Source organism: Ectopseudomonas khazarica (assembly GCF_017915135.1).
Taxonomy (GTDB): Bacteria; Pseudomonadota; Gammaproteobacteria; order Pseudomonadales; family Pseudomonadaceae; genus Aquipseudomonas; species Aquipseudomonas khazarica.
The window spans coordinates 225,588-336,802 of sequence record NZ_CP068551.1 but is presented as its reverse complement, the minus strand read 5'-3'; the positions used below and the strand labels follow the sequence as shown (position 1 = coordinate 336,802).

114 protein-coding genes, 1 tRNA gene and 1 other RNA gene (2 of these 116 cut by a window edge) are annotated in these 111,215 nt (G+C 66.2%); 49 read left to right on the top strand and 67 right to left on the bottom strand.

Annotation, left to right across the window (positions count from 1 at the left end; genetic code table 11):
* The 12 genes from JLK41_RS01625 to JLK41_RS01570 form a co-directional block, all read right to left on the bottom strand.
* A protein-coding gene (locus JLK41_RS01625; RefSeq protein ID WP_150607600.1) for a DUF6691 family protein crosses the window boundary here: on the bottom strand, positions 1-212 show its 5' portion. Its footprint begins 208 nt before the window's first position; only the first 212 of its 420 coding nucleotides appear in the window; its start codon is at positions 210-212; the stop codon falls past the left edge of the window.
* 2 nt (positions 213-214) lie between these two features.
* Entirely contained in the window at positions 215-649 is a 435-nt protein-coding gene (locus JLK41_RS01620) for a YeeE/YedE family protein (RefSeq protein ID WP_037056734.1), read from the bottom strand.
* Complete coding sequence (locus JLK41_RS01615) at positions 646-960, bottom strand: ArsR/SmtB family transcription factor (RefSeq protein WP_037056733.1); 315 nt, start codon at positions 958-960, stop codon at positions 646-648. Before JLK41_RS01615 ends, JLK41_RS01620 begins: the two co-directional genes overlap by 4 nt.
* 140 nt (positions 961-1,100) lie before the next feature.
* Complete coding sequence (gcvH, locus tag JLK41_RS01610; protein ID WP_037056732.1) at positions 1,101-1,490, bottom strand: glycine cleavage system protein GcvH; 390 nt, start codon at positions 1,488-1,490, stop codon at positions 1,101-1,103.
* A gap of 94 nt (positions 1,491-1,584) precedes the next feature.
* Positions 1,585-2,667: a glycine cleavage system aminomethyltransferase GcvT gene (gcvT, locus tag JLK41_RS01605; RefSeq protein ID WP_210390205.1), complete on the bottom strand. Its 1,083-nt coding sequence runs from the start codon at positions 2,665-2,667 to the stop codon at positions 1,585-1,587.
* Between the two features lie 229 nt (positions 2,668-2,896).
* A complete protein-coding gene (locus JLK41_RS01600) occupies positions 2,897-4,513 on the bottom strand; it encodes an ABC transporter permease (protein WP_134677840.1) in 1,617 nt (538 codons plus the stop codon).
* 172 nt (positions 4,514-4,685) lie between these two features.
* Positions 4,686-5,687, bottom strand: a complete 1,002-nt coding sequence (locus tag JLK41_RS01595; RefSeq protein WP_037056727.1) for an extracellular solute-binding protein — start codon at positions 5,685-5,687, stop codon at positions 4,686-4,688.
* Between the two features lie 94 nt (positions 5,688-5,781).
* Entirely contained in the window at positions 5,782-6,093 is a 312-nt protein-coding gene (locus tag JLK41_RS01590; protein ID WP_037056725.1) for a YceK/YidQ family lipoprotein, read from the bottom strand.
* A 34-nt stretch (positions 6,094-6,127) separates the two neighbouring features.
* Positions 6,128-7,345, bottom strand: a complete 1,218-nt coding sequence (locus JLK41_RS01585) for a 2-octaprenyl-3-methyl-6-methoxy-1,4-benzoquinol hydroxylase (RefSeq protein ID WP_037056723.1) — start codon at positions 7,343-7,345, stop codon at positions 6,128-6,130.
* 93 nt (positions 7,346-7,438) lie between these two features.
* Complete coding sequence (ubiH, locus tag JLK41_RS01580; protein ID WP_210390204.1) at positions 7,439-8,623, bottom strand: 2-octaprenyl-6-methoxyphenyl hydroxylase; 1,185 nt, start codon at positions 8,621-8,623, stop codon at positions 7,439-7,441.
* Positions 8,624-8,627: 4 nt separating this feature from the next.
* Positions 8,628-9,962, bottom strand: a complete 1,335-nt coding sequence (gene pepP, locus JLK41_RS01575) for a Xaa-Pro aminopeptidase (RefSeq protein ID WP_037056719.1) — start codon at positions 9,960-9,962, stop codon at positions 8,628-8,630.
* An 18-nt stretch (positions 9,963-9,980) separates the two neighbouring features.
* Entirely contained in the window at positions 9,981-10,535 is a 555-nt protein-coding gene (locus JLK41_RS01570; RefSeq protein WP_210390203.1) for a YecA/YgfB family protein, read from the bottom strand.
* A gap of 194 nt (positions 10,536-10,729) precedes the next feature.
* On the opposite strand from JLK41_RS01570, the gene JLK41_RS01565 reads away from it, so the two are divergent.
* The 4 genes from JLK41_RS01565 to JLK41_RS01550 all read left to right on the top strand — a co-directional run bounded on the left by JLK41_RS01565 (position 10,730) and on the right by JLK41_RS01550 (position 12,132).
* The gene (locus tag JLK41_RS01565) at positions 10,730-10,939 is read left to right on the top strand and encodes a TIGR02449 family protein (RefSeq protein WP_003458652.1); all 210 of its coding nucleotides are present in this window, start codon (positions 10,730-10,732) and stop codon (positions 10,937-10,939) included.
* Entirely contained in the window at positions 10,936-11,241 is a 306-nt protein-coding gene (locus tag JLK41_RS01560) for a cell division protein ZapA (RefSeq protein ID WP_037056715.1), read from the top strand. Before JLK41_RS01565 ends, JLK41_RS01560 begins: the two co-directional genes overlap by 4 nt.
* A 66-nt stretch (positions 11,242-11,307) precedes the next feature.
* Positions 11,308-11,486: non-coding RNA, 6S RNA (gene ssrS, locus JLK41_RS01555), on the top strand.
* Between the two features lie 49 nt (positions 11,487-11,535).
* Positions 11,536-12,132 carry a 5-formyltetrahydrofolate cyclo-ligase gene (locus JLK41_RS01550; RefSeq protein WP_175254486.1) on the top strand — a complete coding sequence of 199 codons (597 nt, stop codon included), beginning with the start codon at positions 11,536-11,538 and terminating at the stop codon, positions 12,130-12,132.
* A gap of 51 nt (positions 12,133-12,183) precedes the next feature.
* Here the strand turns inward: JLK41_RS01550 and JLK41_RS25430 are convergent, their stop codons facing one another.
* A complete protein-coding gene (locus JLK41_RS25430) occupies positions 12,184-12,315 on the bottom strand; it encodes a hypothetical protein (protein WP_268988782.1) in 132 nt (43 codons plus the stop codon).
* Between the two features lie 196 nt (positions 12,316-12,511).
* On the opposite strand from JLK41_RS25430, the gene JLK41_RS01545 reads away from it, so the two are divergent.
* The 5 genes from JLK41_RS01545 (at position 12,512) to JLK41_RS01525 (ending at position 19,834) form a co-directional block, all read left to right on the top strand.
* The gene (locus tag JLK41_RS01545) at positions 12,512-12,961 is read left to right on the top strand and encodes an EVE domain-containing protein (protein ID WP_210390202.1); all 450 of its coding nucleotides are present in this window, start codon (positions 12,512-12,514) and stop codon (positions 12,959-12,961) included.
* 50 nt (positions 12,962-13,011) lie between these two features.
* Entirely contained in the window at positions 13,012-14,850 is a 1,839-nt protein-coding gene (locus tag JLK41_RS01540; RefSeq protein ID WP_210390201.1) for a sensor domain-containing diguanylate cyclase, read from the top strand.
* A gap of 90 nt (positions 14,851-14,940) precedes the next feature.
* Complete coding sequence (locus JLK41_RS01535) at positions 14,941-16,008, top strand: HlyD family secretion protein (protein WP_134677844.1); 1,068 nt, start codon at positions 14,941-14,943, stop codon at positions 16,006-16,008.
* A complete protein-coding gene (gene rbbA / locus JLK41_RS01530) occupies positions 16,005-18,710 on the top strand; it encodes a ribosome-associated ATPase/putative transporter RbbA (protein WP_210390200.1) in 2,706 nt (901 codons plus the stop codon). The genes JLK41_RS01535 and rbbA overlap by 4 nt, the downstream gene beginning before the upstream one ends.
* Positions 18,710-19,834, top strand: coding sequence for an ABC transporter permease (locus JLK41_RS01525; protein ID WP_037056708.1), 1,125 nt, complete (start codon positions 18,710-18,712; stop codon positions 19,832-19,834). The genes rbbA and JLK41_RS01525 overlap by 1 nt, the downstream gene beginning before the upstream one ends.
* A gap of 89 nt (positions 19,835-19,923) precedes the next feature.
* Here JLK41_RS01525 and JLK41_RS01520 read toward each other — a convergent pair whose 3' ends face one another.
* Entirely contained in the window at positions 19,924-20,328 is a 405-nt protein-coding gene (locus JLK41_RS01520; RefSeq protein WP_047588861.1) for a flagellar basal body-associated protein FliL, read from the bottom strand.
* Between the two features lie 155 nt (positions 20,329-20,483).
* Here JLK41_RS01520 and JLK41_RS01515 point away from each other — a divergent pair, with 155 nt between their 5' ends.
* Positions 20,484-21,464: an NADPH:quinone oxidoreductase family protein gene (locus tag JLK41_RS01515; protein WP_210390199.1), complete on the top strand. Its 981-nt coding sequence runs from the start codon at positions 20,484-20,486 to the stop codon at positions 21,462-21,464.
* 218 nt (positions 21,465-21,682) lie between these two features.
* Here the strand turns inward: JLK41_RS01515 and JLK41_RS01510 are convergent, their stop codons facing one another.
* The 5 genes from JLK41_RS01510 to JLK41_RS01490 all read right to left on the bottom strand — a co-directional run bounded on the left by JLK41_RS01510 (position 21,683) and on the right by JLK41_RS01490 (position 26,915).
* Positions 21,683-22,651 carry a CDP-6-deoxy-delta-3,4-glucoseen reductase gene (locus tag JLK41_RS01510; protein WP_210390198.1) on the bottom strand — a complete coding sequence of 323 codons (969 nt, stop codon included), beginning with the start codon at positions 22,649-22,651 and terminating at the stop codon, positions 21,683-21,685.
* Entirely contained in the window at positions 22,651-24,117 is a 1,467-nt protein-coding gene (gene ubiD, locus JLK41_RS01505; protein ID WP_175254495.1) for a 4-hydroxy-3-polyprenylbenzoate decarboxylase, read from the bottom strand. Before ubiD ends, JLK41_RS01510 begins: the two co-directional genes overlap by 1 nt.
* Positions 24,118-24,249: 132 nt before the next feature.
* Positions 24,250-25,509 carry a transcription termination factor Rho gene (rho, locus tag JLK41_RS01500; protein WP_037052884.1) on the bottom strand — a complete coding sequence of 420 codons (1,260 nt, stop codon included), beginning with the start codon at positions 25,507-25,509 and terminating at the stop codon, positions 24,250-24,252.
* A 265-nt stretch (positions 25,510-25,774) separates the two neighbouring features.
* Complete coding sequence (gene trxA / locus JLK41_RS01495; RefSeq protein WP_047588854.1) at positions 25,775-26,101, bottom strand: thioredoxin TrxA; 327 nt, start codon at positions 26,099-26,101, stop codon at positions 25,775-25,777.
* Positions 26,102-26,210: 109 nt separating this feature from the next.
* The gene (locus JLK41_RS01490; protein ID WP_210390197.1) at positions 26,211-26,915 is read right to left on the bottom strand and encodes a FadR/GntR family transcriptional regulator; all 705 of its coding nucleotides are present in this window, start codon (positions 26,913-26,915) and stop codon (positions 26,211-26,213) included.
* Between the two features lie 287 nt (positions 26,916-27,202).
* Here JLK41_RS01490 and JLK41_RS01485 point away from each other — a divergent pair, with 287 nt between their 5' ends.
* The 7 genes from JLK41_RS01485 to ppx all read left to right on the top strand — a co-directional run bounded on the left by JLK41_RS01485 (position 27,203) and on the right by ppx (position 32,803).
* A complete protein-coding gene (locus JLK41_RS01485) occupies positions 27,203-27,988 on the top strand; it encodes a transporter substrate-binding domain-containing protein (RefSeq protein WP_210390196.1) in 786 nt (261 codons plus the stop codon).
* 19 nt (positions 27,989-28,007) lie between these two features.
* Positions 28,008-28,673, top strand: coding sequence for an amino acid ABC transporter permease (locus JLK41_RS01480; RefSeq protein ID WP_210390195.1), 666 nt, complete (start codon positions 28,008-28,010; stop codon positions 28,671-28,673).
* Complete coding sequence (locus JLK41_RS01475) at positions 28,670-29,320, top strand: amino acid ABC transporter permease (RefSeq protein ID WP_172979201.1); 651 nt, start codon at positions 28,670-28,672, stop codon at positions 29,318-29,320. Before JLK41_RS01480 ends, JLK41_RS01475 begins: the two co-directional genes overlap by 4 nt.
* Positions 29,307-30,038 carry an amino acid ABC transporter ATP-binding protein gene (locus tag JLK41_RS01470; protein ID WP_210390194.1) on the top strand — a complete coding sequence of 244 codons (732 nt, stop codon included), beginning with the start codon at positions 29,307-29,309 and terminating at the stop codon, positions 30,036-30,038. Before JLK41_RS01475 ends, JLK41_RS01470 begins: the two co-directional genes overlap by 14 nt.
* The gene (locus JLK41_RS01465) at positions 30,035-30,538 is read left to right on the top strand and encodes an ureidoglycolate lyase (protein ID WP_210390193.1); all 504 of its coding nucleotides are present in this window, start codon (positions 30,035-30,037) and stop codon (positions 30,536-30,538) included. The genes JLK41_RS01470 and JLK41_RS01465 overlap by 4 nt, the downstream gene beginning before the upstream one ends.
* A 252-nt stretch (positions 30,539-30,790) precedes the next feature.
* Positions 30,791-31,189 carry a hypothetical protein gene (locus JLK41_RS01460; RefSeq protein WP_210390192.1) on the top strand — a complete coding sequence of 133 codons (399 nt, stop codon included), beginning with the start codon at positions 30,791-30,793 and terminating at the stop codon, positions 31,187-31,189.
* A gap of 111 nt (positions 31,190-31,300) precedes the next feature.
* A complete protein-coding gene (gene ppx / locus JLK41_RS01455; protein WP_037052866.1) occupies positions 31,301-32,803 on the top strand; it encodes an exopolyphosphatase in 1,503 nt (500 codons plus the stop codon).
* A 66-nt stretch (positions 32,804-32,869) separates the two neighbouring features.
* On the opposite strand, the gene JLK41_RS01450 is transcribed toward ppx, so the two are convergent.
* The 3 genes from JLK41_RS01450 to JLK41_RS01440 form a co-directional block, all read right to left on the bottom strand.
* A complete protein-coding gene (locus tag JLK41_RS01450) occupies positions 32,870-33,763 on the bottom strand; it encodes an alpha/beta hydrolase (protein ID WP_175254499.1) in 894 nt (297 codons plus the stop codon).
* Positions 33,753-34,052 (bottom strand): DUF2218 domain-containing protein, encoded by a 300-nt coding sequence (locus JLK41_RS01445; RefSeq protein WP_210390191.1) that lies wholly within the window; start codon positions 34,050-34,052, stop codon positions 33,753-33,755. The genes JLK41_RS01450 and JLK41_RS01445 overlap by 11 nt, the downstream gene beginning before the upstream one ends.
* Positions 34,053-34,631: 579 nt before the next feature.
* Positions 34,632-36,845 (bottom strand): TonB-dependent siderophore receptor, encoded by a 2,214-nt coding sequence (locus tag JLK41_RS01440; RefSeq protein WP_210390190.1) that lies wholly within the window; start codon positions 36,843-36,845, stop codon positions 34,632-34,634.
* Between the two features lie 158 nt (positions 36,846-37,003).
* Here JLK41_RS01440 and JLK41_RS01435 point away from each other — a divergent pair, with 158 nt between their 5' ends.
* Complete coding sequence (locus JLK41_RS01435; RefSeq protein WP_152487596.1) at positions 37,004-37,972, top strand: helix-turn-helix transcriptional regulator; 969 nt, start codon at positions 37,004-37,006, stop codon at positions 37,970-37,972.
* Between the two features lie 84 nt (positions 37,973-38,056).
* Here the strand turns inward: JLK41_RS01435 and ppk1 are convergent, their stop codons facing one another.
* Positions 38,057-40,243, bottom strand: coding sequence for a polyphosphate kinase 1 (ppk1, locus tag JLK41_RS01430; protein ID WP_037052855.1), 2,187 nt, complete (start codon positions 40,241-40,243; stop codon positions 38,057-38,059).
* A 19-nt stretch (positions 40,244-40,262) separates the two neighbouring features.
* Entirely contained in the window at positions 40,263-41,276 is a 1,014-nt protein-coding gene (hemB, locus tag JLK41_RS01425) for a porphobilinogen synthase (protein WP_037052854.1), read from the bottom strand.
* A 195-nt stretch (positions 41,277-41,471) separates the two neighbouring features.
* On the opposite strand from hemB, the gene JLK41_RS01420 reads away from it, so the two are divergent.
* Entirely contained in the window at positions 41,472-42,026 is a 555-nt protein-coding gene (locus JLK41_RS01420) for a DedA family protein (RefSeq protein WP_210390189.1), read from the top strand.
* Here JLK41_RS01420 and JLK41_RS01415 read toward each other — a convergent pair.
* Positions 41,994-43,238 carry a sterol desaturase family protein gene (locus JLK41_RS01415; RefSeq protein WP_210390188.1) on the bottom strand — a complete coding sequence of 415 codons (1,245 nt, stop codon included), beginning with the start codon at positions 43,236-43,238 and terminating at the stop codon, positions 41,994-41,996. The two genes, JLK41_RS01420 and JLK41_RS01415, sit on opposite strands and share 33 nt — an antisense overlap.
* A 174-nt stretch (positions 43,239-43,412) precedes the next feature.
* Here JLK41_RS01415 and elbB point away from each other — a divergent pair, with 174 nt between their 5' ends.
* Both elbB and JLK41_RS01405 read left to right on the top strand, forming a co-directional pair.
* Complete coding sequence (gene elbB / locus JLK41_RS01410; protein WP_037052845.1) at positions 43,413-44,072, top strand: isoprenoid biosynthesis glyoxalase ElbB; 660 nt, start codon at positions 43,413-43,415, stop codon at positions 44,070-44,072.
* A gap of 118 nt (positions 44,073-44,190) precedes the next feature.
* Complete coding sequence (locus tag JLK41_RS01405) at positions 44,191-44,658, top strand: thioesterase family protein (protein ID WP_037052841.1); 468 nt, start codon at positions 44,191-44,193, stop codon at positions 44,656-44,658.
* A gap of 43 nt (positions 44,659-44,701) precedes the next feature.
* Here the strand turns inward: JLK41_RS01405 and JLK41_RS01400 are convergent, their stop codons facing one another.
* From JLK41_RS01400 to JLK41_RS01375, 6 genes are all read right to left on the bottom strand, one after another.
* Positions 44,702-45,151: a YaiI/YqxD family protein gene (locus JLK41_RS01400; RefSeq protein WP_004373364.1), complete on the bottom strand. Its 450-nt coding sequence runs from the start codon at positions 45,149-45,151 to the stop codon at positions 44,702-44,704.
* Positions 45,152-45,203: 52 nt separating this feature from the next.
* Positions 45,204-45,539 (bottom strand): enhanced serine sensitivity protein SseB C-terminal domain-containing protein, encoded by a 336-nt coding sequence (locus JLK41_RS01395; protein WP_037052839.1) that lies wholly within the window; start codon positions 45,537-45,539, stop codon positions 45,204-45,206.
* A gap of 122 nt (positions 45,540-45,661) precedes the next feature.
* Complete coding sequence (locus tag JLK41_RS01390) at positions 45,662-47,551, bottom strand: cytochrome c/FTR1 family iron permease (protein WP_210390187.1); 1,890 nt, start codon at positions 47,549-47,551, stop codon at positions 45,662-45,664.
* Between the two features lie 128 nt (positions 47,552-47,679).
* A complete protein-coding gene (locus JLK41_RS01385) occupies positions 47,680-48,312 on the bottom strand; it encodes a LysE family transporter (RefSeq protein ID WP_037052835.1) in 633 nt (210 codons plus the stop codon).
* 75 nt (positions 48,313-48,387) lie between these two features.
* The gene (locus JLK41_RS01380) at positions 48,388-48,927 is read right to left on the bottom strand and encodes a mechanosensitive ion channel family protein (RefSeq protein ID WP_037052833.1); all 540 of its coding nucleotides are present in this window, start codon (positions 48,925-48,927) and stop codon (positions 48,388-48,390) included.
* The gene (locus JLK41_RS01375; protein WP_210390186.1) at positions 48,927-50,837 is read right to left on the bottom strand and encodes an ATP-binding cassette domain-containing protein; all 1,911 of its coding nucleotides are present in this window, start codon (positions 50,835-50,837) and stop codon (positions 48,927-48,929) included. Before JLK41_RS01375 ends, JLK41_RS01380 begins: the two co-directional genes overlap by 1 nt.
* A gap of 38 nt (positions 50,838-50,875) precedes the next feature.
* On the opposite strand from JLK41_RS01375, the gene JLK41_RS01370 reads away from it, so the two are divergent.
* Entirely contained in the window at positions 50,876-51,319 is a 444-nt protein-coding gene (locus JLK41_RS01370) for a TIGR02444 family protein (RefSeq protein ID WP_037052829.1), read from the top strand.
* On the opposite strand, the gene JLK41_RS01365 is transcribed toward JLK41_RS01370, so the two are convergent.
* Positions 51,316-52,299, bottom strand: a complete 984-nt coding sequence (locus JLK41_RS01365; protein ID WP_210390185.1) for an AlgP family protein — start codon at positions 52,297-52,299, stop codon at positions 51,316-51,318. The two genes, JLK41_RS01370 and JLK41_RS01365, sit on opposite strands and share 4 nt — an antisense overlap.
* Before the next feature lie 184 nt (positions 52,300-52,483).
* On the opposite strand from JLK41_RS01365, the gene JLK41_RS01360 reads away from it, so the two are divergent.
* A complete protein-coding gene (locus JLK41_RS01360; protein ID WP_210390184.1) occupies positions 52,484-53,131 on the top strand; it encodes an FKBP-type peptidyl-prolyl cis-trans isomerase in 648 nt (215 codons plus the stop codon).
* Between the two features lie 48 nt (positions 53,132-53,179).
* On the opposite strand, the gene JLK41_RS01355 is transcribed toward JLK41_RS01360, so the two are convergent.
* The 9 genes from JLK41_RS01355 to JLK41_RS01315 all read right to left on the bottom strand — a co-directional run bounded on the left by JLK41_RS01355 (position 53,180) and on the right by JLK41_RS01315 (position 60,616).
* Positions 53,180-53,653 carry an Rsd/AlgQ family anti-sigma factor gene (locus JLK41_RS01355; RefSeq protein WP_037052822.1) on the bottom strand — a complete coding sequence of 158 codons (474 nt, stop codon included), beginning with the start codon at positions 53,651-53,653 and terminating at the stop codon, positions 53,180-53,182.
* Between the two features lie 96 nt (positions 53,654-53,749).
* A complete protein-coding gene (locus tag JLK41_RS01350; RefSeq protein WP_134677865.1) occupies positions 53,750-53,956 on the bottom strand; it encodes a hypothetical protein in 207 nt (68 codons plus the stop codon).
* 2 nt (positions 53,957-53,958) lie between these two features.
* Positions 53,959-54,450 (bottom strand): disulfide bond formation protein B, encoded by a 492-nt coding sequence (locus JLK41_RS01345; RefSeq protein ID WP_037052820.1) that lies wholly within the window; start codon positions 54,448-54,450, stop codon positions 53,959-53,961.
* Positions 54,451-54,601: 151 nt separating this feature from the next.
* Entirely contained in the window at positions 54,602-55,849 is a 1,248-nt protein-coding gene (locus JLK41_RS01340; RefSeq protein WP_037052818.1) for a heme biosynthesis HemY N-terminal domain-containing protein, read from the bottom strand.
* Entirely contained in the window at positions 55,846-56,976 is a 1,131-nt protein-coding gene (locus tag JLK41_RS01335) for a uroporphyrinogen-III C-methyltransferase (protein WP_210390183.1), read from the bottom strand. The genes JLK41_RS01340 and JLK41_RS01335 overlap by 4 nt, the downstream gene beginning before the upstream one ends.
* 12 nt (positions 56,977-56,988) lie before the next feature.
* The gene (locus tag JLK41_RS01330) at positions 56,989-57,762 is read right to left on the bottom strand and encodes a uroporphyrinogen-III synthase (protein WP_210390182.1); all 774 of its coding nucleotides are present in this window, start codon (positions 57,760-57,762) and stop codon (positions 56,989-56,991) included.
* Positions 57,759-58,697, bottom strand: coding sequence for a hydroxymethylbilane synthase (hemC, locus tag JLK41_RS01325; RefSeq protein WP_210390181.1), 939 nt, complete (start codon positions 58,695-58,697; stop codon positions 57,759-57,761). Before hemC ends, JLK41_RS01330 begins: the two co-directional genes overlap by 4 nt.
* Before the next feature lie 93 nt (positions 58,698-58,790).
* A complete protein-coding gene (locus JLK41_RS01320; RefSeq protein WP_037052808.1) occupies positions 58,791-59,537 on the bottom strand; it encodes a LytR/AlgR family response regulator transcription factor in 747 nt (248 codons plus the stop codon).
* The gene (locus JLK41_RS01315; RefSeq protein ID WP_047584422.1) at positions 59,534-60,616 is read right to left on the bottom strand and encodes a sensor histidine kinase; all 1,083 of its coding nucleotides are present in this window, start codon (positions 60,614-60,616) and stop codon (positions 59,534-59,536) included. Before JLK41_RS01315 ends, JLK41_RS01320 begins: the two co-directional genes overlap by 4 nt.
* Positions 60,617-60,849: 233 nt before the next feature.
* Between JLK41_RS01315 and argH the strand changes: the two genes are divergently transcribed.
* From argH to JLK41_RS01270, 9 genes are all read left to right on the top strand, one after another.
* A complete protein-coding gene (argH, locus tag JLK41_RS01310) occupies positions 60,850-62,244 on the top strand; it encodes an argininosuccinate lyase (RefSeq protein WP_037052802.1) in 1,395 nt (464 codons plus the stop codon).
* A 28-nt stretch (positions 62,245-62,272) separates the two neighbouring features.
* Complete coding sequence (locus JLK41_RS01305) at positions 62,273-62,515, top strand: hypothetical protein (protein ID WP_210390180.1); 243 nt, start codon at positions 62,273-62,275, stop codon at positions 62,513-62,515.
* A gap of 61 nt (positions 62,516-62,576) precedes the next feature.
* The gene (locus JLK41_RS01300; protein WP_244976464.1) at positions 62,577-63,104 is read left to right on the top strand and encodes a shikimate kinase; all 528 of its coding nucleotides are present in this window, start codon (positions 62,577-62,579) and stop codon (positions 63,102-63,104) included.
* Positions 63,105-63,115: 11 nt separating this feature from the next.
* Positions 63,116-63,595: a GNAT family N-acetyltransferase gene (locus JLK41_RS01295; RefSeq protein WP_037052794.1), complete on the top strand. Its 480-nt coding sequence runs from the start codon at positions 63,116-63,118 to the stop codon at positions 63,593-63,595.
* 73 nt (positions 63,596-63,668) lie between these two features.
* Positions 63,669-64,421: an endo alpha-1,4 polygalactosaminidase gene (locus tag JLK41_RS01290; RefSeq protein WP_206596757.1), complete on the top strand. Its 753-nt coding sequence runs from the start codon at positions 63,669-63,671 to the stop codon at positions 64,419-64,421.
* A gap of 27 nt (positions 64,422-64,448) precedes the next feature.
* Positions 64,449-64,724 (top strand): hypothetical protein, encoded by a 276-nt coding sequence (locus tag JLK41_RS01285; RefSeq protein ID WP_037052791.1) that lies wholly within the window; start codon positions 64,449-64,451, stop codon positions 64,722-64,724.
* A 98-nt stretch (positions 64,725-64,822) separates the two neighbouring features.
* Positions 64,823-65,629, top strand: a complete 807-nt coding sequence (locus JLK41_RS01280) for a substrate-binding periplasmic protein (protein WP_244976463.1) — start codon at positions 64,823-64,825, stop codon at positions 65,627-65,629.
* Positions 65,626-65,880 (top strand): TIGR02647 family protein, encoded by a 255-nt coding sequence (locus JLK41_RS01275; RefSeq protein ID WP_037052786.1) that lies wholly within the window; start codon positions 65,626-65,628, stop codon positions 65,878-65,880. Before JLK41_RS01280 ends, JLK41_RS01275 begins: the two co-directional genes overlap by 4 nt.
* 175 nt (positions 65,881-66,055) lie before the next feature.
* Positions 66,056-68,914 (top strand): class I adenylate cyclase, encoded by a 2,859-nt coding sequence (locus JLK41_RS01270; RefSeq protein WP_134677869.1) that lies wholly within the window; start codon positions 66,056-66,058, stop codon positions 68,912-68,914.
* Here JLK41_RS01270 and JLK41_RS01265 read toward each other — a convergent pair.
* The 5 genes from JLK41_RS01265 to JLK41_RS01245 all read right to left on the bottom strand — a co-directional run bounded on the left by JLK41_RS01265 (position 68,911) and on the right by JLK41_RS01245 (position 71,921).
* Positions 68,911-69,711, bottom strand: coding sequence for a lipase family protein (locus tag JLK41_RS01265; protein WP_210390177.1), 801 nt, complete (start codon positions 69,709-69,711; stop codon positions 68,911-68,913). The two genes, JLK41_RS01270 and JLK41_RS01265, sit on opposite strands and share 4 nt — an antisense overlap.
* Positions 69,712-69,769: 58 nt before the next feature.
* On the bottom strand, positions 69,770-70,177 hold the full coding sequence (rnk, locus tag JLK41_RS01260) for a nucleoside diphosphate kinase regulator (protein ID WP_037052780.1): 408 nt from the start codon (positions 70,175-70,177) through the stop codon (positions 69,770-69,772).
* Positions 70,178-70,296: 119 nt separating this feature from the next.
* Complete coding sequence (locus JLK41_RS01255) at positions 70,297-70,494, bottom strand: DUF1289 domain-containing protein (protein ID WP_037052778.1); 198 nt, start codon at positions 70,492-70,494, stop codon at positions 70,297-70,299.
* The gene (cyaY, locus tag JLK41_RS01250; RefSeq protein ID WP_037052776.1) at positions 70,484-70,816 is read right to left on the bottom strand and encodes an iron donor protein CyaY; all 333 of its coding nucleotides are present in this window, start codon (positions 70,814-70,816) and stop codon (positions 70,484-70,486) included. The genes JLK41_RS01255 and cyaY overlap by 11 nt, the downstream gene beginning before the upstream one ends.
* A 67-nt stretch (positions 70,817-70,883) precedes the next feature.
* On the bottom strand, positions 70,884-71,921 hold the full coding sequence (locus JLK41_RS01245; RefSeq protein ID WP_037052774.1) for an AraC family transcriptional regulator: 1,038 nt from the start codon (positions 71,919-71,921) through the stop codon (positions 70,884-70,886).
* A 181-nt stretch (positions 71,922-72,102) separates the two neighbouring features.
* Between JLK41_RS01245 and lptM the strand changes: the two genes are divergently transcribed.
* From lptM to JLK41_RS01215, 6 genes are all read left to right on the top strand, one after another.
* On the top strand, positions 72,103-72,228 hold the full coding sequence (gene lptM, locus JLK41_RS01240; RefSeq protein ID WP_017361215.1) for an LPS translocon maturation chaperone LptM: 126 nt from the start codon (positions 72,103-72,105) through the stop codon (positions 72,226-72,228).
* A 12-nt stretch (positions 72,229-72,240) separates the two neighbouring features.
* Positions 72,241-73,488: a diaminopimelate decarboxylase gene (gene lysA, locus JLK41_RS01235; protein WP_134677871.1), complete on the top strand. Its 1,248-nt coding sequence runs from the start codon at positions 72,241-72,243 to the stop codon at positions 73,486-73,488.
* Positions 73,489-73,498: 10 nt separating this feature from the next.
* On the top strand, positions 73,499-74,329 hold the full coding sequence (dapF, locus tag JLK41_RS01230; RefSeq protein WP_037052768.1) for a diaminopimelate epimerase: 831 nt from the start codon (positions 73,499-73,501) through the stop codon (positions 74,327-74,329).
* Positions 74,326-75,024, top strand: coding sequence for a DUF484 family protein (locus tag JLK41_RS01225; RefSeq protein WP_037052764.1), 699 nt, complete (start codon positions 74,326-74,328; stop codon positions 75,022-75,024). The genes dapF and JLK41_RS01225 overlap by 4 nt, the downstream gene beginning before the upstream one ends.
* A gap of 73 nt (positions 75,025-75,097) precedes the next feature.
* Complete coding sequence (gene xerC, locus JLK41_RS01220; protein ID WP_210390176.1) at positions 75,098-76,000, top strand: tyrosine recombinase XerC; 903 nt, start codon at positions 75,098-75,100, stop codon at positions 75,998-76,000.
* On the top strand, positions 75,997-76,695 hold the full coding sequence (locus tag JLK41_RS01215; protein WP_037052760.1) for an HAD family hydrolase: 699 nt from the start codon (positions 75,997-75,999) through the stop codon (positions 76,693-76,695). The genes xerC and JLK41_RS01215 overlap by 4 nt, the downstream gene beginning before the upstream one ends.
* Before the next feature lie 52 nt (positions 76,696-76,747).
* Here the strand turns inward: JLK41_RS01215 and sutA are convergent, their stop codons facing one another.
* From sutA to glnK, 4 genes are all read right to left on the bottom strand, one after another.
* Complete coding sequence (gene sutA, locus JLK41_RS01210) at positions 76,748-77,071, bottom strand: transcriptional regulator SutA (RefSeq protein ID WP_134678330.1); 324 nt, start codon at positions 77,069-77,071, stop codon at positions 76,748-76,750.
* Positions 77,072-77,148: 77 nt separating this feature from the next.
* Positions 77,149-77,574 carry a secondary thiamine-phosphate synthase enzyme YjbQ gene (locus tag JLK41_RS01205; protein ID WP_150607534.1) on the bottom strand — a complete coding sequence of 142 codons (426 nt, stop codon included), beginning with the start codon at positions 77,572-77,574 and terminating at the stop codon, positions 77,149-77,151.
* Positions 77,575-77,672: 98 nt separating this feature from the next.
* A complete protein-coding gene (locus JLK41_RS01200) occupies positions 77,673-78,926 on the bottom strand; it encodes an ammonium transporter (RefSeq protein ID WP_037052751.1) in 1,254 nt (417 codons plus the stop codon).
* Between the two features lie 335 nt (positions 78,927-79,261).
* The gene (glnK, locus tag JLK41_RS01195) at positions 79,262-79,600 is read right to left on the bottom strand and encodes a P-II family nitrogen regulator (RefSeq protein ID WP_003096476.1); all 339 of its coding nucleotides are present in this window, start codon (positions 79,598-79,600) and stop codon (positions 79,262-79,264) included.
* 409 nt (positions 79,601-80,009) lie between these two features.
* Between glnK and JLK41_RS01190 the strand changes: the two genes are divergently transcribed.
* Together JLK41_RS01190 and JLK41_RS01185 are read left to right on the top strand one after the other, a co-directional pair.
* Positions 80,010-80,270 carry an accessory factor UbiK family protein gene (locus JLK41_RS01190; RefSeq protein ID WP_037052746.1) on the top strand — a complete coding sequence of 87 codons (261 nt, stop codon included), beginning with the start codon at positions 80,010-80,012 and terminating at the stop codon, positions 80,268-80,270.
* A 70-nt stretch (positions 80,271-80,340) separates the two neighbouring features.
* On the top strand, positions 80,341-81,834 hold the full coding sequence (locus JLK41_RS01185; RefSeq protein ID WP_210390175.1) for a YifB family Mg chelatase-like AAA ATPase: 1,494 nt from the start codon (positions 80,341-80,343) through the stop codon (positions 81,832-81,834).
* Positions 81,835-81,841: 7 nt separating this feature from the next.
* Here the strand turns inward: JLK41_RS01185 and JLK41_RS01180 are convergent, their stop codons facing one another.
* Entirely contained in the window at positions 81,842-83,818 is a 1,977-nt protein-coding gene (locus tag JLK41_RS01180) for a methyl-accepting chemotaxis protein (RefSeq protein WP_210390174.1), read from the bottom strand.
* Between the two features lie 165 nt (positions 83,819-83,983).
* Positions 83,984-84,904 carry a LysR substrate-binding domain-containing protein gene (locus JLK41_RS01175; RefSeq protein ID WP_210390173.1) on the bottom strand — a complete coding sequence of 307 codons (921 nt, stop codon included), beginning with the start codon at positions 84,902-84,904 and terminating at the stop codon, positions 83,984-83,986.
* A gap of 139 nt (positions 84,905-85,043) precedes the next feature.
* On the opposite strand from JLK41_RS01175, the gene JLK41_RS01170 reads away from it, so the two are divergent.
* Positions 85,044-86,441, top strand: a complete 1,398-nt coding sequence (locus JLK41_RS01170; RefSeq protein WP_150607530.1) for a NorM family multidrug efflux MATE transporter — start codon at positions 85,044-85,046, stop codon at positions 86,439-86,441.
* Here the strand turns inward: JLK41_RS01170 and JLK41_RS01165 are convergent.
* Positions 86,438-88,111 (bottom strand): putative bifunctional diguanylate cyclase/phosphodiesterase, encoded by a 1,674-nt coding sequence (locus tag JLK41_RS01165; protein ID WP_150607528.1) that lies wholly within the window; start codon positions 88,109-88,111, stop codon positions 86,438-86,440. The two genes, JLK41_RS01170 and JLK41_RS01165, sit on opposite strands and share 4 nt — an antisense overlap.
* Positions 88,112-88,382: 271 nt before the next feature.
* Here JLK41_RS01165 and rep point away from each other — a divergent pair, with 271 nt between their 5' ends.
* Positions 88,383-90,392 carry a DNA helicase Rep gene (rep, locus tag JLK41_RS01160; RefSeq protein ID WP_047586067.1) on the top strand — a complete coding sequence of 670 codons (2,010 nt, stop codon included), beginning with the start codon at positions 88,383-88,385 and terminating at the stop codon, positions 90,390-90,392.
* 143 nt (positions 90,393-90,535) lie between these two features.
* Positions 90,536-91,108: a xanthine phosphoribosyltransferase gene (locus JLK41_RS01155; protein WP_037052729.1), complete on the top strand. Its 573-nt coding sequence runs from the start codon at positions 90,536-90,538 to the stop codon at positions 91,106-91,108.
* Here the strand turns inward: JLK41_RS01155 and JLK41_RS01150 are convergent.
* From JLK41_RS01150 to dadA, 6 genes are all read right to left on the bottom strand, one after another.
* The gene (locus JLK41_RS01150; protein WP_210390172.1) at positions 91,105-93,258 is read right to left on the bottom strand and encodes an acetyl-CoA hydrolase/transferase C-terminal domain-containing protein; all 2,154 of its coding nucleotides are present in this window, start codon (positions 93,256-93,258) and stop codon (positions 91,105-91,107) included. The genes JLK41_RS01155 and JLK41_RS01150 overlap by 4 nt on opposite strands.
* Before the next feature lie 126 nt (positions 93,259-93,384).
* Positions 93,385-93,807 carry a c-type cytochrome gene (locus JLK41_RS01145; protein ID WP_037052724.1) on the bottom strand — a complete coding sequence of 141 codons (423 nt, stop codon included), beginning with the start codon at positions 93,805-93,807 and terminating at the stop codon, positions 93,385-93,387.
* A 113-nt stretch (positions 93,808-93,920) separates the two neighbouring features.
* Complete coding sequence (locus JLK41_RS01140) at positions 93,921-94,469, bottom strand: cupin domain-containing protein (RefSeq protein ID WP_037052720.1); 549 nt, start codon at positions 94,467-94,469, stop codon at positions 93,921-93,923.
* A gap of 159 nt (positions 94,470-94,628) precedes the next feature.
* Positions 94,629-95,702 (bottom strand): alanine racemase, encoded by a 1,074-nt coding sequence (gene alr / locus JLK41_RS01135; RefSeq protein WP_210390171.1) that lies wholly within the window; start codon positions 95,700-95,702, stop codon positions 94,629-94,631.
* Positions 95,703-95,887: 185 nt separating this feature from the next.
* Positions 95,888-96,235 carry a RidA family protein gene (locus JLK41_RS01130; protein ID WP_017361197.1) on the bottom strand — a complete coding sequence of 116 codons (348 nt, stop codon included), beginning with the start codon at positions 96,233-96,235 and terminating at the stop codon, positions 95,888-95,890.
* Positions 96,236-96,274: 39 nt separating this feature from the next.
* Positions 96,275-97,573: a D-amino acid dehydrogenase gene (gene dadA, locus JLK41_RS01125; protein WP_037052717.1), complete on the bottom strand. Its 1,299-nt coding sequence runs from the start codon at positions 97,571-97,573 to the stop codon at positions 96,275-96,277.
* A 157-nt stretch (positions 97,574-97,730) separates the two neighbouring features.
* Here dadA and dadR point away from each other — a divergent pair, with 157 nt between their 5' ends.
* The gene (gene dadR, locus JLK41_RS01120) at positions 97,731-98,219 is read left to right on the top strand and encodes a transcriptional regulator DadR (RefSeq protein WP_037052716.1); all 489 of its coding nucleotides are present in this window, start codon (positions 97,731-97,733) and stop codon (positions 98,217-98,219) included.
* Positions 98,220-98,276: 57 nt separating this feature from the next.
* Here dadR and JLK41_RS01115 read toward each other — a convergent pair whose 3' ends face one another.
* Positions 98,277-98,876 carry a LysE family translocator gene (locus tag JLK41_RS01115; protein WP_175254426.1) on the bottom strand — a complete coding sequence of 200 codons (600 nt, stop codon included), beginning with the start codon at positions 98,874-98,876 and terminating at the stop codon, positions 98,277-98,279.
* A gap of 109 nt (positions 98,877-98,985) precedes the next feature.
* Between JLK41_RS01115 and gcvA the strand changes: the two genes are divergently transcribed.
* Positions 98,986-99,903 carry a transcriptional regulator GcvA gene (gene gcvA / locus JLK41_RS01110; protein ID WP_210390170.1) on the top strand — a complete coding sequence of 306 codons (918 nt, stop codon included), beginning with the start codon at positions 98,986-98,988 and terminating at the stop codon, positions 99,901-99,903.
* A 217-nt stretch (positions 99,904-100,120) separates the two neighbouring features.
* Here gcvA and JLK41_RS01105 read toward each other — a convergent pair whose 3' ends face one another.
* A complete protein-coding gene (locus tag JLK41_RS01105; protein ID WP_037052710.1) occupies positions 100,121-100,474 on the bottom strand; it encodes a YkgJ family cysteine cluster protein in 354 nt (117 codons plus the stop codon).
* 148 nt (positions 100,475-100,622) lie between these two features.
* Between JLK41_RS01105 and JLK41_RS01100 the strand changes: the two genes are divergently transcribed.
* Positions 100,623-101,936 carry an NAD(P)/FAD-dependent oxidoreductase gene (locus JLK41_RS01100; RefSeq protein WP_175254428.1) on the top strand — a complete coding sequence of 438 codons (1,314 nt, stop codon included), beginning with the start codon at positions 100,623-100,625 and terminating at the stop codon, positions 101,934-101,936.
* 17 nt (positions 101,937-101,953) lie between these two features.
* On the opposite strand, the gene JLK41_RS01095 is transcribed toward JLK41_RS01100, so the two are convergent.
* Complete coding sequence (locus JLK41_RS01095; protein ID WP_037052706.1) at positions 101,954-102,178, bottom strand: DUF1127 domain-containing protein; 225 nt, start codon at positions 102,176-102,178, stop codon at positions 101,954-101,956.
* Between the two features lie 181 nt (positions 102,179-102,359).
* Here JLK41_RS01095 and JLK41_RS01090 point away from each other — a divergent pair, with 181 nt between their 5' ends.
* A complete protein-coding gene (locus tag JLK41_RS01090) occupies positions 102,360-103,784 on the top strand; it encodes an aminotransferase-like domain-containing protein (RefSeq protein ID WP_134677606.1) in 1,425 nt (474 codons plus the stop codon).
* Between the two features lie 63 nt (positions 103,785-103,847).
* Here the strand turns inward: JLK41_RS01090 and JLK41_RS01085 are convergent, their stop codons facing one another.
* A complete protein-coding gene (locus JLK41_RS01085; protein ID WP_037052701.1) occupies positions 103,848-104,999 on the bottom strand; it encodes an MFS transporter in 1,152 nt (383 codons plus the stop codon).
* A gap of 253 nt (positions 105,000-105,252) precedes the next feature.
* On the bottom strand, positions 105,253-106,746 hold the full coding sequence (locus JLK41_RS01080) for an aldehyde dehydrogenase (RefSeq protein WP_037052700.1): 1,494 nt from the start codon (positions 106,744-106,746) through the stop codon (positions 105,253-105,255).
* Between the two features lie 255 nt (positions 106,747-107,001).
* Between JLK41_RS01080 and JLK41_RS01075 the strand changes: the two genes are divergently transcribed.
* Positions 107,002-107,361 carry a cupin domain-containing protein gene (locus JLK41_RS01075; protein ID WP_210390169.1) on the top strand — a complete coding sequence of 120 codons (360 nt, stop codon included), beginning with the start codon at positions 107,002-107,004 and terminating at the stop codon, positions 107,359-107,361.
* A 149-nt stretch (positions 107,362-107,510) separates the two neighbouring features.
* Here the strand turns inward: JLK41_RS01075 and gabT are convergent, their stop codons facing one another.
* Both gabT and gabD read right to left on the bottom strand, forming a co-directional pair.
* Positions 107,511-108,791 (bottom strand): 4-aminobutyrate--2-oxoglutarate transaminase, encoded by a 1,281-nt coding sequence (gabT, locus tag JLK41_RS01070; RefSeq protein WP_037052697.1) that lies wholly within the window; start codon positions 108,789-108,791, stop codon positions 107,511-107,513.
* Positions 108,792-108,979: 188 nt separating this feature from the next.
* Positions 108,980-110,431 (bottom strand): NADP-dependent succinate-semialdehyde dehydrogenase, encoded by a 1,452-nt coding sequence (gabD, locus tag JLK41_RS01065; RefSeq protein ID WP_150607516.1) that lies wholly within the window; start codon positions 110,429-110,431, stop codon positions 108,980-108,982.
* Positions 110,432-110,770: 339 nt separating this feature from the next.
* On the opposite strand from gabD, the gene JLK41_RS01060 reads away from it, so the two are divergent.
* A tRNA-Arg gene (locus JLK41_RS01060) sits at positions 110,771-110,847 on the top strand.
* A 153-nt stretch (positions 110,848-111,000) separates the two neighbouring features.
* Here JLK41_RS01060 and JLK41_RS01055 read toward each other — a convergent pair.
* Positions 111,001-111,215, bottom strand: the 3' end of a protein-coding gene (locus JLK41_RS01055) for an aldehyde dehydrogenase (NADP(+)) (RefSeq protein ID WP_210390168.1). It continues 1,369 nt past the right edge of the window; only the last 215 of its 1,584 coding nucleotides appear in the window; its start codon lies beyond the right edge, outside the window — the gene reads right to left on this strand; the stop codon is at positions 111,001-111,003.

Sequence of the window (111,215 nt, the reverse complement as noted above, 5' to 3'; positions counted from 1 at the left end):
GCGCCGCCGAGCAACGCCCGCGTGCGCCGTCGCGCCAGGTTCAGCGGCAGCGCGGCGACGCCGATGGCGCCCGCCATCACCAGCGCCAGCGAGGGGTCCCAGTGACCGCCAAGATCGAGAAAGGCCAGCACCTTGGCCGGATCGGCCATGCCAGCCAGCAGCAGCCCGATGCCGAACAGCAGACCACAGACGAACGCAATGACACGACGCATGCTCAGCCCCCCAGCAGATGACGCAGAACGAACACGGTGGCGAACCCGCTGGCCATGAAGCACAGCGTCGCCACCAGCGAACGTGGTGACAGCCGGGATAGGCCGCAGACGCCATGGCCGCTGGTGCAGCCCGAGCCATAGCGCGTGCCGATGCCGACCAGCAGCCCGGCAACGATCAGGCCCAGGCTGCCCACCTCGAAGTGGACCGCCGGCAGCGCGCGGAACAGCCCCCAGAGCAAGGGCGCCAGCAGCAGGCCGACGACAAAGGCGGCCTTCTCGCCACGGCCTTCCGCATTGCGCTGCAGCAGGCTGCCGAGCAGACCGCTGATGCCGGCGACGCGACCGTTGGCCAGGGCGAAGATCGCCGCCGCCAGGCCGATCAACGCGCCACCGGCCAGGGCGCTCCATGGCGTGAAACTGACCCAGTCGATGCTCATGACGGCCCCTCGCAGAACAGGCGGTACAGTGTTTCGATCACCGCCAGCGCCGCCGGGCTGCTGATGCGGTAGAAGATCTGCTTGCCGTCGCGCCGGGTCTCCACCAGCCCCTCGCGACGCAGCACGGCGAGCTGCTGCGACAGGGTCGGCTGCTGGATGCCGAGCAGCGCCTCCAGCTCGCTGACATGGCGCTCGCCCTGCGACAGCTGGCACAGCAGCAGCAGGCGGTCGGGGTTGGCCAGCGCCTTGAGCAGCTGCCCGGCGGCATCGGCATTGGCCCGCAGCTGCTGGATATCGATGGGTTCGTTCACGGCCTATACTCAAGCAAAATACAATATGTATTTTTATATATTGTATTTTGCAAAAGTGTAAGCCCGGACGACCAACGGTCAGCGCTTGCTGCAGGCAACAAAAAACCCGCCGAAGCGGGTTTTCTGTCTAGGAACGCGAATCAGGCGTCGGCGTCGGCGGCAGCCTGATAGGCCGACGCATCGAGCAGCTTGTCCAGTTCGCTGACATCGCTCGGCTTGAGCTTGAAGAACCAGCTGCCGTACGGGTCGCTGTTGACGCTTTCCGGGCTGTCGGCCAGGGCATCGTTGATGGCGATCACTTCGCCGCCAACCGGGGCGTAGATGTCGGAGGCGGCCTTGACCGACTCCACCACACCCGCTTCCTGGCCGGCGTTCAGTTGCTTGCCCACTTCCGGCAGCTCGATGAACACCACGTCGCCGAGGGCTTCCTGGGCGTGGTCGGAAATGCCCACGGTCACGCTGCCGTCAGCCTCCAGGCGCGCCCACTCGTGGCTGGCGGCATAACGCAGATCGGCGGGGATATTGCTCATGTTCGATTCCTCGTAGACGGTGACGGCAAGTGGGCCGTCAGGACAATTTAGCAGGCCGTGGCGAGAGGGACAGCCAACGCCGCGACCTGATGATTCAGATAAGGGTTTTGCCGTTGCGCACGAAGCCGGGGCGGACCACTCGCACCGGGTACCACTTGCCACGGATTTCCACCTCGGCACGATCCCCCGTGGCCGCCGGCACCCGCGCCAGGGCGATGGACTTGTTCAGCGTAGGCGAGAAGCTGCCGCTGGTGATCTCGCCCTCGCCCAGCCCTTCGACGCGTACCACCTGGTGGGCACGCAGCACGCCACGCTCTTCCAGCACCAGGCCGACCAGCTTGCTCTGGCAACCGGCAGCACACTCCGCTTCGAGTGCCGCGCGACCAATGAAGTCACGCTCGGCAGGCTCCCAGGCAACGCTCCAGGCCATGTTTGCGGCACGCGGTGAGACGTCTTCGTCCATGTCCTGGCCGTAGAGGTTCATGCCCGCCTCGAGACGCAGGGTGTCGCGGGCACCGAGGCCGATGGGCGAGATACCGGCACCGACCAGCTCGTTGAGGAAGGACACCACCTCGGTCACCGGCAGGACGATCTCCAGCCCATCCTCGCCGGTATAACCGGTGCGGGCGATGAACCAGTCGCCCTCAGGAAGGCCCTGGAAGGGCTTGAGCTCATGGATCAGTGCGGCCCGCGCCTGGGTCACCAGCTCGGCAACGCGCGCACGCGCCTTGGGGCCCTGGATCGCGAGCATGGCCAGGTCGCGTCGCTCGCGCAGCTCGACGGCGAAATCAGCTGCCTGGGCCTGCATCCAGGCCAGATCCTTGTCGCGGGTTCCGGCGTTGACCACCAGCCGGTAGCCGTCAACGGTGAGGTAGACGATCAGGTCGTCGATCACCCCGCCGCGCTCGTTGAGCATGGCGCTGTACAGCGCCTTGCCGGTGCTCTGCAGGCGGGCGACATCGTTGGCCAGCAGGCGCTGCAGATAGGCCAGGGACTGAGCACCGGAGACATCCACGACACACATGTGCGAGACGTCGAACACGCCGCAGTCGCGACGCACCTGATGATGTTCCTCCACCTGCGACCCGTAGTGCAGCGGCATGTCCCAGCCGCCGAAATCCACCATCTTGGCACCCAGTGCCAGGTGCAGGTCATAGAGAGGGGTACGCTGTCCCATGGGTGTCTCCTTCCGGGCTTGGCGAAGCGATCCAGACGCCGAGACGCTGCTGGCGTTGCCAGTGCTGCATTGCACCGGCCGCCGCGCGTGCGCTTTTCGACACGTCTGCCGGGTTACCCGGTTCGCGAATGGCGCGCATTGTAGCCGCAAGGTGCGCGGGGGTCATCTGACCAAAGGTCGCGCAGGCGAGCCGCCGCCGTACAACGCCCCGCCAGAGCCCTCGGCAGGCTCAGCCGAAGCTGCGCGCCGAGCGGCGAATCAGCAGGATGACCGGCAACAGGCCGACCAGCACCAGGGTCAGCGCCGGCAACGCGGCACGCGCCCACTCCCCTTCGCTGGTCATCTCGAACACCCGCACGGCGAGCGTGTCCCAGCCGAAGGGACGCATCAGCAGGGTCGCCGGCATCTCCTTGAGCACATCGACGAACACCAGCAGCGCGGCGGACAGGGTGCCCGGCAGCAACAGCGGCAGATAGACCTTGAAGAACAGGCCCAGGCCGCCGACGCCGAGGCTGCGCGACGCCTCCGGCAACGACGGGCGGATACGCGCCAGGCTGGTCTCCAGCGGGCCGAACGCCACCGCCAGGAAGCGGATCAGGTAGGCCACCAGCAGGGCCGCCAGACTGCCCAGCAGCAGGGGCTTGCCGGCACCACCCAGGGCCGTCGACAAGGGGATCACCATCTCGCGGTCGAGGAAGCTGAACGCCAGCATGATCGCCACCGCCAGCACCGAGCCCGGCAGGGCATAACCCAGGTTGCCCAGGGCGACGCCGACGCGCACCGCGCGGTTGGGTGCCTGGCGCCGGGCGAAGGCCAGCAGCATGGCCACGCTGACCGTGATCAGCGCCGCCAGGCCACCCAGGTAGAGGGTGTGCAGGATCAGGCCTGCATAGCGCTCGTCCAGGTCGAAACGCCCGCGCTGCCAGAACCAGGCCAGCAGCTGCAGCAGCGGAATGACGAAGGCACAGGCGAACACCAGGCCGCACCAGGCGCTGGCTGCGAAGGCCTTCCAGCCGTGCAGCTGGTACAGGGCCTTGCCCCTTGGCCGCTCGTTGGCCGGGCGCGCCGCACCGCGCGCACGACGCTCGCCATAGAGCACCAGGGCGACCGCGAGCAGCAGCAGGCTGGCCAACTGGGTCGCGCTGGTCAGGCTGTAGAAGCTGTACCAGGTCTTGTAGATCGCCGTGGTGAAGGTGTCGAAGTTGAACACCGACACGGCGCCGAAGTCGGCCAGGGTCTCCATGATCGCCAGGGCCAGGCCGGCCCCGATGGCCGGTCGCGCCATGGGCAGGGCCACGCGCCAGAAGGCCTGCCAGGGGCTCTGCCCGAGCACGCGCGCCGCTTCCATCAGGCCCTTGCCCTGGGCCAGGAAGGCCCCGCGGGCGAGCAGGTAGACGTAGGGATAGAACACCAGCACCAGGACGATGATCACGCCACCGGTGGAGCGCACGCGCGGCAGACGCAAACCGCTGCCGAACCACTCGCGCAACAGCGTCTGCACCGGGCCGGCGAAGTCCAGCAGGCCGACGAAGACGAACGCCAGGACATAGGCAGGGATGGCGAAGGGCAGCATCAGCGCCCAGTCCAGCCAGCGCCGCCCGGGGAACTCGCAGAGGCTGGTGAGCCAGGCAAGGCTGACCCCCAGCAGCGTCACGCCCACAGCCACGCCGATCACCAGGGTCAGCGTGTTGCCGATCAGCCGCGCCATCTGCGTCTGCCACAGGTGTGCCCAGATCTGCGGGTCCACCTCGTGCCAGCTCAACAGCAGCACCGACAAGGGCATCAGCACCAGAGCGGCTACGGCAAGGACGATGGGGTACCAGCGACGCTGGACAGGATGCGGCACGCGGATTCCTCGGCGACGGAAAGGACGACGCCCCGGCAAGGCGGGGCGTCGCAGTATAACGGCAGCGGTCAGATCGTCGAACGTCTGCCTCGACGATCAAGGCGCAGGGGGCTCAGGTTCTGGCGCTCCACCATGGTGGATGAAGAGGCGTCATCCACCTGCGCAATACCCCTTACTGCCAGCCGGCGCGATCCATCAGCATGGTCGCTTCGGCCTGGCGCTTGCCGGCCACTTCGGTGGCAACGCTGTCGGCCTTGAACGTGCCCCAGGACGCCACCTCGGCAGACGGCTCGACCGCCGGGTTGGCCGGATACTCCTGGTTGACGCCGGCGAAGATGCCCTGCGCTTCCGGGGTGGTCATCCACTCCAGCAGCTTCCTGGCCTGCTCGGCATGCGGGGCATGCTGGGTGACGCCGGCACCGGCCAGGTTGACGTGCACGCCACGGTCATCCTGATTCGGCCAGAAGGGTTTGACCTTGAGGTCCGGCTGCTGCTTGTGCAGGCGGCCGTAGTAGTAGGTGTTGGTGATGCCCACGTCGCACTGGCCGGCGTCGATGGCCTGCAGCAGCGCGGTGTCATCCGGGAACACGTCCGTGGCCAGGTTGTTGACCCAGCCCTTGATGATCTCCTCGGTCTTCTCGGCGCCATGGGCCTCGATCAGCGTGGCGGTCAGCGACTGGTTGTAGACCTTCTTGCTGGTACGCAGGCACAGGCGGCCTTCCCAGTTCTTCTCCGCCAGCGCTTCGTAGGTGGACAGCTCCTCCGGCTTGACCCGCTCGGTGGAGTAGAAGATGGTCCGCGCGCGCAGCGACAGGCCGGTCCAGCTGTCGGTGCTGGAGCGATACTGGGCCGGGATGTTGGCGTCGATCACGGCGGACTTGGTCGGCTGCAGCACGCCTTCCTGCTCGGCTTGCCAGAGGTTGCCGGCGTCGACGGTGATCAGCATGTCGGCCGGGGTATTGGCCCCTTCGGCCTTGAGGCGGGCGATCAGCGGCGCTTCCTTGTCGGTGATGAACTTCACCTGCACACCCGTCTTGGCGGTGTAGGCGTCGAATACCGGCTTGATCAGTTCGTCGATGCGCGACGAATAGACCACGACTTCATCGGCGGCCTGGACGGCAGTAGCCAGGGTGCTGAGGGTGAATGCGGCGAGAAGCGCGTTGCGAGCCTTCATGGGACCAGCCTCTTATGGGTAAGCAAAGTGGCTGAATAGTAGTGAATGTTATTTGCCTTCTCAACGAAACCTTCCCTTGCACAAGGGTCAGTTGTTACAAAGCATTTTCAGGCTCGCGGGCGGCCCGCAGATCGGCAGGCAGGAGCAAGGTATCGATCAGCGCATCGAGCGGCAGCGAGACGACCGCCAGCACGGGACAGACGACGCTGAACCAGCAAACCACTGTCCCGGGATTGCCGCTGCCGCTGGGGCCAGGGCGCATCCCCAGCAGGTAGAGATCGCCGTTGACGCTCTTGTAGGTCTCCACCGGCAGGGCACCGTTTTCGCCCTCGCGGCCCGTCAGGGTGCCGCAGCCGCCTGCGACAGCGAGCAACGCTATCCACACACAACGCAGCAGGTGCTTCATGCACGCTCCTCGTTCATCCATGAAAGGGGCGGGCTCAGGCTCTGGCCAGCTCCGGCAGGTCACCGGAAAGCCCCAGCGCCTGGCGCACGAACAGCGCCTTGGCCTCGGCCTGGCCGTCGACCAGGTCGAGGCCCATGTTGCGCAGCAGACGCAGCGGCAGGGGGTCGGCCTGGAACAGGCGCTGGAAACCTTCCATCGCGGCCATCATCGCCAGGTTGTGCGGCATGCGGCGGCGTTCGAAACGGCTCAGCACGCGCTCCTCGCTCAGGTTCTCGCCACGTGCGGCGGCATGCTGCAGCACCTCGGCGAGCACGGCGGCATCGAGAAAGCCCAGGTTGACGCCCTGCCCCGCCAGCGGATGGATGGTGTGCGCGGCGTCGCCGATCAGCGCCAGCCCCGGTTCCACGTAGCGCTTGGCATGACGCTGACGCAGCGGGATGCACAGACGGCGGTCGGCATGCAGCAGCGTGCCGAGACGCGACTCGAACGCCTTGCCCAGCTCACGGCAGAAAGCCTCGTCGTCCAGCGCCATCAGGCGCTCGGCCTCGGCCGGCACGGTGGACCAGACGATCGAGCACCAGTGCTCGCCAGCCGGCCCGGCCAACGGCAGGAAGGCCAGCGGACCATCGTCGGTGAAACGCTGCCAGGCCGTGGCCTGGTGCGGGCGCTCGCAACGCACGCTGGTGACGATGGCGTGGTGCAGGTAATCCCATTCGCGCGTGGCACAGCCGGCCAGGCGGCGCACGGCGGAATTGGCGCCATCGGCCGCGACGAGCAACGGCGCACGCAGCTGGCGGCCATCGGTGAGGGTCAGCAGCCAGTCGTCACCACTGCGACGCAGCTGTTCCAGGCGCGCGCCGGGCAACAGGCCGATCTGGCTGTCGTGCAGGCGCTCGAGCAGAGCGTCCTGCACCACACGGTTCTCGACGATATGCCCCAGCGTCTCGGCATGCACGCTGGCCGCGGCGAAATGGATGCTGCCGGTGCCGGAGCCATCCCACACGCGCATCTCGCCGTAGGGGCAGGCCCGTCGGGCGGCGATGCCGTCCCAGGCGCCCAGGCGCTGCAGGATGCGTTGGCTGGCCATGGACAGGGCACTGACCCGTGGCTCGAACGGCGCCTGTGCGACGAAGGGCGGCACGCTGAGCGGGCTGCCATCGACGATCAGGATGTCCAGCCCACTGTGCTCCAGCGCCAGGGCCAGCGTACTGCCCACCATGCCGGCGCCGACGATGATCAAATCCGCGCGCATATCATTCCTTAAACCCAGGGGTGCGTGCTGCGCACCACTCGGAATCCATGGTGCGCACGGCCTGGGCGGCCCCGCGACACCCTACGAATCGACTCACAGACTGCGGGTTCCCAGACCCATGGCCTGCCGCGCGAACCAGCGCTTGGCCGGCGGCAGCAGGTCGAGGCCGAGCAGCCCCAGGTTGCGCCCGGCGCTGAGCAGCGGCTGGGCATTGCTGAACAGGCGCGTCACCTGGTCGGAGAAACCGACGGTCAGTTGCTGGTCGAGCTGCTGCCGTTGCTGGTAGCGCTGCAGCGTGGCGAAGTCGCCCAGCGGCCCCTCGCTGCCGATCAGCACCTCGGCCAGTGCCAGGGTATCGCGCAGCGACAGGTTGTAGCCCTGGCCCGCGATGGGGTGCAGGCTGTGCGCCGCATTGCCGAGCACCACCAGGTGCGGCCGCACCTGCTCCTGCGCCTCGACCAGGCTCAATGGATAGAGATGCCGGGCGCCGACCTGTTGCAGGGCGCCCAGGCGATAGCCGAAGGCCTGCTGCAACTCGCCGAGGAAGCTCGCCGCGCTGATCGCCAGCAGGCGTTCGGCATCGGCGCTCGCACGCGTCCAGACCAGCGCGCAGCGGTTGTCGCTCAGCGGCAGCAGGGCCATCGGGCCGTCATCGGTGAAGCGTTCGAAGGCCTGCCCGCGATGCGCCTCCAGCGGGCTGACATTGGCGATCAGCGCACTCTGCCCATAGGGTTTGACGTTGACGCCGATGCCGAGCTGCTCACGCAGGGCAGAGCGGCCGCCATCGGCGAGAATGGCCAGGTCGCACTCGAGGCTGGCGCCGTCACTCAGCGTCAGACGATAGCCATCGTCCAGGCGCTGCATCGCGCTGACCTCCGCCGGGCAGCGCCATTCGACGACATCGGCATCCAGCGCCTGCCACAGGCAATGGCCGATCCAGGCGTTTTCCACCACATAGCCCAACGCCGGCACGCCCTCTTCGATCGCCTGCAGGCGCGTGGCGCCGAAACGGCCACGGTCGGAAACGTGGATCCGCTGAATCGGCTCGGCCCGCTGGGCGATGCCCTGCCACAGACCGAGGCGCTCGTAGATCAGCCGACTGCCGTAGGACAGCGCGGTGGAGCGTGCGTCATAGCTGGGCTGGTAGCCGCTGCCCGGAGCGAAGGGTTCGATCAGCGCAATGCGCCAGCCCCGCTGCCGCGCACTGTCCTGCAGGGCCAGCGCCAGGCTGGCACCGACCAGGCCACCGCCGATGATCGCCACATGCACACGTGACATGGGCTCAGGCCGCCTCGCTGCGCGCGGCCGCCATCAGTGCCTCGATCTCGGCGACGCTCTTGGGCACCCCGCCGGTGAGAATCTCGCAGCCCTTGCGGGTCACCACCACGTCGTCCTCGATACGCACGCCGATGCCGCGCCATTTCCTGGCGACCGCCTCGTTGTCGGTGGCGATGTAGATGCCCGGCTCGACGGTCATCGCCATGCCCGGTTCGAGCACGCGCCATTCCCCGCCGACCTTGTAGTCGCCGACATCATGCACGTCCATGCCCAGCCAGTGGCCGGCCCGGTGCATGTAGAAGGGTTTGTAGGCTTCGCTGGCGATCAGCTCGTCGACATCGCCGCTGAGCAGGCCCAGCTCGACCAGGCCGGCAGTGATCACGCGAACGGTGGCTTCGTGCGCCTCGTTCCAGTGCTTGCCCGGAGCGATGTGCTTGAAGGCTTCCTCGTTGGCCGCCAGCACCAGCTCGTAGATGGCCTTCTGCTCAGGCGAGAAGGTGCCGCTGACCGGGAAGGTGCGGGTGATGTCGCTGGCGTAGCAGTCGATCTCGCAGCCGGCGTCGATCAGCACCAGGTCGCCATCCCTGAGCGCCGCGTCGTTTTCGCGGTAGTGCAGGATGCAGGCATTCTTGCCCGCCGCGACGATGCTGCCATAGGCCGGCATCTTCGCCCCGCCCTTGCGGAACTCGTAATCCAGCTCGGCTTCCAGATGGTACTCGTGGAGGCCGGCGCGGCTGGCCTGCATCGCGCGGATGTGCGCACGCGCACTGATCTCGGCAGCCTCTTTCATCACCTTCACCTCGGCAGCCGACTTGTACAGGCGCATGTCGTGCAGCAGGTGGTCGAGGGCGACGAACTCGTTCGGCGGCGTAGCCCCCTGACGGGCCTTGGCGCGGATGTGGTTGATCCACTCCATCAGGCGCTGGTCGAACTCCTGATTGCAGCCGATGGCGTAGTAGACGCGCTCGCGCCCCTCGATCAGCCCCGGAAGAATGTCGTCGATATCGCCGATGGGAAACGCATCGTCGGCCCCATAGCTGGCGATGGCGCCATCCTGGCCAGCACGCAGGCCGTCCCACAGCTCGCGCTCGGGATCGCGCTCACGGCAGAACAGCACGTACTCGCCGTGCTCGCGACCGGGAATCAGCGCCATCACCGCTTCCGGCTCGGGGAAACCGGTGAGGTACTGGAAGTCGCTGTCCTGGCGGTAGGTGTGCTCGACATCGCGGTTGCGGATATACACCGGCGCAGCCGGCAGGATGGCGATGCTGTTGGGTTCCATCTGCGCCATCAGCGCCTTGCGCCGACGGGCGTATTCGGACTTGGGGATGCTGGTCAAGACGGGCTCCGGGAAAGATCAGTGCAGGGAGGGTTTGGCGGCAGGCGCCGCGGGCTTCACGCACTCGGTGAACAACAGCAGGGGCGCGACGCGCAGGTATTCCATCACTTCCATGTAATCGCTCTCGCCATCCTCGGATTCCTCCAGGCCACCCTGGACCTGGGCGATGGCGGACAGATCCTGCAGCACTTCCATGGCCTCGGCGCTCAGCGCGCCGTCGCGGGCGGTCAGGCCGAAGCCACCGAGGAAGCCCTGGCACCACTGGCCCAGCGCAACCGCACGTTGCGCCAGGGGTGTTTCGTCATCCGGCAGCAGCAGCACCAGGCTGATGTCCTCGCTGCACAGCTCGCCCTTGACCATCTCCTGCAGACCGATCAGCGCCTGGCGCACGTTGTCCTGCGGCTCACCGCCGAGCAGGTCGGTGGCGTCGAGCAGCCAGGCATCCGGCTCGAAGCCGGCACCGGCGCAACTGCGGCCGAGCAGCAGGCCATGCAGTTCAGCGGGCGAGACGGTGTGCCCTACGCTGCTCAGCAGAGCGGCGAAGGCGGCGTAGGGAGAACTTGGAATCGACATAGATAGCTAGGCGCCAGACGGCGCAATCTCTAGAATGGAGGCCTCGTATCCTAGCACCGGCAGACGCGGCAAGACCATCGAAGTCCGCCGGGGTGTCGATGACGTCGTACGCATCACGCCACTGCCATCTGGGTTTGACCCCTACCCGGGTCCAGCCTATATAGTCCAGCCATTCCCTCCCATAGCGAGAGCCCATGGAAGACGCCGATCTGCACGCATTGACCGCCAAGCTGGAGCTGCTGATCCAGCGTGTCGAGCAGCTCAAGGCTCACAACCGACTCCTGCTGGCGAATGAACAGGCCTGGCGCGAGGAACGCGCCCATCTGATCGAAAAGAACGAAATGGCCCGGCACAAGGTCGAATCGATGATTTCGCGCCTCAAAGCCCTGGAGCAGGACTCATGACCCAGTCGAACACCGTGACCGTCCACATTCTGGACAAAGAATATTGCATCGCCTGCCCCCAGGACGAACGCGCCAACCTGGAAAGCGCCGCGCGCTACCTGGATGGCAAGATGCGCGAGATCCGCACCAGCGGCAAGGTGATCGGCGCCGACCGCGTGGCAGTGATGGCGGCCCTGAACATCACCCATGACCTGCTGCACAAGCAGCAGCGCCTGGATCAGGACGCCAGCTCCACGCGCCAGCAGGTGCGCGACCTGCTCGATCGCGTCGACCGCGCCCTGACCGACGACTCGGCTTCCTGAGCCGAACATGCCTGCCAGTTCGTCGCAGGCCGCCCCTCCACCCGTCTATTCGGGTATACTGGCCGCCACTTCCTGGGGTGTGCGCCAGTCGGGGATGTCCCTGAGCCGATACGCACAACCACGGGGGTTGCATGTTGGGGCAGGTGTGCATGTCCGCCTGACGGAAAGCCTTAACGCCTCCTGCAACCTCCACCTTGAACTTTCGGGTTCAAGGGCTAAACCGACAGCGGCACGCTGGGAAGTCACCTCCCCCTCCGGTAGCCGCCGCTACCCACCCCGCTTCATCCTCTGCCCATGACTCCTACCGCCCCACTCAGCCGCCCGCAACTGCGCCGTGTGCTGCGCCAGCGTCGTCGTGCGCTCAGCCGCAGCCAGCAACGCAGCGCCGCGCGCAACCTGTACCGCCAACTGGCGCAGAGCCCGCAGTTTCGCCGCGCCCGGCACATCGCCCTGTACCTGCCCAACGACGGCGAGATCGACCCTCGTCCGCTGCTGGCAGCCGCGCAGAAACGCGGCAAGCGCACCTACCTGCCGGTGCTCAGCGCCTGGCCGCGCACCAAGATGGTGTTCCAGCGCGTCACCCGGCACGAGAAACTGGCGGGCAATCGCTTCCGCATCCTCGAACCCAGCCCGCACCGCAAACGTCAGCGCAAGCTCTGGGCACTGGACCTGGTGCTGCTGCCGCTGGTGGGATTCGACGACCGCGGCGGTCGCCTGGGCATGGGCGGTGGTTTCTATGACCGCAGCCTGGCCTACCTGCGCATGCGCAAAAATTGGCACAAGCCGACGCTATTGGGACTGGCGCATGAATGTCAGCGGGTGGACGAACTGGCGATGGCCAGCTGGGATGTGCCCTTGCAGGCGACGGTGACGGACAGGCGCTGGTACTGACGAGCGGGTGGCACCGCGATCCTTGCGGCGCTGACGCTGCGAGCCCGCGAATCAGGGCTGCTGCGTGACCTTGATGGAAACGTCGCTCTGGCGCTCCCAAAGGCTCTGGGTGTAACCCGTGGTAACCACGCCCAGACTGAAAAGCACTACGAGAATCCACAAAAGATCTGGCTTGCGTTTCATCTATTGCCTCCCCCTTCAAGGCAACTGCGCGCGTTGGTCGCGCATCATTGTAGTTCGCAATACGACGTCGCCAAGCGTTTAGACCGGACATTTTCCGCCAGGGTCGAGTGTGGTGCAATTTATGACGCCAACCGGCTGTCGGAGAGTTTCACTCAAACGAGCGTCCGCTAACCGAAAACTTGCAGGAGCAAAGTTCATGCCTTACTGGTTGATGAAGTCCGAACCCGACGAATTGTCGATCCACGACCTGCAACACCTGGGCAAGACGCGCTGGGATGGCGTGCGCAATTATCAGGCGCGCAACTTCCTGCGCGCGATGCGTCCGGGCGATCAGTTCTTCTTCTATCACTCCAGTTGCCCGCAGCCGGGCATCGCCGGCATTGGCCGCATCGACGGTGAGGTCTACCCGGACCCGACCGCGCTGGACCCGCAGAGCCACTACCACGCCCCCAAGGCCAGCCCGGAGAAGAACCCCTGGAGCGCGCTGGATGTGACGTTCGTCGAAGCCTTCACCGAGGTGCTGCCACTGCAGCACCTGAAGAACAACCCGCTGCTGGCCGAACTGGCCCTGGTGCAGCGCGCCAGCCGGCTCTCGGTGATGCCCGTCGGCGAAAAAGAATGGACGGCGATCCTGGCCATGCGTTGAGCCAGAACCGGCACTGTGCTATCACCCAGTGAGAGCTTTGGGAGTTATCCATGCCGGCATCCTCCGCCTGGCCAGCGCGACTCGCGCTGGCCTTCCTGTTACTGGTGCTGAGCGGCGCCAGCGTGCTGCTGTGGCGGCAGATCGAAGGCGTCCAGCAGCAACGCCTGGACGAACGCGTCGGCTACCAGGCGCGCAGCCTCGTGCGTCAGCTGGAAGGTACCCTGCACCTGGAAGTGGCCAGCCTCGAGCGCATCGCCCGCTTGTGGAACAGCCTGGGGCGCCTGCCCCGCGCCAGCTGGGACGATGAAGTCGAGCGGGCACTGCGCGGTTTTCCCGCCTACCAGTCGATCCAGTGGGTGGGCGACGACCTGCGCATGCGCTGGCTGTTCCCGGTGGCCGGCAACGAGGCCGCGCTGAACTTTCGCCTGTATCCCGAGCACCCCAACTACCCGCTGGCCATGGAGGCACGCGACACCGGCGAGCAGCGCTTCTCCAACAGCTTCGACCTGGTTCAGGGCGGGCGCGGCTTCGTGCTCTACACACCGCTCTATCGGCAACAGGATGGTCAGCGCGTCTTCGACGGCTTCCTCCAGGGCGTATTTCGCGTCGAACCGCTGATGGTGCAGCTGCTGACGCAGATCGATCGCGATGCCTTCAACCTCGAACTGCTGGAGAACGGCCAGGTCCTGTTCCGTCACGGCGACACGGCGGGCGACGACCCACACAGCCTGCAACTGGGCCTCAGCCTGCTCAACAACCAGGCTTTCAGCCTGCGCCTGAGCCCCACGGCGCGCCTGCTCGAACAGCTCGAGTCGCCGCTGCCCGGCGTGGTGCTCGGCGCCAGCCTGGCGATCAGCCTGCTGCTGGTCGCCGCGCTGGCCCTGGCCCTGGAGAACAGCCGCCGCGCCCATGCCCTGCAACTCGCCAACCGACGCTACAAGGTGGAAGCCGAGCGCCGCGAGGAGACCGAGCAACGCCTGCGCGAAAACCGCGAGCGCCTGCAACTGGTGCTCGACCTGACCGACTCCAGCCATGACGGCCTGTTCATCTTCGACAGCGGCAGCCGCGAGTTGCTGCACATGAATCAGGCGACCTACGCCACGCTGGGCTATCGCCCCGAACAGTTCGCCGAACTGCTGCGCGAGGACCCGGAAAAGCTCCTGCCGGGCTTCCACCGCTGGCTGCAGCAGGTGCGCGAGGCACAACGCGACAACCTCTCGCGGATCTTCCAGCGCGAGCTGATCCGTCGCGACGGCAGCCGCCAGCCCGCCGAGATCAACACGCAGCTGGTGGAGCTGCATGGGCGCGAGTACCTGATTGCGGTGTCCCGCGACAACAGCGAGCGCCTGCAACTGGAGGACCGCCTGCAACGCCTGTCGCAACAGGACGGCCTGACCGGCCTCTACAACCGGCGCCACTTCGACCAGCGCCTGCAGGCCGAGCTGCGCCGGCTACGACGGGCCGGTGCGCCGCTGACCCTGCTGCTGCTGGATATCGACCACTTCAAGGCCTACAACGACGCCCTCGGCCACCTGGCCGGCGACGATGCGCTGCGCAAGGTCAGCGCCGTGCTGCAGGACAGCCTGCAGCGCGAGGGCGACGCGGCCTGCCGCTATGGCGGCGAGGAGTTCGCCATCATCCTGGCCGGCACCGGGCTCGAAGGCGGCGAGCACGTTGCCGCACGCATTCACGCCGGCATCGCCGCGCTGGAGCTTCCTCACCCCGCCAGCCCGCTGGAACGCCTGAGCCTGAGCATCGGCCTCGCCGTGCTCGATCCGGTTCGTGACGAACAGCCCGGCGAGCTGATCGCCCGCTGCGACCAGGCGCTGTACAGTGCCAAGCACGAGGGCCGCAATCGCACCTGCCTGTGGGGCGCCGCCCTCGCTTGACCTGCATCAAACCACGCAACAGGCTGAGCGCAGACAATGAAAGTCTGCTAATCATGGTCCCGAGCAAGGGCCCGCAGAAAGGACGCTGAGATGAACAACGCGCGACGTCGCCTCCCCTATCTGATCGTTTTCGGCCTGGCCGCAGTGGCCGCCATCGCCTGGTGGCAACTGCGCCCGAGCGGCCTGCCGGAGGGCTTCGCCAGCGGCAACGGGCGCATCGAGGCCACCGAGGTGGACGTGGCGACCAAACTGGCCGGACGCATCGCCAGTATCGATGTCGACGAAGGCGACTTCGTTGAGCCCGGGCAGGTCCTGGCGCGCATGGACACCCAGGTCCTCGAGGCCCAGCTGGCCCAGGCCCGTGCGCAGTTGCGCCAGGCGGAGAATGGCCAGGTGACGGCTGCCAGCCAGATCAGCCTGCGGGAAAGCGAGAAGCGCACCGCCGAGGCGGTGGTGCGCCAGCGCCAGGCCGAGCTGGATGCCGCACGCAAGCGTCACGCGCGCAGCGCCACGCTGGTCAAGCGCAATGCCCTGGCCCAGCAACAGCTGGACGATGACCTGGCGCGCCTGCAGAGCGCCGAAGCCGCCCTGGCCGCCGCCCGTGCCCAGGTCAGCTCGGCCGAGGCCGGCATCGCCGCCGCCCAGTCGCAGGCCATCGAGGCGCAATCGGCCACCGAAGCCGCCCAGGCCAGCGTCGAACGCCTGCAGGTGGACATCGACGACAGCCAGCTCAAGGCGCCGCGCGCCGGCCGCGTCCAGTACCGTGTGACCCAGCCGGGAGAAGTGCTCGGCGCGGGCGGCAAGCTGCTCAACCTGGTGGACCTCACCGACGTCTACATGACCTTCTTCCTGCCCGAACGCCAGGCCGGCCGCGTCGCCCTCGGCAGTGAGGTGCGCCTGGTGATCGATGCCGCACCGCAGTACGTGATCCCGGCCAAGGTCAGCTATGTCGCCAGCGTCGCCCAGTTCACGCCGAAGACCGTGGAAACCGCCAGCGAACGCGAGAAGCTGATGTTCCGGGTCAAGGCCCGTATCGACCCCGAGCTGCTGAGCAAGCACCTGCAGCAGGTGAAGACCGGCGTCCCCGGCATGGCCTACCTGCGCCTCGACCCCGAGGCCGAATGGCCTGAGCACCTGGCGATCAAGGTTCCGCAATGAACGCGCCGGTCGCGCGCCTGGCTGGCGTCGGCCTGCGCTACGGCGAAACCCACGCCCTGCAGCAGATCGACCTGAGCCTGCCGGCACAGCGCATGGTCGGCCTGATCGGCCCGGACGGCGTCGGCAAGTCCAGCCTGCTGGCGCTGATCGCCGGTGCCCGCAAGCTCCAGGACGGCCAGGTCGAGGTCCTCGGCGGCGACATGGCCGAGGCTCGGCATCGGCGCAACGTCTGCCCGCACATCGCCTACATGCCGCAGGGCCTGGGCAAGAACCTCTATCCCACCCTGTCGGTGTTCGAGAACCTCGATTTCTTCGGCCGCCTGTTCGGCCAGGACGCCACCGAACGCGAACAGCGCATCGACGACCTGCTGCGCAGCACCGGCATGGCCGCATTCCGCGAGCGCCCGGCCGGCAAGCTGTCCGGCGGCATGAAGCAGAAGCTCGGGCTGTGCTGCGCGCTGATCCATGATCCCGACCTGCTGATCCTCGACGAGCCGACCACCGGCGTCGATCCCCTGTCACGCAACCAGTTCTGGGAGCTGATCGAGCGCATCCGCACACAGCGCCCGCAGATGAGCGTGCTGGTGGCCACCGCCTACATGGAAGAAGCCGAGCGCTTCGACCACCTGGTGGCGATGGACGACGGCCGCGTGCTGGCCGAAGGCAGCCCCGCCGAACTGCGCGAACGCACCGCTTGCGCCAGCCTGGAGCAGGCCTTCATCGCCCTGCTCCCGGAAGAGCGGCGGCGCGGCCACCAGCAGGTACTTATCCCCCCGCTGCAGGGCAGCAGCGAAGTCGCCATCGAGGCCAAGGGCCTGACCATGCGCTTCGGCGACTTCGTTGCCGTCGACCAGGTGTCGTTCCGCATTCGCCGTGGCGAGATCTTCGGCTTCCTCGGCTCCAACGGCTGCGGCAAGAGCACCACCATGAAGATGCTCACCGGCCTGCTGCCGGCCAGCGAGGGCGAGGCGCTGCTGTTCGGCCAGGCGGTCGACCCGCGTGACATGGCCACGCGCAAGCGGGTCGGCTACATGTCCCAGGCGTTCTCCCTGTATGGCGAGCTGACAGTGCGGCAGAACCTGGTGCTGCACGCCCAGCTGTTCCACGTACCCAGCGCCGAGATCGGCCCACGGGTGGCGCAGATGGCCGAGCGCTTCGACCTCGGCGAGGTCATGGACATGCTCCCCGAGCGTCTGCCGCTGGGCATCCGCCAGCGCCTCTCGCTGGCCGTCGCGGTGATCCACAAGCCGGAGATCCTGATCCTCGACGAACCGACCTCGGGCGTCGACCCGGTCGCCCGCGACGGCTTCTGGCAACTGATGCTCGACCTGTCGCGCCAGGACGGCGTGACCATCTTCATCTCCACCCACTTCATGAACGAGGCGCAGCGCTGCGACCGCATCTCGCTGATGCACGCCGGCAAGGTGCTCGACAGCGACACGCCGCAGGGGCTGATGGACAAGCGCGGGCTGGACAGCCTCGAAGCCACCTTCATCGCCTACCTGCAGGAAGCCGTCGGCGAGCAGCCGCTCAGCGAGGCACCACCGTTGCAACAGAAACCCGAACCGCAGCGCCAGCGCTTCAGCCTGCGCCGCCTGTTCAGCTATGCCCGGCGCGAGGCGCTGGAGCTGCGTCGCGACCCGATCCGGGGCGGCATGGCGCTGCTGGGCACCGTGCTACTGCTGTTCATCATCGGCTACGGCATCAGCCTCGACGTGGAAGACCTGTCCTTCGCCGTGCTCGACCGCGACCAGACCACCACCAGCCAGGAGTATCACCTCAACCTCTCCGGCTCGCGCTACTTCCTGGAGAAGGCGCCCCTGCGCGACTACGACGAACTGGAGCGACGCCTACGCGACGGCGACATCAGCCTGGCGGTGGAGATACCGCAGAACTTCGGCCGCGACCTCAAGCGCGGCGCCAGCCCACAGATCGGCATGTGGATCGACGGCGCCATGCCGACCCGCGCCGAAACCATCAAGGGCTACGTCACCGGCCTGCACCAGCACTACCTGGCCGAGCTGGCCCGGCGCTCACCTCAGCCACAAGCCAGCAGCGCAGCCGAACTGGAAGTGCGCTACCGCTACAACCCGGACGTGGAAAGCCTCAAGGCCATGGTGCCGGCGGTGATCCCGCTGCTGCTGATGCTGATCCCGGCGATGCTCACGGCACTCGGCGTGGTGCGCGAGAAGGAACTGGGCTCGATCATCAACCTCTACGTCACCCCGGTCACGCGCCTGGAATTCCTGCTCGGCAAGCAGTTGCCTTACATCGCCCTGGGGCTGTTCAACTTCATCCTGCTGGTGCTGCTGGCGATCACCGTGTTCGACGTGCCGCTCAAGGGCAACCCGCTGACCCTGCTGGCCGGCGCCCTGCTCTACCTGGCCTGCGCCACCGGCCTCGGCCTGCTCATGTCGACCTTCACCAAGAGCCAGATCGCCGCCGTATTCGGCACCGCCATCGCCACCCTGCTGCCCGCCATCCAGTTCTCCGGGCTGATCTACCCGGTGGCTTCGCTGGAAGGCTTCGGCGCGCTGGTCGGCCAGCTCTACCCGACATCGCAGTTCCTGGTGATCAGCCGTGGCCTGTTCTCCAAGGCGCTGGAGCTGCGCGACCTGGCCGGCTATTTCCTCGCCCTGGCACTGACCGTGCCGCTGTTGACCCTGCTCAGCGCCAGCCTGCTGCGCAAACAGGAGGTCTGATGGAACGCCTGGCCAATATCCTGCACCTCGGCATCAAGGAACTGCGCAGCCTGCAGCACGACCTGGCGCTGGTGATCCTGATCCTCTGGGCCTTCAGCATGGGCGTCTATTCGGCCGCCACCAGCCTGCCGGAAAGCCTGCACAACGCCGCCATCGCCGTGGTCGACGAGGACCAGTCGCAGCTCTCCGAAAGGCTGATCCAGGCCTTCCAGCAGCCCTACTTCCGCACGCCGGAGCGCATCGACCTGAGCCAGATGGATCGCGGCATGGACTCCGGCCGCTACACCTTCACCCTGAACATTCCGCCGAACTTCCAGCGTGACGTACTGGCCGGCCGCAGCCCGGCGATCCAGCTCAACGTCGATGCCACCCAGGTGAGCATGGCCTTCACCGGCGCTGGCTACATCCAGAACATCGGCACCAGCGAAGTCGCCGAGTTCGTCCGCCGCTACCGCGGCGACCTGCAGCAGCCCGCCGATCTGGTATTGCGCGTGCAGTTCAACCCGAACCTGACCCGCGCCTGGTTCGGCTCGGTGATGGAGGTGATCAACCAGATCACCATGCTCTCGATCATTCTCACCGGCGCCGCCCTGATCCGCGAACGCGAGCACGGCACCGTCGAACACCTGCTGGTGATGCCGGTGACGCCGCTGGAAATCATGCTGGCCAAGGTCTGGTCGATGGGCCTGGTGGTGCTGACGGCAGCGGCGCTGTCGCTGCTGCTGGTGGTACAGGGCTGGTTGCAGGTGCCGATCGAAGGCTCCATCGCGTTGTTCCTGCTGGGCGCGGCCCTGCACCTGTTCGCCACCACCTCGATGGGCATCTTCTTCGGCACCGTGGCACGCTCGATGCCACAGCTGGGCCTGCTGATCATCCTGGTGCTGCTGCCGCTGCAGATTCTCTCCGGCGGCACCACACCGCGCGAGAGCATGCCCGAGCTGGTACAGCAGATCATGCTGGCGGCACCGACCACCCACTTCGTCGCCCTGGCCCAGGCCATTCTCTATCGCGGCGCGGGGCTGGCCATCGTCTGGCCGAACCTGCTGGCCATCGTCGGCATCGGCACGCTGTTCTTCCTCGCCGCGCTGAGCCGCTTTCGCAAGACCCTGGCGCAGATGGCGTAGCCCGGATGCAATCCGGGGATGTCGCATGAGGGGCCGCCGGATTGCATCCGGGCTAGGCCGCTGAAACCAAACGCGCCAGGGATTCGTCGCTACTGAATGATCAGATTGTTGAACAGCAGGTCCTCGACCACGGGCTTGCCTTCTTCCGCGTTGATCGCGTCCTGCACCTGCTTGAGCGCCTGCTGGCGCAGGTTCTCGCGGCCATCGGGAGCATTGATGGTCTCGCTGGTCTGAGCCGAGAACAGCAGTACCAGCTGATGACGGATCAGCGGCTCGTGGTGCTTGACCTGCTCCTCGGCCTCGGTGCCGGTCACGCGCAAGGCGACGTCCGCCTTGAAGAACTTCAGGCGGTTGCCCTGGTCGGCCAGGTTGCCGATCAGGGCAGGCGTCAGGCTGTGGTAGATCGTCGTCGGCACCTCTTCCTTCTTCTCCGAAGACGCCAGGGCAGGCAGGCAGATCGACAGGCTCAGCAACAGGGCGGTCAACAGTTTCACGTTCGGCACTCCATCGGGGATGTGCCTAGCATAGCCATCCACACGCCAGCACCCAAGCCCGACGCTTATGCCGGGCTATCAGGCGCGGGCATGCTCGTTGACCCATGGCAGGCGCTTCCTACACTGCATGGCACCCTGCAAGAGGAACGCATCTGATGAAAGCCCTGCTGTGCAAAGCCTTCGGCCCTGCCGACACCCTGGTACTGGAAGACCTGCCAAGCCCCGAACCGAAAAAGAACGAGGTGCTGATCGAGGTCCAGGCCGCCGGGGTCAACTTCCCCGACACGCTGATCATCGAAGGCAAGTACCAGTTCAAGCCGCCCTTCCCCTTCGCGCCAGGCGGCGAAGTGGCCGGTGTGGTCAAGGCAGTAGGCGAGAAGGTCAGCCACCTGCGCAGCGGTGACCGGGTAATGGCCCTGACCGGCTGGGGCGGCTTCGCCGAAGAGGTCGCCGTGCCGGCCTACAATGTGCTGCCGGTGCCGAAGAGCATGGACCTGACCACCGCAGCGGCCTTCGGCATGACCTACGGCACCTCGATGCACGCCCTCAAGCAGCGCGCCAACCTGCAAGCCGGGGAAACCCTGCTGGTGCTTGGCGCCTCCGGCGGCGTCGGCCTGGCAGCAGTGGAAATCGGCAAGGCCATGGGTGCGAAAGTGATTGCCGCTGCGAGCAGTGCTGAAAAACTGGAAGTGGCGCGCAAGGCCGGCGCCCACGAACTGATCAACTACAGCGAGCAGAGCCTGAAGGACGAGGTGAAGAAACTCACCGGCGGCCAGGGCGTGGATGTGATCTACGACCCGGTGGGCGGCACGCTGTTCGAGGAAGCCTTCCGCAGCATCGCCTGGAACGGCCGCTTCCTGGTGGTGGGCTTCGCCGCTGGCGGCGGCATCCCGGCCCTGCCGGCCAACCTGCCGCTGCTCAAGGGTGCCGCCCTGGTCGGCGTGTTCTGGGGCTCATTCGCCCAGCGCCAACCGCAGGACAACGCCGACAACTTCCAGCAACTGTTCGCCTGGCACGCCGAGGGCAAACTCAAACCACTGGTATCGCAGACCTTCCCGCTGGCGCGCGGCGGCGAAGCGATCGATGCACTCGGCCAGCGTAAGGCAGTGGGCAAGCTGGTGGTCGAAGTGCGCTAAGGGCGAACTATGCCCCCTGAAAAAGCCGGCCCCAGCGCAGTGCTGTTCATTTAAGGGTGCACAGGTTTGGCTCCCCTCTCCCATTTATGGGAGAGGGCTGAAAATGCCGCAGAACTACCAGCCGCCCCTCTCCCTAACCCTCTCTCCGAAGGGGCGAGGGGACTAATCGCGTCCCACCACTTCTTACGTGGACAGCATTACGCCCTGGCATTTAAAACTCAGCCACGCGGTGCGTAGGCGAACACATCGGCGCGCATCTGGTGCGCGTCCATCCCGGCGTCGACCAGCGCATCGAGCGTGGCGTAGACCATGGCCGGGGAACCGCTGGCGTAGACGTGCAGCGCCTTGAGGTCGGGAAAGTCTTCGCGCACCGCTTCGTGCAACAGACCACAACGACCCTGCCAGCCACATTGGTCGCTGACCACCTGATGCAGGTGCAGATTGGCCAGTTGCTGCCACTCGGCCCAATGCGGCAGCTGATAGAAGTCCTCGGGACGACGTGCGCCCCAGTACAGGTGCACCGGGTGGGCGAAGCCGCTGGCGCGGCAGTGTTCGATCAGGCTATGCATCTGGCCCATGCCGGTGCCGGCGGCGATCAGCACCAGCGGTCCTGCCGGCAGTTCGGCCAGGTGGGTATCTCCATAGGGCATCTGCACGCGGGCAAAGCCGTGTTCGCGCAGGTGCTCGAGCAGCAGGCGGGTGCTGTCTTCACGCGCCAGGATGTGCAGTTCCAGTTCGCGACCGGAATGCGGTGCCGACGCCAGGGAGAAAGCGGCCATCTCGCCGTCCGGGCGCTGCAGCAGCAGGTATTGCCCGGCGTGATAGCGCGGCACCTTGCCGGCGGGGGTGCGCAGGCGCACGCGATAGACGTCGCCGCCCACGTCGAGGCACTCGATCATCTGGCAATTCAGCTCACGCACCGGCAGCTCGCCCGGCGCCAGCACGCCATCCCAGTGCAGCACGCAATCTTCCAGCGGCTCGGCCAGGCAGGTGAACAGCTCGCCATGGTCCAGCTCGACACCGGACTGCAGCACCCGCCCCTCGACCAGCAGCGCCGCACAGATATGGCAGTTGCCGTTGCGGCAGCTTTGCGGGCACTCGTAGCCCAGGCGTCGGGCGCCGTCGAGGATGCGCTCGCCCGGCTGCAGGGCCAGGGTGACGCCGGAAGGTTGCAGGGTGACATTCATCAATCGATTCCCAGCTCGCTCCACAACGCATCGACCCGCGCCACTACCGCAGGGTCCTTCTCGATGGCACGACCCCATTCGCGCGTGGTCTCGCCCGGCCACTTGTGGGTGGCGTCCAGGCCCATCTTCGAGCCCAGGCCGGAGATCGGCGAGGCGAAGTCGAGGTAGTCGATCGGCGTGTTGTCGATCATCACCGTGTCGCGCTTGGGGTCCATGCGCGTGGTAATCGCCCAGATCACGTCGTTCCAGTCCCGTGCGTTGATGTCGTCGTCGGTGACGATAACGAACTTGGTGTACATGAACTGTCGCAGGAACGACCACACACCAAGCATTACGCGCTTGGCGTGGCCGGGGTACTGCTTCTTCATGGTCACCACCGCCATGCGGTAGGAACAGCCCTCGGGCGGCAGGTAGAAGTCGGTGATCTCCGGGAACTGCTTCTGCAGGATCGGTACGAACACCTCGTTCAGCGCCACGCCGAGAATCGCCGGCTCATCGGGCGGGCGGCCGGTGTAGGTGCTGTGGTAGATCGGCTCGCGGCGACGGGTGATGCGCTCGACGGTGAACACCGGGAAGGTGTCCACCTCGTTGTAGTAGCCGGTGTGATCGCCGTAGGGCCCCTCTGGTGCGGTTTCGCCCGGATGGATCACGCCCTCCAGCACGATCTCGGCACTGGCCGGCACCTGCAGCTCGCTGCCGACGGCCTTGATCAGCTCGGTGCGATGACCACGCAGCAGCCCGGCGAAGGCGTACTCGGAAAGGGTATCGGGCACCGGGGTGACCGCGCCGAGGATGGTCGCCGGGTCAGCACCCAGCGCCACGCAGACCGGGTACGGTTTGTCCGGATGCTTCTGGCACCATTCGCGGTAGTCCAGCGCACCGCCACGGTGGCTGAGCCAGCGCATGATCACCTTGTTGCGGCCGATCACCTGCTGGCGGTAGATGCCGAGGTTCTGCCGCTCCTTGTTCGGGCCCTTGGTGATGGTCAGGCCCCAGGTGATCAGCGGCGCCACGTCGCCTGGCCAGCAGTGCTGGATCGGCAGCTTGCCCAGGTCGACGTCGTCACCCTCCTCGATCACCTCATGGCAGGGTGCGTCCTTGACAACCTTGGGCGCCATGGAGATGACCTTCTTGAAGATCGGCAGCTTGCTCCAGGCATCCTTGAGGCCTTTCGGCGGCTCGGGTTCCTTGAGGAAGGCCAGCAGCTTGCCGATCTCGCGCAGCTCGGACACATCCTCGGCGCCCATGCCCAGCGCCACGCGCTCGGGCGTGCCGAACAGGTTGCCGAGCACCGGCACGTCGAAGCCCGTGGGCTTTTCGAACAGCAGCGCCGGACCACCCTTGCGCAGGGTGCGGTCGCAGATTTCGGTCATTTCCAGAACGGGGGATACCGGGGTCTGGATGCGCTTGAGTTCGCCGCGCTTTTCCAGTTCACGGATGAAGTCGCGTAGGTCGCGATACTGCATGCAGGAGCCTCGTGTCGGGCTGGCTTGGGTCAGCCGTAAAGTTTAGCGCCGAAGTCGGGCTTTCAGAAGGCTTGAAAGCCTCCAGATACGACAAGGCCGGGTTTCCCCGGCCTCGTGGCACAGCGCAAGGTCTTACTTGCGCTTCATCGACAGGAAGAACTCGTCGTTGGTCTTCGTCGCTTTCAGCTTGTCGATGAGGAACTCGATGGCGGCGATCTCGTCCATCGGGTGCAGCAGCTTGCGCAGAATCCACATGCGCGACAGCTCTTCCTCGCCGGTCAGCAACTCTTCACGACGGGTGCCCGACTTGTTGATGTTGATCGCCGGGAAGGTGCGCTTCTCGGCCACGCGACGGTCGAGGATCAGCTCCATGTTGCCGGTGCCCTTGAATTCCTCGTAGATCACTTCGTCCATCTTCGAGCCGGTCTCGATCAGCGCGGTGGCGAGGATGGTCAGCGAGCCGCCTTCCTCGATGTTGCGCGCGGCACCGAAGAAGCGCTTCGGCTTCTCCAGGGCATGGGCGTCGACACCACCGGTCAGCACCTTGCCGGAGCTCGGGATCACGGTGTTGTAGGCACGTGCCAGACGGGTGATGGAGTCGAGCAGGATGACCACATCCTTCTTGTGCTCGACCAGGCGCTTGGCCTTCTCGATGACCATCTCGGCCACCTGCACGTGACGGGTCGGCGGCTCGTCGAAGGTGGAGGCGACCACTTCGCCGCGCACGGTGCGCTGCATCTCGGTCACTTCTTCCGGACGCTCGTCGATCAGCAGGACGATCAGGTGCACTTCCGGGTTGTTGCGCGTGATGTTCGACGCGATGTTCTGCAGCATGATGGTCTTGCCCGCCTTCGGCGGGGCGACGATCAGGCCACGCTGGCCCTTGCCGATCGGCGCGCAGAGGTCGATCACACGGCCGGTGATGTCCTCGGTGGAGCCGTTGCCGGCCTCCATGGTCAGGCGCTTGTTGGGGAACAGCGGCGTCAGGTTCTCGAAGAGAATCTTGCTCTTGGCGTTCTCCGGGCGGTCGAAGTTGATGCTGTCGACCTTGAGCAGGGCGAAGTAACGCTCGCCTTCTTTCGGCGGGCGGATCTTGCCGACGATGGTGTCACCGGTACGCAGGTTGAAGCGGCGGATCTGGCTGGGCGAGACATAGATGTCGTCCGGGCCGGCCAGGTAGGAGGAGTCCGCGCTGCGCAGGAAGCCGAAACCGTCCTGGAGGATCTCCAGCACGCCGTCACCGGAAATTTCCTCGCCGCTTTTGGCATGCTTCTTCAGCAGGGCGAAGATGATGTCCTGTTTGCGCGAACGGGCCATGTTTTCCAGGCCCATCTGTTCGGCCATGTCCAGGAGTTCGGCAATCGGCTTTTGCTTGAGTTCGGTCAGATTCATAGGAATGACGTGATCATCGAGAGGGGAAGAAAGCTGTTAGCTTGAGAGGCCGCGCCGCAGAGAAGGCGACAGGATCGCGAACGAGTTCGTATAGGAATGAATCGGCGACGGCGTGCAGAGGGCTGCATAGAGAATGCAGCGAGGCCGAATTTAACACCACGAAAATACAGCGTCTACCCCAAAAAATGAAAAACCCCGCAAAAAGCGGGGTCTTCATCAGGCAGCGCGGGGTGGATGACGCTGATCTCATCCACCACCCTGCGACTCAGATGTTGCTGTCGAGGAACGCAGCCAGTTGCGACTTGGACAGGGCGCCGACCTTGGTCGCCTCGACGTTGCCGTTCTTGAACAGCATCAGGGTCGGGATACCGCGTACGCCGTACTTCGGCGGGGTTTCCTGGTTCTCGTCGATGTTGAGTTTGCACACCTTGAGTTTGCCCTGGTATTCCTTGGCGATCTCGTCCAGCACCGGTGCAATCATCTTGCACGGGCCGCACCACTCAGCCCAGTAGTCGACCAGAACCGGACCTTCAGCCTGGATGACGTCCTGGTCGAAGCTGGAGTCGCTGACGTTGGTGATGAATTCGCTCATGAGAGTCTCCGTATATTCGGAAGCAAAAAGTGGCGACATCATAGCCCGGCTTGAGTGTCACCGAAAGGCGCTGGCGATTGAGCCTTTCAATACCCCCGTGGGGTAAGCCTCAATCCCCCAGGGCGGTGAAGGCGATGCCGGTGCGCAGCGCTGCGGCGCGAATGTGCTGCTGCATGGCCTTCTGCGCCGGCCCCGCAGCATGCCGGGCCAGGGCCTTGAGGATCTTGCGGTGTTCCTGCCAGGTTTCCATGGCCCGCTCGGGACGGATGAACGGCAGTTTCTGGCTTTCCAGGAAGATGTCCGCGCTGGAGGTCACCAGGGCGAACATCGCCTGGTTGCCACTGGCGGCGAGAATGCGTCGGTGGAACTCGAAATCCAGCCGCGTCGCCTGCTCGAAGTCCCCAGCGCGCAACGCCTGGCGCATCTGCTCGACGTTGTCTTCGAGGACGTCCAATTCCTCGGCGGTCATCACGCCGGCCGCCAGCCCGCAGGCGAAACCCTCCAGGGCGAAGCGCAGCTGGAAGGTGTCGGCCGCCGACACCTGAGCGGCAAAGGGCCAGACGAAACCACCCGTAGCCTCGACCTTCGGCGCCTCCTGGACGAACACGCCCTTGCCGGCCTGCACGCTGACCAGCCCCAGGGCGCTGAGCGACGACAGGGCCTCGCGCAACGAGGCGCGGCTGACGCCGAGGCGCTCGGCCAGGTCGCGCTGCGACGGCAACGCATCGCCAGGGCGATAGCCCTCCTCCTCGATCAGGCGACGAATCGCCTGCAGAGCGTACTCGGGTACCGCGCGAGGAGCAGAAGCATTCATGGCTGTTCGGGCCGGTCAGTCCAGTGGAGCCGCCTTTGTAAGGCCAGAGACCCACTTCAGGCAAGTGACGCCCCCTTGTGGAACAGGCCCGCGAAGGAACGCACCGAGATGGTACAGGATTGCATCTGACCAATCGGTCAATTACCGCAACTGTTCAGACCAGTAAGACCTTATCAATACTCGCCTGAGGCGATGCAAGCCGCTATTTCATTGAATCTGGCACAACCGATGCACTGCACGATCCCGTGCAAAACCCATCCGTTTTCATCCTTTCACTGGAGCACGACATGCGCAGAATCCATCGCAACCTGCTGGCCACCCTGTTCGCCGCCCTGACCCTCGGCGCCACCAGCGCCAACGCCGACGCACTCCAGGACATCGGCGCCGCCGGCACACTGAAAGTCGCAGTGCCGCAGGACTTCCCGCCATTCGGCTCGGTCGGCCCGGACCTGCAGCCGCGCGGCCTGGACATCGACACCGCACAGCTGCTGGCCGACAAGCTGGCGGTGAAACTCGAGCTGACCCCGGTCAACAGCACCAACCGCATTCCCTTCCTCACCACCGGCAAGGTCGATCTGGTGATTTCCAGCCTGGGCAAGAACGCCGAGCGCGAGGCCGTGATCGACTTCTCCTCGCCCTACGCGCCCTTCTACCTCGGCGTGTTCGGCCCGGAAGACGCCAGCATCGCCAGCCTCGATGACCTCGACGGCAAGACCATCAGCGTCACCCGTGGCTCGATCGAGGACATCGAGCTGAGCAACGTCGCCCCGAAAGGCGCCACCATCAAGCGCTTCGAGGACAACAACTCGACCATCGCCGCCTACCTGTCGGGCCAGGTCGACCTGATCGCCAGCGGCAACGTGGTGATGGTGGCCATCTCCGAGAAGAACCCCAAGCGCGTGCCGAGCATGAAGCTCAAGCTCAAGGACTCGCCGGTGTACGTCGGGGTGAACAAGAACCAGGCCGCGCTGCTGGACAAGGTCAACTCCATCATCGCCGCCGCCAAGGCCGACGGCAGCCTCGACGCGATCAGCCAGAAGTGGCTGAAGCAACCGCTGCCGGCTGACCTCTGAGCCGCGCGGGAGCCGAGCCATGGCGTACCAGTTCGACTTCGCCGCCGTCCTGCAGCACAGCGACCTGCTGCTGCAGGGCGCGGCCTTCACCCTCGGCCTGACCGCGATCGGCACCCTGCTGGGTGTCGGCCTCGGTATCGTCGGGGCCATACTGCGCGCCTGGCGCATCCGCCCGTTCGAGCGCATCTTCGGCGTCTATGTGGAGCTGATCCGCAACACGCCATTCATCGTCCAGCTGTTCTTCATCTTCTTCGGCCTGCCTTCGCTCGGCGTGCGCCTGAGCGAGTGGGAGGCCGCCGTGCTGGCGATGGTGATCAACCTCGGCGCCTATTCCACGGAGATCATCCGTGCCGGCATCCAGGCCATCCCGGCCGGGCAGCTGGAAGCCGCCGCCGCGCTGGCCATGAGCCGCTTCGAGACCTTCCGCCACGTGGTGCTGCGCCCGGCCCTGGGCAAGGTGTGGCCGGCGCTGTCGAGCCAGATCATCATCGTCATGCTGGGTTCGGCGGTGTGTTCGCAGATTTCCACCGAGGAGCTGTCGTTCGCCGCCAACTTCATCCAGTCGCGCAACTTCCGCGCCTTCGAGACCTACCTGCTGACCACCGCGCTGTACCTGTTCATGGCCATCCTGATCCGCCAGCTGCTGGCCTGGGTCGGCCGTCGCTTCATCATGGGAGCCCGCTGATGGACTTCACCCTCTGGGACATCCTGCGCAACCTGCTCACCGGCCTGCAATGGACGCTGCTGCTGTCGCTGGTGGCCTTCGTCTGCGGCGGCATCGCCGGCCTGCTGGTCCTGCTGGCACGCCTGTCGCCCCTGTCTGCGCCACGCATCCTGGCCCGTGGCTACATCGAGCTGTTTCAGGGCACGCCGCTGCTGATGCAGCTGTTCCTGGTGTTCTTCGGCATCGCCTTGCTCGGCATCGACGTATCGCCCTGGCTGGCAGCCGCCACGGCCCTGACCCTGTTCACCAGCGCCTTCCTCGCCGAGATCTGGCGCGGCTGCGTCGAATCGATCGGCCGAGGTCAGTGGGAGGCCGCCGAGAGCCTGGCCATGAGTCGCCTGGAAACCCTGCGCCACGTGGTCCTGCCGCAAGCGCTGCGCATTGCCGTGGCGCCCACCGTCGGCTTCTCGGTGCAGGTGGTCAAGGGCACTGCGGTGACCTCGATCATCGGTTTCACCGAGCTGACCAAGACCGGCAGCATGCTGGCCAACGCCACGTTCGAGCCCTTCATGGTCTACGGCTTCGTCGCCCTCGGTTACTTCCTGCTCTGCTACCCGCTGTCCCTCGCTGCATACCGCCTGGAAAGGAGGCTCAATGTCACTGCTTAACGTCACCGCGCTGCACAAGTGCTACGGCGACAACCATGTACTCAAGGGCATCGACCTCAGGGTGGAGGAAGGCGAAGTGGTCGCCATCATCGGCCGCAGCGGTTCGGGCAAGAGCACCTTCCTGCGCACCCTGAACGGCCTGGAGTCGATCAACGACGGCGTGATCGAAGTGGACGGCGAGTACATCGACGCCGCCCGCGCCGACCTGCGCAGCCTGCGGCAGAAGGTCGGCATGGTGTTCCAGCAGTTCAACCTGTTCCCGCACCTGACCGTCGGCGAGAACGTCATGCTCGCACCGCAGGTGGTGAAGAAGACCTCGCGCGCCGACGCAGAGGCCGTCGCCCGGCAGATGCTCGAACGGGTCGGCCTGGCCGAGAAGTTCGACGCCTACCCCGAGCGTCTCTCCGGCGGCCAGCAGCAGCGCGTGGCCATCGCCCGCGCACTGGCCATGTCGCCCAAGGTGCTGCTGTGCGACGAGATCACCTCGGCGCTCGACCCCGAGCTGGTCAACGAGGTGCTGGCGGTGGTCAAGCAACTGGCCAGCGAAGGCATGACCCTGATCATGGTCACCCACGAGATGCGCTTCGCCCGCGAAGTGGGCGACAAGCTGGTGTTCATGCACCAGGGCAAGGTGCACGAGATCGGCGACCCCAAGGCGCTGTTCGCCGCGCCGCACACCGAGGAACTGCGCAACTTCATCGGCTCGGTGAACCTGTGAACGCCATGCCGCCCCTGCCGCTGCACATCGAGCCGCTGACCCGCGAGGCCTTCGCCCCGTTCGGCGAGGTGATCGAGACCGCCGATGCCCGCTCCTTTCCGATCAATGCCGGGACCACCACCCGCTATCACGACCTGGCCCGGGTGGAACTGGCCGGCGAGGCGCCGCGCACCCTGGTCAACCTGTTCGAGGGTCAGGCCTGGCATGCCCCCATCGAGATTCGCATGCTCGAACGACACCCCCTGGGCAGCCAGGCGTTCTACCCGGTGGACGGCGGACGCATGCTGATCGTCGTCGCCCCGCCTGGCGAACTGGACGAGTCGCGCATCCGTGCCTTCGTCAGCGCAGCGGATCAAGGCATCAACTACGCCCGTGGCACCTGGCACCACCCGCTGCTGAGCCTGCAACGCCCCGCTCGCTTCCTCGTGGTGGATCGCGGCGGCAATGGCCACAACTGCGAAGAGCGGATGCTCGAACGACCGCTGCAAGCCCTGCTCTGAGCCATTGGGCGCATCGCACGGCGCCACCTGCGCGGGCACAGGCGCTGCGCCCTGGATACTCCGGGGCGTAAGACGCCTGTGATTGCGTGACCGGGGCTCCAGGTCACGTCACGCCGTCGCAATCCACCAAGGACCTTGCCGTCGCGGCGGATTTGCCACAGCTAGCTAGCGCCCGGACGCAGACCTTCCGGCGAGCCACGACAGGCTTGCCTCGTGCCTGCGCACAGGGTCTGCTGAGCAGCAGGAAGCAACATGACGGCTCAGGGCGGCATCACCGAAGGCGTGATCGATGGCCGCGAGTCGGCCCAGGGCGCCGATGGCGCACAGGTCATCTCCAACCACGAGCAGATGGCGGACATCGTCCAGGTCGACGTGCTGAAAACGCAGCCGGACGGCGACAACCTGCACATCACGCTCGGCCTGAAGAATACTTCCGCCACGCAACTGCGCCTGATCAACCTGACGCAGACCGGCGCGCTCCTGGCGATCGACGCCGATGGCTACGCCAACCCGCTGCTGCCAGGGCTGCAGAATCCGGACGAAATCACCGTTCCGGCGAACGCAGGCGTACGCCAGGTCTTCATCTTCGCCGGGCCGATGGACAGCGGCGTGTCGGTGCGGCTCTGGGGCCAGGACTACCCCGTTCACTGATCCGCCAGCCGGCATGAGCAGCGGATCGGCCATTCTGCGACATCCGTATGCGTTGGCTCATCCGCTCAGTCGTGGCAGGATGGCGCGGAAATCGAACGAGATGCCGCCATCATGCCCCAAGCCCCTGCCGAGAGTTTCCCCCTGATCGCCGCCATCGACCTGGGCTCGAACAGTTTCCATATGGTGCTGGCCAAGGCCGACAATCACGAGATCCGCATCCTCGAGCGGCTTGGCGACAAGGTACAGCTGGCGGCAGGCCTGGACGACGAACGCCAGCTCAGTGAAGAAGCCATGCAGCGCGGCCTCGACTGCCTGCGCCGCTTCGCCCAGTTCACCACCAGCCTGCCGGAAGGCGCGGTGCGCGTGGTCGGTACCAACGCCCTGCGTGAAGCACGCAACCGGGCGGTGTTCATCCGCCGTGCCGAGGAGATTCTCGGCCACCAGGTCGAGGTGATTTCCGGTCGCGAGGAAGCGCGCCTGATCTACCTGGGCGTGTCCCACAGCATCGCCGACACACCGGGCAAGCGCCTGGTCGCCGATATCGGTGGCGGCAGCACCGAATTCATCATCGGCCAGCGCTTCGAGCCACTGCTGCGTGAAAGCCTGCAGATGGGCTGCGTCAGCTTCACCCAGCGCTACTTCAAGGACGGCAAGATCACCCCGGCGCGCTACGCCCAGGCCTACACCGCTGCGCGCCTGGAGCTGATGGGCATCGAGCAGGGCCTGCGCCGCCTCGGCTGGGAGGACGCCGTGGGCGCCTCCGGCACCATCAAGGCCATCGGCCTGGCGACCAAGGCGGCCGGCCTGGGCAGTGGCGAAGTCACGCTCGAAGGCCTGGCCTGGCTCAAGCGCAAGCTGTTCAAGCTCGGCGAGGTGGAGAAGATCGACCTCGACGGCATCAAGCCGGATCGCCGCGGCATCTTCCCGGCCGGCCTGGCGATTCTCGAAGCCATCTTCGACGCCTGCGACATCCAGCGCATGACCCACTCCGAGGGCGCCCTGCGCGAAGGCGTGCTGTACGACCTGCTTGGCCGCCATCAGCACGAGGATGTACGCGAACGCACCCTGTCGGCCTTCATGGAGCGCTACCACGTCGACGTCGACCAGGCCGCACGGGTCGAGAGCAAGGCGCTCTCGGCGCTGGACAAGGTGGCCAGCGACTGGGGCCTGACCGACGACTGGCACCGCGAGCTGCTGAGCTGGGGCGCCAAGGTGCACGAGGTGGGCCTGGACATCGCCCACTACCAGTACCACAAGCACGGCGCCTATCTGATCGAGCACTCCGACCTGGCCGGCTTCTCGCGCCAGGACCAGCAGATGCTGGCACTGCTGGTACGCGGCCACCGCCGCAACATCCCCAAGGACAAGTTCGCCGACTTCGGCGAGGAAGGCGTGCAGCTGATGCGCCTGTGCGTGCTGCTGCGTTTCGCCATTCTCTTCCACCACATCCGGGGCTCCCAGAGCATGCCCGAGGTGCAGTTCAAGATCGGCGACAACAGCCTGGAAATTCATTTCCCCGACGGCTGGCTGGCGGCCAACCCGCTGACCCAGGCCGACTTCGAGGCCGAGGCCGAGTGGCTCAAGCGCATCGACCTGGCGCTGAGCGTGCGCTGACCCTCCCCGACCTGAGACGCGACAGGGCGGCCCCCTGCCAGCGTTGCGTGGCGGGTTGCACTCGCCCTACGGCTGCAGCGCGAAGTCCAGCACCTGCACGCTGCTGACGAAGGCATTGCCGGCATGGTCGCGCCCCGGGGCCACCAGCAGCTCGTTGGGCAGGCCCAGCGCATTCAGGCGCTGATGGAATTCACGCGTGTTGTCCACCATGCGCCGCTCGGCCAGGTGCCGTTGCCGCGCATCCTTGAGCTGTGCACCGGCCGCAGGTTGTTCGCCACCCCCGACGCTGAGCAGCAGGCGCACCTGCGGTCGCTGCTCCTGCCCTGCGTGGGCCTGCAGCAGGTCGAAGGCATAGCGCCGGTTCCACCACAGTGACGGACTGGAGGCGAAATAGCGCTGGAACGCCTGCGGACGGCTGAGCATCGTGTAGAGGGTGAACAGGCCGCCGTAGGAGTGGCCGAACAGCGTCTGCCGCTGCGGGTCGACCTTGTAGCGCGTGGCGACCAGTGGCTTGACCTCATCCTCGAGAAAGTCGAGGAAGCGCTCGGCGCCGCCCTGCCGGGTGGCCAGCCGATCACCGGTGTCGCGCATATCCGGCGCGGGCGGCGTGTAGTCCTCGGCGCGCGCCGGGACATCGAAAGGCGCATCGCCCGGGTAGCCGATGCCCACCACCAGCACGGCCTCGCGACCGTCGCGGGAGGCATGCGGCTGATACATCAGCGCCTGCTGCGACAGCAGCGGGAAGAACAGGTTGGCATCGAGCACATAGACCACCGGGTAGCCCTGTGGCGGCGCCTCGCCCTGCGGCCGGGATAGGTACAGGCGATAGGTGCGCCCGGTATGCCGGGACTGCAGCTCGCGCATTTCCGCCTGCGCCAGCGTCGCCGGCTGCCAGGGCTCGGCCTGCAGCGCAGGAGAGGACAGCAGCGCCAGCAGGCAGAGGACGACGCTAGCCCTCATCGGCCATGTCCTCGCTCCAGGTGATGCTCAGGTTTTCCCGGCGGGCGAAGCGCACCAGGTGGTCGTCGAGCACGAAGCGGATGCGTGCGGCAGCCTCGTCGTCATCGGCCTGGCAGTCGAAGCGCAGGCTGTCCGCATCGGCCTGCATCAGGCAGCGCCCGAACGGGAAACGTGCATCGGCGCTGCGCTCATCGAACTCCACGGCAATCTTGTGGCGAAAGTGCTTGCACAGCTTGGTCATGTACAACGAGGCAGAGGCGGTAACCGCAGCGCCTTGGAATCGGATCATGCAGGAAGGCTCATCAGGTGGCGGCGGGTGGACCCGCTGTTATCGGGATTGGATAGTGGGTGGCGCTCTTGCCATCCACCACCGCGTACAGCAAACGGTGGACGGGTGAAGCGTCGTCCACCCTACGTAAGACCACGTGTTGCAACCGTAGGGGGGATGACGCTCTTCTCATCCACCATCGCGTACAGCAAACGGTGGACGGGTGAAGCGTCGTCCACCCTACGTGAGACCACATGTTGCAACCGTAGGGTGGATGACGCTCTTCTCATCCACCATCGCGTACAGCAAACGGTGGACGGGTGAAGCGTCGTCCACCCTACGTGAGACCGCGTGTTGCAACCGTAGGGTGGATGACGCTCTTCCTATCCACCACCGCGTACAGCAAACGGTGGACGGGTGAAGCGTCGACCACCGTACGTGAGATCACGTGTTGCAACCGTAGGGTGGATGACGCTCTTCTCATCCACCATCGCGTACAGCAAACGGTGGACGGGTGAAGCGTCGACCACCGTACGTGAGCTCACGTACTGCAACCGTAGGGTGGATGACGCTCTTTTCATCCACCATTGGGCAAGGCCGTCAGAAGTTGGTGCTGAGGCTGGCGTAGAAGGTGCGCCCCGGCTCGTTGTAGGTGTAGGCGCCGGCCTCGCGGCTGTTGCCCTCGCGGTACAGGCGCTTGTCGAACAGGTTGCTGACGCCCGCGCCGATGCTCCAGTTCTTGTCGATGGCATAGGTGCCGCCGACCCCGACCAGCGCATAGGGGGCGATCTCCCGCCGTGCATCGCCACTCAGCACGTTGCCCTGGTAGTCGTACTTGCCCGGCGTCTGCCGGCCGTACCAGGTCACCGTGGTCTGCAGCGACAGCGGGTCGCTCACCTGCCAGTCGAGGGTGGAGTTGACGGTGAACTCGGGGATGATCGACAACGGCTCGCCGGTCTCCTTGTTCTTCGATTGCAGCATCCAGGTGAAGTTGGTGTTCCAGCTCAGGCTGCTGGCCAGCGGCATCTTCAGGTTGCCCTCGAAGCCTTCGACCACCGCACGCGGAATGTTGGTCCACTGGAACACGTTGGCCACGCGCGTGCTGCTGCCCTGAGTGAAGTTGACCGAACCCACCGGTGTACGGCCCGCTTCGACCTTGTCGCGGTAATCGTTACGGAACCAGGTCAGGCTGGCATGGTAGTCGGCGGATTCGAACTCGATGCCCAGCTCCTTGTTGACGCTGGTTTCCGCTTCGAGATTCTCGTTACCCACCAGGAAGCAGCCCGGCCCGCCTGTGACGAAGTCCCAGCAGCCGAGGCCGTTGCTGTACAGCGCGTAGGACGCGTTGCTCTGGTACAGGTTGGGCACCTTGTAGGCCCGTGCGATACCGGCCTTGAGGGTGAAGTGGTCGTCCAGGCGATGCGACAGGTTGAGCGACGGGCTCCAGTTGCCGCCGCTCAGGCTGTTGTGGTCGTAACGCAATCCGGGCGTGAGAACGGTGCCGGGACGCAGCTCGATGTTGTCTTCGACGAACAGCGATGCGGTACGCATGGCGATGTCGCCATCGAAGCGAGTCGGGTAACCGACGCTCTGGATCGCGGCGAGATCGGAGACGCCATCTTCCATGCGCTGCTCGTTCCACTCCGCTCCCAGCGTCACCACCTGCTCGAACACGGCCGAGATCGGCAGGCTCACTTCACTGTGCGCGGTCAGGCTCTCCAGTTCGATGGTGCCGAACTGGTCACTGTAGATCGCCCCCTCCGGCCCACCGGCCAGGCCTTCCTTGAGCCGGTTGTTGCGCGTGCGCTCGTACTGCAGGTAGTTCATCGTGGTACCGAAATCCCAGTCGCCGTGGTGCGTGACGCCGTAGGTGTTGCGGTACATGCGGTTGGTTTCGCGGCCGATCCAGGCGCTGCGGTAGTTGTCGACCACGGCACTGCTGGACAGGTTGTTCATGCTGTCGCCGGTGTAGATGTTGCCCTGGCGGCTGAAGCCAGCCTGCAGCTCGAGGGTCTGCGACTCGTCGAGGCGCCAGGTCAGGGTGCCGTCCACGTCGCGGTTGCGCACCCCTTCACGACCGGCCAGGGCAGCATTGGAGGCGCTGACGGCACGGCCTTCGTTGATGTCCTCGTCGTCAGAATCGGTCTTGTTCAGGTTGCCGTACACGCGATACGAGAGGGTATCGGTCAACGGGCCGCTGAGCCCGAAGTTGAGGCGGCGGGTGGCGCCCTCCTCACTGTGCTCGGGCATGTTGGCGTACAGGCTGAGGTTGCCGTGGTGCTCCAGGCCGGCCTTCTTGGTGATGATGTTGACCACGCCACCGGCGGCACCGCTGCCATAGCGCGCGGCGGCGGGGCCACGCAGCACTTCGATGCGCTCGATCTGCTCGGCCGGCACCCAGTTGGTGTCGCCGCGCGTGTCGCGATCACCGCGCCAGCCATAGCGCACGGCATTGCGCGAGCTGACCGGCTTGCCGTCGATCAGGATCAGGGTGTTCTCCGGGCCCATGCCACGGATATCGATCTGCCGATTGTTGCCGCGCGCACCCGAACCGCTGTTGCCGGTCAGGTTGACCCCCGGCTGCTTGCGGATGATCTCGGCGACATCGTTCATCGGCGGCGCCTTCTGGATGTCCTCGGCGGTGATCACCGACACCCCGAGCGCCTGTTTGAGTTCTTCCTGGGCCGTACCGAGCACCTCGGTAGGCTGCAGCTCAAGCGGCTCTTCGGCGGCCATGGCGAACCCTGGCAGCGCCAGCAGCACGGCGATGGCCAATGGATTGAACGAGTGTTCACGACACGATTGCAGGTACATAACCCCTCCCCGGCGTGCCACCCAATCGGGCGGCACAACAACTAATGCGAATGATTTGCATCAATAAATGGCGAGGCGTAGTCTGCCACCCTGTTTGCAGCAAGAGGTTTGCGCGCCGAGATTTGTTCTTTGCGCCAGAAGCACGCAGAGGTGCCCCGATGACCAGCAGTACCCCCATCGTCCGCGCCGGAGAGCTGGCCCAGTTGTCCGGTGACGCCATCCGCCTGGTCGGTGACGAGAGCCGTGCCGACCGCCTGTTCCAGGGCCACCTGAGCTGGCGCCGCCTGCGCAGCGGGCTATCACTGCACTGCTCCGACTGCCTGGAACTGCAGGATTTCGCCACCCAGGCCGAGGCCCGTCCGCACCTGAACTTCATCCTCTTCCTGCAGGGGCGCAGCGAGGTCAGCTACGACGGCAAGCCATTCACCTTCGGCACCCCGCGCACGGGCTGCGAGGGAGTGACCATTGCCCTCAACGAACCGATGCTGTTCGCCCGCCGCGCGCGCCGTGGCCAGCACATCCGCAAGGTCTCGGTCAGCCTGACGCCGGAATGGTTCGAAGCGAGCGGTTTCGAGGCCCAGGCGGAGCTCAAGGCCTTGCTGCAGGGGGACTATCGGCCGCTCAACGTGCTGCGCTGGCAGCCCTCGGCACGCCTGCTGACCCTGGCCGAGCAGGTGCTCCACCCCGGGTGCGGCAATCGCCTGCTGGAGAACCTGTACTTGGAAAGCCGCGCCCTGGAGATCGCCGGCGAGGCCCTGAGCCTGCTGACAGGGCAGTCGGCCAGTGCACCGAGCAACCTGCGTCCGCACGAGCATCAACGCATTCGCCGCACCCTGGAGCTGCTGCACAGCGGCACGGCCGATGGCTGGTCACTGGAGGACATCGCCCAGGAAGTGGGCTGCTGCGCCAGCACCCTGCAACGGCAGTTCCAGGCAGCCAAGGGCACGTCGCTGTTCGAGTATCAGCGCCAGCGCAAGCTGCAGCAGGCGCGTGAAGCGCTGGAACAGCAAGGGGTGAGCGTCAGTCAGGCGGCCTGGATCGCCGGCTACGGCAGCGCCGCCAACTTCTCCACGGCGTTCAAGCGCGCCTTCGGCATCAGCCCCAAGCAGGTCCGCGCGCGACTGTAGCGATCACCCGCCAAGCCGCGCCCGGCGCGGCGAGAGGCCTACGCCCCTCCCGCAAGCGGGAGAGGGTGTTGCGCGCAGCCGCTGTTACCGGGCGCTGATCACGGGGGCGGTGAGCTTTTCCAGCAGGCCGGCCTGCGCATTGCGCGGGTTCTGGTTGCCGGTGGGCTGCTGGCGCACGTAGCGACCGTCGGACTGCAGCACCCAGGCCTGGGTGTTGTCGGTCAGGTAGCTTTCCAGCTCCTTCTTGACCCGGGTGATGAGCTTCTTGCCCTCGACCGGGAAGCAGGTCTCCACGCGCTTGTCGAGGTTGCGCTCCATCCAGTCGGCACTGGACAGGTAGATCAGCTCGTCGCCGCCGTTGAGGAAGTAGTACACGCGGGTGTGTTCGAGGAAGCGACCGATGATCGAGCGCACCTGGATGTTGTGCGACACGCCCGGCACGCCCGGGCGCAGGCAGCACATGCCACGCACCACCAGGTCGATCTTCACCCCGGTCTGGCTGGCCTTGTACAGCGCGCGGATGACCTTCGGATCGGTCAGCGAGTTGAACTTGGCGATGATGTGCGCCGGCTTGCCCTCGGCCGCCGCCGCGGTTTCCTTGGCGATCAGGTCGAGCAGGGTCTTCTTCAGGGTGAAGGGCGCGTGCAGCAGCTTCTTCATGCGCAGGGTCTTGCCCATGCCGATCAGCTGGCTGAACAGCTTGGAGACGTCCTCGCCGAGCGCCACGTCGGCGGTCAGCAGGCTGTAGTCGGTGTACAGACGGGCATTGCCGGCGTGGTAGTTGCCGGTACCCAGGTGCGCATAGCGACGAATCTCGCCGTTCTCGCGACGCAGGATCAGCATCATCTTGGAGTGGGTCTTGAAGCCGACCACCCCGTAGATCACCACCGCGCCAGCGGCCTGCAGACGGCTGGCGAGCTGCAGGTTGGACTCTTCGTCGAAACGCGCACGCAGCTCGATCACCGCCGTGACCTCCTTGCCGTTGCGCGCTGCCTCGACCAGTGCGTCGACGATCTCCGAATTGGCGCCGGAGCGGTACAGCGTCTGCTTGATGGCCAGCACGTGCGGGTCCTTGGCGGCCTGGCGCAGCAGGTCGACCACCGGGGTGAAGGACTCGAACGGGTGCAGCAGGAGGATGTCCTGCTTGCTGACCACGTTGAAGATGTTCTCCGAGTTCTGCAGCAGCTTGGGGATCACCGGGGTGAACGGCGCGTACTGCAGGTCCGGGTGGTTATCCAGGCCGGTGATGCTGAACAGGCGCGTCAGGTTGACCGGGCCGTTGACCTGGTACAGCTCGCCCTCGGTCAGGCCGAACTGCTTGAGCAGGTGATCGCGCAGGTGTTTCGGGCAGGTGTCGACCACCTCCAGGCGCACCGCATCGCCGTAGCGCCGGCTGAACAGCTCGCCGCGCAGGGCGCGGGCCAGATCTTCGACGTCCTCGGTGTCCACCGACAGGTCGGCGTTACGGGTCAAACGGAACTGGTAGCAGCCCTTGACCTTCATGCCCTGGAACAGGTCGTCGGCATGGGCGTGGATCATCGACGAGAGGAACACGTAGTTGTCGCCGGGGCCACCGACCTCTTCCGGCACGCGGATGATCCGTGGCAGCAGGCGTGGCGCCGGGATGATGGCCAGGCCGGAATCGCGACCGAAGGCATCGACGCCCTCCAGCTCGACGATGAAGTTCAGGCTCTTGTTCACCAGCAGCGGGAAGGGGTGCGTCGGGTCGAGCCCGATGGGCGTGATGATCGGCGCGATCTCGTCGCGGAAATAGCGGCGCACCCAGGTCTTGAGCTTGGCCGTCCAGTAGCGCCGACGAATGAAGTTGATGCCTTGCTTGGCCAGGGCCGGGAACAGCGTGTCGTTGAGGATCGCGTACTGACGCTCGACCTGCTCGTGCACCAGCTCACTGATGCGCGACAGCGCCTGATGCGGCTGCAGGCCGTCGGCGCCGGCCTGTTCGCGGGCGAAGTTGATCTGCTTCTTCAGGCCGGCGACGCGAATCTCGAAGAACTCGTCGAGGTTGCTGGAGAAGATCAGCAGGAACTTCAGGCGTTCCAGCAAGGGATAGGACTCATCCAGGGCCTGCTCCAGCACGCGGATATTGAACTGCAACTGGGACAGTTCACGGTGGATGTACAGGCTGCTGTCATCCAGGCTGGGGGGCGGCGGTGGCGGTGTTTCCACCACCGGTTGCTCAGCCACCACCTCGACCTGGGGTTGCGGCTGGGAGCCTTCGAGCGCTTCGCTGGTGAGTCCTTCGGTGTTCATCGCTGGGTTCCTGGGGGCGTCATTGCCCCTGTTTTAGCAGTTCTGCCGCACGTACGGCGAAATAGGTGAGGATGCCATCGGCACCGGCGCGTTTGAATGCGGTGAGCGACTCCATCATCGCTGCCTCGGTCAGCCAGCCGTTCTGGATCGCCGCCATGTGCATGGCGTACTCACCGCTGACCTGATAGACGAAGGTCGGCACCTTGAAGGTGTCCTTCACCCGCCACAGCACATCCAGGTACGGCATACCCGGCTTGACCATGACCATGTCGGCGCCCTCGGCAAGGTCGGCGGCGACTTCATGCAGCGCCTCGTCACCATTGGCCGGGTCCATCTGGTAGGTGAACTTGTTGCCCTTGCCCAGGTTGCCGGACGAGCCGATGGCATCGCGGAACGGCCCGTAGTAGGCGCTGGCGTACTTGGCCGAGTAGGCCATGATGCGGGTGTTGACGTGATCGCCCAGCTCCAGCGCCTCGCGGATCGCCTGCACCCGGCCGTCCATCATGTCCGACGGCGAGATGATGTGCGCCCCGGCCTCGGCGTGCGACAGCGACTGACGGACCAGCGCGTCGATGGTGATGTCGTTGAGCACGTAGCCATCGTCATCGATGATGCCGTCCTGGCCGTGCGTGGTGTAGGGGTCCAGCGCGACGTCGGTCATCACCCCGAGCTCCGGGAAGCGCTCGCGCAGCGCGCGGATGGCGCGCTGGATCAGCCCGTCCGGGTTCCACGCCTCGGCGGCGTCGAGTGACTTGCGCTCGGTCGGGATGTACGGGAACAGGTCGATCAGCGGAATACCCAGCTCCACCCAGCGCTCGGCCTCGACCAGCAGCTGATCGATCGACAGGCGCTCGACGCCCGGCATCGACGCGATCGCCTCGCGACGGTTCTCGCCGTCGAGAATGAATACCGGCAGGATCAGGTCATCGACGCTCAGGCGGTTCTCGCGTACCAGGCGACGGGAAAAATCGTCGCGACGGTTGCGGCGCAGGCGGGTGGCGGGGAACAGGCGGTTGGCGGGGGTAACGCTCACGGCAGACTCCAGAGCCCGCAAGAACGGGCCAGTGTGACGGTTATAAGCGACCATTATGACCAAATGATGACGGTCGCATTACTTCGTGCGACTGCGCGTCGCACAGGCAGTCGCACATTGTGGCACGGCCTGCCACCTTCCGGGCCTTTCGCGGTCGGAGTAGTCTTCACCCCCCATGATCCACGAGCGCAGCACATGCTCCAAGAGCTGATCCGCCAGTTCGGTTATCCGGCCCTGATTCTCGGCACCTTCCTCGAAGGCGAGGTGTCGCTGCTGCTGGCCGCCTACATGGCGGTGCGCAACGTGCTGCAGATCGAATGGGTAGCGCTGTGCGCCTTTCTCGGCACCTTCGCCAGCGACCAGCTGTGGTACTACCTCGGCCGTCGCCACGGCCGTGCCCTGCTGGCGCGCAAGCCGCGCTGGCAACCGCTGGGCGAGCGCGCCAGCGGGCTGATCAGGCGCTACCCGGACCTGTGGGTACTGTGCTTTCGCTTCCTCTACGGCCTGCGCACGGTGATGCCGCTGACCATCGGCCTGTCCGGCTATTCATGGCCGCGCTACCTGCTGCTCGACGCCATCGGCGCCGGCGTCTGGGCCGGCGGCATCAGTCTGCTGGCCTACAGCCTGGGCAACGCCATGAGCGGCCTGCTCGACGAGCTGCGCCACTACCAGATCCTGCTGCTCGCCGGCGTGGTGCTGCTGCTTGCGTTCGCCTGGCTATACCGGTGGAGTCAGCGCCGGCGCGGCTGAGCCACGCGCCAGCCAGATACCCAGCAGGCTGGCCAGGCTGTAGGCGGCCAGCCAGCCCCAGGCGCCGCCATCCAGGCTCAACGCACCCAGCGCACCCGCCAGCCATAACGCCGGGACGTTGAGCAGCAGGCGCAGGTACTCGAGCCTGGCGGCGCCAGGGCGATTCTCCAGCCACAGACCGATGCTGCAAAGGCCCAGGGCGACCCACAGGCAGGCCAGCAGCAGCGCCGCCAGGGCCAGCGACTCACCTTGCGCGAGCAGCCAGACACCGGCCAGCAGGTAACAGACGAACTGCAGCAGGGCATAGCACTGCGCACCGCGCCCCAGGGCGACGTCGAACTTGCGGAAGTTGCCCAGGTCCGGCTTGGCCTGCGGATAGCGCGCCGCCACATCGGCCGGGCGCCAGCCGGTGGGCATGAACCAGATGCGCAGCCGGTCCCACCAGGAGGTGGCCCGCCGCGCATCGTTCCACAACCCGGCATAGACCTGCAGGTTGGCCCACAGCGGGTTCCAGCTGGCGAGCGGTACGGTGACACCGAAGATCACCGGCTCCTCATCCAGCTCTTCCTGGAAGGTGCCGAAAATTCGATCCCAGACGATGAACACACCGCCGTAATTGCGATCCATGTAGATAGGATTCTGTGCATGGTGCACCCGATGGTTGGAGGGCGTGATGAACAGCCACTCGAACCAGCCCAGCTTGGGAATGTGCCGGGTGTGCACCCAGAACTGATAGAGCAGGTTCAGCGCCGCCACCGTGAGAAACACCAGCGGCGGCACACCGGCGATGGCCATCGGCAGGTAGAAGATCCAGCCGAAGATGAAACCGGTGCTGGTCTGCCGTAACGCCGTGGAGAGATTGTAGTCTTCACTTTGATGGTGCACCGCATGCGCGGCCCAGAGCACGTTGCGCTCATGGCCCAGGCGGTGGTTCCAGTAATAGCAGAAGTCATAGAAGACGAAGGCGCTTATCCACACCCAGAGGCTGTTTGCGGAGAGCTCGAACAACGCCAGGTGCTCCCAGGCGAAGGCGTAGGTCAGCAGGCCCACCACCTTGGTCAGCAGGCCGGTGGCCTGCGACAGTACGCCGGCGCTGAGGCTGTTCAGGGCGTCCGCCAGGCGGTAGGTGCGCATGCCGCGCCAGCGGTCGGCGAGCAGTTCCAGGCCGATCAGCAGGAAGAAGAAGGGCACTGCATAGAGAACGTAATTCATGACTGCGCCATAGCGTTGTACTTGTGCCGGGATTGGGCTGATGTTCATCCTATGCGCAGCCTCGCCAGGCTTCGCGGCGGTAGATGACAGTCCAAGCGGCATATGGCGACAGACCAACGATTGCCAACACCCACGTCCGCGCTGCGGGCGTGTTTTCCTCACCAGGAGTCGAGCATGAACAAGAAAGTGGCTGTGATTCTGTCCGGCTGTGGCGTCTACGACGGTGCCGAGATCCATGAAAGCGTGATCACCCTGTTGCGCCTCGACCAGCGCGGCGCCGAGGTGCAGTGCTTCGCCCCCGACGTGGCGCAGTTGCACGTGGTGGATCACTACAGCGGCGACGAGATGAACGAGACGCGCAACGTGCTGGTGGAGTCCGCACGCATCGCCCGTGGCCAGATCAAGGACGTCAGGGCGCTGCACGCGGCGGACTTCGATGCGCTGATCATGCCGGGCGGCTTCGGTGTGGCGAAGAACCTGTCCGACTTCGCCACCAGTGGTGCGGGCTGCAGCGTGCAGCCGGACGTGCTGGCCGCGTGCAAGGCGTTCGCCGATGCCGGCAAGCCGGTCGGCATGATGTGCATCGCCCCGGCGCTGGCGGCCAAGATCTTCGGCGCCGGCGTGGCCTGCACCATCGGCACCGACCACGACACCGCCGCCGCCCTCACCCAGATGGGCGCCGAGCACCATGAGTGCGAGGTCAGCGAGATCATCGAGGACCGCCAGCGCAAGCTGGTGACCACCCCGGCCTACATGCTCGCCCAGTCCATCGCCGAAGCGGCCTCGGGCATCAACAAGATGGTCGACCGGGTGCTGGAGCTGGCCCACCACTGAGGGCCGGAGAGCGCCCATCGCAGGGCGCTTCGGTCATAGGCCAGGGCAGTCTGGCCGCCGCGCTGTTCAAGTCCATCGGGCTGCGGCAGCGTGGCGGCATGTCTTCATGGAGCGCCCCATGTCCCAGCCCTTCGTCCTCGACGCCGCCCTGCAGCAGGCGGTCGCCAGTTTCTTTCAACGCATCCCCTTCAACCAGGTGCTCGGTATCGAGCTGGATGAGCTGAGCCCCGAGCGGGTCACCATGCACCTGCCGATGAAGCCCGAGCTGATCGGCAACTTCGTCCACGGCATCCTGCATGGCGGGGTGATCTCGTCCCTGCTCGACGTCTGCGGCGGCGCCATGGCATTGATCGGCGCCTCCGCCAACCACCAGCACCTGCCAGCCGCCGAACGCATGAGCAAGCTGTCCAAGCTCGGCACCATCGACCTGCGCATCGACTACCTGCGCCCAGGCCGTGGCCAGCGCTTCAGCGCCACCGCCACGCCGCTGCGCGCCGGCAACAAGGTCGCGGTGATCCGCATGGAGCTGCACAACGACGAAGGCGTACTGGTGGCAGTGGGCACCGGCACCTATCTGTGCGGCTAGGCCAGGAGAACCCTGGCTCGTAGCCGGGGGCAATCCGTGACGACTAGCGGCTCAAGCGCGTGAGAATCCGATCCAGCGCATTGGCGAACGCCTGGCGGTCCTTCTCCGAGTAGGGTGCCTGGCCACCGCCGACCTGGCCCTGTTCGCGCAGGTCGGTGAACAGGTTGCGCACCGCCAGGCGCTCGCCCATGTTGCGCTCGTCGAACTCTCGGCCACGCGGGTCGAGTGCCGCGACGCCCTTCTTCACCAGGCGGTCGGCCAGGGGCACGTCGCTGCAGATCACCAGTTCGCCAGGCACCGCGTGCTCGACCAGATGATCGTCGGCCGCGTCCGGGCCACTGGGCACCACGATCAGTTTCACGCAGGCGAAATTCGGCCGGGCGACGGCCTGGCCGGCCACCAGCACCACCTCGAAGCCTCGCTTGAGGGCGAACTTGACCACCTGATCCCGCGCCGCCCGAGGGCAGGCATCGGCGTCGATCCATACACGCATGCAGCAACTTCCGCAGAGAAAACTGCGCCCAGTATGCCAGCAGGCGGGCGGCTCAGGTGTTGTAGAACGGCTCGCAGCGTTCGCGCACGGCACGCGACAGGTTGTCGTCCGCCAGTTCGATCAGATCCAGTTCGACCTCGTCCGGCAGCAACTCGGCGACCAGCGCCGCCAGGCGCCGCTGGCCACGGATATCGGCGCCGGACACCGCCAGCAGCAGGCGCGGCTGCGGGCCGATGGCCGGATCGCGCAGCGCCGCCAGGAAGGCTTCGCGCACGGCGAGCTGGGCACAGGCAGCGGACAGCGCCTGCTCCAGCGGGGGATGACGCAGCGCGGCCAGCGCCAGATCCGGGCTGTCGGCGTAATGGGTGGAATGGATCGAGGAGGACATGCGTGCACTCGGCAAAGGAATTGGAACCAGCCTAGGTGCACTGAGACTCGCTGTCGTGGCAGCGGTTCACGCTATGAGGCAAAGAGGGCGAGCAAAGCCGCCCTCGTTCACGCCGCGTCCGTTCAGGCCTGCTCGGCCGTGCGCCGACGCTCGCCGAGCAGGCTGCGCCCATACAGCAGGGCGATACCGGCCAGCGCCAGCGCTTGTGCCGAGAGGCTCCAGGCATCGGGGTGAATGCCCAGCCAGTCGAACTCGAAGAACGCCACCGGGCGCGTGCCCAGCACCCCGGCCTCCTGCAGCGCCGCCACGCCATGGCCGGCGAACACCACGGAGAGAATGCACAGCAGCACCGCGTTGACGCCGAAGAAGGTCGCCAGTGGCAGCTTGCGCGAACCGCGCAGAATCACCCAGGCCAGGCCGAGCAGCACCACCAGGGCGGCACCGGCGCCAGCCAGCACGGCGCCATGTCCGGCCGGGCCGGCCTGCAGCCAGAGGGTTTCGTAGAACAGGATGACTTCGAACAGCTCGCGGTACACCGAGAAGAACGCCAGCACGGCGAAGCCGAAACGGCCACCGCCGCCGACCAGGCTGCTCTTGATGTAGTCCTGCCATGCGGCGGCGTGACGACGGTCGTGCATCCACACGCCGACCCACAGCAGCACCACGCTGGCGAACAGTGCGGTCGCCCCTTCGAGCAGTTCGCGCTGGGCGCCACTGACGTCGATGACGTAGGCAGCCACCGCCCAGGTCGCGACGCCGGCGAGCAGGGCCAGGCCCCAGCCGACGTGCACGCTGCGCGCGGCCTGCTGCTGACCGGTGTTGTTGAGGAAGGCGAGGATCGCCGCCAGCACCAGAATCGCTTCCAGGCCTTCACGCAGCAGGATCAGCATGCTGGAGAAGAAGCTCAGCGAGGCGTTCATCGCACCGCCCTCGAGCAAGGCGGCCGACTTGTCCAGTTCGACCTTGGCCAGCTCCAGCGCCTGGGCGGCCTGGGCGACACTGGCGCCGTCCTGAACCGCCTGACGGTAGGCCATCAGCGCCCTCTCGGTGGTCTTGCGCTGCACCGCGTCGAGGTTGTCCAGCGCGCTCTCGACCAGCTCGAAGCCTTCCAGGTAAGCACCCACCGAGAGGTCGTAGGCCTGTTCGACATGGCCATCGCGGTAGGTCTGCAGGCTGTGTTCCAGGGTGCTGCGGGTATGCCCGATCAGCTGCTGCGGGCCGCGCTTCTCCACGGTCGGATGAGCACGCTGGGCACGGAAGGCGGCGCCATCGCCCCCCTCCGCGACGATCTCCGCAGGCGTGCGCCCGGCCAGGTCGGCCATGCGGAACTGCGCGCCACCCTGCGCCGGGGCAGCGCTGAAGCCGGCGATATAGCTGGCCAGGTCCCAGCGCTGGCGATCATCGAGCTGATCGGCGAAGGCCGGCATGTCGGTGCCCTCGATGCCCAGGCCGAGCGTGTTGTAGAGGTCGTAGAGGCTCAGCCGGTCCAGCCGTGCGGCATCGCGCAGATTGGCCGGCGGAGGCTCCAGGCCGATGCCCGCCGGGCCGTCGCCGGCGCCGGCATCGCCGTGGCAGACCGAGCAATGCTGCGCGTACAGCGGCGCACCGCGCTCGGGGTCGGGGGTGATGGCCGGAGTCTGCGCCACCTGATACAGCTCGGCCAGGCGGGCACTGAGCTGACGCGCCTGGTGCGCAACGTCTGCGCCGGGCTGACGCTGCTCGACGGCATGTTTCAGCGCGGCGATGCCCTGTTCCAGTTCAGCGCGTTCGGCCTTGGCCGGCAGTGCGACCACCAGCCCCTGCAGGACCCCGATGAATTCCAGCTGCTCGCGGTACTCGCCCGCGTCGACCACCTGGCCGTCGGCCACCGTGGCCGGATAGTCGGCGCCAATGTAGCCGAGCATGTGCAGGGCCTGGGCGGCGCCATCGAGTGGCTCGGCCAGGGCAGCGAGGCTGCCGAGTGCCAGCAGCGGCAGCATCAGCCAGGAGAACAGGGAACGATAACGACTCATCAATGCATTCCGAAACGCGAATGGATGGCATTAAATTGTTGCCGGCCTGCCCTGCGCAGACAAGGAAAATATGAAATATTTGGTAACAAACCGCCGAGTGGCCGCCCGCAGGCGGCCGGGCATGGGCTTCAGACGGCCGCGCGCTTGACCGTGGCCAGCAGGCCCGCCGCTGCGGCGAACAGGGCGGCGAAGCTGCGATTCATCACCCGCTGCTGGCGGGGCGTACGCAGCGCCCGCAGCACGCGCGAGGCCAGGCCGGTGTAGCCGGCCATGACGATCAGGTCGACCACGATCATGGTCGCGCCCATGATCAGGTACTGGGCCAGCAGCGGCGCATGCGGGTCGAGGAACTGCGGCAGCACCGCCAGCATGAAGACGATGGCCTTGGGATTGCTGGCGTTGACCAGGAAACCACGCAGCACCAGGGTCAGCGGCCGGCCAATCGGCCGCTCGACGGCGCCGCTATCCAGGTCACTGGGCAGGGCCACCCATTGCTTGTAGGCGAGGAACACCAGGTAGGCGACGCCGAACCATTTGATCACGCTGAAGGCCAGGGCTGAGGCGGCCAGAATGGCACCGACCCCGGCGGCGACGATGGCGATCTGCATCGCCAGGCCGAGCTGCAGGCCCAGCGCGTTCCAGTAGCCACGCCAGAAGCCGTACTGCAGGCCAGCGGACATCGAGGCCACGGCGCCGGCACCTGGCGACAGGCTGATCACCCAGCAGGCAACGAAGAAGGCGAGCCAGGTTTCCAGTGCCATGATGCGTACCTCGAAAAGCTGAAATCAGGAGAAGGAGCTACAGCCTACTCCTGCGCCAGCGCCCAGACCAGCGGGTCAGCGCCAGCGGCGCACCGACTTCTGGAAGAACAGGCTGTTGGGCACCTGCAACAGGGCGCCGGCGGCATCCTCGCTGAGGTCCTGCAGGGTGGTGTAGAACAGGTTGATGGCGATGACCCGGCCCTTCACGCCCGGCTTGTCGGCGCTCTCGATGACCTCCACGGTGTCGCCCATGCGAAACGGGCCCATGGTGAAGATCAGCAGTGCGCAGAACATGTTCGACAGCACGCTCCAGATGGCGAAGAAGGCCACTGCGGCAACGGCGGTGAAGCCGGTCAGCGCCGTCCACAGTACCGTCGCCGACACGCCCAGGCGCTCCAGCACCATCAGCAGGGCACTGCCCATGATCACCCAGCGCACCAGGCCTCGCAGGGGCTGCAACACCTCCGGCGGCAGCAGGCTGTAGCGTGCGCCGAGACGGCTGATGGCGCGGGTCAGAATGCGCTGGGCGAGCCAGGCCAGCAGGATGATCAGCAACACCTGACCGGCACGCAGCAAGGGCTCGCGCCACGCCATCAGTAGTTCCAGCTGTTCCATCACTCCGCCTCCTCCAGTTGCTGTTGCAGGGCCTCCAGGGTTTCCAGCGCCAGCAACCAGGCTTCTTCCAGCTCCGCCTCGCGGGCCTTGAGCCGGGCCTGCTCGGCCAGGCGCTCGCGCAACTCGTCCTTGCGCGCCGCTTCGTACAGCGTGCTATCGCCCAGTTGCTGCTCCACCCCGGCGAGCTGCCCCTGCACCTTGCCCAGCTCCTGCTCGAGCTTGTCGGCCTGCTTCTTGTGCGGCGCCAGTTGCTGGCGCAACGCGGCGGCAGCCTGACGCTGGGCACGCTTGTCGGTCTTCTCGCCGCCGGCCAGCGGTGCCCCTGCTGGCAACTGGCGCGCGCGGAAGTCGACCAGCCAGCGCGCGTAGTCGTCGAGGTCGCCCTCGAAGGGCTGAATGCGCCCGTCGGCCACCAGCAGGAACTCGTCGGTGGTGCTCTTCAGCAGGTGACGATCGTGGGACACCACCAGGACCGCACCGGCGAAGTCCTGCAGGGCCATGGTCAGCGCCAGGCGCATTTCCAGGTCGAGGTGGTTGGTCGGTTCGTCGAGCAACAGCAGGTTGGGCTTCTGCCAGGCGATCAGCGCCAGGGCCAGGCGCGCCTTCTCGCCACCGGAGAAATTGACCACCACTTCGTCGCAACGCTCGCCACGGAAGTCGAAACCGCCAAGGAAATCGCGCAGGGTCTGCTCGCGCTCGCCCGGGGCGATGCGCTGCAGGTGCAGCAGCGGGCTGGCCTTGGCATCCAGCGAATCGAGCTGGTGCTGGGCGAAGTAACCGATGGCCAGGTTCTCGCCACGCGCCAGCTCACCGCCGAGCACGGAGAGATCGCCGGCCAGGGTCTTGATCAGGGTCGACTTGCCCGCGCCATTGGGGCCGAGCAGGCCGATGCGCGCACCGGGCGCCAGGCTCAGCTTGACCTTCTCCAGCACCACCTTGTCGCCATAACCCAGGCGCACCTCGGACAGGTTGAGCAGCGGGCTAGAGACCTTGTCCGCCTCGCGGAAGGCGAAGTCGAAGGGCGAGTCGACATGCGCCGGTGCCAGTTCCTCCAGGCGCTCCAGCGCCTTGATGCGGCTCTGCGCCTGGCGCGCCTTGCTGGCCTTGGCCTTGAAGCGGCGGATGAAGTCTTCCATGTGCGCACGCTGCGTCTGCTGCTTCTCGTACGCCTGCTGCTGCTGGGCCAGACGTTCGGCACGGGTGCGTTCGAAGGCCGAGTAGCCGCCCCGGTAGAGGGTCAGCTTCTGCTGCTCCAGGTGCGCCACGTGATCGACCACGGCATCGAGGAAATCGCGGTCGTGAGAGATCAGCAGCAGGGTGCCCGGGTAGCCCTTGAGCCACTCCTCCAGCCAGAGGATGGCATCGAGGTCGAGGTGGTTGGTCGGCTCGTCGAGCAGCTGCAACTCGGACGGGCACATCAGCGCCTGGGCCAGGTTCAGGCGCATGCGCCAGCCACCGGAAAAGTCGCCGACGCGCTTGTCCATCTGCTCGCCGGTGAAACCCAGCCCCGCCAGCAGCTTGCGGGCGCGAGCATCGGCGGTGTAGCCCTGAGCGTTGTCCAGTTCGGTGTGCAGACGGGCGATGGCGGCGCCGTCATGCGCCTGCTCGGCACGCGCCAGTTCGGCCTGGATCGCCCGCAGGTGCAGGTCGCCATCGAGCACGTAGTCCACCGCCAGGCGCTCGAGGTTGTCGACCTCCTGGCGCATGTGGGCGATGCGCCAGTCGGCGGGCAAGCGGCAGTCCCCGGCATCGGGGCCGAGTTCGCCGCGCAGCAGCGCGAACAGGCTGGACTTGCCAGCGCCATTGGCACCGATCAGACCGACCTTCTGGCCGGCGTGCAGGGTCAGTTCCGCACCTTCGAGAAGGCGTTGCGGACCGCGCTGTAGAGTGAGGTTCTGGAGTCGGATCATAATGGCCGCGGAGTCTACCAAATCGCCCCGGAGGCCGCGTGCAGGATCTGTGGAATTTCGCGCTTGAACTCTACGCCAGACCCGGCGTGGAACACGCCTGCCTGGAGTTGCAGGAGGCAGGCTGCGATGTCTGCCTGCTTCTGACTGGTGCCTGGCTGCAACGCCGTGGCGTGCGCTGCCTGGATGAACGCCTGCGCGCCCTGCGGGACGTGGCGGTGCCCTGGCAACGCGAGGTGGTCTCGCCCTTGCGCCAGCTACGCCGCGACTGGCGCAGCGCCGCCGGCCAGGATGCAGCGCTGGCGAGCTTGCGCGAACAGGTCAAGCAACTGGAATTGCACAGCGAGCGCGTGCTGCTCGAGCGCTTGCAGGCACTTGCCGAACCCTGGCCGAGCGAAGCCGGCGACCATGACTGGCTGACGCACCTGGGAAGGCAGGACAGCGCCGCGCTGCATGTGCTGCGCGGCGCCATGGCTCAGCCTTAGGACGCGCTCGGCGCCTCTGCGGCACTGGCCCCAGTGCTCGCCGCTGGAGCGGCGGGCGCGACGGGTGCCGTCGGCGCTGCGGGCTTGGCGGCGGCCGGCTTGGCCGGAGCCTTCTTCACGGGCGCCTTGGCAGCTGCCGGCTTCTTCGCGACCGCAGGCTTGCTGACGGGCTTGGCTGCTGCTGGTTTGGCGGCCGGTTTCGCTGCGGCGGGCTTGGCTGCTGGCTTGGCTGCCGCCGGTTTGCTGGCCGCGGCAGGCTTGGCCGGGGCCTTGGCTGCGACCGGCTTGGCAGCCGGTTTGGCGGCGGGCTTGGCTGCAGCGGGCTTGGCAGCCGCTTTCGGCGCTGCCGGCTTGGCTGCTGCAGGCTTGCGAGCTGCGGGCTTGGCCGCTGGCTTGCTGGCCGCTGCCGGTTTCGCTGCCGGCTTGCTGGCTGCCGCAGGCTTGGCAACGGGCTTGCTCACCGGTTTGGCGGCAGCCGCTTTGGCCGGAGCCTTCTTCACCGGTGCCTTGGCAACAGCGGGTTTCTTCGCCGCCGCCGGTTTGCTGGCTGGCTTGGCGGCCGGCGCGGCAGCCTTGGCGTCGCGCACGTCGAGCGCCTTGCCCGCGGCTTCTTTCACCTTGCCTACGCCCTGGGCCAGTTTCAGGCTCTCCTGAGCGTCACGCTTGAGCTGGCCGATGTAGTTGCGGGTTTCGCTCTGCCGGGTCTTGAGCGAGTCGAGCAGTTCTTCCAGCTCGGCCACCGCGTCCTTGGCCTTGGCCTGGGCCTTGGCTTTTCCAGCGACGGCGGCGTCCTGCAGCTTGCTGCGCGCCTTGTGCAGTTTTTCCTGGGCCTTGCCGCGCTGTTTCTCCAGCTTGGCGAGGAGTTTCTCGGCATCGATCAGTGCTTGCGAGCAGGCATTTTCCAGGTGCTCGAGCAGACTGGCAGACAACTGGTGAAGCAGGTGCAACGGAGTGGTTACGGACTTCTTCTTGGCCGACATGGCACGCCTCCTGGCGGATGTGGATCCGCCCATACTAGACGCACGAGCGAGGCGTCGCCATAGGCCTTTCGGCGAGCACAGCAGATACACGCAGGCACTGGCATAATCGCCGGGATACTGTGTCGCCTCCGCGCGAGCCACAGGAAATGCACACCAGCCCGCATCCTGATCCGGAGACATCGCCATGCGCCGCGCCGCACTCGCCACCCTTGCGCTCTGCTGCTGCCTGACCGTACAGGCCGACCAGCACCAGCAAGACCTGGCCTACAGCCTCGGCGCAAGGCTCGGCGAGCGACTGAATGCAGAGGTACCGGACCTGCCCCTGGACGCGCTGGTCGAGGGCTTGCGCCAAGCCTACGACGGCAAGCCGCTGCGCCTCGACAGCGCCCGTATCGAACAGCTGCTCGATGAGCACGAAGCGCGCATCGCGGCCTCGCCGCAACGCCATGCCAAGGCTATCGAAGCGGAACAGCGCTTTCTCGCCGAGCAGCGCCAGCGCCCCGGCACCCGGGTGCTGGAGAACGGCGTGCTGGTGAGCGAGCTGGGCAGCGGCAGTGGCCCGACGCCCTCGGCACGTAGCCGGGTGCAGGTGAGCTATCGCGGTTCGCTGGCAGACGGCAGTGTCTTCGACGAGAGTGAGACGCCACAGTGGTTTCGCCTGGACAGCCTGATCGCCGGCTGGCGCAGCGCACTGCTGCAGATGCCCAAGGGCGCGCACTGGCGCCTGGTGATTCCGTCGAGTCAGGCCTATGGCGAGGAAGGTGCGGGTGATCTGATCCCCCCCTACGCGCCGCTGGTGTTCGACCTGCGCCTGCTCGACGTCGCCGACTGAGCGGCAACGTGCGGCCCGGAATCTCCGGGCGCTATCGGCACCCGAGGTTCAGAGCGCTTCGGCGGCCTGTTCCTGGTGGGCGGTGTGCAGCACCTCGATCAGGCAGTCTTCCAGCTCGAAGCGCTCATGCAGCAGCTGACCCAGACGCTCGAGCTCTGCCACCAGCGAGGCGCTGTCGCGGCAGTCACCGTTGTCACAGCGATCATTGAAGGCCAGCGCCACGGCGGTGATCGCCTCGAGACGCGGGTAGATGCGCTTGGCCAGCTCCAGGCCGCGCTGATCGTTGAAGGCCTTGGCCTCGCTGGTCAGCTGTTCGTAGACCTCGAAATGGCCTGCCGACACATAGTCCACCAGCAGCTCGCAGAAGCCCTGCAGAGACTCACCATTGATGGCCGGCGCCTGCGGTGCCTTGGTCAGGGCAGCGTAGGCCTGCACCAGTTCGCGTCGCTCACCCAGCCAGCGATCGATCAGCTGGTGAACCCCGCCCCAACGTTCCTGTGCGTTCCGACAACTCTCAAGCATGATGAACCTCGCTTCCCTTATCGATAAGGCCTGTTATACGTCCACTCCGGGACGTTCTTATGACCTGCGACCCTGGCGGCCACCCTTCGGGCGTCGCTACGCGACGTTGAAAATCATTCCCGACGATTTTTTGTCAATCGGTGCTTGTTCTTGGGAAGGCAACCGCAGAATGGCGTTTTTCCGACGATGCGTGCGAGCCAGATTATGCTCGTGGGCAGACACCATCAAGGCACTGCCACGAGAAATTTCATACGAGCGTTTGAGCAGCAAGCCACAGGCCTCGCGGCCTGCAGCAATACGCATTCTCAATCGCGACGCAGAAGCTGCAGCAGGCAGAAACCGATCATGCCGATGAAGCCGAGCAGGCTCCACTCGGGAATGCTCATGCCGAACAGCGTCCAGTTCACTTCGGCGCAATCGGCACTGCCCTGGAACACCAGTCGCACGATGTCCTGCAGCGGCAGCGCTTCCATCATGAACTCGAGGCTCGGCAGGCAGGCTTCGAGCTGGTCGGCCGGCACGCTCTGCAGCCAGATCTGCCGACCTGCGGTGGCGGCACCGGCGACGGCGAACAGCAGCGCCAGCACGGCATAGACACGCCGACCCAGGCGGCCCGGACCATGGAGCGAGGCGATCAGGCAGACCACACCGAACAGCACCACGCAGATACGTTGCAGGATGCACATCGGGCAGGGCTCGAGGCCGACGACATGTTCCAGATAGAGCGCAGCCGCCATCAGCAGTACGCAGCCGATGAATGCCAGGAAAAACAGGGGACGCGGACTGGCCAAGTGCATGGTGGCTCCGGGAAGGAAATCGAGGGCAGTACGGTAGAGGAAAGCGAGGGCGCCTTTCAAGGCGCCCGGCAACACGCGGCAGGCTATTCATCGCGCGGAAACGCCCCTCCGTCAGGGCGGCGCGCCTGCCGCGGCAATCGGCCGCAGCCGATCAGGCATTGGCCCCCTGCGGTTGCGGCAGCGGCGGCAGGCCCTGATGCAACAGGCCGAGACTTTCCAGCAACAGCTGATTGCTGCGCTCCAGCTCACCCAGTTGTGCCAGCAGGCGCGCCAGTTCGGCGCAGGTTTCCGGGTGCCGTTCCAGCTTCAGGCTGCTCTCGAAATAATCGCGGGCCTTGCCCCAGAGCTGGTTCTGCAGACACAGCCGGCCCAGGGTCAGCAGCAGGGCCGGGTCCTGCGGATGCTGCTTGAGCCAGAGTTCGGCCGTCTGCAGCTGACGCGCCGGATCAGCGCCACGCAGCACGCCATAGAAACGCGCCAGACGGCTGTCGTAGCCACGCTTGAGGGCACTGCGCAGGACTTCTTCGGCCTCTTCCTGGGCGCCGAGACGACGCAGTTGCTCGACGTAGGCGGCAATCAGCTCAGGCTCCTGGCGCAACGGCGCAGACAGCTGCTGCCAGGCCTGGGTCAGCGGTTGCAGCGCCGTTTCGCCCTGCCCCTGCCCGGCAAGCCCGGCTTCGCCCAGGCGCCCACGCCAGGTTTCGCGCTCCAGTTCATCCAGCTCGGCGGCCGGCAGGGCTTTCTCCTTGCGCAGCTCCGGCAGCAGACCGAGCAGCGCCGACCAGTCCTGACGCTGCAGGTACAGACGCTGCAACTGGCGCAACACCAGGTGATGCCCCGGGTGACGCTCGTGCATCGCCTGCAGCGTGTCCAGCGCAGCGTCCATGTCGCCACGGCTGCGCTGCAGCTCGGCGTGGGTCAGGGCGATGGCCAGCTCGGCCTGCGGCTGCCGGTTCAGGGCCTGCTCGAGCAGCGCATCGCTCTGTTCGTGCTGGCCGAGCTTGTTCGCCGCGCGCGCGGCGCCGAGGTAGAACATCAGCGGCTGGCTGTCGGCCTCTGCGGCACGGGTCAGCTGACGTTGCGCACGCGCCCAGCGGCCCTCCGCCAGGTCGAGCATGCCCTGCTCGGAAGCCAGGCGTACGCGACGGTTGCGATGCAGGCGCGACCAGGGGTTGGCCAGGCGCGTCGAGCTGAGCAGCAGGCGCAGCAGCCATTTGCCCAGGTAGTAGACCAGCACCACGGCCAGCAGCAGGCCGAGAAACGCCCACAGGCCGGACTGGTAGCGGAACCCCTTGTAGGCGAACAGCACGTAGCCGCGGTCGGCCTCGATGGCCAGACTCAGCAGGTACAGCCCCACCGCGACGGCCAGCAACAGCAGGAGCCAGATCAGGCGTTTCATTGCGCCTCCCCGGCCGCTGCGGCCCCCTGCCGACGCTGCGCGTGCTTGCGCTGCAAGTAGGCTTGCAGGGCGTCGAGCGACTCGCTCAGGTCGGGCACCTTGACGTCGACGCGGGCATCGGCCAGTTCGCTGAAACGCTGGCGCAGCGCGCGGCTGTCGGGGTTATCCAGGTTGAAGTGCGCGTCGAGGATGTCCTCTGCCTGCTTCAGCGACTGCCGGTACACGCCGGCCTGGCCATGCAGGGCCGCCCATTGCGCCTGCTCCAGTGCCAGCGAGAGGCTCAGGCGTACCTGCGACAGGCTCTGCCCCGAGAGCAGTGGCCGCACGTTGCGGTCCGCGTCGAACTCGATACGGAAGTACTGCGACAGGTCTTTCAGCCAGTCACTCCACCAGGCGCTGCCGTCGTTCTCTGCAGCCAGTTCGGAGAGCACGTCGCCCTGCCCGTCGAGGCTTGGCGCCAGCGGGTTGAGCGTGGCCGCCTGCTCACGCAGGGCGCCCAGCTGCAGGAACAGGCCGACGCGATCGGGGCGCTCGGTGGTACGCAGGGCTTCCAGGCTGCGACTGAGCTGTTCGCGGGCACCGAAGGCCGCGGGGTCATCCTGATCGCGGAGGATCTCGTCGGCGGTCTGCACCAGCGCTTCGGCACTGGCGACATCCTGCAGGGCGGACAGACGCAGGGTGGCGAGGCGCAGCAGGTGCTCGGCCTCGTCCAGGCGCCAGTCCTGCCGGGTGCCGTCGAGCACCGATTCCAGGCGCTGGCTCATGCGCTGCTGATCGGACTGCACATTGGCCAGAAGACGGCGACGCTCATCCAGTTCGGCCGCGCTGGGCAGGGCCGACAGGCGCGAGTCGAGGCGCTGGGCAAGCTCGTCGACCTTCTTCGCGCTGTCGTCTCGGGTACGCTGCAGGTCCGCGGATTGCTGCTGTTCCCGGCCCTGTATCTGTTGCAGCTGCCAGAGGCTCCAGCCGCCGGCACCGGCGCCAGCCAGGCCGACCAGCAGAGCGAAGGCCGCGAGGCCGGTGCCACCGCCTTTGCCTGGGGTCTTCGCGGGGGGAGTGGCGGTGCTGTTCACGGCTGCGCTGGCCGTTTTTTCTTCTGGCGTATTCGGGGTGGATGCTTCGCTCACGTATCCGTCCTTTTAGAGGGCGGCAGCCGGAAACTGCTCCAGAGCTGCCTGCAAGGCCGCGGCACTGGCGCCACGACAGTCCACAACGATCTCCGCGCCCGCACGGCGTGCCTGCTCGGCGACACGCGGGCTGGGTACGAACAAGGGTAGCCGAGCCAGGCTCGGCCAGTCACCGCCGGCCAGCTGCAGCAGATGCTCGAACCCCTGCCCACTGCTGACCACCAGGCCGTTCAGGCGTTCCGCCCGCACCCTGCGGCCCAGCTCATCCGGCGCGTACTGCGGCAACGCGCGGCGGTACAGTGGCAGATAGTCGACTGTCACACCTTGGCCGCGCAAGCATTCGGCAAGAAATTCTCGGCCACCCTCGCCACGCAGGATCAGTACGCGCGGCGTGGCGGCGGCGGCAATGGCCTGCTGCAGCGCCGGCAACGCGAGCAGCGCCTCGCTGTCGTCACCGGTCGGCGGGTAATGGCTGTCCAGGCCCGCTTCATCGAGCAGCGCGGCGGTCGCGGCGCCCACGGCGAACCAGGGTTGCGCCGGCGCAGGCTGCGGCCCATGCCGCTGCAGCAGGGCCAGGCCCAGGCGCGCCGCCGGCTTGCTGACCACGATCACCGCGCAGTAGCGCTGCAGATCGCGGAAGGTCTGTTGCTGCTCGACGCTCTCGGCCAGCGCCTCGATCGCCAGCAACGGCATGCAATGCCCGTATACGCCATGCGCTGCAAGCGTCCGCGCCAACGCGGCACAGTCATCGGTCGGACGCGTCAGCAGCAGGCGCCAGGCGCTCACGGGTGGCCGGCCTCACCGTACACGGCCTTGAGAATCGCATCGGCGCCCTGTGCCAGCAGGGCCTCGGCGACGCGCACGCCCAGCGCCTCGGCATCGCTGCTGGCGGCGCGCTCCTCGGCACGCAGCAGCAGACCGCCATCGGGCTGGCCGACCAGGCCACGCAACCACAGCTGGTCACCTTCCAGCAGCGCATAACAGGCGATCGGCACCTGGCAACCGCCATTGAGGTGCTTGTTCAGCGCCCGCTCGGCCGTCACGCGCAGCGCCGTTTCAGGGTGATGCAGCGGTGCCAGCAGGGCATGCAGGTCGCTGTCGGCCGTGCGGCACTCGATGCCGACAGCGCCCTGGCCACCGGCGGGCAGGCTGTCTTCGGCACTGAGCGAACTGCGGATACGGGCTTCGAAACCCAGGCGGATCAGGCCGGCTGCAGCGAGGATGATGGCGTCGTACTCGCCGGCATCGAGCTTGGCCAGGCGGGTATTGACGTTGCCGCGCAGGAACTGGATCTTCAGATCGGGACGCCGCGCCAGCAGCTGGGCCTGGCGCCGCAGGCTGGAGGTGCCGACCACGCTGCCGGCGGGCAGCGCATCGAGGCTCGCGTAGGTGTTGGAGACGAAGGCGTCACGCGGGTCTTCCCGCTCGCAGATGCAGTACAGGCCCAGACCTGCCGGGAAGTCCATCGGCACGTCCTTCATCGAGTGCACGGCGATATCGGCCTCGTTCTCCAGCAGCGCGGTTTCCAGTTCCTTGACGAACAGCCCCTTGCCGCCGATCTTCGCCAGAGGTGCGTCGAGCAGCTTGTCGCCACGACTGACCATCGGCACCAGGCTGACCTTGAGGCCCGGGTGGACCTGTTCCAGGCGGGCTTTGACATATTCGGCCTGCCACAGGGCCAGGGCGCTCTTACGGGTGGCGATGCGAATTTCGCGAGACATGGGGGCAATTCCAGAAAACGGATTGCCGCGAATCATAACAGGCTCGCCCAGTGCCGGCTGGAGGAGGCGGCCATCGGCCGCAGCCGGCGCCCGCTACAGCGACTGCATCAGCTTGCGCACACCGGCCACGTGGCGGCGGCTGACCACCAGCGAATCACCGTCGAGCCCCTTGAGGTAGAGCTGGAAGTGTCCCAGCGGGGTGCGCTGCAGGCGCTCGATGCGCTCGCGGGCAACCAGTGCATTGCGGTGGATGCGCACGAAGCGGTCACCGAATTCGTCTTCCAGCGCCTTGAGCGGCTCGTCCAGCAGCACCTCGCCGCCCTCGTGGCGCAGCGTCACGTACTTGTGATCGGCGATGAAATAGACCACGTCATCCAGCGGGATCAGCTCGATGCCTTTGCGTGTGCGGGCACTGATATGGGTGCGCGGGCCGCCACCGGTTTCCGCTGCGGGGCGGGTCAGCGCCGCCAGTTGCACGCGGTTGGGCCGCTCCGCCTTCTTCAAGGCTTCGCTGAGATTCTCGGCGCGCACCGGTTTCACCAGGTAGCCGACGGCACTGACCTGGAACGCCTCCAGGGCGAACTCGTCATGGGCCGTGCAGAAGATCACCGCTGGCGGCGCTTCGCGCTCGCACAGCCTGGCGGCCACCTGCAGGCCATCGAGGCCGGGCATGCGGATATCGAGCAGGACCACGTCCGGCTTCAGGCTATCGATCAGGGTCAGGGCTTCCTCACCGTTGCTCGCGGTGGGCTCCAGGACCCGATAACCCTCGAGCTCACCGACCATGCGGCTGAGGCGCTCGCGGGCAAGGGGTTCGTCATCGACGATCAGGACATTCATATTGCTCTGGCTTCCTGCGTGAGTCTCGCACAAGGATAGCGTAGACAGCTGTAATGACGGCCGTCACGGCGCTCCACGCTGAGACTCGCGCGCGACCCAAAAAGTGCCGCTAGACGCGCATCGATATTGCTCAGCGCCTGATGCGTTCCCCGTGACGGTTGCTGCTCGCCCCGCTCTTCATACGGATTGCTGACACACAAGCTGAACACACCATCCTGGTAATCCGCCTCGACCCGCACCAGCCCGCCTTCGATTCGCGGCTGGATGCCATAGATCAGCGCATTCTCCAACAGAGGCTGCAGGGTCAGCTGGGGAATCGGCAGATCCTCCGGCACGCCTTCGACCTCCCACTGCAACTGTAGACGCTCGCCGAGCCGATAGTGCTCGATCGACAGATATCGTTTTGCCAGTTCCAGTTCCTCCTTCCACGACACCAGGCTGCCGGGCTTGGCCAGACTGGCGCGAAACAGATCGGACAGATCCAGCACCGCCTGCTCGGCCTTGTGCGGATCGAGCGTGACCAGGCTGGCGATGCTGTTGAGGCTGTTGAACAGGAAGTGCGGACGGATCCGCGCCTGCAAGGACTCGATGCGGGCACGCAACTCGGCCTGTTCCTGACGACGCCATTGGCTCTGCAGATAGAAATAGCGTAGCAGCAGTGCGGACATGATCAGGCTGATCAGGGCATGACGCAGGTACAGGTTCACCTCGCCATTGCGTGGCAGCGGTCCGCCCAGGTCGTAATAGTCGGCGACCGCCGTGCAACTGAGGGTCAGCAGCACCACCAGCATGCAGCACAGGCTGCCCGCCAGCGCCGGGCGCAGGCGCGCCAGCAACGGCCGCAGGCGGCACATGACGGCGGCCGACAGCAGGACGATCCACTGCACGAACAGCGAGGTCAGCGCCAGGCGCACCCAGTCGAATCCCGGTGTCATGGGTTCGGCCAGCACCAGGACCAGTACCAGCAGCTCGGCCAGCAGCACCATGCTCAGCAGCGCTTCCGGCTGGCACAGTTCGGGGACGAAGAAGTCGTCGACCGCGGCGTTGTGATTGTTCTTGGCAAACGATTGAGTGTGCATCGACGCAGTTTCCGTGTCGCCTCGCGGGCCGGCAAGACGGGCGGCTCCAGCCGGGCAAAATAAAGCACCGAAATGCCGTCTTCGGAACAAATTTGTGAAGCAGCCGACACCGCCGCTTCCTTGCCAAAGGCGAACGTGGCTCGGCGAAACGCGCGCCGACCCTGTTATTATCGACGGACTTTGTCCGCCATGCTGGCCGTCGAAAGCGGCTTGCCCGATCCAGAGCCCGAACCATGAGCAGCGAAAAAACCAACCAATCCTGGGGCGGCCGCTTCAGCGAGCCCGTCGACGCCTTCGTCGCCCGTTTCACCGCCTCGGTCGAATTCGACAAGCGCCTCTATCGCCACGACATCATGGGCTCCGTCGCCCACGCCACGATGCTGGCCAAGGTCGGCGTACTCAGCGCCGACGAGCGTGACGCCATCATCGACGGCCTCAAGCAGATCCAGGCCGAGATCGAAGCGGGTCAGTTCGACTGGCGCGTCGACCTGGAAGACGTGCACATGAACATCGAGGCGCGCCTGACCGATCGCATCGGCGTGACCGGCAAGAAGCTGCACACCGGCCGTTCGCGCAACGATCAGGTGGCCACCGATATCCGCCTGTGGCTGCGTGACGAAATCGACAGCATCCTGGCCGAGATCACCCGCCTGCAGCAGGGCCTGCTGGGCCTGGCCGAAGCCGAAGCGGACACCATCATGCCCGGTTTCACCCACCTGCAGACCGCCCAGCCGGTAACCTTCGGCCACCATCTGCTGGCCTGGTTCGAGATGCTTTCGCGCGACTACGAGCGCCTGGTCGACTGCCGCAAGCGCACCAACCGCATGCCGCTGGGCAGCGCCGCACTGGCCGGCACCACCTACCCGATCGCCCGCGAGATCACCGCCGAACTGCTGGGCTTCGACGCCGTGGGCGGCAACTCGCTGGACGGCGTATCCGATCGCGACTTCGCCATCGAATTCTGCGCCGCCGCGTCGCTGGCGATGATGCACCTGTCGCGCTTCTCCGAAGAGCTGGTGCTGTGGACCTCCGCGCAATTCCAGTTCATCGACCTGCCGGATCGCTTCTGCACCGGTTCCTCGATCATGCCGCAGAAGAAGAACCCGGACGTCCCCGAGCTGGTGCGCGGCAAGACCGGCCGCGTGTTCGGTGCCCTGACCGGCCTGCTGACCCTGATGAAGGGCCAGCCGCTGGCCTACAACAAGGACAACCAGGAAGACAAGGAACCGCTGTTCGATGCCGCCGACACGCTGCGTGACAGCCTGCGCGCCTTCGCCGACATGGTCCCGGCGATCAAGCCGAAGAAGGACATGATGCGCGAAGCGGCGCTGCGCGGTTTCTCCACCGCCACCGACCTGGCCGACTACCTGGTACGCAAGGGCCTGCCGTTCCGTGACTGCCACGAGATCGTCGGCCACGCCGTGAAATACGGTGTGCAGACCGGTAAGGACCTGGCCGAAATGAGCCTGGACGAGCTGCGCCAGTTCAGCGACCAGATTGGCGACGACGTATTCGCCGTCCTGACTCTGGAAGGCTCGGTCGGCGCCCGCGACCATATCGGCGGCACCGCACCGAACCAGGTACGCGCTGCCGTGGTACGTGGCCGGGAACTGCTGGCGAACCGCTAGACATTTTCCCAGGGAAAAGGACTTCCCCATGATCGAGCTGCTGCTACGCGGCCTGCTGGTGTTGGTCGAGCTGATAGCCGAAGTCATTGTCGACTACGTCCTCTATGGCACAGGCTGGCTGGTCCTGCGATTACTGACCCTGGGCCGCTACCCCGATCTACCGCTGCGTGTGGCCGACCCGATGGGCTCACGCAGCGCCTGGATCGCGGCGTTCGGTTTCCTCTGCCTGGTGGGCGCAGCGCTTGCCTGGCTGACACTCAGCCATGGTTGACCCCGTGCCACCGACTACCTGCCCGACAGGGCCTATCGCACCCGGCCGCCGAATCTCGGTGGTGGGTTGTTCGGGCGCCGGGAAGACCACGCTTTCCCGGCGCCTGGCTCGGCACCTGGGCTATCGCCACGTCGAACTCGACGCGCTGTACCACCAGCCCGACTGGCAGCCGCTCCCCGACGAGGAATTTCAGCGGGCCACGCACGAGGCGCTGCAAGGTGACGGCTGGGTGGTCGAAGGCAACTACTCGCTCGTGCGCCCGCAGGTGCGCGAACGCTCGGACATGGTGATCTGGCTGGACCTGCCCCGGCGCGAGGTGATGCGCCAGGTGATCTGGCGTACCCTGCGCCGCCTGGCGACGCGAGAAACGCTGTGGAATGGCAACCGCGAGCGCTGGAGCAACCTGTTCAAGCTGAACCCGCGCGCCTCCATCCTGGCCTGGGCCTGGACCCGCCATCCCGTCTACCGCCAGCGCTATGCCGAGGAAATGCGCAACGCACCGCCGTCGTGTCAGTATCTGCGCCTGGACTCCCGCCAGGCCATCAACCGCTTCCTGGCGAGTCTGCCGCCAGCCGAAGACCGCCCCTGAGAGTATTCGCCATGCCCCTGACCATCCGCCCCGCCACCCCTGACGACGCCGAGCTGATCCTGCGTTTCATCACCGACCTGGCCATCTACGAGAAGGCCGAGCAGGAGGTGAAGACCGATGCCGCCGGCATCCGCGACAGCCTGTTCGCCGAGGGCAGCACCGCCCATGGTCTGATCTGCGAGAACGCCGGCCAGCCGATCGGCTATGCCGTGTACTTCTTCAACTACTCCACCTGGCTGGGCAAGCATGGCCTGTACCTGGAAGACCTCTACGTCAGCCCCGAGGCCCGTGGCCTGGGCGCCGGCAAGGCCTTGCTGCGCCACCTCGCGCAACTGGCCGTGGCACGCGACTGCGGTCGTTTCGAATGGTCGGTGCTGGACTGGAACACCCCGGCCATCGATTTCTACGAATCCTTCGGCGCCCGTCCGCAGAGCGAATGGACCACTTATCGCCTGACCGGCCAGGCCCTGCTGGATTTCGCTGCCGGCTGACGGCAGCCCGCTGGCCGCGTCCCGCCCCCTGACCTATGGTGATTACATCTCCCGCCACCGAGTGCAGAGCATCATGCGTACCCTACTCGCCTTGATCAGCGTCCTCGCCCCTGCACTGTCCCCGGCGAGCCCCATTCCCATTCCGGCCGATGCATCCTGGCACATGCAGCTCGACGGCAAGCTGCAGACGCCGGATCGGCAGGTCTATGACATCGACCTGTACGACACGCCGACGCAGACCATCACCGCACTCAAGGGTGGTGGTCGCATCGTGATCTGCTACTTCAGCGCCGGCACCTGGGAAGACTGGCGCAGCGATGCCGCCAGCTATCCGCAGGAAGCCCTCGGCAACGAGCTGGCGGACTGGCCGGGCGAACGCTGGCTGGACCATCGCCGCGACGACGTGCGCCAGCTGCTGGCCAAGCGCCTGGACCTGGCCGCGGCCAAGGGCTGCGACGGCGTCGACCCCGACAACGTGGATGGCTACAGCAACGACAACGGTCTCGACCTGACCGAAGAGCAGCAGATCGACTTCAATCGCTGGCTGGCCGAACAGGCGCGCAGTCGCAACATGAACGTCGGGCTGAAGAATGCCGTGGAGCTGCTTCCCGTGCTCGGCGAGCATTTCGACTTCGCCATCAACGAGAGCTGCTACCGCTACAAGGAGTGCGACGGCTACGACCACATGCGCAGCCAGGGCAAGGCCATCTTCATCGCCGAGTACCGCACCTTCAACGACAACCTTTGCAGCAAGGCCGCCACCTCGGGCTTCCGCCTGCAATACTTCAAGCGCAGCCTCAAGACCGTCGGCATACCCTGCGACTGAGCCTGCCCACCCACACCAAGAGGCAACATGAGCGACAACATCGAGCAAGAAGACGAAGCCTTCGCCGAGGCCACGCTGGTCCAGGCCATCGAGAACCAGCTGGAGAACGGTGAGCCGGCGGCCGCCCAGGCGGTCTACAACAAGCTGACCCTGGTCGGCTACGAGCGCGAGGAGATTCTCGAGCTCATGGCCCTGGTGCTCGCCCATGAAGTCGACGCCATGCTGCGTGACGACCGCCCCTTCGATGGCGCCTGGTACGAGCAGGCCCTGCGCGCCCTGCCGACGCTGCCGGAAGAAAACTGAAGGCGGATTGATCCAGGCCACTGGTCGGGTTGGCAGGTAGATTGCTACTTTCACAGCCATTCCCGGCCAGAAAGGCGCGCCCCGCGATGGTCTGCTCCTTGCCACGACTCGTCACCCTGCTTGTCCTGTCGCTCTGGCTGAGCGCCAGCGGCATCGCGCGCGCCGAAGTGGTGCGTATCGGCGCCGAAGATGACTGGTACCCCTACACCGCCTGGCGCGACGGCAAGATCGAGGGCATGTCCGCTGACATCGTCCGTGCCGCGTTCGCGGTCAGCGAGACGCCCATCGAACTGATGCCCTACCCCTACTCGCGCTGCATGGAGCTGACCCGCACCGGCGCCCTGCCCGCCTGCTTCAACACCACGCCGGACCCCGGCATCCGCGCCGCCTACCTGCTGCCGCGGCAGGCGCTGTTCAGCGACAACATCCTGCTCTGGGGCCCCGTCGGAGAAGCGCCCGTCGAGGACCTGTCGGCGCTAGTCGGCAAGCGCGTGGCCGTCACCATCGGCTACACCTACGGCGAGCACTTCGACAACTACCCGGGCATCCGCCGCATCGCGGTGCGACGCGACATCAATGGCTTCCTGATGCTGCAGCGTGGCCGGGTGGACTATGTCATCGCCTTTCGCGGCACCACCCAGGCACTGCTGCGAGAGCGCCCGGAGCTGGCCGGGCAGTTCGCGGCCCTGGCGACCGTCCATCGCCCGCAGCTGTACCTGACCTTCTCGCGCCACAACGCCCAGGCCGCCAGCCTGCTGCAGCGATTCGACGAGGGCATGCAGCGCATCAGGCAGGACGGCACCTACCAGCGCATCCTGGAGAAATGGCAACTGGCCGACGGGCAGACCGGGCCGCAGGGCTCTACACTGCACGAACGCCATAACAACAAGACGGAGTCACCATGAAGTCATTCGACGCTGACCTGATCGACGAGCTGGAAATCCTCGCCCTGTACAACCTGGACAATCACCAGGAAGGACTCAAGGTGCACAACAACGCTTCATTCAAGGCGCAGGGGGCGATCACCCGCCTGCATGAGAAAGGCCTGGTCAGCCAGGCCGATGGCGGCTACCTGACCAGCCTCGGCATCGACGCCGCCGAACACGCCCAAGCCCTGCTCACCATCCTCGCGAAGCGCCAGACGACCGCGGCCTGAGACGCACCCCGGCAGTCTCGCGGGTAGCCTGCTGCGCCCCACGACACGCCCCTCAGCTGGACCTGCCCGCCGGCCGCCCTCAAGAGGCATGCCCGGCGGGCGATATAGCGTCACAGGCACTGCACTGGCGAGCACGCCGCTGATAGGCTTGCACCATCTCCAGTAGAGTTCGAGCATGACGCGCACGCAGGAAATCCGCCCCGACATCGACGATGGCATCGACCGCAAGGTGCTGGCACAGCTGCGCGCGCGCTTCCTGCGGATCAACCAGGGCCGCCTGCAGCGCGCCATGGAGGCCCTGTCGACGCGCCAGCAACTGGTGCTCAAGCTGCTGCCGCTGCTGCTGCACGTCAATCACCCGCTGTTACCCGGCTATGTCTCGGCCAGCACGCCTGCCGGCCTGAGCGGCTTCGAGCCGGATGACGGCAGCCTGGCCGAAGTCCAGCGCCTGACCCGCTCCTTCGTCTACAAGCCACGCCGTGGCCAGGGCTCAGCGCCGCTGCATGGCCTGTTCCTGATGGGCAGCCTGGGCACCGTGGCGCAGGCCGAACAGAGCGACATGGACCTGTGGCTGTGTCACGCGCCGAACCTGACGGCGCAGCAACTGCAGGAACTGCGCAGGAAATGCGACCAGCTGGAGAGCTGGGCCGCCACCCAGGGCGCCGAGGTGCATGTCTTTCTGGTCGACCCGCAGCGCTTCACCCAGGGCGACCGCGAAGCGCAGCTGACCTCCGACGACTGCGGCACCACGCAGCACTACCTGCTGCTCGACGAGTTCTACCGCACGGCGATCTGGCTCGGTGGGCGCACGCCGATCTGGTGGCTGGTACCGGTGTACGAGGAGGCGCGCTACCACGACTACTGCCGCACGCTGCTGAACAAGCGCTTCGTCCGCGCCGAGGACGTGCTCGACCTCGGCCACCTGGCGCGCATCCCGCCGGAGGAGTTCATCGGCGCTGGCATGTGGCAGCTGTTCAAGGGCATCGAGTCGCCCTACAAGTCCGCGCTAAAGCTGTTGCTCACCGAGGTCTACGCCAGCGAGCACCCGCAGGTCGAATGCCTGGCGCTGCGTTTCAAGCAGGCGGTCTTCGAGGGACGCCTGGACCTGGACGAGCTCGACCCGTACATCGTCGTCTATCGCCGCCTGGAGGAATACCTGATCGCCCGGGCCGATCAGGAGCGCCTCGAACTGATCCGCCGCTGCCTGTACCTCAAGGTGAACAAGAAGATCAGCCGCCCGCCCACCCGTGGCCGCGCCAAGAGCTGGCAACGCCTGCTGCTCGAACGCCTCACCGGCGAATGGGGCTGGCAGACGCGCCAGCTCGCGGTGCTCGACAGCCGCAGCCAGTGGAAGGTGCGCCAGGTCGCCGCCGAGCGCCGCGTCCTGGTCAACGAGCTGACCTACAGCTATCGCTTCCTCTCGCAGTTCGCGCGCAGCGCGCAGGCGGGCAGCTCACTCAACAACCGCGACCTCAACGTGCTGGGGCGGCGCCTCTACGCTGCCTTCGAACGCAAGGCCGGCAAGGTCGAGTTCATCAACCCCGGCATCGCCCCGGATCTGGCAGAAGACACCCTGACGCTGGTGCAGCATTCCACGGCCGAGGCGCCGAACGAGCACCAGTGGGCGCTGTTCCCCGGCAGCCTGAACGCCCAGGAATGGCCCGACTTCGCCCCGCTGAAGCGCTCCCGGGAGCTGATCGAACTGCTCGCCTGGTGCCATCGCAACAGTGTGATCGACAGCAGCACACGGCTGTCCCTGCACCCGGGCAGCAGCGACCTGAGCGACTTCGAGCTGTCCAACCTGATCGGCAGCCTGCAGCAGGCCTTCCCTCTGCCCCTGCCTGGCGTCGAGGAGCTGGCCCTGCTGCGCGCCAGCGTGCCCAGCCAGGTCCTGCTGCTGGTCAACGTCGGCGTCGACCCCTTGCCCCAGCACAGCCAGATGAACGTGCACATGACCTCAGGCCGCACCGACGCACTGGGCTACTCCGGAGTGCGCGAGAACCTGGTGCTGACCCTCGATCAGGTGGTGCTCAACAGCTGGAACGAACTGCAGGTCAGCCGCTATGACGGCAGCGATGCCCTGCTCGACTGCCTGCGCGACCTGCTCAACAGCCTGCCCACGGGCGGCCCGCAGCCCAGGGTGCAGGTACGCTGCTACTGCCGCAACCGTGCGCCGGCGATTGCCGAACGCGTCGAAGAGCTGCTCAACGACCTGCTCGCCACCTACGCCGAAGGGCGCCAGTCGCGCTATCTGGTACAGATTCGCCAGCACTATCACGTGCTCCAGCTGACCCCCGGACAGGTCAGCCATGCCGCGCTGGGCGACCTGCCGGCGCTGCTGGACCACCTGGGCAGCGAGCAGGCGCGCTACAGCCCCCTGCACCTGGACCGCCACGCCCTCGACGGCGACGACCTGGCGCTGATCCTGCCGATGGGACGGCCGCAGTGCATCCAGCTGTTCTATCGCCTGCACGAAAGCAACGGCGAAGCCGAGCTGACCCTGCTCGACGAGCACAACGCGCTATGGCGCAGGCGCCTGCCGTTCCGCGACGAACAGAGCCTGCTGACGCCCCTGCAACGCTTCCTGCAGTCGTTGCTGTATCGGCGCAACGCCATGCTGCCGCTGGATGGCAGCGACAACCCGGCGCCGCTGGAGATGCTCTACTACGAGCTGCTGCCGGCGGCACCGCTGCGCGCTCAGCGCCTAGAGCGCCGGACGGCCCCCGAGTCGCAGGTCAGCCACCCGTTCTACGACGTGCAGGCCATCGTCGAGCCCGGTGACGGGCGCCAGCACCATGTCACGCTGTACTGCAACCACCGCGAGTTCTCCGAGCTGGAGTACGGGCGCGAGCTGTACCGCGCCGTCGCCCAGCACATCCTCGCGCAACGCGCCGGTGGCGAGCGCTACCCCTGCTACATCACCGACCTCGACCTGTCCGCCGTGCTGGCCGGCCAGCAGGCGCAGACCGTGCATTACCTGCGCTACAAGAGCGAGCTGGAAGACGCCCTGAACGCCGCCCTGCAGCAGGCCTAGTCGCGCATCGGCGCCTGTGGGTGGTTCAAGGCGTAGAGGTAGCAGCCAGCCATGCTGTGATTGTCGGCGACCCCGCCATAGCTGGCGGTGAAGGTCACCGGCAGACCGAGGTGCTGGTACAGCCAGCGGTCGCTGTCCGCCGGCGGCACCTCGGGGACCAGGTCACTGTCGTTGACCAGGCGATAGGTCGGTACCCCCAGCCCGTTGTAGTAGCTGGCGAAGGCCGGGGACGCCAGGCGCGGGCTGGCGAAGTTGTAGTGCTGCAACGGCCGCGACGGCCAGCGTTCGCGCAGGTCCGCCACGGCCAGACTGCTCAGGGCGCAGCCCAGGCTGTGCCCGCACACCCAGAGCGGCCCCTGTGGCTGCAGATCATCCAGCGCCAGCAGAGCCTGATCGCGCAGCGACGCATAGAGCTTGAGGAAGCCGTCGTGAACCAGCCCAGCGCCGGCCTGCCAGGGGTAGTCGCGCTGGTCCAGGTCGAGGTCGTCGAGCCAGTCCTGCACCGACTCGGTACCGCGAAACACCAGGTAACAATCACCCTGCGGATCACGCGCGGCAAAACCGAACGGCTCCGATTCGTTGAACAGGTGCCACTCGCTGAGCACACTCCAGATCGGCGCTGACAGCGTCCAGCCCTCGAGTTGCGGCGCCTGCCAGTGAAAGTGCTGTGGCTTGCGCGGGCGCTGCTGCGCCAGCCACTGCTCGTACTGATCGTAGGCAGTCATCACCAGCTCGGCGCAGAGCAGGGCGCGCGAGAGCTGGTAGGTAGGCGGAAAATACAGGGGCAGGCTGGACATGGCGGGGCCTCCTTGCCGTTAGCGGGAAACCTCACTCTAGACCAGCCAGGGCAGAGCGTCAGCGATCGTATTCGCCAGCCGCTTCGGGTTGATACTCGACCGCCAGCAGGGTCAGCTTGAGTACCTTGCCACCCGGCGCCGGCCAGTCGATGTGCTGACCGGCGGACAAGCCGAGCAACGCGCTGCCAACGGGCGCGAGAATGCTGACCTTGCCCTCGCCGCCGGCATCCTCCGGGTAGACCAGGGTCAGGTGATAGTCCTTGCCGCTGCTCTCCTCGCGGCAATGCACCCGCGAATTCATGGTCACCACGCCTGCCGGCACTTCGTCGTGCCCCACCACTTCGGCACGATCCAGCTCGGCCTGCAACGCAGCAGCGCCAGGCCCGAACTCATCCAGACTGTCGAGCAAACGCTCCAGACGCTGCAGATCGAGGCGGGTAACGGTGATGGTAGGTGTGCTGTTCATGATGCCGGGCGGTCTCCTTACGTAGGCCATAAAAAAGCAAAACCCCGCCCGAAGGCGGGGTTTAAGCTGACTGTCTGGTCGACCCTAACACAGCCGGGCAAATAAACAAGAGTGCCGGGTCAACGGGCCTGTCGACGCTGTTGCAGGCGTTGTTCGGCTGCCTGGCAGATCAGCCTGCGCCTGGCATTGTCGGCCGTTCCCCAGTCGAGAATTTCCTGCAGGGTGCGGCCACAGCCCAGGCACTGGTCATGCTCGTCGAGGCAGCACTGGCGCCGACACGGCGACTGCGGCGGCCTTTCCGTGGGCTCAGAGCTCATCGAACTCCAGCTCGGTGCCCGACTGCTCGAGCGTGATGCGTACCAGCATCTCGCCGAGCTGCTCGTCGCTGGTGTCGCAGATCCAGCGCCCGTCGGCCTCGTCGTAGTCGAAGTGGAAACCACCGGAACGCGCCGCCAGCCACAGCTGACGAATCGGCTCCTGGCGACTGAAGATCAGCTGGCTGCCGTTATCGAAGCGCACGGTCAGCACGCCGCCGCTGTTCTCCAGATCGACGTCCAGGCCGCTGTCGTCGAAGATGTCTTCCACCGCCTGCTGGGTGGCATCGACCAGGTCGTGAAAGCGGGCTTCGCTCAGGCTCATCGGGGTATCCTCACAAGGTGCAGCACGTGCAAAAAATAGGCGAAAACCTCAGGCTGCAACAGCCAGCCTAGGCGCAAAGGTGGCGACGGTACTCGCCCGGACTCTGTCCCGTCCAGCGGCGAAACGCTCGCGCCAGCGAACCCGGCTCGCTGAAGCCGACCAGAAAGGCGACCTCGGCCAGCTCCAGCGCCGGATCTCGCAGGTAATGCAGCACCAGCTGCTGCCGTGTCTCGTCGACCAGTTGGCTGAACGATAGCCCGCCTTCGCGCAGGCGCCGCTGCAGGGTCCTCGGGCTCAGCGCCAGGGCAGCGGCGATGCCCTCGAGATCCGGCCCGCGTTCGGGCAACTGACGCGCCAGTTCGACCCGCGCGCGGTCGAGCACGCTGTTGCCCTGGTTGAGTTCGCTCAGCAGGCGATCGGCATAGGCGTCGAGCATCCCGCGCACCTGCGCGTCGGCCTGGCCCAGGGGCACGGCGAGCAGGCGCTTGGGAAAGACCAGCGCGTTGTCGGCCTGATCGAACAGCACCGGGCAACGAAAGATGCGCTCATGCTCGCGGGTATCGGCCGGCGCCGAATGCTGGAAACGGACCTCGGTCGGGGCGATGTCCAGACCGCTGATCCAGCGCCCGAAGCTGACCCAGCCGGCCAGGGTCTCCTCGCTCAGTTGACGCTGCTGTTGCGCCAGCAGGGGCTGCCAGCTGTGTGCGACCAGCGGCTCGCAGCCCGCTCGCGGCGGCTCGTCCTCGAGCAGCACCAGGCCCAGGTTACCCACCAGCGAGGCGTAGCGCGCCTGCCGGTGCAGGGCATCGGCAAGGGTCGCGCAGCTCATGATCAGGTAGCCGAGCACGCCGTAGTAGCCGGGGCGCACCGACTCCCCCAGATGCAGGCCCAGGCAGGGGTCATCGCTCAGCCGCATACCCTCGCCCAGCAGGGTGAGATAGGCGCTGGCGGCGATACGCTGATCGCGCTGGTTGAGCGCCTCCGGACCGAGCTGGGCATGCGCGAGCAGGACCTCGGGGGCGATGCCCAGGCGCTGCAGGTGTTCGACCAGACCTTGCAGGTAGGCCACGGAGACCGAGCCGGCCAGAATTGCGGGATTGTCCATCGTGCCTCCTCGTTACTTGGCGCATGCTAACCCACGCGGCCGCGAAAGCCCTCCAGACCGGCGCCAGGCGGGCAGGTCGATTGGGCCAGCGCCCCGCCAGGCGGGCGCCTGGCGCATAGGCAAGGTGGCGGGGGGTCGGTATACTCCGGCGCAATTCACGCTTATTTTCAAGGACTGCCCCATGAAGCGACTGACCCTCGCGCTCCTCGCCGCCGTTTGCCTGCTGGCCGGCTGCGGTCAGAAAGGCCCGCTGTACCTGCCGGGCGACGACAACGCCGGTAACAGCCGAGACCGTTTCGAACTCTGACAGGAGCCTGCCATGGAAGCCTTTAACTACCGCGACGGTGAGCTGTTCGCGGAAGGCGTCGCCTTGTCCGCGCTGGCCCAGCGCTTCGGCACGCCCACCTACGTCTACTCGCGCGCCCACATCGAAGGGCAGTACCGCGCCTATGCCGACGCCCTGAGCGGCATGCCGCACCTGGTCTGCTTCGCGGTCAAGGCCAACTCCAACATCGGCGTGCTGAACGTGCTGGCCCGCCTTGGCGCCGGCTTCGACATCGTCTCCAGCGGCGAGCTGGAGCGTGTACTGGCCGCCGGTGGCGACCCCAGCCGCATCGTCTTCTCCGGCGTCGGCAAGAGCCGTGACGACATGCGTCGCGCCCTGGAAGTCGGCGTGCACTGCTTCAACGTCGAGTCCAGCGTCGAGCTGGAGCGCCTGCAGAAGGTCGCCGCCGAGCTGGACGTCAAGGCGCCGGTTTCGCTGCGGGTCAACCCGGACGTGGACGCCGGTACCCACCCGTACATTTCCACCGGCCTCAAGGAAAACAAGTTCGGCATCGACATCGAGCAGGCCGAGGCGGTCTACGCCCGTGCCGCCGAGCTGCCGAACCTGGAAGTGATCGGCGTCGATTGCCACATCGGCTCGCAGCTGACCACCCTCGAACCCTTCCTCGACGCCCTGGACCGCCTGCTGCTGCTGGTCGACAGGCTGGCCGCACGCGGCATCACCATCAGGCACCTGGACCTCGGGGGCGGCCTCGGCGTGCAGTATCGCGACGAACAGCCACCGCTGGCCGGCGACTACATCGCCGCCGTGCGCAAGCGCCTGACAGGGCGTGACCTGTCGCTGGTGTTCGAGCCGGGCCGCTTCATCGTGGCCAACGCCGGCGTGCTGCTGACCCAGGTCGAGTACCTCAAGCACACCGAGCACAAGGACTTCGCCATCATCGACGCGGCGATGAACGACCTGATCCGCCCGGCGCTGTACCAGGCCTGGATGGATGTGTCGGCAGTGCAGCCACGCGCAGGCGAGGCGCGCAACTACGACCTGGTCGGGCCGATCTGCGAGACCGGCGACTTCCTCGCCAAGGACCGCCAGCTGGTCCTGGCCGAGGGCGACCTGCTGGCCGTGCGCTCGGCAGGTGCCTATGGCTTCGTCATGAGCTCCAACTACAACACCCGCGGCCGTGCCGCCGAGGTGCTGGTGGATGGCGAGCAGGCATTCGAAGTGCGCCGCCGCGAAACCGTCCAAGAGCTCTACGCCGGCGAAAGCCTGCTGCCGGCCTGAGGGCGACGCCATGCTATTGCGCTTTACCAAGATGCACGGCCTGGGCAATGACTTCATGGTCCTCGACCTGATCAGCCAGCACGCCCACGTGCAACCCAAGCATGCCAAGCAGTGGGGCGATCGCCACACCGGCGTCGGTTTCGACCAGTTGCTGATCGTCGAGCCGCCGAGCCATCCGGACGTCGATTTCCGCTACCGCATCTTCAACGCCGACGGCTCCGAGGTGGAGCAGTGCGGCAACGGTGCGCGCTGCTTCGCCCGCTTCGTGCTGGACAAGCGCCTGACCACCAAGAAGGTCATTCGCGTCGAGACCAAGAGCGGCGTGATCGAGCTGCGCGTGCAGAATGATGGCCAGGTCTGCGTGAACATGGGCGCACCGCGCCTGCAGCCCGAGCAGGTGCCCTTCCAGGCCGAGCAGGCCGCGCTCAGCTATCGCGTCGATGTCGACGGCCAGAGCGTCGAGCTGGCGGCCCTGTCGATGGGCAACCCGCACGCCGTGCTGCGCGTCGACAGCGTTGACGATGCCCCGGTGCACGCACTCGGGCCCAAGCTGGAACACCATGCGCGCTTCCCGCAGCGGGTCAACGTCGGCTTCCTGCAGGTGCAGAACCGCAGGCAGGCACGCCTGCGCGTGTGGGAGCGCGGCGCGGGTGAGACCCAGGCCTGCGGCACCGGCGCCTGCGCCGCAGCGGTCGCGGCCATTCGCCAGGGCTGGATGGATTCGCCCGTGCAACTGGAACTGCCAGGCGGCAAACTGTCCATCGAATGGGCAGGCGAAGGTCAGCCGGTTATGATGACCGGACCCGCTGCCCGCGTATACGAAGGACAGGTTCGCCTATGACCGACCAGCAGGATTCGCCCAAACCGCTCGACTCGGAAACGGTCGCCGCCTACCTGCGCCTGCACCCGGAGTTCTTCATCGACCATGAAGAACTGATTCCCGAACTGCGCATTCCGCACCAGCCCGGCAACGCCGTGTCGCTGGTGGAGCGCCAGGTCAAGCTGCTGCGCGAGCGCAACATCGAGATGCGCCATCGCCTCGGCCAGCTGATGGACGTGGCCCGCGACAACGATCGCCTGTTCGACAAGACCCGCCGTCTGGTGCTCGACCTGCTCGATGCCGGCAGCCTGGAAGAAGTGGTCGGCATCGTCGAAGACAGCCTGCGCCACGAGTTCCAGGTGCCGTTCGTGGGCCTGATCCTGTTCAGCGACAACAAGCTGCCGGTGGGCCGCTCGGTCAGCTCGGCCGAGGCCCATCAGCAGATCGGCGGCCTGCTCAGCGGCGGCAAGACCATCTGCGGCGTGCTGCGCCCGCATGAGCTGGAGTTCCTCTTCGGCAAGGAGGACGCGGCCCAGGTCGGCTCCGCCGCCGTGGTCGGCCTCACCCACCAGGGCCTGCATGGCGTATTGGCCATCGGCAGCGTCGATCCACAGCACTACAAGAGTTCGCTGGGCACCCTGTTCCTGGGCTACATCGCCGAAGTCCTGGCGCGCGTGCTGCCCAGCTTCTCGACGCCGCTGCGCTCGGTCCGCTAGAAGCAGCCATAAGCCGCACGCTTCAAGCTGCACGAGACAGGCAGACCGAACGCTTTCACTTGGAGCTTGCAGCTTGAAGCTTGAAGCCCACCTCGACGCCTACCTCGAACACCTGCGCCGCGAGCGCCAGGTGTCGGTGCACACCCTCGACGGCTATCGTCGCGACCTCGGCAAGCTGCAGGCCTTCTGTGAAGCCGAAGGCCTGCACGCCTGGAGCGAGCTGGACACGCGCAACCTGCGTCGCCTGATCGCCCGCCTGCATCAGCAGGGGCTCTCCAGCCGCAGCCTGGCGCGCCTGCTCTCGGCCACGCGCGGCCTCTATCAGTACCTGCTGCGCGAAGGCCTGTGTCGCCATGACCCGGCCACCGGCCTGACCCCGCCCAAGCGCGAACGGCGCCTGCCACGCACCCTGGATGCCGACCGCAGTGCACAGCTGCTGGACGGCGCGGTGGAGGACGATTTCATCGCCCGCCGCGACCAGGCGATGCTCGAACTGTTCTATTCCTCCGGCCTGCGCCTGTCCGAGCTGGTCGGCCTCGATCTCGACGGCCTCGACCTGAACGCCGGCCTGGTGCGCGTACGCGGCAAGGGCAACAAGGTGCGTGAGCTGCCAGTGGGCAGCCTGGCACGCCAGGCACTGGAGCAGTGGCTGGCACTGCGCGCACTGGCCAGGCCGAGCGATGGCGCGGTCTTCATCAGCCAGCAGGGGCGCCGTCTCGGTGCGCGCGCGGTGCAGCTGCGGGTCCGCCAGGCCGGCGTCCGCGAGCTGGGCCAGCACCTGCACCCACATATGCTGCGTCACAGCTTCGCCAGCCACATGCTGGAGTCCTCGCAGGACCTGCGTGCGGTGCAGGAGCTGCTGGGCCATGCCGACATCGCCACCACGCAGATCTACACCCATCTGGACTTCCAGCACCTGGCCAGCGTCTACGACCAGGCCCATCCACGCGCCAAGCGCAAAGGCGGTTGCGAATGAGCATTGAACTGATCACTTTCGACCTCGACGACACCCTGTGGGACGTCACGCCGGTCATGCAGGACGCCGAGGCGGCCCTGCGCAACTGGCTGGCCCTGCACGCGCCACGCCTCGGCGCAGTGCCGGTCGAACACCTGTGGGCGGTGCGCAGCCGCCTGCTCGATGCCGAGCCGATGCTCAGGCACCGCCTCAGCGAGCTGCGCCGGCGCATCCTGTTCCACGCGCTGGAGGATGCCGGCTACGCTCACGGCGAGGCGCAGACGCTGGCCGAGGCCGGCTTTCAGGTCTTTCTCAGTGCGCGTCACCAGGTCGAGCTGTTCACCGATGTGCATCCGACCCTGGAGGCACTGGCCGAGCGCTTCCGTCTCGCGGTGATCACCAACGGCAATGCCGACGTGCGCCGCCTCGGCCTGTCCGAGTACTTCCAGTTCGCGCTCTGCGCCGAGGAGCTGGGGGTCGGCAAGCCCGACCCGAAACCCTTCCTCGAAGCCCTCGGGCGGGCCGGCGTGGCTGCCGAGCGCGCGGTGCACATCGGCGATCACCCGAGCGACGATATCGCCGGGGCCAAGGCCGCCGGCCTGCGCGCCATCTGGTTCAACCCGCAGGGGCGGGCGTGGGAGGGCGAAACCACGCCGGACGCACAGATCGCCAGCCTGGCCGAACTGCCGGCGCTGCTGGGCAGCTGGACGCGCTAGACGCCGGGCACAAAAAACCGCCACGAGGGCGGTTTCCTGTTACGCAGCGTCGTCAGATAGGACGGCTACCGTACTTGCTGTCCGGCTTCTTGGGCGGATCGGCGACCACATTGGGCTCGACTTCCTGCACCTTGCCGCCACGCGCCAGGAATTCCTCCATGGCCTGGGCCAGCGCGTCGCGCTCTTTCTGCTTGGCCTCGACGCTGGGCATCTCGTCGACTTCAACGGCTTTGGCCTTGCTCTTCTTGCTGCTGGCTACGACCTCGCCGTCGCCATCATCGCCGCTGTCACCGTCATCGGCCGCAGCAGCCAGCTCCTCACCGTCGTCCTCGTCAGCCCCGTCCAGATCGTCTTGTTCCAGGTCTTCGTCGCTCATGTTCAACCTCATGACTTGCGAAAAGCAGGTTAGTTATAGCCCAGTCGTGCGGCGCGTACCGCCCGACCGGAAAAAATTCAAATGACCTCGCCGTGCAGGGTCGCCACCAGTCGCCGAGCCCCACCATGATCGCGATGCTCGCCCAGGTAGATGCCCTGCCAGGTCCCCAGCGCCAGCTGTCCATCCTGTATCGGCAGCTGGAGCTGAAAGCCCAGCAGACTGCCCTTGAAGTGCGCCGGCAGATCATCCGGCCCTTCGTAATCGTGCTCGTAGCCCGTCTCGCCCTGCGGCACCAGACGGTTGAAGAAACGCTCGAAATCGCGGCGCACCGCGGGGTCGGCGTTCTCGTTGACCGTCAGCGAAGCCGAGGTGTGCTGCAGCCACAGGTGCAACAGACCGACACGCATCCGCGCCAGTTCCGGCAGTGCCGCCAGTACGTCTTCCGTCACCAGATGAAAACCGCGCTCACGCGGACGCAGGCTGATGATGCGTTGCTGCCACATGCCGTTCTCGCTCTCGATGGCTCCAGCGCGCGCATTCTAGCGTGCTGCCAGAAAAAACAAAGGGCGCCAAAAGGCGCCCTTGTCATTTCCATCGACGCTTACTTCTTGCCGGTGAACTCCGGGTAGGCTTCCATACCGCACTCGGCGATATCCACACCCTCGTACTCTTCTTCTTCGCTGACGCGCAGGCCGATCACCGCCTTGATGACGCCCCAGACGATCAGGCTGGCGATGAACACCCAGGCGAAGATGCTGGCGATACCCAGCAGCTGCGCGCCCAGGGAAGCGTCGCTGTTGGTCAGGCAGACGGCCAGCAGGCCCCAGATGCCGACCACGCCGTGCACGGAGATGGCACCGACCGGATCGTCGATCTTGATCTTGTCCAGGCCGAGGATGGAGAACACCACCAGCACGCCACCGACGCCGCCGATCAGGGTGGCCTGCAGGGCGCTCGGGGTCAGCGGTTCAGCGGTGATGGCAACCAGGCCAGCCAGGGCACCGTTCAGCGCCATGGTCAGGTCGGCCTTGCCGAACAGGATGCGGGCGACGATCAGTGCGGCGATCAGACCACCGGCGGCGGCCATGTTGGTGTTGGTGAACACCTGGGCAACGGCGTTGGCGTCTTCGATGGTGCTCATCTTCAGCTGCGAGCCGCCGTTGAAGCCGAACCAGCCCATCCACAGGATGAAGGTACCCAGGGTCGCCAGCGGCAGGTTGCAGCCCGGAATGGCGTTGACCTGGCCATTGGCGCCGTACTTGCCCTTGCGAGCACCCAGCAGCAGCACGCCAGCCAGAGCAGCGGCAGCACCGGCCATGTGCACGACACCGGAACCAGCGAAGTCCAGGAAGCCGGCTTCGTTGAGGAAGCCCGAGCCCCATTTCCAGAAGCCCTGTACCGGGTAGATGAAGCCGGTCATGACCACGGCGAAGGCCAGGAAGGCCCACAGCTTCATGCGCTCGGCAACGGCACCGGAGACGATCGACATGCAGGTCGCGGCGAACACCACCTGGAAGAAGAAGTCCGAACGGGCCGAGTAGTACGGCGCGTCGTCGCCACCCGCGAGAACGGCTTCGGCGGTGTTCTCGTCACCGATCAGGAAGCCCAGGCTCGGGAAGATGCCGCCTTCCGGGCTGGAGTACATGATGTGGTAACCGATCACCAGGTACATGACGCTGGCAACGGCGTACAGGGCGACGTTCTTGGTCAGGATCTCGGTGGTGTTCTTGGCGCGGACCAGGCCGGATTCGAGCATGGCGAAACCAGCCGCCATCCACATCACCAGGGCACCACAGATCAGAAAGTAGAAGGTATCGAAGCCGTACTGCAATGCAGTCAATGCTGTGTTATCCATGTTTCACCTCTTGCCGGCGCTTTCGTTGTGCGCTGTTCGGTTAGAACGTCCAGGTTGGCGCCGGACGCGTTCCGTATGCTTTACAAGTCTTTGTCACGCTTGCCCTGGATGACCGGGCCCCCTTGCACCGCAAGGCGATCAGGCATTCCCATCACTAGGCAGCGCGCAAGACCCGAGAGGGTCTGGCACGGCAGAGCGGCGAGGACCTCGCCAGCTCCGGCATTCGCCCTCGAAATCGGCGCAAGAGCAGAATTCGAGGACAAAAGGGCTCCTAGCCCTGCGAAAGTTCGCAGAGTCATGGGTTTCACTCCTGGGGCGTGGGGTTCGGAGGCGGTTTAGATCGCGTCGGTATCGGTTTCGCCGGTACGGATGCGAATCGCCTGTTCCAGGTTGACTACGAAAATCTTGCCGTCACCGATCTTGCCGGTGTTGGCCGCCTTGGTAATGGCTTCGATCACGCGGTCCAGCTGGTCGTCAGCGATGGCCACGTCGATCTTCACCTTGGGCAGGAAGTCGACCACGTACTCGGCACCGCGATACAGCTCGGTATGGCCTTTCTGGCGGCCGAAGCCCTTGACCTCGGTGACGGTAATGCCCTGCACGCCGATCTCCGACAGCGACTCGCGCACGTCGTCGAGCTTGAACGGCTTGATGATGGCAGTGACTAGCTTCATGAAACTCTCTCCCGTGTAAGGTGGACTTGCCCCAGGAATTACGAACCCGGTTCAAGTCTAAGCGCAGTGTCTGGCTTTTGTAATGCACCGACCGCCCCAGCCTGGCGTGGTCGATACCCACCAACCGCTCCCGACGAAACACTCCCCCGCTTCGTCCGACACACCGGTACTGCATCGGTGCATGCGTCGCTGGGGTCTAAGCAGAAAGCTTGCCATCTCCATAAAATCGCCATCTTTCAGGGCCTTACCGTCACCTTGGGGCCACGAGCCATGACCCAGGCGGAAGCGGACGCACAAAATTGGTGCAGAGACGCGCCTGGCGGCGCTCTCAAATCGTGCAGCCGCTCGCCAAACGCCCTGCCAGCACCTGCGTGGTACACTGCCGGCCAACTGCACCCGGAACCTGACCATGCTGCCGCCCAAAGCCCTGCTCGACACTCTCAGTAGCCACGCCTCGCGCCTGTTCAGCGGCGACAGCCCGCTGCCGCGCGCAGAACTGGAAGCGCAGTTCAAGGCCCTGCTGCAAAGCGGCTTCAGCAAGCTGGAACTGGTCAGCCGGGAAGAGTTCGATAGCCAGATGGTGGTTCTGGCCCGCACCCGCGCACGCCTGGAGGCGCTGGAAGCCAAGGTCGCCGAGCTGGAAGCCAAGCTGAACCCACCCGCCGATTGAGCCGCCGGGCAGCGAAGACGCAGGTCGTTTTCAATGCCCCTGCCAGGTGGGTCCTGATCAAGGAGAGATCATGTCCCTGGCCATCGTTCACAGCCGTGCCCAGATCGGTGTCGAAGCGCCTGCCGTGACCATCGAGGCCCATCTGGCCAATGGTCTGCCCGCCCTGACCCTGGTCGGCCTGCCGGAAGCCGCGGTCAAGGAAAGCAAGGACCGCGTGCGCAGCGCCATTCTCAACTCGGCATTCGACTACCCGAACAGGCGCATCACCCTCAACCTGGCACCCGCCGACCTGCCGAAGGATGGCGGGCGCTTCGACCTGGCCATCGCGCTGGGCATTCTCGCCGCCAGCGGCCAGGTGCCCTGCGCGTCCGTCGCCGACTACGAATGCCTCGGCGAGCTGGCGCTGTCCGGCGCCGTGCGCCCCGTCCAGGGCGTGCTGCCTGCGGCGCTGGCCGCGCGCGATGCCGGGCGCACCCTGCTGGTGCCACAGGCCAACGCCGAAGAGGCCAGCCTGGCGTCGGGCCTCAAGGTGATTGCCGTCGAGCACCTGCTGCAGGTCGCCGCGCACCTGAATGGCAGCGCCCCGCTGCAACCCTACGTGGCGCAGGGCCTGCTGCGGCAGACCCTGCCCTACCCGGACCTGGCGGAGGTCCAGGGCCAGCTGGCGGCCAAGCGCGCCCTGCTGGTGGCGGCAGCCGGCTCGCACAACCTGCTGCTCAGCGGCCCGCCCGGTACCGGCAAGACCCTGCTGGCCAGCCGCCTACCCGGGCTGCTGCCCCCGCTGGACGAAAGCGAAGCGTTGCAGGTCGCCGCGATCCATTCGGTGGCCAGCCATGCGCCGCTGCAGCACTGGCCGCAGCGCCCCTTCCGCACCCCGCACCACAGCGCTTCCGGGCCGGCGCTGGTGGGCGGAGGCAGTCGCCCGCAACCGGGCGAGATCACCCTGGCGCACATGGGCGTGCTGTTCCTCGATGAATTGCCGGAGTTCGACAGGAAGGTGCTCGAAGTGCTGCGCGAGCCGCTGGAGAGTGGCCATATCGTCATCGCCCGGGCGCGGGACAAGGTGCGCTTCCCCGCACGGTTCCAGCTCGTCGCCGCCATGAACCCGTGCCCCTGTGGCTATCTCGGCGACCCGAGCAACCGCTGCCGCTGCACCCCGGAACAGATTCAGCGCTATCGCGGCAGGCTCTCCGGGCCGCTGCTGGACCGCATCGACCTGCACCTCACGGTCGCCCGTGAAAGCACCGCGCTGGAGGTGGCCCCGCAGGACGGCGAGAGCACGGCGCAGGCTGCTGCCAAGGTGGCCATAGCCCGTGACCGACAACTGCAGCGCCAGGGCGTGGCCAACGCCTTTCTCGACCTGCCAGGCCTGCGCCAGCACTGCGCGCTGCAGGCAACGGACCGCCAGTGGCTGGAAAGCGCCTGCGAGCGCCTGGGCCTGTCCCTGCGCGCGGCCCACCGCGTGCTGAAGGTGGCCCGCACCCTGGCCGACCTGGCGCAGGAACCGCAGATCAGCCGTGCCCACCTGGCCGAAGCGCTGCAGTATCGGCCCAGCGTCGGCTAGCCGGCGGTCAGCGAAAGCGCTCGACTTCCTGGCGCAGCTGCGCTGCCAGGCGGTCCAGCTCGCGCGCGGTGTCCGCCAGGTTGGCGACCACTTCGCGCTGCTCGCCGTTGGCCTGGGCGATGCTCTGCAGGTTGCTGCTGAGCACGTTGGCGGTGCTGCTCTGCTCGCTGGTCGCCGTGGTGATGGCGGCAAACTGCTCACCCGCCGCCTCGCTCTGCTCGCTGATCTGCGCCAACGCCGCCGCCACCTTGGCATTGCGCTCGAGACCGTCCTGCATCAGCTGGCGGCCCTGCTCCATGGTGGCGATGGCGCTGTTGGTCTCGCTCTGGATGCTGCCGATCATCGTCGAGATTTCATTGGTCGCTTCGCGGGTACGTCCGGCCAGGCTGCGCACCTCGTCGGCGACCACGGCGAAGCCCCGCCCCTGCTCGCCGGCGCGGGCCGCCTCGATGGCGGCGTTGAGCGCCAGCAGATTGGTCTGGTCGGCAATCGCGGTGATCACGCTGACGATGCCGCCGATTTCCTGCGAACGCTGGCCAAGGCCGTTGATGACCGTCGAGGTCTGCTCCAGGGCTTCGGCGATCTGCACCAGCGCTTCCGATGCCTGATCCATCGAGGTGCGACCGATACGCGTCTGTTGCGCATTCTCGCTGGCCAGACGCTCGGTGTTGCGCATGTTGTCGGCGATGTTCTGCGAGGTGGCGCTGAACTCCTCGACCGCACCGGCCATGCTGCTGATCTCGCCGGATTGCTGATCGATCCCCTGGTAGGCGTCGCGTGAGAGCGTCGACAACGCCTGGGAACGCGAACTGACGTCCTGGGCCGCGACCTGGATACCCGCCACCATGGTCGCCAGTGCCTCGCCCATGCGGTTGAAGCTGCGCGCCAGCTCGCCGATTTCGTCGTCGCTGGACTGCGTCATCCGCGCACCGAGGTCGCCGGCACCGAGGGCCTGGGCCTGCTGGACCAGGTCGCCGAGCGGGCGCAGCTTGCGCCGCAGCAGCAGGACCACGGCAATCACCGCCAGCAGCAGGGTGAGCGCGCTACCGATGGCCAGCTGCGTGCCGACACGCCAGGTCACGGCCTGGATCTCCTCGCGCGGCATGCTCGCCAGCACCGTCCAGGGTCCCCCAGCGAACGGCATCGCGACGCTGTAGAACTCGTCCTGGCCGTCACTCCAGAAACCACCCGTACCGGTGTTGGCAACGCGCTCGCTGAGCCCTGCCGGCAGGCTGCTCATGGCCGCGGCACCGGCGGGCGCCACCAGCCACTTGCCCTGCTCGTCGAGAATCGCCAGCGAGCCGGTGCTGCCGATACGGAAGTCGGTGAGGTTGCGCATCTGCAGCTTCTGCGCGTCGGTGTAGTCGAAGCCGACGAAGAGCACCGCGATGACCCGCCCGCCGGCATCGCGAACCGGGGTGTACTGGGTCATGTAGAAACGGTCGAACAGCAACGCACGTCCGACATAGCCCTGGCCGGCCAGCAGCTTCTGGTAGGCCGGATGCTGATGGTCGAGCACGGTGCCCAGCGCACGCGTACCGTCCTGCTTGGTGAGGGAGGTGGTGATGCGCACGAACTCATCGCCATCGCGCACGAATACCGTCGCCACACCGGCGGTCATGCGGGTGAAGTCATCGACCTCGGTGAACTCGTTGTTGAGCCGGGTCGCGCCGAGATAAAGCGCTGGCGCCTGCAGGCTGCCGACCGTCACGCGCTCGTCGCTGCGCAGTTGCACGCCGCCGCTGAAGCGTTGCTCGAACAGACCGGCGAGACGTTGCGTGCTGTCACGCAGGCTGCCGTGAAAGGTGGCCAGCTGATCCGCCAGCAGGCGGGCTTCACTGCCCAGGTGCTCGGCGCGGGTGACCAGGTTGGCGTTGTCCAGCGAACGCAGCGCGAACACCGTGCTGAGGCTGATCAACAGGACCAGCATCGACGCCAGGGCGACGGCCAACTGCAGTGCGATACGAGAGCGTGGAGGGGTCATGGAGGCCTCTCTGAGCCTGGCGCGAGGTGGCAGGCGACAAGAAATGAACTGGCAAGGTCATCGTACGACCTCATGGAGGGCGCAGGAGCATACCCGAGTATTATGCTTGGTCAATCGGCACGTGCCGAATGGCCATCATTTGTTATCAAAACCCTGTATCGGCCGCTAAAGCATTCTCTCCACCTGCGGCAGCTGCATCGCCGCCACCTCCGCCAGCAGGTAGTCGCGCAAGCGCTGCAAACGCGCCTGGGCGCGATGCTCACGCGGCCACACCAGATAATAGCTGTCGCCACTGAACACCGCCGTCGGCCAGGGCAAGCCGAGGCGCCCCGCGTTGACGTCTTCGGCCACCATCAGCAGGTCACCGATGGAGACGCCATAGCCGCGTGCCGCCGCGACGATGCCCAGTTCGAGCATGTCGAACAGCTGGCCGGTCTTCAGCGGCACCTGCTCGCCGAGGCCGGTGGTCTGCAGCCAGCGCCGCCAGTCGCGGCGGTCCGGTGTCGGGTGCAGCTGCTCGGCCGCCTGCAGGCGCGCCAGCGGCCAGCCGCCGGCCTCGCTGTCCGCAGCGGCGCAGACCGGGATCAGCCACTCCTCGAACAGCAGGACGCTGTCCCACTCCTCCGGGAACTGACCGTCGGACAGCAGCACGGCGCAGTCGAAGGGCTCATGGCGGAAATCGACCTTGTCGACGTCCATCCAGGCACTGGTCAGCTGCACCTCGCTGTCCGGGTTGGCCAGGCGAAAGTGCGACAACCGCGCCAGCAGCCAGCGCATGGTCAGGGTCGACGGCGCCTTCAGGCGCAGCACCTGATCATCGACGCGCAAGGCGCCACTGGCACGCTCCAGGGCATCGAAGCCCTCGCTCAGACCGGGCAGCAGGGCACGTGCAGGGTCGGTCAGCTGCAGGCTGCGCCCGCGCCGCTCGAACAGACGACAGCTGAAGTAGCCCTCGAGCGTACGGATATGACGGCTCACCGCGCTCTGGGTGATGGCCAGTTCCTCGGCGGCGCGGGTGAAGGACGCGTGACGCGCAGCAGCCTCGAAGGCACGCAGCGCATAGAGCGGAGGCAGGCGCCGGCTCACGGCATCGATCCATGAGTTTGAGTCATGTCATTCATGGCTATTTTCCTTTTGCTGGCCATGGGGCGAAACCACAGAATAGCTGTCATTGCGACTCTCCAGACAGCCTGGAGGGGCTTATCCTGCCGAAGTTTTACTCATCATGAAGAATGTTCTTGGCCATGAGCTGGGCGCCCTGCTGCGCCTGGCCGGCCCACTGGTCTCCGCCCAACTGGCACACGCGCTGATGATCTTCACCGACACGCTGATGATGGCGATGCTCGGCCCTCAGCAACTGGCCGGCGGTGCGCTGGGCGCCACCTGCTATTTCATCTTCTCGATCTTCTGCACCGGGGTGGTCGCCGCCGTCGGCAGCCTGGTCGCCATTCGCCATGGCGCAGGTGATCCCGAGGGCGTCACCCGCCTGACCCAGAACGGCCTGTGGCTCGCCGTGGCCCTGGCCGTCGCCAGCGCGCTGTGCCTGAATGCACTGGGGCCGGTGCTGCCCCACCTGGGCCAGGACCCCGCCGCCGCCAGCCAGGCCATGGCCTTTCTCCACCCGCTGTCGCTGGCCCTGCCCGGCTACCTGTGCTTCATGGTCTTGCGCGGTTTCACCAGCGCCATCGGCCATCCCGGCCCGGTGATGACCATCAGCGTGATCGGCACGGCAGCCAACTTCGTCATCAACTATGCGCTGATCAAGGGCTGGTTCGGCTTGCCCGACCTCGGCCTGGGCGGCATCGGCATGACCACCGCGCTGGTCAGCAGCGGCATGGCGCTGGCCCTGGCGCTATACATCAAGCTCGCCCCGACCTACCGCCCCTACCCGCTGCGCGCCGACCTCGGTCGCCCGCAACGCGGGGAGATGCGTGCCCTGCTGCGCCTGGGCCTGCCCATTGGCGGCACCTACGCCGCCGAGCAAGGGCTGTTCACCTTCGCCACGCTGTGCATGGGCGCCCTCGGCAGCGTGCAACTGGCGGCCCACCAGATCGCCATGCAGACGGTGGCGCTGGCTTTCATCGTGCCGCAGGGGCTGTCCTACGCAGTGACCTTCCGCGTCGGCCTGCACTACGGCGCCGAACGCCTGCACCTGTCACGCCTGAGCGGCCATCTGGGCATGGCCCTCGGCGCCGGGCTGATGCTGATGTTCGCCCTGCTGTTCTGGTTCTTGCCGGAATGGATCATCGGCCTGTTCCTCGATCGCCACGACCCGGCGTTCGCCGAGATCGTCACCCTGGCCGTGAGCCTGCTGGCGATCGCCGCCTGGTTCGAGCTGTTCGACGGCCTGCAGAGCATCGCCATGGGCGCGATACGCGGGCTGAACGACGGCAGGACCACGCTGCTGATCGGCCTGGCCGGTTACTGGTGCGTGGGCGCACCGCTGGCCTGGCTGCTCGCCTTCCCGCTGGGCTGGGGGGCATCCGGGGTCTGGTGGGGGCTGGCGGCAGGCCTGGCGGTCACGGCGAGCGGCCTGGTGCTGGGCTTCCAGTGGAAAACGGCGCGGCTGCAGCGACCCTGCACGGTTGGCGGCGAAGCCTGCCTTAGCGCGACGCGGGGCTAGGCGCCCCCGCCGCCGAGCAGCGGCTGGCGCATGCCGAACACGAGAAAGCGCGCCAGTTCGGCCAGCGGTACCGCCTTGCTGATCAGATAGCCCTGCACCTGGTCGCAGCCGAACTGGCGCAGCATGTCGAGCTGCTCGATGTTCTCCACCCCTTCGGCGACCACTTCGAGATTGAGGTTGTGCGCCAGGTTGATCATCGCCCGCACCAGCTGGCGGTTCTCGGCACGCTCGCCCATGCCGGCGACGAAGCTGCGGTCGATCTTCAGCAGGGTGATCGGCAGGTTATTGAGGTGGACGAAGGAGGAGAACCCGGTGCCGAAGTCATCCAGGGAGAAGCGCACGCCCAGGCGTCCCAGTTCCAGCATGGTCTGCTGCACCTGATCGCTGCGGCGCATCACCGCCGTTTCGGTCAGCTCGAATTCGAGCCACTGCGCTTCGACGCCACGCTCCTCGATCAGGCGGCTCAGGGTGGCCAGCAACTGGCTGTCCTGGAACTGACGGAACGACAGGTTGACCGCCATGTGCAAAGACGGCAGACCGCGCCCGCGCAACCACTGCATGTCGCGTAGCGCGCGGGAGATCACCCAGTAGCCCAGCGGCACGATCAGCCCGGTTTCCTCGGCCAGAGGCACGAACTCGTTGGGCGAAAGCAGGCCGCGTTCGCTGTGCTGCCAGCGCACCAGCGCCTCGAGCCCGACAATGCGCCCGCTCTTCAGGCAGAGACGCGGCTGGTAATGCAGTTCCAGCTCATCGCGGCGCAAGGCGCGGCGCAACTCGCTTTCGAGATCCGCCTGGCTGCGTGCACTGCGGTTCAGGCGCTCGTCATAGACGTGGAACACGCAGCCCTGCTGGTTCTTCGCCTGCTGCATGGCGATATGTGCGTGCCACAGCAGCGGGTCGGCGCCCTCCCCGGCACGGGCATGCGCGAGGCCGAGGCTGCAGCCGATCAGCAGGCTCTCGCCATCGACCCAGTAGGGTTCACCGAGCACCTCGGTGACGCGCTCGGCCAGTCGCTCGACGCGCTGCGGGTCGCGCCGCACATCGAGCAGCAGGGCGAACTCGTCGCTGCCCAGCCGAGCCAGCTGGTCGCAGGGCTGCAGCAGGCCCTTCAGACGCGCCACCACCTGCAGGATCAGGCGGTCGCCGGCCTGGTAGCCAAGGGCATCGTTGGCGTGGCGGAAGTTGTCCAGATCGAGATGCCCCAGCACCAGGCCACGCCCGTTGCATTCACTGAGGCGCGCCGCGAGCAGCGTCTGGAAACCCTGGCGATTGGCGATACCGGTCAGCGGGTCCTGCTCGGCCAGGCGTTGCAGGGTCTGCTTGAGACTGCCCTGCTCGCGCACGTAGCGCAGGCAGCGACGCAGCACATCGAGGCTGAGCGTACCGCGCACCAGCCAGTCGCTGACGCCGGATGGCTCCTCTACGGGTTCCTCTTCGAGCAGCAGGACGATCGGCAAGGGGCATTGATGAGCGGCTGGCAGACGCTCGGGGGTGGCCAGCACCAGGCCACTGGCATGGTCGTCGAACAGGCTGCTGGCAGCGTCCCAGGAGGGCGCGGTAATAAGCGGGGAAGCACTCCCGAGAGCGCCCAACTGCTCGCGCAACAATTCCGCCCAGTCTGGCGATTCCGACAGCAGAACCAACCGCAAGGGTTCGACGAGCGTGGACAAGCAACCTCCCCCAATGACACAAAGATGATGGCGAATTGCATCGCCTGAACGCGTCGTTATCGACGTCTAATCAATCACATCCGTGCGAAAAGTGGTGCACATCCTGAGGTATAGCTAATAAACCGGCAAGTGAAACGAGAGTACTGCAATCCACCGATTAACCAAGCGCGCCGTCAGTCAATTCCGTGCTCCAGAGCACAGTTCCGGACGGTCGCGGCAGAACGCGCCAGGCCTGTTAAAATGCGCGGCCATTTTTCCTGCGAACGATCCCATGTCCCGACTGAATCCCCGGCAACAAGAGGCCGTGAACTATGTCGGCGGCCCACTATTGGTGCTCGCCGGTGCAGGTTCCGGCAAGACCAGCGTGATCACCCGCAAGATCGCCCACCTGGTGCAGAACTGCGGCATCCGTGCCCAGCACATCGTCGCCATGACCTTCACCAACAAGGCCGCGCGCGAGATGAAGGAGCGCGTCGGCACCCTGCTCAAGGGCAGCGAGGCGCGCGGCCTGACCGTGTCCACCTTCCACAACCTGGGCATGAACATCATCCGCAAGGAATACGCGCGCCTGGGCTACAAGCCCGGCTTCTCGATCTTCGACGACGGCGACATCAAGGCGCTGCTCACCGACATCATGCAGAAGGAGTATGCCGGCGACGACGGCGCCGACGAGATCAAGAACCTCATCGACAGCTGGAAGAACGACCTGATCCTGCCCGACGAGGCGCTGGCCAACGCGCGCGGGCCCAAGGAGCAGACCGCCGCCATCGTCTACCTGCACTACCAGCGCACGCTCAAGGCGTACAACGCGGTGGACTTCAACGACCTGATCCTGCTGCCGGTGACGCTGTTCCAGGAGCACGCCGACATCCTCGAGAAGTGGCAGAACCGCATCCGCTACCTGCTGGTCGACGAATACCAGGACACCAACGCCAGCCAGTACCTGCTGGTGAAGATGCTGGTGGGCATGCGCAACCAGTTCACCGTGGTCGGCGACGATGACCAGTCGATCTACGCCTGGCGCGGCGCGCGCCCGGAAAACCTGATGCTGCTGAAAGAGGACTACCCGTCGCTGAAAGTGGTGATGCTGGAGCAGAACTACCGCTCCACCAGCCGTATCCTCAAGTGCGCCAACATCCTCATCGCCAACAACCCGCACGTGTTCGAGAAGCAGCTGTGGTCGGAGATGGGCCATGGCGACGAGATCCGCGTGATCCGCACGCGCAACGAGGATGCCGAGTGCGAACGGGTGGCCCTGGAGATCCTCACCGAGCACCTGCGCACCCAGCGCCCGTACAGCGACTTCGCCATCCTCTACCGGGGCAACTACCAGGCCAAGCTGATGGAGCTGAAGCTGCAGCACCACCAGATTCCCTATCGCCTCTCCGGTGGCACCAGCTTCTTCGCCCGCCAGGAGGTGAAGGACCTGATGAGCTACTTCCGCCTGCTGGTCAACCCGGATGACGACAACGCCTTCCTGCGGGTGATCAACGTGCCGCGCCGCGAGATCGGCTCGACCACCCTGGAGAAGCTCGGCAACTACGCCAGCCAGCGCAACATTTCGATGTACGCCGCCAGCGACGAGATCGGCCTCGGCGAACACCTGGACAGCCGCTTCACCGAGCGCCTGGCACGCTTCAAGCGCTGGATGGACGGCGTGCGCCAGCAATGCGCGCAGAACGACCCGATCGCCGCGATCCGCAGCATGGTGATGGACATCGACTACGAGAACTGGCTGCGGCAGAACGCCTCCAGCGACAAGGTGGCCGATGCGCGCATGGGCAACGTGTGGTTCCTCGTCGATGCGCTGAAGAACACCCTGGAGAAGGACGAGGACGGCGACATGACCGTCGAGGACGCCATCGGCAAGCTGGTGCTGCGCGACATGCTCGAGCGCCAGCAGGAAGAGGAAGAAGGCGCCGAGGGTGTGCAGATGATGACCATGCACGCCTCCAAGGGCCTGGAATTCCCCTCGGTGTACATCATCGGCTTCGAGGAGGAGATTCTCCCCCACCGCTCCAGCATCGAGGCCGACACCATCGAGGAAGAGCGGCGCCTGGCCTATGTCGGTATCACCCGCGCCAAGCGCAACCTGGCACTGACCTTCGCCGCCAAGCGCAAGCAGTACGGCGAGATCATCGACTGCACGCCAAGCCGCTTCCTCGACGAACTGCCCCCGGAGGACCTGGTCTGGGAAGGCCAGGAAGAAGCCCCCGTGGAAGCCAAGGCCGCGCGCGGCAACGATGCCCTAGCCAACATGCGCGCGATGCTGAAAAAATAGCCGGGAGCTAGTTTCACCATCGCGCAGCGATGGCCCGCCGATTCCGGCAGGCGACAAAAAACAGGTTTATTCCGTAGCCCGGATGCAATCCGGGGACATCGTTCCGATTGCATCCGGGCTACGTTCATCTGAGAGGAAACCGCGTGGAAGCGCTGAAACAGAAGATTCGCGAAGAAGGCATCGTACTGTCGGAGCAGGTGCTCAAGGTCGATGCCTTTCTCAACCACCAGATCGACCCGCTGCTGATGAAGCAGGTCGGCCACGAGTTCGCCGAGCGCTTCAAGGGCCAGGGCATCACCAAGATCGTCACCATCGAGGCGTCGGGGATCGCCCCGGCGGTGATGGCCGGCCTGGAGCTGGGCATCCCGGTGATCTTCGCTCGCAAGTTCCAGTCGCTGACGCTCAAGGACGACCTGCTGATCTCCAAGGTGTTTTCCTTCACCAAGCAGACCGAGAGCACCATCGCCATTTCCGCACGCCACCTGACCGCGGCCGACAAGGTGCTGGTGATCGACGACTTTCTCGCCAACGGCCACGCCGCCAAGGCGCTGATCGACCTGATCCAGCAGGCCGGCGCCCAGGTCGCGGGCATCGGCATCGTCATCGAGAAATCCTTCCAGGAAGGCCGCAACCTGCTGCAGAGCGAAGGCTATCGCGTCGAGTCGCTGGCCCGCGTCGCCGCGCTGGAGAACGGCCAGGTGCGCTTCCTCGACTAGGTCGAACGCGGCCCGGCCTCGCCGGCGCCGCTCGCCTGCAGGCCCGCCAGCAGCAAACGCTGGTACAGTGCTTCACGCACGCCATCCGGCGCCTCCAGCCCCATGCGCCGCAGGTGCTCGGGGTAGGCCTCCGGCTCCGGCGCATCGAGCGTCGCCTTGCCCAGCTCCAGCACCTCGCTCAGGCGCAGTGTGCGCTTGAGCCAGTTCAGGGCGCGCAGCAGGTCCTGCTCCACGTCGCTGAAGTCGCTGCCCAGCGGGTATTCGGCGAACAGCGCGGCGTGCTGCTCGCGGAGCGCTTCCAGGCGCTCGGGCAGGTTGCGGGTGAAGCGCTCGTCCAGGCGAAAGTCCTCGGGCAGCTTGCCGGCCTGCTGCGCCTGCTCGATCAACTGCGGCTGGAAGCGTGAGTCGCTGATCTTCAGCAGTGCCTCGATCACCTGGGAGTCGGTCTTGCCGCGCAGGTCGGCGATGCCGTACTCGGTCACCACCATGTCGCGCAGGTGCCGGGGGATGGTGGCATGGCCATATTCCCAGACCAGATTGGAGCTGAGTTCGCCACCCGACTCGCGCCAGCTGCGCAGCAGCAGGATCGAGCGCGCGTCTTCCAGCGCATGTGCCTGGGCGACGAAGTTGTATTGCCCGCCCACGCCGCTGAGCACCCGGCCATCCTCCAGCTGGTCGGCCACGCCGGCACCCAGCAGGGTCATGGTGAACACCGTGTTGATGAAGCGCGCATCACGGCGCTGCAGGCGCTTCAGCGCCTCCTGACCATACAGCTCGTTGATGTAGCGAATGCCGGTCATGGCGAAGCGTTGCCGCCCGGCGTCGTCCAGCTCGCGCAGGCGCCGGTAGAAGCTGCCGGGGCCGAGAAAGAAGCCGCCATGCAGCACCACGCCGCCGCTGGCACGGCCCAGATAGGGTTGCAGGCAAGCGCGGGTGTGCGGATCGTCCAGGTCGGCCGCCACCCAGCTGCCGTCGGGCAGGTGCAGGCGCCCGGCCTGCCAACGCACCTCGCCCTGCAGCAGACCGCAAGCGAGCAGCCAGTCCAGATCGGCCGCGCCCAGCTGCGCCGGCAGCCCGCCAGCGAGCAGCGCCTGGACACTGTGCGGGCGGCCCTGCTCGTCCAGCGCGGCGTTGTCGGCGAGACGCTGCAGGCGCAGATCCGGGTAGACCGGACGCCTGAGCAGGCCGGCCTCGGCCAGCGCCAGCAGGCCGTTGACGAACATTTCGCTGCAGCCGTAGAGGCCCTGCTCGAGCGGTTCCAGGCCGCCGTTGGCGGCGATCTCCGCCGCCCACGTAGCACCGCCCAGCGCCTGCAGCAGTGCCCGATAGCCGGCGTTGTCATCCTGCCGCGCCATCAGCGCCGCCGTCAGGGCATCGCCCATCGAGCCGATGCCGATCTGCAGGGTGCCGCCATCGCGCACCAGGCTGCTGGCCAGCAGCCCGATGCAGTGATCCTGCAGCGATACCGGCATGTTCGGCGTGGAGAACAGCGTCGTGCGCTCGTCCTCGGCGACATGAATGTCGAAGGTGTCACGCGGCACCAGGGCGTCACCGCTCATGAACGGCAGGTCGACATGCACCTGGGCCACGCTGAGCACCGTCTCGCCAGCGGCGCGGCGCCGCTCCAGCAGCGGCAGCAGGTCGAGAGTCACGTCCGGGTTGCAGCTCAGGCTGAAGTGCTCGGGCTGCCCGGCGTCGGCGGCGACCAGCTGGGCGACCACGTTCAGCCCCTTGGCATTCAGGTCACGGGCGACGTGGCTGTAGTTGCTGCTGATGTAGTCCTGCTGCGCCGGCTCGCATTCGAGCAGGCTGCCCGGCTGGAAGAAGAACTGCTCGACCCTGACATTGGCGGGCAGGCTGCCGCCGTGCAGGTCGGCCAGGAACTCCAGCTCGGGATAGTCGCCGAAGACCCGCGCCACGAACGGCTCGAGGAAGCGCTGCTGCAACGCCTGCCCGGCACGCGGGCGCGCCAGACACAGTGCGGTGTAGATGGTCAGCTGGCGCTCGGGCATCTGCCGCACCCGCGCATAGAGTGCATTGACCCAGCGATTGGGCTTGCCCAGCCCCAGCGGCAGGCCGAGATGGATGGGGCCATCGATCGCGTTCAGTACACGGTCGACGGCTTGCTCGAGGGTACAGCTGTGCGGCATCTGGCGCTCCTCACGACATCCATGGCGAATGCAGCTTGGACTCTGTCGTCGCCGGCATGGTTGCATCGCGCCGGCAGAAACGAAAAAACCGCCCTGAAGGCGGTTTTTTCATGGAAGAAGCGAGTCTTACAGACCGGACATCTTCTGGATCGCAGCACGCAGCTCGTCGTCCGAGCAGTCGGCGCAGGTGCCCTTCGGCGGCATGGCGTTGATGCCGGAAATGGCCTTGGCCAGGATGCCGTCGAGACCACCCTGGTGGTCGGCCCGCTCTTTCCAGGCAGCGCTATCGCCGATCTTCGGCGCGCCCAGCACGCCGGTGCCATGGCAGGCATTGCAGTGCTTGGCGATGATGTCGTCAGCAGTGCGCGCACCACCGCCGGCGGAGGCCGCCACGGTTTCGACGCCCTTGCACTCTTCACCCATGATGCACACTTCGCCCACCGGCTTCAGGCGCTCGGCGATAGCTTCATCGGTCGTGGCCTGAGCAGTCACTGCCCACAGGGCCAATACGGCAGCCGGTACTGCCAGCATTTTCTTCATCAGATTCACGGTACACCCTCTTCGTGGCTAGTCACGCCCGCGGCCACGGTTTCGCGAGCGGGCGACAGTATAACGGCAAGCAGCCCAGGCCGAAACAACCCAGATTGTCGCAGTGTCGTCGATCAGAAGTTCGCCGGGGACGTGGCGCTGATCAGCCGTGCCGGCTGGTCGAACGGGTTGCGGAAGCGATGCGGCTTGCTGCTTTCGAAGTAATAGCTGTCACCGGCTTCGAGCACGAACACCTCGTTGCCGACGGTCAGTTCCAGCTTGCCCTCTACCAGCATGCCGGCCTCTTCACCCTCGTGGGCGTACATCTCGTCACCGGTGTCGGTGCCCGCCGGGTAGGTTTCGTCCAGGAAGGCGATGGCGCGGCCGGGGTGGGCCTTGCCGATCAGCTTCATGGTGATGGCGCCGCTGCAGATGTCGGTCAGCTCGGATGCCCGGTAGACCACCTGGGTCTGGTTCTCCTGCTCGAGGTCGAGCGAGAAGAACTCCACGAGCGACATGGGAATGCCGCCAAGCACCTTCTTCAGCGAACTGATGGAAGGGCTCACACTGTTCTTCTCGATCATCGAGATGGTGCTGTTGGTGACCCCCGCCCGCTTGGCGAGTTCACGCTGGGAAAGGCCTTTGAGCTTACGAATCGATTGCAGTCGAACGCCGACGTCCAATGCTGGAGTCCCCCCTTGGGTATGGTGCGAAAAAGTGTCCGTATCATGGCATAGCGTTCGGAATTTACAACACTTGCGTTCATCCTCGCCCACACCACTCATCCGCACTCGCCCCGAGGCCCATCCGCCAGCGCCTTGCTCGGGCGCGGCGCCTGCCGCTCAGCTCCCGCTGTAGAGCAGGGGAACCCGCCGCAGGTTGCAGAAGATCTGGTAGGGAATGCTGTCCGCCGCCAGCGCCACGTCGCTGGCCAGCACCTGCTTGCCCCACAGTTCGACGCGGCTGCCCAGGCCGGCCTGAGGCAGATCGGTGAGGTCCACGGTCAGCATGTCCATCGACACGCGCCCGATCAGGCGCGTCAGCTGGCCGTCCACCGCCACCGGCGTACCGCTCGGCGCATGGCGCGGGTAGCCGTCGGCATAGCCCATGGCGACCACACCGACGCGCGTCGGCCGCTCGGCGACGAAGCGCGCACCGTAGCCCACCGGTTCGCCGGCCGGCAGTTCGCGCACGCTGATGACCTTCGACTCCAGGGTCATCACCGGCTGCAACCGCGCCGCCTGCTCCTGGGCGTCCTCGAACGGCGTCGCGCCGTACAGCATGATGCCCGGACGCACCCAGTCGCTTGGCACCTGCGGCCAGCCGAGCACGGCCGGCGAGTTGCGCAGGCTGACTTCCGCCGCGAGACCTTCGCGGGCCTGCTGGAAGGTTGCCAGCTGCTCGGTCGTGCGCGGGCACGCCGGCTCGTCGGCACGGGCGAAGTGGCTCATCAGCACGATCTTGCTGACCTTGCCGCTGGCCAGCAGGCGACGGTAGGCGGCCTGGTACTCGGCCGGGTGCAGGCCGACACGGTGCATGCCGCTGTCGAGCTTGAGCCAGACGGTCAGCGGCTGGCTCAGGCGCGCCTGCTCGATGGCTTCGAGCTGCCATTGCGCGTGGACGACGCACCACAGCTGATGCTGATCGATCAGCGCCAGCTCGTCGGCCTCGAAGAAGCCTTCGAGCAGCAGGATCGGCGCACGCACGCCGGCTTCGCGCAGCACCAGCGCCTCCTCGATGCAGGCCACGGCAAAGCCGTCGGCCAGATCCCCCAGCGCTTCAGCGCAACGCACCGCGCCATGCCCGTAGGCATCGGCCTTGACCACGGCAAGGGCCTGGGCGCCACTCAACTCACGGGCCAGTTGGTAGTTGTGACGCAGGGCGTCGAGGTCGATCAGGGCACGGGCAGGGCGCATGGTTGCTTGTCTCTCAGTCGTTCGCCGAGGCGATAGGGGACGCGCAGCCCCGGCAATGCGAGGCGCGCATCGTCATTCAACGCGACCGGGAGCGTCGTTGCTCTCGCCGCGCCGGTCGCAAAAAAAACCCGGCAGGGGAGCCGGGTGAAAAGCCAACACAAATCGGGGTCCGCAGAGCGGCTGCCTCAGACGGCAGCCACCACGCACATTTCTACCAGCACTTCGGGCTTGTACATCTTCGCCTCGACGCAGGCGCGCGCCGGCGCGTGGCCGTCCGCGACCCAGGCGTCGTACTCGGCGTTGAGGCCGTCGTAGTCAGCCATGTCCTTGATGAAGATGGTCAGCGAGAGGATCTTGCTCTTGTCGCTGCCACCCTCGGCCAGCATCTTGTCGATGTTGGCCAGGGTCTGGCGGGTCTGCTCGCGGATGTCGCCATCGAAGTCGTCAGCCAGTTGGCCAGCGAGGTAGATGGTGCCGTTGTGGATCACCACTTCGCTGTAGCGTTTGGCCACGTGCAGGCGCTGGATCGACATAAGGGTAGAACTCCTTGGATTGCAAAAACGCAGAGGCTATCAGGTCCGCAGCGGCTGCGGCTCACCGTGCACTTCACGGGCCTTGCGCGAATAACGCGAGATATCCAGGCCGTCGGCGCTGATCTGCGGGCGCTTGTTGGCCATCAGGTCGGCGAGCAGGCGACCGGAGCCGCAGGCCATGGTCCAGCCCAGGGTGCCGTGCCCGGTGTTGAGGAACAGGTTGCGGTAGGCCGTGGCCCCGACGATGGGCGTGCCGTCCGGGGTCGCCGGGCGCAGGCCGGTCCAGAAGTCGGCACGCTGCAGGTCGCCGCCTTCCGGGTACAGATCGGCGGTGATCATCTCCAGGGTTTCACGGCGACGCGGGTTGAGCGACAGGTCAAAGCCGGCGATCTCGGCCATGCCGCCGACACGGATACGGTTGTCGAAACGGGTGATGGCGACCTTGTAGGTCTCGTCGAGAATGGTCGACTTCGGCGCCATGTCCGCGTTGACGATCGGCACGGTCAGCGAATAGCCCTTGAGCGGGTAGACCGGCGCACGCACGCCCAGCGGCTTGAGCAGCTGCGGGCTGTAGCTGCCGAGAGCCAGCACGTAGCGGTCGGCGGTTTCCAGCTTGCCGTCGATCCATACGCCGTTGATGCGGTCGCCCACGGCGTCCAGGCGCTGGATGTTCTGGCCGAAGCGGAACTCGACGCCGAGCGCCTTGGCCATGTCCGCCAGTTTGTTGGTGAACATCTGGCAGTCGCCGGTCTGGTCGTTGGGCAGGCGCAGGGCACCGGCCAGCTTGTGCTTGACGCCAGCCAGCGCCGGTTCGACGCGAGCGATGGCATCACGGTCGAGCAGTTCGTAAGGCACGCCGGAGGCTTCCAGCACGGCGATGTCCTTGGCGGCGGCATCGACCTGAGCCTGGGTGCGGAACAGCTGGGTGGTGCCGAACTGACGGCCTTCGTAGGCGATGCCGGTCTCGGCACGCAGCTCGTCGAGGCAGTCGCGGCTGTACTCGGACAGACGCACCATGCGCTCCTTGTTCACCGCATAGCGGCTGGCGGTGCAGTTGCGCAGCATCTGCGCCATCCACAGGTACTGGTCGACGTCGCCGGTGGCCTTGATCGCCAGCGGCGCGTGTTTCTGCAGCAGCCACTTGATGGCTTTCAGCGGTACGCCCGGGGCCGCCCAGGGCGAGGCATAGCCGGGAGACACCTGGCCAGCGTTGGCGAAGCTGGTCTCCAGCGCCGGGCCGTCCTGGCGATCGACCACTACCACCTCGAAGCCCTGACGGGCCAGGTAGTATGCACTGGCGGTACCAATCACACCGCTGCCGAGAACCAGAACACGCATGCTTTTCTCCCCGCCGCACCTTGAGATACGGACGTAACGGACCAGAGTTGTCGATGGGCGCAGTATAGGAAGAGCCGTGCAGTGCTTTTCACCATATACACAGCTATATTTGGCGAGAATTCTTGGCAAAAAGCCGTTTTACAGAGGCGGATTCCCCATGAGAACCCAGCATCAAAGCCGTCGTGAACTGGACAAGATCGACCGCAACATCCTGCGCATCCTGCAGGAGGATGGGCGCATCAGTTTCACCGAACTGGGCGAGCGCGTGGGGCTGTCGACCACCCCCTGCACCGAGCGCGTACGCCGCCTGGAGCGCGAAGGCATCATCATGGGCTACCACGCCCGCCTCAACCCGCAGAACCTCAAGGCCAGCCTGCTGGTGTTCGTCGAGATCAGCCTGGATTACAAGTCCGGCGACACCTTCGAGGAGTTCCGCCGCGCGGTGCTCAAGCTGCCGCACGTGCTGGAGTGCCACCTGGTTTCCGGCGACTTCGACTACCTGGTGAAGGCACGCATCAACGAGATGGCCAGCTACCGCAAGCTGCTCGGCGACATCCTGCTCAAGTTGCCGCACGTGCGCGAATCGAAGAGCTATATCGTCATGGAAGAGGTGAAAGAGTCGCTGCAACTGCCCGTACCGGAATAGCACTGCGGGACAGGGCCCCGCAGGCGACGGGAGCGACGCTGAACGGCCAGGCGTCGCTCAGACCCAGAGCATATGCACCGCCACCGCGACCATCAGGCCGCCGAAGACCCGCCCCTGTATCCTTAATGCCTGGTCCGAGGTGAAGCGCCCCAGAATCAGTTGCCCACCGTAGATCCACGGGAAGTGGCAGACGATGCCCACCAGCAGAAAGGCGCCCGTCAGCAGCAGCACCTGAGGCGCCAGTGCCCGATCCGGCTGCAGGAACTGGGCGAACATGACCGCCACCATCGAGTGGATCTTGACGTTCAGCAGCACGGCGACGATGCCGCTGACCAGCCCCATGCGCTCCACCGTCTGGGGCTTGGCGCCAGGTGCTGCGGAACGGAAGAAGCCCCAGGCCAGATACAGCACGTAGGCCGCCCCCGCCCACAGCATCAGCGTATGGCTCTGCGGGTATTCCAGCAGCAGGGCTCCGAAACCCAGGCCGTAGAGCAGGCACAGCAGCACATTGCCGATCTCGAACCCCAGCCAGAACAGCCCGGTACCCCGCACCCCGAAACGAGCACCGGACAGGGCCAGCACCGTGTTCCCCGGCCCCGGACTGATGACCATCGGTACCGCAAACCCGAGAAACACCGCAACCAGCTCAAGTGCCATGACACCCTCTCATTTATCGAACGATTTCAGAGAGTTAACCGGCGTTTTCAGCGGTGGGGAAATGATCTAATCTCGGGCATTGGATAAATACAGCTAATGGAAGAGGCTCATGCGCCGTCTGCCGCCGCTGGGAGCAGTCCGCGCGTTCGAAGCTGCCGCCCGCCACCTGCATTTCACCCGTGCCGCCGATGAACTGGCGGTGACCCAGGCCGCCATCAGCCATCAGGTACGCCTGCTGGAGGAATGGTTGGGCCAACCCCTGTTCGAACGGCGAGGCCGGGTGCTGGCCCTGACTCCTACAGGGGCCGCCTACCTGAACGACCTGACGCCGGCGCTGGACCGTATCGCCGCTGCCAGCGCCACGGCCCGGCGCCCAGCCAATGGCCCGGTGCGGATGAGCGTACTGCCGTCGCTGGCCTCACGCTGGCTGATGCCACACCTTCCCGCGCTCCAGGCCGCCCACCCGGAGATCGACCTGCAACTGACCACCACCGCCGAGCTGTGGGATGGCAAGGACACCCGTTTCGACCTCGGTTTGAGGTCAGGCCCCGGCGGTTGGCCCGGTCTGAACAGTGCCTTGCTGGCCACGGAAACCCTGAGCCCGGTGTGCAACCCGGCCCAGCGGCAGGCCCTGCCAACGCCCTGCACCCCCGCCGACCTGCTGGGTCATCGCCTGCTGCACGACACCCCGAAAGGAAACTGGAGCCGCTGGTTCAGCGCTGCCGGTCACCCTGACCTGGCGGTGCCCGCCGGATTGAACCTGAGCGATTCCGCCCTCGCCCTCCAGGCTGCCGCCGACGGACAGGGCATCGCACTGGGGCGCCTGTTTCTGGCGGCGGGCGACTTGCGCGCCGGGCGTCTGCTAATGCCCTGCCCGCAGCTGCGGATTCCCAACGACTACGCCTACTGGCTGGTCTGGCCAGCGCGCCATGACGCGAACCCGGCCATCACCGCGGTGAGGGAGTGGATATGTGCCACTGCGCAGGTGGAACGCGCAGCGCTGGAACAGGTTCTGGCCGAGCATTAACTGCCGGCGACGCGCAGCGCAGCGTACGCCAGGGACCTGGCCTGGCGGGCCAGACTTTGTACGAGAAGTGCCTGCACTCGCTGATGCTGCGTTGAAACGCGCTCAGAATGCTCGTTCACAGCACGCAGACCGCGCTTCCTCGGGCGATTGCGCGGGGCCGCCATCGCGATTGCCTGACTTTAGCTCGACGACTTTTCGCCCCGAGCCCACGTGCTCCCTACAGCAGTCGCTGCCGCGTGCTGGCGATCAGGCGGTGTACCTGCTGCTCCATGACCGGCTCGATGGGCTGCTCGGGGGCACGTCCATGCGGGCACGGCAGGTTCGGCGTGGTGCCGAACAGACGGCAGATCAGCGGGCGCTGGTCATACACTTCACAGCCATTGGGCCCCAGGTGTACGCAGTTGTACTCGGCCAGCGCCGCCTCATGTTCGGCATCGCTCTTCACCGGCAGGCGCGCCAGCTCCTGCGACGATGCGGTGACCGGCCCGCAGCAGTCGTGACAGCCCGGCACGCAGTCGAAGCGCGGAATCTGTCGGCGCAGGTAGTCTATCTTGCGGTCAGTGCAGCTCATGCCTGGGCATCCGGGGAACGAAGGGCACAGTCTACAGCGCCCGGCCCGCCGATAAATCCTGCTTTTTTCCGCTTGCCTCTTGGCGTCGGGCGGATCACGCGCTTATCCTGCGTTAAATTTTCCACACACCAAAATCAGGATTTCGCACATGAACGCCCGCGTTCAACAGCCCGTCCACAGCCCACAGCATGCCGCTTCCTACTACGCCGCCAGCGTCAATCGCCAGCAGGCCTACCCGCCCCTGGGCGGTGAGCTGCAGGTGGATGTGTGCATCGTCGGCGGCGGCTTCAGCGGCCTGAACACCGCCATCGAGCTGGCCCAGAAAGGCCTGTCGGTGGCACTGCTGGAGGCACGCAGGATCGGCTGGGGCGCCAGCGGGCGCAACGGCGGGCAACTGATTCGCGGCGTGGGCCATGACGTCGAGCAGTTCGAGTCGGTGGTGGGCAAGGAAGGCGTGCGCCAGTTCAAGCTGATGGGCCTGGAGGCGGTGGAGATCGTGCGCGAGCGTGTCGAGCGCTTCCAGATCGACTGCGACCTGACCTGGGGCTACTGCGACCTGGCCAACAAGCCGGCCCATCTCGACGGCTTCGCCGAGGACAAGGCCGAGCTGGAAAGCCTAGGCTACCGCCACGAGCTGCGCCTGGTCGCGCCGGAGCGCATCCATGAGGTGGTCGGCTCCCGCAACTACCACGGCGCCATGATCGACATGGGTTCAGGCCACCTGCACCCGCTCAACCTGGCGCTCGGCGAAGCCGCCGCGGCGCAGTCGCTGGGCGTGCAGCTGTTCGAGGAGTCGCCGGTCACCCGCATCGACTATGGCAACGAGGTGCGCGTGCACACCGCGCAGGGCCAGGTCCGCGCACGCTTCCTGGTGCTGGCCTGCAACGCCTACATCAACGGACTCAACCCGAGCCTCAGCGGCAAGGTGCTGCCGGCCGGCAGCTACATCATCGCCACCGAGCAACTGTCCGAGGAACAGGCCCGTGAGCTGATTCCGCAGAACATGGCGCTGTGCGACCAGCGCGTGACCGTGGACTACTACCGGCTCTCGGCCGACCGCCGCCTGCTGTTCGGTGGCGCCTGCCACTACTCCGGACGCGACCCGGCGGACATCGCCGGCTACATGCGGCCGAAGATGCTCAAGGTGTTCCCGCAACTGGCCAACGTGCGCATCGACTATCAGTGGGGCGGCATGATCGGCATCGGTGCCAATCGCCTGCCGCAGGTCGGTCGCCTCAAGGATCAGCCCAACGTGTTCCATGCCCAGGCCTATGCCGGTCACGGCGTCAACGCCACGCACCTGGCCGGCAAGCTGCTCGCCGAAGCCATCGCCGGCCAGGCCAGCCAGGGCTTCGACCTGTTCGCCCAGGTACCGCACATGACCTTCCCGGGCGGCAAGCATCTGCGCTCGCCACTCCTGGCCCTGGGCATGGCCTGGCACCGCCTGAAAGAGCTGCTGTAAGCACAGCGGCGGTCGGGCTACAGCTTCCAGAACGGCAGGCAGACCTCGCGCTCGGCCTGCGCGCGAGTGAGGCCGATGTCGCGCAGTTGCTGGTCGTTGAGCTTGCGCAGCATGCCGCGGGTGTTCAGACGACGCCAGAAGGCCGGCCAGTTGCGCCCGAAGTAGCGGGTCGCGCGCGGCTCGGCCGCACTGCGAACGGGCCCGCTCGCTGCTGCGAGGTCTGTCTTGCTGAAACTGGTCATCGTCATGCTCCCGTTGCCTTCTGTCATGGGAGATCAGGATGCCGCTGTCAGAAAATACATGACAGATTCAAAAAACTCTTATTAACTCCATACAGATTCCGCTCGATTCCGGCTGAATTGGATTTTCTGCGTGAATCTGTACTGGTCAAACCACACAGTCTGAGTTTTCCGGGTAACTGTCATGACGCTGTACATGAACCTGGCCCAACTGCTGGGCACACGCATCGAGCAGGGCCTCTACCGCCCCGGTGACCGCCTGCCCTCGGTGCGCAGCCTGAGCCAGGAACACGGCGTCAGCCTCAGCACGGTGCAGCAGGCCTACCGCCACCTGGAAGACATGGGCCTGGCCGCGCCACGGCCGAAGTCCGGCTATTTCGTGCCGCTGGAACGCCAGGTGCCGGCGCTGCCACAGATCATCCGGGCGGCGCAGCGGCCGGTGGAGGTTTCGCAGTGGGACCACGTGCTGGAGCTGATCAGCAGCTCTCCGCAGCACGACATCCTGCAGCTCGGTCGCGGCCGGCCCGACATCAGCAGCCCGACACTGAAACCGCTGCTGCGCAACCTGTCCCGCCAGGCCCGTCGCCAGGACCCGGACATCCTCACCTACGGCGGCATACGCGGTGACAACCGCCTGCGTGAGCAGGTCGCCCGGCTGATGCTCGACTCCGGCTGCCAGGTGGCGGCGGAGGACCTGGTGATCACCACCGGCTGCCATGAAGCGCTCTCGGCGGCGGTGCGCGCCATCTGCCAGCCCGGCGATATCGTCGCCGTCGACTCGCCGAGCTTCCACGGCGTGATGCAGGCCCTCAAGGGCTTCGGCATGAAGGCGCTGGAGCTGCCCACCGACCCGCTGACCGGGATCAACCTGGAAGCTCTGGAAATGGCGCTCGAGCAGTGGCCGATCAAGGCCATCCAGCTCACGCCGAACTGCAACAACCCGCTCGGCTACATCATGCCCGAGGCCAACAAGCGCGCCCTGGTCGCCCTGGCGCAACGCTTCGACGTGGCCATCATCGAGGACGATGTCTACGCCGACCTCGCTTACAGTTACCCGCGCCCGCGCAGCATCAAGTCCTACGACGAGGACGGCCGCGTGCTGTTCTGCAGTTCCTTCTCCAAGACCCTGGCACCCGGCCTGCGGGTCGGCTGGATCGCCCCGGGACGCTACCTGGAGCAGGTGGTGCACATGAAGTACCTGGGCACCGGCAGCACCGCCCAGCTGCCGCAGGTGGCCGTCGCCGAGTACCTGCGTGACGGCCACTACGAGCCCCACCTGCGGCGCATGCGCGCGCAGTATTTGCGCAGCCGCGACCTGATGGTGGATTGGGTCAGCCGCTACTTCCCGGCCGGCACGCGGGTCAGCCGCCCCCAGGGCAGCTTCATGCTCTGGGTGGAGATGCCGCAGGGCTTCGACAGCCAGAAGCTCAACCGCGCCCTGCTGCCGCACAAGATCCAGATCGCGCCGGGCAGCATCTTTTCCGCAGCCGGCAAGTACCGCAACTGCATCCGCCTGAACTACGCCGAACCACCCAGCGAGGCCATCGAGGCGGCGGTGCGGCAGATCGGCGCGACCATCAGCGAGTTGCTGAGCGAACTGAGCGACTGAGCCTTGGCCTGCAAAGGCCGGCGTGCGCCCGTTGCGTCTGCGTGCCCTGCTGCTGGCTGCGCGCTAGGAGTGCCCTTCGGCCGGCGCGGCCGACAAGCCCTCGTCGCGCCAGGCCAGGACGACGAAGACGGCTGCGCCGGTCGCCATCAGCAAGGGCAAGGCATGGCCACTGATCCACTGGCTGACCGCGCCGGTGGTCAGCGGCCCGATCAGGCAGCCGATGCCCCACAGCTGCGCGACATGGGCGTTGGCCCGTACCAGTTCGTCATCACGGTAGCGCTCGCCGATCAGGATCAGCGACAGGGTGAACAGGCCGCCGGCGCTGGCGCCGAACGCCACCAGCAACGGCCAGATCAGCGCGGTATGCAGCAGGGCCGGAATCGCCAGGCTGGACACCAGCAGCACCAGGCCGCAGCAGCGGAACAGCAACTGCCGCGAAATGCGATCGGCCAGCCAGCCGATCGGCAGCTGCAGCACCGCGTCACCGACCACCACCACGCTGACCATGAACAGGGCCACTTCCTGGGTGAAGCCCTGGCGCAGGCCGTAGACCGGCAGCAGGGTCAGCATCATCGCCTCGAACGCGGCGAACAGCATCACCGCCCAGGCAATCGCCGGCATCTTCCGGCAGAACACCGCCAGGCCGCGCCCCGAGGCGCTGTGTGCATCCACTCGCGGCGCCCCGCTGCGGCCCAGCAGGATCAGCGAGCCGCCGATGAGCAGGCCGACGCCGGTCCAGAAGCCGCTATCGGTATCCGTGCCCAGGGCCGTGAGCAGCAGCGGGCCGCTGAGCTGGCTGAGGGCATAGCCGGTGCCATACAGGGCCACCAGGCGCCCGCGCCACTTCTCCACGGCGAGCTGGTTGATCCAGCTCTCGCCCAGGATGAACACCACGGTCAGCGCCACGCCGATGAACAGGCGCAGCGCCACCCATACCGCGTAGCTCTGCACCAGCGCCAGCAGGGCCACCGACAGCGCACCGAGCAGCAGGCACGCCTGCATCAGTGCGGTGGTGCCGAAGCGCGCGGCCAGGCGCCCGGCCAGCGAAGCACCGAGCAGAACGCCGACCGCCGGTGTCGCGGCCATCACGCCGATGGCGAAGGAATCGTAGCCCCAGCTCTCCAGGCGCAGCGAGACCAGAGGCATGGTCACGCCCAGTGCCAGGCCGATGCTGATGACCGCCGAACAGACGGCGAAATAGGTGCCCCAACGCATGACTCACTTCCTTGGTTGCCGAGCCGTTGCAAAGACAACGGCCGGACTCCGCAGGGAGCCCGGCCGCAGGTTTCAGAGCGCGGTCGCCGGCCGTCTCGCTGAACGCCCGGCCCTCTCCCCCTTGCCCATGAATGGAAGAGGGGATCCGATCACCGGGTCACGGAGTGAGCAGTGATCACAGCGCATCGCCGAACGCAGGCAGCGCCTGCCGACCATCTTCCGGGTCAACGCCGGAGAAGACGCCTCGCTGGCCTTACAGCTTGATCCAGGTCGCTTTCAGTTCGGTGTACTTGTCGAACGCATGCAGCGACTTGTCACGGCCGTTGCCGGACTGCTTGAAGCCACCGAACGGTGCGGTCATGTCACCGCCATCGTACTGGTTGATCCACACGCTACCGGCACGCAGCGCCTTGCCGACCAGGTGGGCACGCGACAGGTTGCTGGTCCATACCGCTGCGGCCAGGCCGTAGATGGTGTCGTTGGCGATGGCCACCGCCTCTTCCTGGGTATCGAAACCGATCACCGACAGCACCGGGCCGAAGATTTCTTCCTTGGCGATGCGCATGGCGTTGCTCACGCCGTCGAAGATGGTCGGCTCGACGTAGGTACCGCCGGTCTCTTCCATCACCCGGCTACCGCCAGCCACCAGCTTGGCGCCGTCCTCGTGGCCGGCCTGGATGTAGGCCAGCACGTTGTTCATCTGCGTGGTGTCGACCAGCGCACCGACATTGGTGGCCGGGTCCAGCGGGTTACCCGGTTTCCAGGCCTTGATGGCCTCGACCACCATGGGCACGAACTTGTCCTTGATGGCGTTCTCCACCAGCAGACGCGAACCGGCGGTGCATACCTCGCCCTGGTTGAAGGCGATGGCGCTGGCAGCGGACTCGGCAGCGGCCTGCAGGTCCGGCGCGTCGGCGAAGACGATGTTCGGGCTCTTGCCGCCGGCTTCCAGCCAGACGCGCTTCATGTTCGACTCACCGGCGTAGATCATCAGTTGCTTGGCGATCTTGGTCGAGCCGGTGAACACCAGGGTGTCGACATCCATGTGCAGGGCCAGCGCCTTGCCAACGGTGTGGCCGAAGCCCGGCAGCACGTTGAACACACCGGCCGGGATACCGGCCTCGATGGCCAGCTGGGCGATGCGGATACCGGTCAGCGGCGACTTTTCGGAGGGTTTGAGGATGATCGAGTTGCCGGTCGACAGCGCCGGGCCGAGCTTCCAGCAGGTCATCAGCAGCGGGAAGTTCCACGGCACGATGGCCGCGACCACACCGACCGGCTCGCGCGTCACCAGGCCCAGCTCGTCATGCGCGGTGGCGGCGACTTCGTCGTAGATCTTGTCGATGGCCTCGCCGCTCCAGCGGATGGCATTGGCCGCACTGCTCACGTCGATGTTCAGCGAATCGCTGATCGGCTTGCCCATGTCGAGGGTTTCCAGCAGCGCCAGCTCCTCGCCATGCGCCTCGATCAGTTCGGCGAAGCGGATCATCACCTTCTTGCGCTTGGCCGGCGCCAGGCGCGACCAGACGCCGGAGTCGAAGGTGGCGCGGGCGTTCTTGACCGCCACCTCGGCGTCGGCCTGGTCACAGCTGGCCACCAGGCCGAGCAGGCGGCCATCGACCGGGCTGATGCACTCGAAGGTGGCACCCGACTCCGCATCGCGGTACTCGCCCTGCACGAACGCGCGGGTTTCGATGGTCAGGTTCTGGGCACGCTGTTCCCAGTCGGCACGAGTCAGGCTAGTCATTCCGGCATCCTCATAAGGTGGAAGTGGCGCCTTGTTCAGGCGCGCACTGTCAATAATTCTGCAAGGCCAGTTCGCTGGCCAAATCCTGTTCGCCACACTAAACCACTGGGCTGGGGCTTTTCAATATTTTTGACAAAGTCGTGCAAAAAGCCTTGTCATGTTCGTTTTATTAAACATAGACTGCCGCCACGCTACTCCCGTCGCGGCCCCTCCAGGCCGTGCGCTCGTCGCCACCGATCACCATGGATACGCCAGATGAACATCGAGCAGATCGTCGACTTCGCCCAGGCCAACACCACCCCCGAACACTATCGTCCAGCCCAGGAGAAAGTGCTCAAGGGTGACCCCGAGCAGAGCGTGCGCAACCACTACAGCAGCCCCTGCGGCCAGTTCAGCACCGGCATCTGGGAAGGCGCTGTCGGCCAGTGGACGGTGAGCTACACCGAGCACGAGTACTGCGAGATCCTCCAGGGCGTTTCCGTACTGCGTGATGCCGATGGCAACGCCAAGACCGTGCGCGCCGGCGACCGCTTCGTGATTCCTGCCGGCTTCTCCGGCACCTGGGAAGTCCTGGAAACCTGCCGCAAGGTCTATGTGATCTTCGAGCCCAGTTAAGCGCCCCGGTTCCTGTTGCTTGTCACCCTTTGGCCCGCCTTGTGCGGGCCTTTTTCTGCCCGCCGTACCGGCAAAAAAAGACCCGCACAAGGCGGGTCTCAGGGGCGCCCGGCCTGGCGAGCCGCGGGCGCAGGTATGACAGACGCGGCTCAGGCCAGCTCGTCGAAGCACTCGGCGACGATGGCGATGCCCTTTTCCAGCTGCGCGTCAGGGATGGTGACGGGCATCAGGAAGCGGATGACGTTGTAGTAGGTGCCGCAGGACAGCAGGATCAGGCCCTTCTCGCGTGCACGGGCGACGATCTTGCCGACCAGCTCGGCCGCCGGCTTGTCGTGGTCACCGCCTTCGAACAGCTCGATGGCGACCATCGAACCGAGGCCACGTACGTCACCGATCACCTTGTGCTTGGCGGCGATGGCATTGAGGCCGGCCTTGAGCATCTCGCCCACGGCGTTGGAACGCTGCAGCAGGTTCTCTTCGTCGAAGACCTTGAGCACGGCCAGGGCCGCAGCGCAGGCGATGGGGCTGCCGGCGTAGGTGCCGCCCAGGCCGCCGGGGGCGATCTTGTCCATGATCTCGGCCTTGCCGCACACGCCGGAGATCGGGAAACCGCCGCCAACGGACTTGGCGAAAGTGGTCAGGTCCGGGATCACGCCCAGTTGTTCGGTGGCGAAGAAGGTGCCGGTACGGCCTGCACCGGTCTGCACTTCGTCAGCGATCAGGAGGATGCCGTGCTGGTCGCACAGGGCACGCAGGCGCTGCATGAACGGCTTGGAGTTGACGTAGAAACCACCCTCGCCCTGGACCGGCTCGATGATGATCGCGGCAATGTCCTGCGGCTGCGCGTCGTTCTTGAAGATGCGCTCGATGCTGGCGATGGACTCGTCCTCGCTCACGCCATGCAGCGGGCACGGCGCCTGGGCGCGGTACACACCGGCGGGCATCAGGCCCATGCCGGCGGAGTACGGTACCACCTTGCCGGTCAGCGACAGGGTCATCATGGTGCGGCCGTGGTAGGCGCCGGTGAAGGCGATCACACCGGCGCGGCCGGTGGCGGCACGGGCGATCTTGACCGCGTTCTCGACGGCTTCGGAGCCGGAGGTGACCAGCAGGGTCTTCTTGGCGAAGTCGCCCGGCACACGCTTGGCGATCTCTTCGCACAGCTCGATGTAGGGCTCGTACGCCAGCACCTGGAAGCAGGTGTGGCTCAGCTTGCCCAGCTGCTCCTGAACGGCGGCGATCACCTTCGGATGCAGGTGGCCGGTGTTCAGCACGGCGATACCGCCGGCGAAGTCGATGTATTCGCGACCCTCGACGTCCCATACGGTGGCGTTCTCGGCGCGCTCGGCGACGATCGGGTGGATCTGGCCGACACCGCGCGGTACGGCGGCTTGGCGGCGTTGCAACAGGGATTCGTTAGTCTTGCTCATGGTGTCCTCATGGCCGTCATCGGGCGGCTCGGTGAAAGGATGAATGCCCCCGGCGGGTGGTCGGCGCAGCATACGATGATCGACTGCGCCGGGCCGGCGGGGACGCAACAGGTTCTACTCGGTACAACCGGGGGCGCCGCGCGCTCTTTCGCACCTTGCCCCCATCTGGAAACCATCAGGTTTCCGAATCAGATGCCGCCCAGGCACATGTACTTGATCTCGAGGTAATCCTCGATCCCGTACTTGGAACCCTCGCGGCCCAGGCCGGACGCCTTCACGCCGCCGAACGGCGCGACTTCGTTGGAGATCAGGCCGGTGTTGATCCCCACCATGCCGTACTCCAGCGCCTCGGCGACGCGGAACACGCGGCCCAGGTCACGGGCGTAGAAATACGAGGCCAGGCCGAATTCGGTGTCGTTGGCCATGGCGATCACTTCGGCGTCGTCCTTGAAGCGGAACAGCGGCGCCAGCGGGCCGAAGGTCTCTTCCTTGGCCACGGCGGCGTTCTTCGGCACGTCGACCAGGATGGTCGGCTCGAAGAAGGTGCCACCGAGGGCATGCGGCTTGCCACCGAGGGCCAGCTTGGCGCCCTTGGCCAGCGCGTCCTCGATGTGCTCCTGGACCTTGGCTACCGCTTTCTCGTCGATCAGCGGGCCGGTGGTGGTGCCATCTTCCAGGCCGTTGCCGATCTTCAGCTTGGCCACGGCGGCCTTGAGCTTGTCGGCAAAGGCGTCATACACGCCATCCTGCACGTAGATGCGGTTGGCGCACACGCAGGTCTGGCCGTTGTTGCGGTACTTGGAGATCAGCGCGCCTTCCACGGCGGCATCCAGGTCGGCGTCGTCGAAGACGATGAACGGCGCGTTGCCGCCCAGCTCCAGCGATACCTTCTTGATGTCCTGGGCGCATTCGGCCATCAGCTGGCGACCGATTTCGGTCGAACCGGTGAAGGACAGTTTGCGCACGATCGGGTTGCCGGTCAGTTCGCCACCCACTTCACCGGCGCTGCCGGTGACCACGCTCAGCACGCCTTGCGGAATACCGGCGCGCTCGGCCAGCTCGACCAGGGCCAGGGCGGAGAACGGCGTCTGCGACGCCGGCTTGATGACCATGGTGCAACCGGCGGCCAGCGCCGGGCCGGCCTTGCGGGTGATCATCGCGGCCGGGAAGTTCCACGGGGTGATGGCGGCGGTGACGCCGATCGGCTGCTTGATCACGATCAGGCGCTTGTCCGGCTGGTGGCCCGGAATCACGTCACCGTAGACGCGCTTGGCTTCCTCGGCGAACCACTCGATGAAGGAGGCGGCGTAGGCGATCTCGCCCTTGGCCTCGGTCAGCGGCTTGCCCTGCTCCAGGGTCATCAGGCGACCGAGGTCGTCCTGGTTCTCCATCAGCAACTCGAACCAGCGACGCAACTTGCCCGCACGTTCTTTGGCGGTCAGCGCGCGCCAGGCCGGCAGCGCCTTCTCGGCGGCCTCGATGGCACGACGGGTTTCCGCGCGGCCCATCTTCGGTACGTGACCGATGATCTCGCCGGTCGCCGGGTTGTTCACGGCGATGGTCTGGCCGCTGTCGGCATCCAGCCACTGGCCATCGATATAGGCCTGCTGGCGGAACAGTTGGGCGTCTTGCAGTTGCATGGCAGTCTCCTTCAGATGCCGACGCCAGGCGTCGGGGGTGGAGTCATTGAGCAGGGTCCACGCAACGTACAGCGCTACGTGGGCCAGGTAATGGATTCAGAGTGGCGGATTGGCGAAGGGTTCGAAATAGCTGAACACTGCGTTTGAAATCTCAAACGAATCCTAGGATCGGCACGGGTAAAGGGCAATACCCGGAGGGGCTAAATCGACGAAAGAATGACAAAAAACTTGTGACAGGGGCCCTCGGCAGGGCAAAAAGTGTAAAGCTCGTTTGAAATAACGAACACTCATGCACAATGGACGCTAACCGCCGACATGCGTATGATTGCGCCCCGCAACGCATCCGTAGCTCAGCTGGATAGAGTACTGCCCTCCGAAGGCAGGGGTCGTGGGTTCGAATCCCGCCGGATGCGCCAGATAATGAAAAGCCCCAGGTGAAAACCTGGGGCTTTTTCGTTTCCGCCCTGCGCGGCCAGGAGCCTCTCCGGGCATCGCTACACAGGGGCTTGGCCGGCGCAATGAAGAATGCCGCACCCAAGGGTGCGGCATTGTTCGTTACAGCGCTCGAATCAGCTCAGCGCGTCGCGGCTGTGCACGCCGTCGACCAGGCGCTGGATACCCAGCGGGTTGGCGTTCTGCAGGGCCTCTGGCAGGACATCGTCCGGGTAGTTCTGGTAGCACACCGGACGCAGAAAGCGGTGGATGGCCAGGGTGCCGACGGACGTGCCACGGGCGTCGGAGGTCGCCGGGTACGGGCCGCCATGGACCATGGCATCACAGACTT

Coding starts and splice junctions, on each gene's coding strand:
- hemC (WP_210390181.1), bottom strand. CDS start 58,697: ATGTCTCGCGAAATTCGCATCGCCACCCGTAAGAGCGCCCTGGCCCTG.
- JLK41_RS01355 (WP_037052822.1), bottom strand. CDS start 53,653: ATGCTTGAGAGTTGTCGGAACGCACAGGAACGTTGGGGCGGGGTTCAC.
- JLK41_RS01540 (WP_210390201.1), top strand. CDS start 13,012: ATGCCGGCATCCTCCGCCTGGCCAGCGCGACTCGCGCTGGCCTTCCTG.
- dadA (WP_037052717.1), bottom strand. CDS start 97,573: ATGCGTGTTCTGGTTCTCGGCAGCGGTGTGATTGGTACCGCCAGTGCA.
- rep (WP_047586067.1), top strand. CDS start 88,383: ATGTCCCGACTGAATCCCCGGCAACAAGAGGCCGTGAACTATGTCGGC.
- JLK41_RS01405 (WP_037052841.1), top strand. CDS start 44,191: ATGTCCCAGCCCTTCGTCCTCGACGCCGCCCTGCAGCAGGCGGTCGCC.
- JLK41_RS01275 (WP_037052786.1), top strand. CDS start 65,626: ATGAAGTCATTCGACGCTGACCTGATCGACGAGCTGGAAATCCTCGCC.
- JLK41_RS01095 (WP_037052706.1), bottom strand. CDS start 102,178: ATGACCAGTTTCAGCAAGACAGACCTCGCAGCAGCGAGCGGGCCCGTT.
- JLK41_RS01440 (WP_210390190.1), bottom strand. CDS start 36,845: ATGTACCTGCAATCGTGTCGTGAACACTCGTTCAATCCATTGGCCATC.
- sutA (WP_134678330.1), bottom strand. CDS start 77,071: ATGAGCGACGAAGACCTGGAACAAGACGATCTGGACGGGGCTGACGAG.
- JLK41_RS01170 (WP_150607530.1), top strand. CDS start 85,044: ATGAAGAATGTTCTTGGCCATGAGCTGGGCGCCCTGCTGCGCCTGGCC.
- JLK41_RS01180 (WP_210390174.1), bottom strand. CDS start 83,818: ATGACCCCTCCACGCTCTCGTATCGCACTGCAGTTGGCCGTCGCCCTG.
- JLK41_RS01115 (WP_175254426.1), bottom strand. CDS start 98,876: ATGGCACTTGAGCTGGTTGCGGTGTTTCTCGGGTTTGCGGTACCGATG.
- JLK41_RS01320 (WP_037052808.1), bottom strand. CDS start 59,537: ATGAATGTCCTGATCGTCGATGACGAACCCCTTGCCCGCGAGCGCCTC.
- JLK41_RS01560 (WP_037056715.1), top strand. CDS start 10,936: ATGACCCAGTCGAACACCGTGACCGTCCACATTCTGGACAAAGAATAT.
- JLK41_RS01545 (WP_210390202.1), top strand. CDS start 12,512: ATGCCTTACTGGTTGATGAAGTCCGAACCCGACGAATTGTCGATCCAC.
- JLK41_RS01450 (WP_175254499.1), bottom strand. CDS start 33,763: ATGAGGGCTAGCGTCGTCCTCTGCCTGCTGGCGCTGCTGTCCTCTCCT.
- JLK41_RS01105 (WP_037052710.1), bottom strand. CDS start 100,474: ATGAGCTGCACTGACCGCAAGATAGACTACCTGCGCCGACAGATTCCG.
- JLK41_RS01400 (WP_004373364.1), bottom strand. CDS start 45,151: ATGCGTGTATGGATCGACGCCGATGCCTGCCCTCGGGCGGCGCGGGAT.
- ppx (WP_037052866.1), top strand. CDS start 31,301: ATGCCCCAAGCCCCTGCCGAGAGTTTCCCCCTGATCGCCGCCATCGAC.
- JLK41_RS01090 (WP_134677606.1), top strand. CDS start 102,360: ATGACGCTGTACATGAACCTGGCCCAACTGCTGGGCACACGCATCGAG.
- JLK41_RS01565 (WP_003458652.1), top strand. CDS start 10,730: ATGGAAGACGCCGATCTGCACGCATTGACCGCCAAGCTGGAGCTGCTG.
- JLK41_RS01550 (WP_175254486.1), top strand. CDS start 11,536: ATGACTCCTACCGCCCCACTCAGCCGCCCGCAACTGCGCCGTGTGCTG.
- JLK41_RS01590 (WP_037056725.1), bottom strand. CDS start 6,093: ATGAAGCACCTGCTGCGTTGTGTGTGGATAGCGTTGCTCGCTGTCGCA.
- ppk1 (WP_037052855.1), bottom strand. CDS start 40,243: ATGAACACCGAAGGACTCACCAGCGAAGCGCTCGAAGGCTCCCAGCCG.
- gcvA (WP_210390170.1), top strand. CDS start 98,986: ATGCGCCGTCTGCCGCCGCTGGGAGCAGTCCGCGCGTTCGAAGCTGCC.
- JLK41_RS01215 (WP_037052760.1), top strand. CDS start 75,997: ATGAGCATTGAACTGATCACTTTCGACCTCGACGACACCCTGTGGGAC.
- JLK41_RS01375 (WP_210390186.1), bottom strand. CDS start 50,837: ATGATCCGACTCCAGAACCTCACTCTACAGCGCGGTCCGCAACGCCTT.
- JLK41_RS01365 (WP_210390185.1), bottom strand. CDS start 52,299: ATGTCGGCCAAGAAGAAGTCCGTAACCACTCCGTTGCACCTGCTTCAC.
- JLK41_RS01255 (WP_037052778.1), bottom strand. CDS start 70,494: ATGAGCTCTGAGCCCACGGAAAGGCCGCCGCAGTCGCCGTGTCGGCGC.
- JLK41_RS01295 (WP_037052794.1), top strand. CDS start 63,116: ATGCCCCTGACCATCCGCCCCGCCACCCCTGACGACGCCGAGCTGATC.
- lysA (WP_134677871.1), top strand. CDS start 72,241: ATGGAAGCCTTTAACTACCGCGACGGTGAGCTGTTCGCGGAAGGCGTC.
- JLK41_RS01130 (WP_017361197.1), bottom strand. CDS start 96,235: ATGTCGATCCAGCGCCTGCACGTGGCCAAACGCTACAGCGAAGTGGTG.
- JLK41_RS25430 (WP_268988782.1), bottom strand. CDS start 12,315: ATGAAACGCAAGCCAGATCTTTTGTGGATTCTCGTAGTGCTTTTCAGT.
- rbbA (WP_210390200.1), top strand. CDS start 16,005: ATGAACGCGCCGGTCGCGCGCCTGGCTGGCGTCGGCCTGCGCTACGGC.
- argH (WP_037052802.1), top strand. CDS start 60,850: ATGAGCAGCGAAAAAACCAACCAATCCTGGGGCGGCCGCTTCAGCGAG.
- cyaY (WP_037052776.1), bottom strand. CDS start 70,816: ATGAGCCTGAGCGAAGCCCGCTTTCACGACCTGGTCGATGCCACCCAG.
- alr (WP_210390171.1), bottom strand. CDS start 95,702: ATGCGCCCTGCCCGTGCCCTGATCGACCTCGACGCCCTGCGTCACAAC.
- ubiH (WP_210390204.1), bottom strand. CDS start 8,623: ATGTCACGTGTGCATGTGGCGATCATCGGCGGTGGCCTGGTCGGTGCC.
- JLK41_RS01345 (WP_037052820.1), bottom strand. CDS start 54,450: ATGCACTTGGCCAGTCCGCGTCCCCTGTTTTTCCTGGCATTCATCGGC.
- JLK41_RS01415 (WP_210390188.1), bottom strand. CDS start 43,238: ATGAATTACGTTCTCTATGCAGTGCCCTTCTTCTTCCTGCTGATCGGC.
- JLK41_RS01315 (WP_047584422.1), bottom strand. CDS start 60,616: ATGCACACTCAATCGTTTGCCAAGAACAATCACAACGCCGCGGTCGAC.
- JLK41_RS01460 (WP_210390192.1), top strand. CDS start 30,791: ATGACGGCTCAGGGCGGCATCACCGAAGGCGTGATCGATGGCCGCGAG.
- JLK41_RS01290 (WP_206596757.1), top strand. CDS start 63,669: ATGCGTACCCTACTCGCCTTGATCAGCGTCCTCGCCCCTGCACTGTCC.
- gcvH (WP_037056732.1), bottom strand. CDS start 1,490: ATGAGCAATATCCCCGCCGATCTGCGTTATGCCGCCAGCCACGAGTGG.
- glnK (WP_003096476.1), bottom strand. CDS start 79,600: ATGAAGCTAGTCACTGCCATCATCAAGCCGTTCAAGCTCGACGACGTG.
- dadR (WP_037052716.1), top strand. CDS start 97,731: ATGAGAACCCAGCATCAAAGCCGTCGTGAACTGGACAAGATCGACCGC.
- JLK41_RS01205 (WP_150607534.1), bottom strand. CDS start 77,574: ATGTGGCAGCAACGCATCATCAGCCTGCGTCCGCGTGAGCGCGGTTTT.
- JLK41_RS01620 (WP_037056734.1), bottom strand. CDS start 649: ATGAGCATCGACTGGGTCAGTTTCACGCCATGGAGCGCCCTGGCCGGT.
- JLK41_RS01535 (WP_134677844.1), top strand. CDS start 14,941: ATGAACAACGCGCGACGTCGCCTCCCCTATCTGATCGTTTTCGGCCTG.
- JLK41_RS01085 (WP_037052701.1), bottom strand. CDS start 104,999: ATGCGTTGGGGCACCTATTTCGCCGTCTGTTCGGCGGTCATCAGCATC.
- JLK41_RS01420 (WP_210390189.1), top strand. CDS start 41,472: ATGCTCCAAGAGCTGATCCGCCAGTTCGGTTATCCGGCCCTGATTCTC.
- JLK41_RS01305 (WP_210390180.1), top strand. CDS start 62,273: ATGATCGAGCTGCTGCTACGCGGCCTGCTGGTGTTGGTCGAGCTGATA.
- JLK41_RS01525 (WP_037056708.1), top strand. CDS start 18,710: ATGGAACGCCTGGCCAATATCCTGCACCTCGGCATCAAGGAACTGCGC.
- JLK41_RS01245 (WP_037052774.1), bottom strand. CDS start 71,921: ATGGACAATCCCGCAATTCTGGCCGGCTCGGTCTCCGTGGCCTACCTG.
- JLK41_RS01485 (WP_210390196.1), top strand. CDS start 27,203: ATGCGCAGAATCCATCGCAACCTGCTGGCCACCCTGTTCGCCGCCCTG.
- JLK41_RS01340 (WP_037052818.1), bottom strand. CDS start 55,849: ATGAAACGCCTGATCTGGCTCCTGCTGTTGCTGGCCGTCGCGGTGGGG.
- JLK41_RS01150 (WP_210390172.1), bottom strand. CDS start 93,258: ATGCCGCACAGCTGTACCCTCGAGCAAGCCGTCGACCGTGTACTGAAC.
- JLK41_RS01360 (WP_210390184.1), top strand. CDS start 52,484: ATGCGCCGCGCCGCACTCGCCACCCTTGCGCTCTGCTGCTGCCTGACC.
- JLK41_RS01100 (WP_175254428.1), top strand. CDS start 100,623: ATGAACGCCCGCGTTCAACAGCCCGTCCACAGCCCACAGCATGCCGCT.
- rnk (WP_037052780.1), bottom strand. CDS start 70,177: ATGAACAGCACACCTACCATCACCGTTACCCGCCTCGATCTGCAGCGT.
- JLK41_RS01445 (WP_210390191.1), bottom strand. CDS start 34,052: ATGATCCGATTCCAAGGCGCTGCGGTTACCGCCTCTGCCTCGTTGTAC.
- JLK41_RS01200 (WP_037052751.1), bottom strand. CDS start 78,926: ATGGATAACACAGCATTGACTGCATTGCAGTACGGCTTCGATACCTTC.
- JLK41_RS01270 (WP_134677869.1), top strand. CDS start 66,056: ATGACGCGCACGCAGGAAATCCGCCCCGACATCGACGATGGCATCGAC.
- rho (WP_037052884.1), bottom strand. CDS start 25,509: ATGAATCTGACCGAACTCAAGCAAAAGCCGATTGCCGAACTCCTGGAC.
- JLK41_RS01480 (WP_210390195.1), top strand. CDS start 28,008: ATGGCGTACCAGTTCGACTTCGCCGCCGTCCTGCAGCACAGCGACCTG.
- JLK41_RS01185 (WP_210390175.1), top strand. CDS start 80,341: ATGTCCCTGGCCATCGTTCACAGCCGTGCCCAGATCGGTGTCGAAGCG.
- JLK41_RS01080 (WP_037052700.1), bottom strand. CDS start 106,746: ATGACTAGCCTGACTCGTGCCGACTGGGAACAGCGTGCCCAGAACCTG.
- gcvT (WP_210390205.1), bottom strand. CDS start 2,667: ATGGGACAGCGTACCCCTCTCTATGACCTGCACCTGGCACTGGGTGCC.
- JLK41_RS01265 (WP_210390177.1), bottom strand. CDS start 69,711: ATGTCCAGCCTGCCCCTGTATTTTCCGCCTACCTACCAGCTCTCGCGC.
- JLK41_RS01595 (WP_037056727.1), bottom strand. CDS start 5,687: ATGAAGGCTCGCAACGCGCTTCTCGCCGCATTCACCCTCAGCACCCTG.
- JLK41_RS01515 (WP_210390199.1), top strand. CDS start 20,484: ATGAAAGCCCTGCTGTGCAAAGCCTTCGGCCCTGCCGACACCCTGGTA.
- lptM (WP_017361215.1), top strand. CDS start 72,103: ATGAAGCGACTGACCCTCGCGCTCCTCGCCGCCGTTTGCCTGCTGGCC.
- trxA (WP_047588854.1), bottom strand. CDS start 26,101: ATGAGCGAATTCATCACCAACGTCAGCGACTCCAGCTTCGACCAGGAC.
- JLK41_RS01470 (WP_210390194.1), top strand. CDS start 29,307: ATGTCACTGCTTAACGTCACCGCGCTGCACAAGTGCTACGGCGACAAC.
- JLK41_RS01395 (WP_037052839.1), bottom strand. CDS start 45,539: ATGTCCTCCTCGATCCATTCCACCCATTACGCCGACAGCCCGGATCTG.
- JLK41_RS01075 (WP_210390169.1), top strand. CDS start 107,002: ATGAACATCGAGCAGATCGTCGACTTCGCCCAGGCCAACACCACCCCC.
- JLK41_RS01380 (WP_037052833.1), bottom strand. CDS start 48,927: ATGGAACAGCTGGAACTACTGATGGCGTGGCGCGAGCCCTTGCTGCGT.
- JLK41_RS01225 (WP_037052764.1), top strand. CDS start 74,326: ATGACCGACCAGCAGGATTCGCCCAAACCGCTCGACTCGGAAACGGTC.
- JLK41_RS01490 (WP_210390197.1), bottom strand. CDS start 26,915: ATGAATGCTTCTGCTCCTCGCGCGGTACCCGAGTACGCTCTGCAGGCG.
- JLK41_RS01285 (WP_037052791.1), top strand. CDS start 64,449: ATGAGCGACAACATCGAGCAAGAAGACGAAGCCTTCGCCGAGGCCACG.
- JLK41_RS01585 (WP_037056723.1), bottom strand. CDS start 7,345: ATGCGCGCGGATTTGATCATCGTCGGCGCCGGCATGGTGGGCAGTACG.
- ubiD (WP_175254495.1), bottom strand. CDS start 24,117: ATGCAGTATCGCGACCTACGCGACTTCATCCGTGAACTGGAAAAGCGC.
- dapF (WP_037052768.1), top strand. CDS start 73,499: ATGCTATTGCGCTTTACCAAGATGCACGGCCTGGGCAATGACTTCATG.
- elbB (WP_037052845.1), top strand. CDS start 43,413: ATGAACAAGAAAGTGGCTGTGATTCTGTCCGGCTGTGGCGTCTACGAC.
- JLK41_RS01390 (WP_210390187.1), bottom strand. CDS start 47,551: ATGAGTCGTTATCGTTCCCTGTTCTCCTGGCTGATGCTGCCGCTGCTG.
- JLK41_RS01510 (WP_210390198.1), bottom strand. CDS start 22,651: ATGAATGTCACCCTGCAACCTTCCGGCGTCACCCTGGCCCTGCAGCCG.
- gabT (WP_037052697.1), bottom strand. CDS start 108,791: ATGAGCAAGACTAACGAATCCCTGTTGCAACGCCGCCAAGCCGCCGTA.
- gabD (WP_150607516.1), bottom strand. CDS start 110,431: ATGCAACTGCAAGACGCCCAACTGTTCCGCCAGCAGGCCTATATCGAT.
- JLK41_RS01190 (WP_037052746.1), top strand. CDS start 80,010: ATGCTGCCGCCCAAAGCCCTGCTCGACACTCTCAGTAGCCACGCCTCG.
- JLK41_RS01350 (WP_134677865.1), bottom strand. CDS start 53,956: ATGCGTATTGCTGCAGGCCGCGAGGCCTGTGGCTTGCTGCTCAAACGC.
- JLK41_RS01385 (WP_037052835.1), bottom strand. CDS start 48,312: ATGGCACTGGAAACCTGGCTCGCCTTCTTCGTTGCCTGCTGGGTGATC.
- JLK41_RS01435 (WP_152487596.1), top strand. CDS start 37,004: ATGACCAGCAGTACCCCCATCGTCCGCGCCGGAGAGCTGGCCCAGTTG.
- JLK41_RS01570 (WP_210390203.1), bottom strand. CDS start 10,535: ATGTCGATTCCAAGTTCTCCCTACGCCGCCTTCGCCGCTCTGCTGAGC.